Genomic DNA, 115,343 nt, shown 5'->3' with positions numbered 1-115,343 from the left:
GGCCCTGGCCGGGGACGAAGGACGTCACCTGTCCCTCGAAGCGGAAGACGGAGCCGTGGATGTTGGGCTTGCCCCGCATGACGCACGCGTCATTGAGGAGGTAGCGGGTGGGGAAGTTGTCCCCGCCGTCCAGCACCAGGTCGAAGCCCTCCAGCACGCGCAGGACGTTGTGCGAGGTGAGCCGCTCCTGGAAGGGCACCACCTTCACGTCGGGGTTGAGGGCTTCGATGGCGGCGCGGGCGCTGACCACCTTGGGCTGGCCCTGGAACTCGCGGGTGTGGAGGACCTGGCGCTGGAGGTTGCTCAGGTCCACCACGTCCGAGTCGACGATGCCCAGCGTGCCCACGCCGGCCGCGGCGAGGTACAGCGCCGCGGGAGAGCCCAGCCCGCCCGCGCCCAGCAGCAGCACCCGGGCCTGGAGCAGCTTCGCCTGCCCCTCCTCGCCCACCTCGGGGAGGATGAGGTGGCGCCGGTAGCGCTCCTTCTGCTCGGCGGTGAGGACGAAGGGCTTCTCCACCGGGAGGGCCGTGTCGCTCCAGCGGTTGTAGCCGCCTGCCAGCGAGGCCACGCGCGTGTAGCCCAGCTCCTTCAGCGTCTTCGCGGCCAGCGCGGAGCGGGTGCCGCCCGCGCAGTAGACCACCAGCTCCTCGTCGCGCCGGGCCCTGTCCTCAATCCGCAGCTCCAGGTAGCCCCGGGGGATGTGCAGGGCGCCGGGCAGGCGGCCGCCCGCGTACTCGTCGGCCTCCCGCACGTCCACGAGCTTCACGGGGGCGCGGGCGTCCAGCAGCCGCTTCACCTCGTCGACGGAGACCTCGCGAATCTCCTGCTTCACTCCGGCCAGCAGCTCTTGGAAGGTGGGAGCCATGACGCCGGGTATAACCCGCCGCCCCCGGGCCGTCCGTCCGGATGTGGGCCTATGGGCGGTCGGCCAGCCGGGCCCATGGATTTTCGCGGCCCGGGCGTTATAACGCACGGCATAGGAGAGCAACCGACATGGACAGCACCCCCACGACGACTTCCGCTCCCGGCACCGCGCCGGCCCCCCAGGCCACCCCCGGCGAGGCCGTGCGGCTGACGGAGGCGGCCATCAACCAGGTGAAGGCCGTCACCAAGGCCCAGGGCTTCGAGGGCTACTTCTTCTCCATCCGCGTCGTCCCCGCCGGCTGCAGCGGCCTGGGCTACGACTTGAACCTGGTCAAGGAGTCCAAGGCCGGCGACCTCGTCTGGGAGCAGGACGGCGTGAAGATTGCCACCGACGCGATGAGCAGCCAGTACCTCGCGGGCACGGAGATTGATTACGTCTCCGCCATCACCGGCGCGGGCTTCAAGTTCAACAACCCGAACGCGAAGTCCTCCTGCGGCTGCGGCACCTCGTTCACCACCTGAGCGACGGCGCGGTTTCCAGCGGCGCCCGTCCTTGAAGGGACGTCGGGCCGGGTGGGGCAGGGTGCCTCCCCGGCCTTCGTCGTTGCGGGCACCCGCTCAGGCGCCGGCGAGCGGCTTCATCACCTTCAGCCAGGTCTGGTTCTCCTTCTGGCGCGCCAGGCGCTGGGCGCGGCGGGACTCGGCCTCGCGGAAGGCCTCGCGCTCGGCGTCCGTCTCCATCAGCAGCGGAGGCACCTGCACCCGGCCCCCGTCCTTGTCGATGGCCACGAACGTCATGAGCGCGCTGGTGGTGAGGAAGCGCTCCCCGGTGAGCGGGTTCTCCGCGTGCACCGTGACTCCCACCTCCATGGACGTGCGGAAGGCGGCCAGCACCCTGCCGTGCAGCAGGGCCACCCAGCCCACCTTGATGGGCGCGTGGAAGTGCAGGTCATCCATGGAGGCGGTGACGACGACCTGACGGCAGTGGCGCTGCGCCGCCACCGCGCCGCAGATGTCTATCCACTGCATCACCTTCCCGCCGAAGGCGGCGTTCAGGTTGTTGGCATCCGGAGGGAGGATGAGCTGCGTCATCACCACCTCCGTGTCCTTGGCGTTCTTGGGCGTCAAATCTGGCATCTCACACCTTCAGGCCAGGAAGCTGGAGACGCGGTCGAGGAACTCGTCGCGTCCCTTGCCGCGCCGGATGTCCTGGGTGGAGACGTCCAGGACGAGGCACTCCACGCCGTACTTCTCCTGCAGCACCTGGGGAAAGCTCGCGTAGTAGCCGTTGAGCCCGCGCAGGAACTGGTGGCGGATGCCCTTCTCCTCCTCGCGGCCGCGGGTGCGGATGCGCTGGAGGAGCACGTCCACGCTACCCACCTCGAAGCAGATGACCTTGTCGGGGCGGATGATGTGGCGCGACAGGCGCTGGAAGTACTCGTAGTACAGGTCCAGCTCCGCGTCGGTCATGTTCCCCAGGCCGTGGAGGTACTTGGCGAAGATTTCCGGGTCCTCGTACAGCGTGCGGTCCTGCACGCAGCTGCGCTTGTACGAGTGGATGAGCTCGTGGTGCTCCACGCGCCGGATGAGGAACTCGAGCTGGAGCGTGAAGGACCAGCGCGACATGTCCGCGTAGTAGTCACGCAGGAAGCGGTTGTCGATGACGGGCTCGTCGAAGAGCTGGTAGCCGAAGCTCTGGCTGATCATCTTCGCGGCCGTCGTCTTGCCCGCGCCGATGTTGCCCGCCAGCGCCACGAAGCGCCGGCTCTTGGGCACCTTTACGCGGACCGTGTTCTTGAGGCGGGAGGCCGGGGCCTCCTCGTCCCCAGCGGGGGCGGCCGGTGCAGCGGACGGGCGCGAGCGCGAGGTGGTGCGGGGCATGGAACTGGGCTTAACCCGGCTTCGCGGAGGCGTCCATTTGCTGCCTCAGCAGGTCCGGCCGGTCCGTCATGATGCCGCCCACTCCTTCCTGTAGCAGCCGCTGCATCTCCGCCGGGTCGTCCACCGTCCAGACGTTGACCCACTTGCCCCGGGCGGCGCACTCGCGGAGGAAGGACGGATCCACCAGCCGGATTTCCCCGAAGTACAGGGGCATGTCGAGGACGGTGAAGCGCAGATCCTCGGGGGGCGTGTCCCCGCCGCGCAGGGCGATGACGAAGGCGGCCAGCGCGTCACGCGGGTAGAAGTGGCACGCGTCCGGGAGCCGCGCGGCCAGCCGCTCCCCCACGGTGTCCTGCTCGCTGCCCATGCACACCCGCTCCAGGGCGTCTTCCTCCTTCAGGAGCTGCGCGAAGGCCTCTTCGATGCCGGGCACGTCCGGCTTCAGCTCCACGTTGAGGCGCAGGCCGGGAAAGGCGCGCAGCACCTCGCGCAGGGTGGGAATGCGTGCGCCCTGGCCACGGAAGGGGAAGGTGCGCCCTTCGTCCGGGCTGAAGCCGAAGCCCGCGTCCACACGGCGCAGCTCCGCCAGGGTGAGGGCGGCCAGCGGCCCGGTGGCGTCGGTGCAGCGCTCCAGGGTGTCGTCATGGGCCACCACCACCTCGCCGTCGCGGGTGAGGTGGACGTCCAGCTCCAGCATGTCGGTGCGGTAGCGCTCCACCGCCTGGCGGAAGGCGTCCAGCGTGTTCTCCGGGGCCAGCGCCGCGCCACCGCGGTGGGAGATGTGCAGCGTGGGCCGCAGGCCCCGGAGGAAGGGGGGGAGGGGAGGGGACATGCGGCCATTGTAGCGGCAGCGGGGGCCGGAAAAGACGAAGGCCGCAGCCCCCGGTGGGAGGCTGCGGCCCGGTACTTCAGGCGGCGTCCGCGACTAGCGCTTGACGCCCGGGGTGGGCAGCGAGATTTCGAAGTCGGCCTTGTTGTCGTTCGTGTCCAGCACCGTGCCGGCCACGTCGGGGTTCACCTTGCGCTGGAAGGACACGTCGCTGGCGTTGCTCTCGAAGAGCTCGGTCGGGGCGCCCTCGGCGAAGGAGAGCTCCCTGTCACCCGCGCCCGTCGCGATGGTCCCGGTGAAGGCGGTGGGGGCGGCGGCATCCTTGGAGGCCTCGTACCAGAGCGCGTCGGTCAGCACGCCGGTGGGGTAGTAGAGCAGGCCGACCGAGTCGTCCGCGCCGTTCTGGATGATGTCCGTGAGCGGGTTGGTGATGGTGACGCGCAGGGTGCCCGCGGGCAGCGCGTTCGTCACGGTGGCGGGGCCGAGCACGAGCACCGCGCCCGGGGCGAGCGTGTCGGTGGCGGTGGTTCCATCCGTCACCGAGGTCAGCTCGAAGCGGCGGTACTCCTGGCGGCTGGTGGCGGGCGCGGTGGGCGGGTTGCCGTTGGGGCTCGCGTTGACGAGCACCACCACCATGTTGCCCACGTGCACGGGGGCGTCGGAGTTGTTGATGAGCTCGATGAACTCCTTGTCATCCACGGCGCCGGCCGTGGCCGCGACGTTGTCCGACTCCACCTCGTTGATGATCAGGCCGGTGGGCGGCGCGTCGCCGGCGCCCCAGAAGCTGGCGGTCGCGGCGGTGGTGCTCACGGGAGCCCCGTTGGTGCCGCTCAGGCCCGCCGCCGTCACGGTGTAGCGGGTGCCCTCTGTCTGGGCCGCGGTGGTGAGCTTCACCTTGTTGTCCGTGACTTCCACCGCACTGACGGCGAGCTCCGGGGTGATGGTGAAGTCAGCGGCCGCCACGGTGGCCGCGTCCACGCTCACGTTGAAGAGCACTTCGGCCGTGGTCGCGCCCAGCGAGCGCACGCCCGTCACGATGACGGGGCAGGCCACGATGAGGTCGCTGGCGCGGAACGGGGAGATCTGCGCCGTGGTGCCGAAGCGGCCGTAGGGCACGGCCACCGCGGTGAAGTTGCACTGCTGGTTGATGCCCGAGGCCGACACCACGGTGTTGGGCATGCGCAGGATGAAGCTGCTCGAAGGCGTGGGCGCGCCCGCGGTGCTGAAGGTGAAGGTGGTGAAGCTGCTGCCCGAGGCGGTGGCGGGGCCCGTCACCGTGCCGCGCACCTGCACGAGGTCCGACTCGTAGGCCGCGAGCGCCGCGGGGCTCCTCACGTCCGCGCGGCTGCTGATGTCCGCGGTGAGGCCCGGGGGGGTGGCGGTCACCAGGCTCTGCACGGGAGCACCCTGGCTCGCGCGGGTGAGGCCGGTGATGGCGCTCGCCTGGTTGAGGCCGTTGAAGAGGGTCTTCTCCGTCACGTTGAAGGAGATCATGTCCCCCACCGCGAGCGCGGGCGTCTGGGCGGCGGCGTCCAGCTTCACGAGGAAGGAGGGGCCCGGCGCGGTCGCCTGCACGTAGAAGCCTGCCGGCGTGGAGCCGACCGCGGGCGCGATGTAGGTGACGTACACGTTGGTGATGGGCAGCGGCGGGCTCACCGGGGCCGCGTTGCCGTTGGTGGGGGCGGTCGCCGCGAGGAAGGCCCGGATCTGCGTGTTCTCGGGGCTGCTCAGGTCCGCGGGGATGTCCGTCGTCGACGTCCCGGCATCCGTGCCCGCGTCCGTCCCGGCGTCCGTGCCCGTCCCGGCATCGGGCGGGGTCGGGGATACGCAGACATTCGCCGTGCAGACCTGACCGGTGGCGCAGTCGACATTGGTCTCACACGAGTTGTCGTCACGGTCAGAGCAGGCCATCGCGGCGAGCGCGGTGAGACCAGCCACCAGCACCAACCGCCCATTGCGAATCATCATTGGGTCATGCCTCCAGGATGCTTTGTAGTTGGCCCCGCTCTTACACCGCCGCCCCGGGGGGCGTCCAATAGCGGGACTGTTGGGCATGGAGTCGTCACAAGCCCGTGATTTCCCTCTCGGGACAGCCCGTTTTTCGGGAAGAGGCGGGCTTGCGGGTTGGGGCTGCGTCCGTTCTGTCCCGGAGGCTTCCTTGTGGCGCTGCTTCTTCTGATGATCCGTCGCCACCCGCCAGCACTGGGAGTGGTGGCTCGTTTTCTGGTTTGCCCGGTCCTGTCCGGTACCTACCGAAGCAGGTAGGTTCCCTGGCTCCCCCAACCCTGTGATTGTGGGTAAGCTCAGGAAAAGTTAGCCCCATCCACCTCCAGACAGACGGCTTTCCCCTTCCGTGAGCTCGCCCCAGACGGCCATCCCGTTCGGAAACTACCTGCTGATCAAGCGGCTCGCCGTGGGAGGCATGGCGGAGCTGTTCCTGGCGCAGCGTCCGCCCGAGCCGGAGCTGGTGGTCCTGAAGCGGATCCTCCCGTACCTGTCGGAGGAGCCGGAGTTCGTCCAGATGTTCCTGGACGAGGCGCGCATCGCCGCGCAGCTCCACCACCCCAACATCGTGCAGACGCACGAGCTGGGGAAGGAGGGGGACAACATCTTCATCGCCATGGAGTACGTGGAGGGCGTGGACCTGCGGCGCGTGGTGTCCGAGGAGGCCAAGTACGGCGCCACGGTGCCCTACGGCGTGGCGGCGCGCATCTGCGCACAGGTGGCGGCGGGGCTGGACTACGCGCACCACAGCCGGGGCGTGGACGGGCGCCCGCTGGAGCTGATCCACCGGGACGTCAGCCCGCAGAACGTGATGATTGGCTACGACGGGCGCATCAAGCTCGTCGACTTCGGCATCGCCAAGGCCGGCGCGTTCATGGAGCGCAGCAAGCCGGGCGTCATCAAGGGCAAGTTCCTCTACCTGGCGCCGGAGCAGGTGTCGCAGGAGCGGTTGGACCACCGCGCGGACATCTTCGCGCTGGGCACCATGCTGTACGAAATCACCACCGGCCGGCAGCCCTTCGCCAAGCCCACCACCGAGGGCATCCTCTACGCCATCCGCTACGAGGACCCGTCCCCGCCGCACCTGCTGCGCGACGACTACCCGGAGCAGCTGTCGCGCATCATCATGCGGTGCCTGACGAAGGACCGGAACCAGCGCTACCAGCGGGCCTCGGCGGTGCGCGCGGAGCTGGAGTCCTTCCTGGAGTCGGGCGCGCTGCGGCAGAGCCTGGACGTGGCGGACTACACCGCCCGGCTGCTGGGCGCGGAGGAGGAGCGCACCATCCTCCACATCCCCGTGGCCCGGGGGCCGGGGCGGCGGGAGGCCACGTTGCCGCTGCCGGGCGCGCGGGTGCCGGTGGAGGCCGCGCCGCCGCAGCGTCCCTCCGTGCTGGAGTCCACCGCCCCCACGCTGTCCTCCACCACGCCCGCGTCCGAGCCCCCGGTGTCGGCCGCGCAGCTCACCCCGGGCCTCACCGCCCGGCCCACGCCGCGGCGCACCTCCGCCGAGGCGCTGGCGGTGCCCGCCTACTCCGACGAGCCCGAGCCCGCCACGCAGATGGCGCGCCCGCGCGACTTGCCCACCGGCGTCCGGGACGAGGACGACGAGGTGGACTCGGACGTGTCCACCGCCATCAACACCACGCCCACCGGCATGCAGATGGCGGCCCTGGTGGCGGCGGAGCTGGAGACGGACGACGCCGAGCACACCGTGCCGCAGCGGAGCCGCCTTCGCGACGAGCGCCCGCGCCCGCCCTCCGCGCCGCCGGTGCCGCAGGCCCCCGTGCGCCGCTCCGGCCCGCACTCCGAGCCCCCTCCGCCACCGCGCCCCTCCAACATCTCCGAGCCGCCGCGCTCGCGCCGCGTCTCGCCGCCGCCGGCGCCCGCCTCCGTGCCGCCGCGCCGCACGCCGCGCCCGGACGAGGAGGCCTCGCAGTCCGTCTCCGTCACGCCGCCCGCGCCGCCGCGCCGTCCCCCGCCCGTGGACGAGGACGAGGAGGCGTCGCGGTCCGTGTCGATTACGCCGGCGACGGTGAACCAGCGGGCCGTGTCCCGCCCCCTGCTGCCGGCCTCGCGCCTGGCCGCGCCGGACGAGGAGGACGACTACTTCCCCACCGACTCGGGCATGTCCACGGTGGAGCACACCGACCCGACGCCCACGCTGCGGCCGGACCCGGACGACGACGAGTCCACCGCGGGCTACGACGGCTACTTGAGCGATACCGACGGCGAGGCGTACGCGAACACGCACGCCAGCCTCCCCCGGCGCCGCTTTCCGGTGGCGCTGCTGGTGGCGAGCGGCGGCGCGCTGCTGCTGACGCTCGGCGCCGGTGTCGTCTGGGCCCTGCGCACCCCGGCGTCCGCGGCACCTCGAGACCTCTCCGCCACCGTCCTCAACGAGCCCCCGAAGCCGGCGCCCGAGACGCCCCGGCCCGCGGGCTCGCCGCCCGCCGTGGACACGCCCGTGCCAGTCGCCCCCGAGGCGGCCGTGGTGGCGCTGGCTCCGGACGCGGGGAGCGAGCCCGTCGAGCCCGCAGTGCCCGCGGGTCCGGAGGCGCCGGAAGAAGGCGCGACGCCGGAGCCGGAAGTCGCCGACGCGGGCACGCCGGAGCCCGTGCTGGTGGAGGTCCGCTTCGAGGCACCGGCCCGCACCCTGCTGTGGCAGGAGGGGGGCGAGAAGCTGCCCATCAACAGGGTCATCTCCCTGCCGCCCGGCCGGGTCCGGGTCCGATACGACTGCCCGGGACGTCGGACCCCCAAGGGTACAAAAACCTACCCTGTAGAGCCGGCGAGCGAGGGGCCGCTGGTCTTCCAGCTCCCGTGCAAGGGACGGCGCTAGTCGTGTCGGGCACTTGGCCCGTATGCGGCATCCTGCCCCCGGGGCGGACAAGTGGGCCCGGGTGGGCTTGAGTGCCATTAAGTCGTTGGAATTCCTAGGTTTTCATCTTCCTGAGCGCGTTTACACATGTCAGAGGGGTCCGTAGAATCCGTGACCCTTATGGCGCGCCCGAAGAGTCAGAAAAGCGTAGTCACGAAGAGGAGTTACACGGCCGGCCGGGTGGCCCGGCAGCTTCCCGTCGCACCGGAGCCCAACAGGCTCCTCAAGGTGTGGAGACGCGTGCTCGAGCGCCGCCTCCGCACGAGGTTGCGCGCGAAGGTGGCGTTGGAGATCCACGACAACACGCACACCATGCTCACGTTCCAACGCCAGCGAGCGATGTGGCGGCTGCGGCTGCACCACATGTTCCTCGCCGCGCCGGATGACGTGGTGCAGGCGCTCGCCAGCTTCGTGCGCAGGGGTGACCCGGACGCCAGCGTGCTGCTGGACCGCTACATCGAACGCAACCGCGCCTACATCCGCCGGTTGTCTCCGGCGCAGATGCGCAAGCGCATCCGCCTGGAGCCGGAGGGCCAGCACCACGACCTGGAGCGCATCTTCGCCCGGCTCAACGAGCGCTACTTCGACAGCCGCATCGACGCGGCGATTACCTACGGCCCGGCGCCACGGGTGAGGGGGCCTCGCAAGAGCATCAAGATGGGCTCGTACTCGGCGGACTCGAAGGTCATCCGCATCCACCCGGCGTTGGACCAGCCGGTGGTGCCGCGCTACTTCGTGGAGTGGATTGTCTTCCACGAGATGCTCCACCACGTGTACCGGACGCGGCGGGGCGACGATGGGCGGCGCTGCATCCACCCGCCCGAGCTGATGGAGCACGAGAAGCGCTTCCACGACTACTCGCGCGCCCAGGCCTGGGAGCGGGAGAACCTGGACCTGTTGCTGCGCGCCCGCATCGCCTCGGTGTGAGCGGGCGGGCGTCCTCCCCTGGCCTCAGGGGAGGATGAGGCCACCGGGGCTGCGCCGCTCCTGCGAAGGGGCGGCCGTGGCCGCGGGGGCCGTGGAAGCACCGGGGGCCGCCGTCGCCTCTGCCCCCTGGGCCTCGGCCCGAGCACCCGCGGCGGCCACGAGGGCGAGCACCTTCTCGAAGAGCCGCTCGGCGAAGCGGGACAGGGGCTCCCCGGCGCCGTGGTAGAGGCGGCGGGCCTCGGCTCGCGCCAGCTCGGCCTCACGGGGGCGGGCGGTGCGCTCGAAGTAGTCCGCCATCCGCCACAGCCGCAGGGCGTAGCGCTGACGGCCCTCGGACGCGAAGAAGTCGCGCGCCACCGAGCGCACCGCCGCCAGGAGCTGCTCCTGGCGCTGCACGTCGCTGAGCGCCAGCGGGCTGTGCATCACCTCGTCCATCTTCTCCAGCAGCCGCTTCACCTCGGGCTCCGGGGGCACCCATGTGGCCAGCTCCCGCGTCTCGTGGAGCAGGTCGCCCTCCAGTGCGCGGCGCGCGTCCTCGGGCTCGGGTGGGGGCAGGGGGGGCGGCTCCACCGGCTGCACGCCGAAGTGGCGCAGCGCGACGTCCAGGCCGGGCGGGAAGGGCGTGCGGGCGCGGAGGTTGGTGCCGGCGGCCTCGGCCAGCAGGGCGGCGGCCTCGTGCTGGGGCAGCTCCACCGTGCCGCCCTGCTCCAGCGCTTCCCTGAGGAGCTTCCTCCAGCCGCCCCGGCTCGTGTCCCCCACGCGCAGCTCCACCACGCCCTCCACGTCGGAGATGAGCGCCTGCACCATCTCCACGCCGCCACCTCGCAGCGCACGGGCCATGACGACCGCCCGCTCGCCCGCGCTGGAGAGGGTGGACGCCATGGCGGGCAGGGCTTCCGGTACGGGCGCGGCGGCGTGCGAGGGCTCGGGCGTGCTGGGGCGGGGGGCCACGGCCACGGCGACGCCGCGCGAGCGCAGCCGGTACAGCGCCTTCTTCGCGGCCTTGGCCAGGGGCTTCACCCTGGAATCGGACAGGGCCTCGGGCAGGGCGGGCAGGCCCTCCAGCACGGCCGCCTCCAGCACGGCGGCGGCGAGGGCGTCCGGCAGGGGCTCCACGGCGGCGGGCGTGGCCGCGCCCACGTCCCGCGCGAGCGCACGTGCGGCCTCCACCGCGTCGGCGGGAAAGGCGGGCAGCGGAGTTCCGGCGCGCAGCGCGTCCAGCAGGGGGCGGGGTTCGGTGGGGCTCATGCCCGCGCCTTCTACCGCGCACGGCGCACGGCGGGGCACGGGCCGTGGGGGGCATGCGCCCACTGGCCCACACTCGCTCAGCGGCGGCGCACCAGCCAGCTCCGGCCGGACTGCGCCACCACCACCAGCTCCGACTGGAGCCGCTCGCCGAACACTTGCGAGGGGTGGACGCCGCGCACCAGGAAGTGGTCGTACCAGACGCCCTGCGTGGCGTAGTCCATCTGTTGCGGATGCCACTCGGAGGGGAAGGTGGGGGGCACCTCTCCCGGGTAGCGCAGCGGCGAGTGCGGCGTGGACGCGAAGGTGAAGTTGGGCACGCCGCCGCGCGCGCGGGCCAGCACGGCCGCGCCATGGAGGAACACGGGGAAGCGCACCACGCGCGAGCTGCTGTCGAAGATGAGCCCCATGACGCGAGGCCTCGGCGCGGTGGCGGCCACCAGCGGCTCCCACTCCCCGGCCTCGCGCGAGAAGGCGCGGTAGCCGCGCGCCATGACGAAGGCCAGCACCAGCGCGCACGCGAGGGCGGCCAGTCGCAGGGGGCGCCGCCACTCCACGACGGTGGCGGGCGCGGTGGCCACCAGCAGCGCCGCGGCCAGGTGCGCGTAGCGCGTGTTGAGGTAGTAGACGTAGCCGCGGATGTCGAAGGGCAGCAGGAAGTAGAGCGCCAGCGCCAGCAGGCCCAGCCCCAGCAGCCGCGCGCCGGCCACCGGCCCCCGCGTCGCCGGGCGTTGCGGTCGCACCAGGCCGGCCACCCACGCGGCCAGCGCCACCGCGCCCACGGCGTACAGCGCCCACCGGTCCGAGCCGTCCCGGAAGGTGTTGGCGAGCACGTCGAGGAACTCGGCCCGGTTCTGCTCGAAGCTCTTCCAGGCCAGATTCTGGGGGGAGAAGGTGGGCCCCCACGCCTTCCACGGCACCCCGGGCTGGATGTCCGGCGGCTCGCCGAAGCGCAGCACCACCCAGCCCAGGAAGAGCGCCACGCCGGGCACCACGCCCAGCAGCGCCGGCACGCGGGGCCGCAGCCTCGCCACGAGCCCCTTCGCGGTGGCGTCCTCCGGCACCGCGCTGGTGAGCAGCAGCCACGGCAGCCCGAAGGCGAGGAAGCCGAAGGCCTGCACGTGGAAGAGCAGCACCGCGACGAGGCACAGCGCCAGCCCGCCGGCCCAGGCACGGCGGCGGGGCACGTCCTCCAGCGCGCGCACGAAGAGGCCGCAGCACAGCAGCGTCAGCGGCAGCGCCGCGCAGTAGTTGACGAAGCCCCAGCCGAAGCTGTCGCCGTACGCGAAGGGCAGCGCCAGCAGCGAGGGCCACGCGGGCCGGCCCAGGCTCCGCAGCAGGAAGCCCAGCCCCAGCGGCAGTCCCACCACGTAGGCGGTGAGGAAGACGCGGTTGGCGGCCTCCAGGGGGAGCAGCCAGTTGAGCGCGCTGACGAGGTAGTAGTAGCCCAGGTACGGCGTCAGTGCGTGCCGCGCGGCGAACAGCTGCGGGTACAGCGTGGTGGGGTCATCCAGCCGGTGCAGGACGGAGATGAGGTACAGGTGCTGCGGCAGGTCCGCCATGGGCAGGTGGCGCGACACCCACAGGGGCAGCGCGCCCAGCACCAGCGCGACGGCGTAGACGAGTCGGTCGGGTCGGTTCGTCACGGAGGGCGCGGACTGTACGCGCCACCTCCCGCCCCGGCGAGCAACCGGTGGCAGCAGGCAGCCAGGTGTCGGGGGTAGGCAAAGGTACGGCCTTCGTCCTTGGCAGGGGGCGGGGGCTGCGGTATAGGCGCACGGCGAGAGTGGGTGCCGTGGCGGTATCCCGGAGGAGAACGGACATGACGCGCATCGCGACGCTGGTGGCCGCGGGGCTGATGGCCGGAGGGCTGCTGCTGGCACCGGGCTCGGCGCAGGCCTGCGAGGCCCATGCACGGGCCGCCGCGGAGGCGAAGAAGGCCGAGGCGAGCCAGGCGGAGCCGGGCAAGGCCGACGCGAAGCCGACGGACACCGTCAAGGCGAACCAGGCCGGCGCGGTGGACGCGAAGGGCGCGCGCGGCGAGGTGGAGCGTCCGCTGGATGCGCTGGACTCGCTCATCGCCGGCAAGTGTCAGTGCGGCAGCAAGGCGGACTGCACCTGCAAGAAGGGCTCGTGCGACTGCTCCAAGTGCCAGAAGCCCAAGCGGCAGGTGATGGACGCGCTGCGCGGCCGTCCCGCCGAATTGAAGCTCCAGGAGGCGCGCTACGACGCCTCCGCCGGCATCTTCATCTGACTGTCTCGGCGGAGCCCTTCTCCGCCTTGAGCACCAGCAGCGGGGGCAGGGCCATGCGCTCGAAGCGCACCAGCCCCACCGCCGCGGCCTCCCGGCGCAACTCGGCCTCGCCGCGCGGGTGCAGTCCCAGCTTCCGGTGCAGCAGCGCCGTGGGCGCTCCCGGGGGCACGTAGGTGCTGGCCACCCAGCGGCCACCGGGGCGCAGCACGCGCGCCACCTCCAACATCATCCGGCCCAGGTCGGCCACGAAGTGCAGCGAGCCGGCCATCAGCACCGCGCCGAGCGCGCCGTCCTGGAAGGGTAGGTAGGGTGCCTCCGCGCGCAGGAAGTCCACCGTCGCCCCGGCCTCGCGCGCCTGGGCCACGCCCTCCTCCAGCATGGCGCGGGACACGTCCAGGGCGGCCACGGCCGGGAAGGCCGCCTCTCGCGCCAGCCGCCGCGCCAGCAGCCCGGTGCCGCAGCCCACGTCCAGCACCGGCGCCTCCGGGCGGCCCAGCAGGCTCCGGTAGAGGAGGTACTCGCTGTCGCGGTCCAGCGACTGGCGGGTGAGGGCTCGCTCGAGGGCGGGGCGCACGTAGCGCTCATAGGAGCGCGCCACCCAGCGCTGCTCCAGGCCGCGCTGCACCGTGCCGGACGCGTGGTGCTCCGCCACCAGGTCCGCCACACCCTCGGCCACGGGGTAGGTGGCGCGGCACTCGCCGCAGCGCAACGGGCCGAAGAGCAGCACCGCGGCGTCCGCCTCCGGCTGGAGGCCGCCACGCCGGCACCGGGGACACCTCAGGAGGGGAACGAGCGCGCGCCGCATGGAGCCGGCAAGGCTACTGCCCCCGGCCCCACACGAGAACCGCTTTCAGGGACGCTCTCAGGCCGAGGGGGGCGTGCGGGGCACGCGCCGGTCCTCGGCCACCAGCACCGGCCAGCCTCGGGCCATGGCCTCTCGGAAGAAGGCCGCCAGCTCGCGCCGGCTGTGGTTCACCGCGCCCAGGAAGGGGTCGATGAGCGCCTCCTCGCCCAGGCTGCGCGGGGACGTGAGCTCCACCGGGTTGCCGCACCGCTCGCAGCGGATGGACACCTGGCGCACCAGCGCCACCGGCACCGCGTAGCGGGCCCCGCACTCGCCGCACTTCCACACCAGGGCGCGCTCGCCGGCCTCGCGCTTCGCGAGGTTCTCCAGCTCGTCCGCCAGGCGCAGCAGCGCCGGCAGGTCCTGGGGCGGCTGGGCGAAGATGGCGCACGGGCCGAAGCCCGCCTCGGGGGCGCCCAGAGTGGGGGGACGGTCCCCCTGCAACAGGGCGCGCATCCTGTCTCGTGCGCGCACATCGCGGAACTCGGCGCCCGTCAGGGCGCGCTCCACGGCCTCGTGCACCGGAGGCAACTCCGGCTCGAGGCGCTCATCGTCCGGCAGGGACTGGGGGTAGTTCACCAGTCGATGCCCGGGGACTGCGAGGAATCGGAAGGCCACGGCTGCTCCATTGCACCCCGCCCGTTCTGGCGCAAGACGCGAGTTGGCAAATGTCCGCTGCTGCGATTTCCCGCCTGCCCCTACTGTGACCACTCCAGCATCCGCTGCAGCGGCGCCCGGGCGGCTTCCCTCAGGTCCACCGGCATCACCAGCTCCGGTGAGCGGTCCTTCATGCAGCGCCAGAGCTTCTCCAGCGTGTTCAGCCGCATGTACGGGCACTCGTTGCACGCGCAGCCGTTGTCCGGAGGCGCGGGGATGAACGTCTTGTGCGGCGCCCCCTTCTTCATCTGGTGGAGGATGCCCGCCTCCGTCACCACGATGAACTTCTCCTTCGGGCTCTTCAGCACGTGGTCCAGCAGCCCCTTGGTGGAGCCGATGAAGTCCGCGTGCCGCAGCACCGCCGCCTCGCACTCCGGATGGGCCACCACCTCCGCCTCCGGGTGCTCCACCTTCAGCTGCACCAGCTTCTTCTCGCTGAAGATTTCGTGGACGATGCAGCTGCCCGGCCACAGCACCATGTCGCGACCGGTCTGCTTCATCACGTAGCGGCCCAGGTGCTGGTCCGGCGCGAAGAGCACCTGCCTGTCTTTCGGCACCTGGTTCACGATTTTCACCGCATTGGAGGACGTGCAGATGACGTCGCTCATCGCCTTCACCGCGGCGGAGCTGTTCACGTAGCTCACCACGAAGGCCCCGGGGTGCTTGTCCTTGAAGGCCTTGAAGGCCCCCGGTGGGCACCGGTCCGACAGCGAGCAGCCCGCCTTCAGGTCCGGCAGCAGCACCTGACGCGTCGGGTTGAGGATTTTCGCCGTCTCCGCCATGAAGTGCACGCCGCAGAAGACGATGACGTCCGCCTTCGTCGTCGCCGCCGCCTGCGCCAGCGCCAGGCTGTCCCCCACGAAGTCCGCCAGGTCCTGGACCTCGCTCTCCTGGTAGTAATGCGCCAGGATGACCGCGTTCATCGAACGCTTGAACTCCTGGATTTGCCGCCCGTAGTCCACCTCGGTGCCCATGGCACCTCCTTCTTGGAGCCGACATTTAACCGGGTCCGCGGGGATCGGCCAGGGTGCGGTTTACCCCACTGGCTGACGGCCGGGCGGCCGGGACCCAGGCTGCCGGGCCCTAACGAACATCTGCCCTGTCCTCATGCTGGGCACGATCTTCCCTGCGAGGTTCGTTAAGATGCCCGCCTGCACCGAACGCTATGCATGGGTTTCGGCCTCTGCGACCAGGGGCTTTCGGAGCATGGGGAATGTGAGACGGGCGCCGTCGGAGCACTGACGGGGGCCAGCACGACAATCCACATCTCCAGACCTGCCGGGGTTCGCTTCCGGAATCAGGTCTGACGCCCGGTGGAGGAGGACATATGACCGTGACGACGCGCGCAGTGCTGGTCGTGCACCCGGATGCGGAGTGTCGTACGCAGCTTCGGTCCGTGCTGGCAGGCTACGAGGTCTTCGAAGCCACCAACCGCCAGGAGGCGGTCGAATTCCTGGCACGGGCCCCCCCCGCGCTGGTTCTCACCCACCCGGAGCCCTTTCCCCGGCTGCTGAAGGATCTGGAGCGCTACGCGCCTCGGGCCATCCGCGCGGTGCTGTGTCCGCGAGACAGCCCCCGCACCCATCACAACCTGGTGGACGTGGCGGCCGCGGGCCACATGTTCTTCACGCTGGATGACGCGCCCGGCCCGGGGCTGCGCCGCTCGGTGCTGGACCTGCTGGAGCTGCGCGAGTCCGAGCGCCAGGTGCCGCGGGGCTCCCTGGAGGCGCGCTTCGTGGCGGACGGCACCGCCTTCCGCGCGGAGCTGCTGGACGTGGGGACGGGCGGGTTGGGGCTGCGGCTGCAGCCCAGTGTGCGCATCGAGCGGCTGACGCCGGGGACAGTCTTGGAGGGGCTCCAGGTGATGCGTGGCAGCGCCCTGGTGCTGCGCGCCGGCCATGCCACGGTGCGCATGGTGAGGCCCGTGCGCGGGCAGGACGGCGGCTTCCACCTGGGCGTGTCCCTGGAGCGCCCCGTGGAGCACTCCCGCTCCAGCCCCGCGCCGCTGCTGCAGGACGCGGTGCGCATTCGCGGGCTGCTGCGCCGCGCGGTGCGCGCGGGGGTGGGCTTCGGGCTGCGCACGCACGAGGGCAACCGGCTGGTGGACTTCGCCACCGCGGAGGTGCACCCCGAGGCCTCCCGGTTGATGCTGCGCGAGCAGTCGCGGCCCGGCGCGCTGTTCCACCCCGGTGACCTGGTGCAGCTGTGCCTGGACTTCGGTGGTGTGTGCCACGTGGGCACCACGGCCGTGATGGCCGTGGAGGAGAACGGGCTCGAGATTGCCCTGCCGCGCTCGCTCAGCCTGCACCACCGGCGCAACAGCCTGCGCTTCCGCTCCACCGCGGAGCGGCCGTTCGCCGTGTCGTTCGCCTCGCCCTTCACCGGGGAGCTGCTCTACCGCCCGCTCCTGGACCTGCACACCGGCGGCTTCGCCTTCCCCTTCGATGGCACCCACGAGGTCTTCCCGCCCGGACTGGTGCTGGACGAGGTGACCCTGCACCTGCCGGATGGCACGCGCTCCCGGTGCCGCGCCCAGGTGCAGGACACCGGGCTCCTCACCGCCATGGACGAGGGCGGCAGCATGATGCGCCCTCGCCGCTGCGGGGTGCGCATCCTCGAGCTGGCCCCCGAGGCACGCACCGCCGTCCTGGACGCGTTCATCACCGCGCGCTGCTCGGACGCGCGCGACGGCTCGGAGCTGGCCTTCTCCGACATCTGGGACCTGTTCCGCGCGGCGGAGGTGCGCTTCCCGGACTACCCGTACCATGACGGGCCTCCCCACGAAGCGCTGCTGGCGGGCCACCGCACCCTCGGCAACGGCACGCATGGCCTGTCCAAGACCATCGTCTACCAGCGCGAGGGCCGCCTCTACGGCCACATCTCCGGCCTGCGCATCTACTCGCGCACCTGGCTGTCCCAGCACCTGGTGGTGCGGCCGGGCTACCACCGCCACGAGTCCATCTCCCAGGAGCTGGTGGCCCTGGCGGCCGACTACGCGGAGAGCCTGGAGGACGTGGAGTACCTGCGGGCCCTCTGGCGCTGCCGCAACCGGTGGACGTCGCGCATCTATGGCGCCATCGCCAGCCGCCTGGAGCGCCCGGGGCTGAGCTGCCTGCACGCCTTCACCCCCTGCCGCCTGCCGGTGGATGCCGCGCTGCCCCCGGCGCGCGAGGATTTGCGCGTGCGCGTGGCGAGCACGTCCGACCTGCGGTGGCTGGAGCAACACCTGCGCGAGACGCAGGACGTGGTGCGCCTGCGCAGCTCCGACCTGGTCGAGGGGGAGATGTCGCTGGGCACGCTCGGGGGGCGCTACACGGATGTGGGGCTGCGGCGCGCCCGCTCCATCGCCATGGTGGAGGGCCGCGACGGGCCCAAGGGCTTCGTCCTCATGGAGGACTCCTCGCCCGGGCTCTTCTGGGCCGAGTGGTACAACGCCTTCTCGCTCGTCATGGTGGAGCAGGACGCCCGGGAGGCGGACGCGGTGCGCCACGCCTTGGTGAAGCACGCGGTGGGGGACGCGGCGCGGCGCGGACGTCCCACCGCCGAGTGCCTGGCCACGGACGCCGACCTGCCCTCGCTGGAAGGGCTGGGCTTCCACAACCTCGGCAAGGTGATGGAGTTCACCGCCCACCGCCAGCTGGTGCGTGACTGGAACGCCTACCTGCTCGCCGTCTTCGAGCGACTGGCCGCCCACACCCGCGGAGGCACCAAGCCGGACGACAAGGACATCGCGGCATGACCTACCTGATGGAGTCGGACGAGGAGGTTCGCCGACTCAGGGCCCAGGCGAGTGCCAACTCCTATGCGGACCGGCTGCGGCTGACGGGCCTGGGGCCCGGCCAGGTGGCGCTCGACGCGGGCTGCGGCCCGGGCATCATCACCGCGGAGATGCTGGACGTGGTGGGCCCCCGCGGGCGGGTGGTGGCCGTGGAGCCCATCGCCGAGCACCTGGCGGCGGCGCGCGCGCTGCTGGCGGACCGCCCCAACGTGGAGCTGCTCCAGGCGGCACTGCCGACGCTTCCACTGCAGGCGGACACCTTCGACTACGTCTGGTGTCAGTACGTCTTCGAGTACCTGGGCGAGCCCCAGTCCGCGCTGGAGGAGCTGGTGCGGGTGGCCCGCCCCGGAGGCCGGGTGGTGGTGGCCGACATCGACGGGGTGGGGCTGTGGAACTGGCCCTTTCCGGAGGACCTCCAGCAGGAGAGCCAGAAGCTGCTCCAGGCCCTGCGCGAGGCCCGCTTCGACGTGCACGCAGGCCGGAAGATGTTCCACCTCTTCCGGCGCGTGGGGCTGGCGGACGTGCGGGTCCACGTCTCGCCCTTCTACGTGGCCGCGGGCGCGGTGGACTCGCGGCTGCATGAGGACTGGGTCATCCGCTTCCGCACCTTGCGCCCCCTGGCGGAGCGGGCCTTCGGTGGCGTCGCGCCCTACGACGCCTTCTGCCAGCGCTTCCTGGCCCTCCTGGATGACCCCGACACCCTCAAGTATGCGATAGTGTTGACGACGGAAGGAGTGAAGCATTGACGGTTGTCTCTGCAGACGTGGCGGCGGCACCGCCAGCCCCCGACACGCCAGAGATCAGCGTCAGGACGTTTCGTGCCCTGCTGCTGCACTACGAGCGCACGTACGGGCGTGAGCGGCTGCTCCAGGTCTGGCAGGCCGAGGGGCTGCCGCTGTCGCTGGAGTACGTGGAGACGCTGACCAACTTCGTGTCCCTGGACTTCACCGAGCGCCTCTTCGAGGCGCTCGACCGGGACTCGGGGGACCCGGACTTCATCACCAAGGCGGGCCGCCGCATCGCCAGCCCGGAGGCCGTGGGCTTCCTCTTCTACATGATGAAGGCGCTGGCCACGCCCCGCAGCGTCTACCAGCGCGGGCTGGAGCTGGACCACACCTACAACCGCGTGGGTGGCTTCCACATCCTGCAGCTCACCGACTCGTGGGTGAAGGTGCAGTACATCAGCAAGATTCGCGAGCGGAACCGCAACCTCTGCCGGACGCGCCAGGCCAACCTGTCGGCCTTTCCCACCGTCTGGAACCTGCCCCTCGCCGAAGTCACGGAGGTGCAGTGCCAGGTGCAGGGTGCGCCCTGCTGCGAGTACGAGTGCCACTGGCAGAACCTGCCGCCCCTGGCCTGGCGCAGCGTCGCGGGCGGGATGATGGGCATGCTGGCGGGGCTGGTGTCCGGGACGCTGGACCTCGCGTCCTCGGTGTTCGCGGTGTTCTCGCTGGGCGTGGCGGGCATCGCGCTGGGCACCTGGCTGGACACGCGCACGGCGCTGCGCCGCAAGGACGCGCAGCTGTCCGAGCAGCACCATGGCCTGCGCACCTCCCTCGAGGACCTGCAGCGGCGCAACGAGGAGATCTTCCGCACCAACGTGGCCCTGGAAGACCGGGTGGCGGAGCGCACCCAGGCGCTGTCCGAGGCCAACTCCAAGCTGGAGGCTTCGCTCGCCCGGCAGCAGGAGCTGGACAGGCTCAAGAGCGAGTTCTTCGACAACGTCAGCCATGAGCTGCGCACGCCGCTGACGCTCATGCTGCTGACGCTCGAGTCGCTGGAGCGCCGGCACGAGGACTCGCTGCCTCCGGCGGTGCGGCATCACCTGGTCACCATGGACCGCAGCGCCCAGCGGCTCTTGCGGCTCATCAACAACCTGCTGGACCTGGCCCAGCTCGAGTCGGGCAAGGCCCGGCTGCGCTACCAGCCGCTGGAGCTGAACGGCTTCCTGAGCTCGGTGCTGCCGCCCTTCCAGGCCATGGCGGACCGGCAGCGCCTGTGGCTGCGGCTGGAGGGCGGCTCGGTGACGCCCGTCCAGGTGGACCACGAGCGCATCGACATCGTCTTCCAGAACCTGCTGTCCAACGCGCTCAAGTTCACCCAGCAGGGCGGGGTGACGGTCCGCCTGCGCGAGGACGCCACGGACGTGCACGTGGAGGTGGAGGACACCGGCCCGGGCATCTCCCCGCAGGACATCCCCGTCATCTTCGACCGCTTCGCCCAGGCGGACAACAGCGGCACCCGGCGCTTCGGCGGCACCGGCATCGGCCTGGCCCTGGTGAAGGAGACGCTGGAGCTGCACTCCGGCGGCATCTCCGTGACGAGCGAGCTGGGCAAGGGGTCCACCTTCCACGTGCGGCTGCCCAAGGGGACGGCCCACATCCGCGAGGACCTGCGCGAGCGTCGCCGGGCGGACTCGCCGGTGCGGCGGGAGCGGCGCACCTCCGGCTCCTTCCCCACGCTGGACACGGCCGGCCTGCCCGGCTCGGGCTCGACGTCCGCGCCCGCGAAGGACCATGTCGGGCCGGGGCTGGAGTCGCCCCGCGTGCTGGTGGTGGAGGACGACGCGGAGATTCGCGGCTTCATCGCCGGCCTGCTGGCGCAGCACTACCGGGTGCTGGAGTCCGTCAACGGCGAGGAGGGGCTGCAGCGCGCGCGGACCGAGCGGCCGGACCTCATCGTGTCCGACGTGATGATGCCCATCATGTCCGGCCTGCAGATGCTGACGGCGCTGCGCAACGACGCGCGCACGGTGGACATCCCCGTCATCCTCCTCACCGCGAGGCAGGAGGTGTCGGCCAAGGTGGAGGGCCTGGGCACGGGCGCCAACGACTACCTGGGCAAGCCCTTCAGCCCGCGCGAGCTGCTGGCCCGCATCGAAACCCAATTGCGCCTGCGGGAGGCCGCGGTGCGTGCCGCGGAGAACGAGCGACTGGCGGCCATCGGCCTGCTCACCTCCGGCTTCGCGCACGAGGTGCGCAACCCGCTCAACGGGCTGATGAACGCGCTGGGGCCGCTCAAGAGCGCGCTCGGGGGCGGGCCCTCGGACCTGGAGATGAGCCGGACGATGCTGGACGTGGTGGAGGAGTGCGGCCAGCGCATCCGCCACCTGGCCGAGTCCCTGCTGTCCTTCACCCGCACGAGCGACACGCCGCTGGCTCTCTCGTTGACGTCCTCGCTCGACTCCACGCTGAGCGTGCTCGCCTGGCGCGTGCCCTCCGGCGTCACGGTGGAGCGCGCCTACCAGTGCCACGAGCCGGTGATGGGCGACCCGGGCACCCTCAACCAGGTGTGGCTCAACCTGCTGGACAATGCCCTCCGCGCGGTGGGCGAGCGGGGTCGGGTGGAGGTTGCCACGTCGCGTCAGGGCGACGACGCCGTGGTCACCATCAGCGACAACGGCGTGGGCATCCGCCAGGAGGACATGGAGCGGCTGTTCCAGCCCTTCTTCTCCACCCGTGCCGCGGGCGAGGGCACCGGGCTGGGACTGGCTCTCAGCCGCCGCATCATCATGCGGCATGGCGGCCAGGTCTCCCTCAGCAGCACGCCAGGGGAGGGGACGAAGGTGGAGGTGCGGCTGCCCCTGCGTCCTCCGCTGGCCCCGCTGTCCGGGGCGTCCTCCGCCTAGCCTCGCGCCCGCCGGCTCGCCTGCGCCGGGCCCGGGCCGCCTGCCCGCACCCGCGGTGGGGCGGCCCATTCACCGGGTAGGGAATTCTGGATGTGCCCAGGTGTCCTCCTGGGCATGGCCGGCGTGTCTGCTACAGTCACGCTCCTTTTCCGTTACACCCGTCCCCCCAAGGAAATCAGCGCATGCACGCAAACGCTGCAGGGCTCGCGGAGGCGCCCAAGGGCCACCCGCGCGGGCTCTACCTCCTGTTCTTCACCGAGATGTGGGAGCGCATGTCGTACTACGGCATGCGTGGCCTGCTGGTGCTCTTCCTCACCGACAAGGTTGGCGGCTGGGGCTGGTCCACCGCGGATGCGCTCGCGCTCTACGGCACGTACACGGGCCTCGTGTACCTGACGCCCATTGCCGGCGGCTACATCGCCGACAACATCATCGGCCAGCGCAAGGCGGTGGTGTTCGGCGGCACGCTGATGATGATTGGCCACCTGTTACTGGCGCTACCCGGGGAGAGCATCTTCTACGCGGGGCTCGGCTTCCTCATCTGCGGCAACGGCTTCTTCAAGCCCAACATCTCCACCATGGTGGGCGGGCTGTACGCGCCCGGTGACGGCCGCCGCGACGGCGCCTTCACCATCTTCTACATGGGCATCAACCTGGGCGCGGTGCTCGGCAACTTCATCTGCGGCACCCTGGGCGAGAAGGTCGGCTGGCACTGGGGCTTCGGCGCCGCCGGCGTGGGCATGCTCCTGGGTCTCATCACCTTCCTCGGGCTGAGCCGCGGCCTGCTCGGCCAGGTGGGCCTGAGCCCCGAGAAGACGGCCGCCGAGCGCCTCGAGGCGTGGAAGCGGGTGGGCATGTACGCGGTCGCCACCGCCGGCGCGGTGGTGGTCTTCTACGGCCTCAAGCAGGTGCCGGCCCTCGTCGAGCAGTCCTTCCTGCGCTTCGTCATCGCGGGCCTGGTGTTCGCGGGCGTCGCCTGGGCGGGCAACAACGCGCTGGCGAAGGGGCAGTCCCAGGCCCAGGTGGAGGCGGGCGCGCTCACGAAGCAGGAGAAGGACCGCGTCATCTCCATCTTCATCATCGCCATCTTCGTCGTCCTCTTCTGGATGGGCTTCGAGCAGGCCGGCGGCCTGATGAACCTCTACACGGACCAGAAGGTGGACCGCGGCCTGTTCGGCTGGCAGGTCCCCACCACCTGGTTCCAGAACTTCAACTCCGCGTTCATCGTGCTGCTCGCCCCCGTCTTCGCCGCGCTCTGGAGCCGGCTGGCCGCGCGGGGCAAGGACCCGAACGTGGCGGTGAAGATGGCGTTCGGCCTCATCTTCATGGGCGTGGGCTTCCTCTTCATGGTGGGCGCCTCGCGTGAGAGCGCCACCATGGGCAAGGCGGCCGCCTGGTGGGTCATCATGGCCTACCTCTTCCACACCGTGGGCGAGCTGTGCCTGTCGCCGGTGGGCCTGTCCATGGTGACCAAGGTCGCCCCGATGCGGATGGTGAGCGCGATGATGGGCGTGTGGTTCCTCGCCAACGCCGCGGCCAACAAGCTGTCCGGCGTGGTGGGCGGCTACAGCGAGCAGATGGGTGAGGGCAGCATCTTCCTCTCGCTCGTCGCGGTGGGCGTGCTGGGCGGCGGCCTGCTCTGGGTCCTCAGCGGCAAGGTGAAGGCGCTGATGCACGGCACGGACGAGGTGAAGCCCGCCGCGCCGGCCTCCGCCACGCAGGGCGGCTCGGTGGCGGCGGCCTGAGCCCCGCCCCCCGGTGCGTCCCGAGCTGACTCCGGGACGCCGTTGTGACGAAGACGCCGGCGTGCCCGCGAGGGTCGCCGGCGTCTTTCTTTCTTCCACCCTCGCGGCTGCCTCCACCGTTCCCGGTTGCTCACCGCTCCCGGCCTCCAGGGCTCATGGCCAGGGGCCTGGCCCCCTCCTAGCTTCGGTTTCTAGGGTTCCAAGGGAGCGTGGGAGACATGAAGAAGCCCGGCCAGCGGAACGACACCGTCCAGCGGGAGGTCCTTCCCATTCCGGACCAGCCCTACCCGGGCGTCCGGCCCTTCACCGCGAGAGACCCGGCCGCGAGCTTCCCTCCCATCACCCCGCTGCGGCCTCCCTCGGACGCGCCCCACGTGCTCGTCGTCCTGCTGGACGACGTGGGCTTCGGCGCTTCCAGCACCTTCGGTGGCGTCATCCACACGCCCACCGCGGAGCGACTGGCCGCCGGTGGCCTCAAGTACAACCGCTTCCACACCACGGGCCTGGGCGCGCCCACGCGGGCCGCGCTGCTCACGGGCCGCAACCACCACACGGTGGGCTTCGGCGGCATCTCCGAGCTGGCCACCTCCTCGCCGGGCTACACCTGCGTGCGCCCCAACCACTGCGCGCCGGTGGCCGAGGTCCTCAAGCTCAACGGCTACAGCACCGCGCAGTTCGGCCGGTGCCACGAGGTGCCCGCCTGGGAGACGGGCCCCATGGGCCCCTTCGACAGGTGGCCCACCGGCTCCGGCTTCGAGTACTTCTTCGGCTTCCTCGGGAGCGGGACGAACCAGTGGTACCCGGCGCTCTACGAGAACACGACGCCCGTCGAGCCGCGCCGCACGCCGGAGCAGGGCTACCACTTCATGGAGGACCTGACGGAGCGGGCCATCGACTGGGTGCGCCAGCAGCGGGCGCTCGTGCCGGACAAGCCCTTCTTCGTCTACTTCGCGCCGGGCGCCACGCACGCCCCGCACCATGTCCCCAAGGCCTGGGCGGACCGGTACAGGGGCCGCTTCGATGCGGGCTGGGACGCGCTGCGCGAGGAAATCCTCGCACGGCAGCAGCAGCGCGGCGTCCTCCCCGCGGACTGCGCGCTCACGCCCCGCCCCGAGGGCATCCCCGCGTGGGGCGCGATTCCGGAGCCGCTCCGGCCCGTGCTCGCGCGGCAGATGGAAATCTACGCGGGGTTCCTCGAGTACGCGGACTTCCACGTGGGGCGGCTCGTGGAGGCGCTGGAGCAGCTCGGCGCGCTGGAGGACACGCTCGTCTACTACGTCCTCGGAGACAACGGCGCCTCCGCCGAGGGCACCCTCCACGGCACGCTGAACGGGGGCCTGCTCTGCAACGGCCTCTTCGACGTGGAGACTCCGGACTTCCTCGTCCGGCACGTGGACAGGCTCGGCACGCCGGAGTCCTTCAACCACTACGCGGTGGGCTGGGCGCACGCCATGAACACGCCCTTCCAGGGGGCCAAGCAGGTGGCCTCGCACCTGGGGGGCACGCGCAACGGCGCAATCATCCACTGGCCCCGGGGCATTCGCGCCCGCGGAGAGGTGCGCTCCCAGTTCACCCACGTCATCGACGTGGCGCCCACCCTCCTCGAAGCCGCGGGCCTGCCCCAGCCGGCGAGCGTCAACGGCGTGCGGCAGACCCCGATGCAGGGGGTGAGCATGCGCTATGGCTTCGACGACGCCCTGGCGCCGGAGCGTCACGAGACGCAGTACTTCGAGCTGTTCGGCAACCGGGCGCTCTACCACCAGGGCTGGACGGCCGTGGCGAAGCACCGCACCCCGTGGGAGCCGGGCGTGAAGGTGCCGCTCGACGAGGACGTCTGGGAGCTCTACGACACGCGCGCGGACGCGTCCCAGGCGAGAGACCTCGCGGCGGAGCGGCCGGACAAGCTGCGCGAGCTGCGACAGCTCTTCCTCATCGAAGCCGCCCGGTACGACGTGCTGCCGCTGGATGACCGGAGCATCGAGCGCTTCAGCCCGGAGCTGGCGGGCCGGCCCGGGCTCGTCCAGGGCGACTCGCAGCGGCTGTCCGGGGGCATGCGGCGCCTCGGAGGGAACTCGCTGCTGGACCTCAAGAACAAGTCGCACGCCCTCCTCGCCGAGGTGGAGGTGCCCGAGGGCGGCGCGCACGGCGTCATCTTCACCCAGGGCGGCGCGTTCGGCGGGTGGTGCCTCTACGCACGCGGGAGTCGGCTCTCCTATTGCTACAACTACGCCGGGCTGCGCCGCTTCCACGTCGAGGCCGACCGCGAGCTGCCCGCGGGCACGCACCAGGTCCGCATGGAGTTCAAGTACGACGGCGGCGGCGTGGGCAGGGGCGGCGACGTCACGCTGCTCGTCGACGGGAAGCAGGTGGGCCGGGGGCGGGTGGAGGCGACGCTGGCCCACACCTTCTTCCTGGACGACACGGCCGACGTAGGGCTCGCGCTGGGCTCTCCCGTGGTGGAGGGCTTCCACGAAGGCGACCGCCGGTTCAACGGCCGCGTGCGGTGGGTGCGGCTCGAGAAGGGCCGGGAGACCTTCGAGCACCGCATCTCTCCGCTGGAGCAGCTCCGCGCGGTGCTGGCCCGGCAGTAGGGCCCGGCGGCAAGGCCGGTGCAGCCCCGGAGCACACCGCGCTCCGGGGCAGGGGACGGCCTACGCCGTCTTCGCCGTCACGCCGGCCTGGGTGTGCTCGCCGGTGGGGACGGGGGGCGCCGCCTGGAAGTAGTCGCGCACCTGGAACTTGCGCGCCACCAGCCACAGCATCAGCCCCGCCAGCAGCGCCAGGCTGCCGTAGAAGAAGAACTGGCTCGGGCCCTTGAAGTAGTCGATGCGCGCGATGAAGGCGACGAAGATGTTCGCGAGCGCCGTCGTCACCAGCCACAGCGACTGCACGACGCTCTTCATCTCTCGCGGCGCCTGCGTGTACGCGAACTCCAGGCCCGTGGTGGACACGAGGATTTCCGCCACCGTCAGCACCGCGTAGGGCAGCACCATCCACGCGATGTTGAGCACTTCCTTGTTGTCCATGCGCTGCTGGAAGAAGCCGGCGATGACGTAGGAGGCCGCGCACAGCACCATGCCCAGCGGCATGCGGCGCAGCGGGGTGAACTCCCAGCCCAGGCGCTTGAACAGCGGGTACACGCCAATCGTCAGCAGGGGGATGAGAATCATCACCAGGCCGGGATTGATGAGCTGAATCTGGCTCGGCTGGAAGGTGAAGGGCCCCACCACCGGGTCCATGGCCTTGGCCTGGAGCACCAGCGTGGACGCCTTCTGGTCGAAAATCATCCAGAAGAACATCACCGGGATGAAGAGCACCACCAGGCGGAGCACGGCCTTCGCGCCGTCGATGGCCGCCTCGGGGTGCTCGGTCCGCGCGGTGTCCAGCCAGTGGCTCCCCTTCGTGCGCTCGCCCTTCGGCTTCAGCGCGGCCAGGACCACCTTGAAGAACGAGTGCGGGTTCTTCCCGGTGGGCGGCACCATGACGTAGTGCTTGCGGCCCGCCCAGTAGATGGCCGTGGCGATGAACATCAGGATGCCGGGGATGCCGAAGGCCACCGACGGCCCGTACTTCGCCAGCACCGCGGGGATGAACAGCGCCGCGAAGAACGAGCCGAGGTTGATGCTCCAGTAGAAGATGGAGAAGATTTTGTTCACGAGGTGCTTGTTCGACTCGTTGAACTGGTCTCCCACCATCGCCGCGACGCAGGGCTTGATTCCACCCGAGCCCATCGCGATGAGCAGCAGGCCGAAGTAGAAGCCCAGCGGCACGTCCTCGAAGAACGCCAGGCACGCGTGGCCCACGCAGTACACGAGGCTCAGCCAGAGGATGACCTTGAACTTGCCGAACATCCGGTCGGCGAGCCACCCGCCCACCAGCGGGAACCAGTACACGCCGAACATGAAGAGGTGGAAGTAGCTCTTCGCGATGGCGTTGCGCTCGTCGCCTCCGCCCGCGTCCATGGACTGCTTGAGCAGGTAGTCCGCCAGGAACACGGTCAGGATGCCGCGCATCCCGTAGAAGCTGAACCGCTCACAGGCCTCCTGGCCGATGATGAACGGGATTTGCGGTGGAAACTTGTTGCTCTGCGCAGCGGCTGTCTGGGCCATGCGACGGGGTGCTCCCTCGTGGCGAAAGGTGGGGGCTCCAAGAAAACGAGAAGCGAACCCTACCCAACCGCACGTCGGGACTCCACCTACCGCTGCGCCGTGGGGTGCCGTGCCCTCTGGGACTGTCCCCCTCCAGGGAGGAGGGGAGGCCCTCCCGCCCGGCCGAAGCCCGCCCCGGTGCCGCCTGGCCGCACCCGCACCGGAATTCTCGCGCGTGTCTGGGCGCCCCATTCCGGTGGGAATGCGTCTTTATCAATACACATTAATCAGTTGACGCGCGTTTGACAGGAATTGTGGCCTCCCTATCATGTGTCACGCGGTACGTCTCACTTCGCGACCCACACCCCTCCCGTGACACCATTCCTCCAAGGTGGACGGGGGGTTGGGGGTGAATGAAGGCACCCCCGCCCCCCGCTCCATTGTCACGGGACGGAGTGTCGCGAGCGTCAGCCCGCCACTTCCCGCAGGGCGGGGCCGTCCACGCGCTGGCCCACGCGGGCGCGCCGCGCCTTGGACAGCACGTGCGCCAGGTAGCGGCCGGTGTGGCTGCCCTCCACGCGGGCGACCTGCTCGGGTGTGCCGGTGGCCAGAATCAGGCCGCCGCCCGCGCCGCCCTCGGGGCCGAGGTCAATCACCCAGTCCGCGCTCTTGATGACGTCCAGGTTGTGCTCGATGACGAGCACGCTGTTGCCCGCCTCCACCAGCCGGTTGAGCACCGACAGCAGCTTGCGGATGTCCTCGAAGTGCAGGCCGGTGGTGGGCTCGTCCAGGATGTAGAGGGTGCGGCCGGTGGCCACGCGGGCCAACTCGCGCGCCAGTTTGATGCGCTGGGCCTCGCCGCCGGACAGGGTGGGGGAGGGCTGGCCCAGGCGGATGTAGCTCAGACCCACGTCGTGCAGCGTCTGGAGCACGCGCATGATGTCGCGGTGCGCGCCGAAGTGCTCCATCGCCTCGCGCACGCTCAAGTCCAGCACCTCGGCGATGTTCTTCCCCTTGTAGCGCACGCGCAGGGTGGCCTCGTTGAAGCGCTTGCCGGCGCAGCTCTCGCAGGGCACGTACACGTCCGCGAGGAAGTGCATCTCCACCAGCTTCACGCCGTCGCCCTCGCACGACTCGCAGCGCCCGCCCTTGATGTTGAAGCTGAAGCGGCCCGGCCCGTAGCCGAAGGCGCGCGCCTCGGGCGTCATCGCGAACACGTCGCGGATGTTGTCGAACAGCTTGGTGTACGTGGCGGGGTTGCTGCGCGGGGTGCGGCCGATGGGGCGCTGGTCGATGTCGATGACCTTGTCCAGGTGCTCGAAGCCCTGAATCGACTTGTGCTTGCCGGGCGTCTCGCGGCTCTCGTAGAGGTGCCGCGCCAGGGCAGGGAAGAGGATGTCGTTGATGAGCGTGGACTTGCCCGCGCCGGACACGCCGGTAATCGCGCTGAAGACGCCGAGCGGAATCTCCGCGTCCACGTTCCTCAGGTTGTTCTCCTGCGCCCCCTGGATGACGATTTTGCGCTTGGGGTCCAGCTTGCGGCGCTGCTCCGGAATCTCGATTTCCTTGCGCCCGGAGAGGTACGCGCCCGTCTCGCTGGCCACGTTCTCCATCACCTGCGCCGGCGTGCCCTGCGCCACCACCTGGCCGCCCAGCTCGCCCGCGCCGGGGCCGAAGTCCACCAGCCAGTCCGCCTCCTCCATCGTCTCCTCGTCGTGCTCCACCACGAGGACGGAGTTGCCCAAGTCCCGCAGGCGCTTGAGCGTGGTCAGCAGCTTGCCGTTGTCACGCTGGTGCAGGCCGATGGAGGGCTCGTCGAGGATGTAGATGACGCCGGTCAGCTCGCTGCCCATCTGCGACGCCAGCCGGATGCGCTGGCTCTCTCCGCCGGACAGCGTGGACGCGGTGCGGTCCAACATCAGGTAGCCCAGCCCCACGTCCACCAGGAAGGACAGGCGGCTGCGAATCTCCTTCAGGAGCTCGGTGGCAATCTTCCGCTCGTGCGCCGTCAGCCCCATCTCCCCCAGGAAGCCCAGCGCGTCGGAGATGGTCAGCCGGCTCAGCTGCACAATCGTGTGACCGTGGACCTTCACCGCGCGGCTCTCCGGCTTCAGGCGCTCGCCCTTGCAGGAGGGGCAGGGCTTGTCGCTGAAGTACTTCTGCAGCTCGGTGCGGCGCGCCTCGGAGGTGGTCGTCTTGAAGTTGCGCATCAACCGCTCGACCAGGCCCTCCCACTCCATCTTGTACTGGCCGCCCTCGCCCCACTCGACGGTGAAGCTCTTGCCGTGGGAGCCGTACATCAGCGTCTCCCGCTCGCGCTTGGACAGCTTCGCGTAGGGCACGTCCAAATCAATCTTGAACGCCTTGGCCAGGCTCTCCACGAAGTCCGCCGTCCAGCCCTCGCCGCGATTCATGCCGCTGGCCCAGGGCTCAATGGCGCCGTCGCGGATGGTGCGGGACGGGTCCGGGACGATGAGGTCCGGGTCCATCTCCGGCTTGGTGCCCAGGCCGTTGCAGTCCGTGCACATGCCCAGCGGGTTGTTGAAGGAGAAGGACGCGGGCGTCAGCTCGCCGAAGGACAGGCCGCAGGTGGGGCACGCGTTGAGCTCGGACATGACGCGGTCCGAGGCGGGGGTGCCCTTCTCGTCGGTGACGATGAGGGTGCCCTTGCCCTCGCGCAGCGCCGTCTCCACCGAGTCGGTGAGGCGCGTCTTCAAGTCGGGCTTGAGCACCAGCCGGTCGATGACGAGCGCGATGTCGTGCTTGGACTTCTTGTCCAGCTCGATGCGCTCCTCCAGGCTCTTCAGCACCCCGTCGATGCGCGCGCGGGAGAAGCCGCGCTTCTGCGCCTCGGCCAGCAGTTCCTTGTGCTCGCCCTTGCGGTTGGTGACGAGGGGCGCCAGGACTTGCAGCTTGGTGCCGGCGGGGGACTTGAGGATTTCCTCCACAATCTGCTGCGCGCTCTGCTTGCCCACCTTGCGCCCGCAGTTGGGGCAGTGCTGCACGCCGATGGAGGCGTAGAGCACGCGCAGGTAGTCATGCACCTCGGTGACGGTGCCCACCGTCGAGCGGGGGTTGTTGCTGGCCGCCTTCTGCTCGATGGAGATGGTGGGCGACAGTCCCCGGATGGTGTCGTACTTCGGCTTCTCCATCTGCCCCAGGAATTGCCGGGCATAGGCGGAGAGGCTCTCCACGTAGCGACGCTGGCCTTCCGCGTAGAGCGTATCGAAGGCGAGCGAGCTCTTGCCGGACCCTGACACCCCCGTGAAGACGACGAGCTTCTTCTTGGGGATGTCCAGGGAGACGTTCTTGAGGTTGTGCTCCTTGGCGCCTCGGAGGGAGATGACGTCGGGCTCGGACATGATGGGCGGCCGTTTACCACTGAATGGGTGTTCCGGTGCGTGGAAACTCGCACGGGTGGAGTGAATGACGCTCAACGCGCCGGGTTTCAACGCTCATCCCACATGTGGCAGGTGGGCGGCCGGGCGGGCAGGGCGGGGCTGGCGGGGGAGGCGTTTCCCTGTAGGGTGCGCGGCGTCCATGAACCGCTGGGTCCTTCCGGAGCGCTACCGCGGTGTCCCGCTGCTCATCTTCTCGAGCTTCCTCTTCTCGGTGATGGCGCTGTGCACCCGCCTGCTGGCGGGCCGCCTGTCCCCCGGGCAGGTGGCGTCCGGCCGCTTCGTCATCGGGCTGCTGTTCCTGGCCGTCTACTTCCCCGTGCTGGGACGCCGGCCGCGCTACGGACGCCTGTCGCTGTGGGCGCTGCGCGGCATCTTCGGCGGCGCGGCCGTCTACCTGTACTTCGTCGCCATCGACCGGATGACGGTGGGGCCGGCGGTGCTCCTCAATGCGTGCTGGCCCATCTACGCGGCCATCATCGGCTGGCTCTTCCTGCGCGAGCGCGTCACCGGGCCGCTGCTGGCCGGGCTGGCGCTCACCACGCTGGGCGCGGGCCTGGTGATGTGGAGCACCATGGACGGGGGCGCCTCGCTGGAGATGGGCCTGGGCGCGTGGGCGGGCATGGGCTCCGCGGTGCTGGGCGGCGCGGCGGTGGTGGTGGTGCGGGCGCTGCGGCACGACACGGACTCGGCCACCGTCTTCCTCTCCTTCTGTCTCTTCGGCCTCCTCTTCAGCCTGCCCTTCGCGGTGCAGGACTGGCGGCCGCTGGGGTGGGACGTGGTGCTGCCGCTGCTGGGCGTGGGCCTGACGTCCGTGGTGGCGCAGATGACCTTCACGTATGCCTTTGGCTACGTCACCGCCGCGGCGGGGGGCGTGGCCACCCAGCTCACGCCCGCCTTCTCGTGGGTGATGGGCGCGCTGCTGCTGGGCGAGGCCGTGTCGCCGCTGGCCGTCACCGGCGCGCTGGTGTGCGTGGGCGGCGTGCTGTGGGGCACCGGCGTGGTGGGGCGGCTGTTGGCCCCCGCGTCGCGCCCCGCCGCCTGAGCACCGGAGTCCCTGAGCCCAGCGCGCCGGAGCTTCGGAGCTCCAGCGCCTTTTGGGGCTCGGTGAAGCTGGCTGCCCCACCCGGTCGTCCAGGGTGTCCGTGTGTTACCCGCGCTTACTGAAGGAATTTCAGTCCTTCGGGGTGAATGGGAAATGTCGTTCCACACGCGGTGCGACGCCTTTCCCAGGGAGGCCAGAGGTTTGCCGCGTCGGCCTTCCGACGTCTTCGCCCCGGGAATCGCGGGCACCCGGGTTGCAGAGGGCCCACCCCCGGAGCCGTGGATCAGCGCGGCGACGGATTCGAAGTCCCAGGGCGTGGTGGGAGGTCGTTATGCGAAGGGCGCTGTGGGTGGCGTGGGTGGCGGCGGCGTTGGTGATGGGCGTGGCGTGTGAGCGGCCGTCTTCCCAGAAGGCGAAGAGCGCCTTCGTGGTCCGCCCGGAGATGATTGAGTTCGGTCCCTCGGCCCTGGGACGCACCAAGTCGTTCAAGCTGAAGATCGCCAACGGTGGTCGCGCCTCGTACCGCGTGGAGGGCGCCGTCTCCAGCGTGCCCAACGTGGTGATTCCCCCCTTCGAGCCCTTCACCCTGTCCGCCGGTGGCGAGCAGGAGATTGAGGTCCACTTCACGCCGCGGGTGGAGGGCGTGGTGCAGGGCATGGTGGAAATCCTCACCGACGCCGAGGTGGAGGGCGTGGTGCCGGTGAATGGCCGCGGCGTGAAGGCCTTCGTCGAGGTGCCGGACACGGCGCTCGACTTCGGCAACGTGGCCATGGGCCTGGTGGAGATGCGCGAGGTGACGGTGCGCAACCCCTCGGACGTGGAGAGCCCGCTGGTGCTGTCCGTCCAGGGCTCGGACGCGGACCAGTTCTCCGCGGGCGCCGGCCAGTCCTCCACGCTGGCGCCGGGCGAGGAGCGCGTGGTGCCGGTGGCCTACGCCCCCAAGCGCCTGGGCTCCGCCGAGGCGGCGCTGCACGTGGTGGTGTGCGAGGGCTGCGAGCCCGCGGTGATTGCGCTGAGCGGCCTGGGCGTCGCTTCCAAGCTGGAGGTGACGCCGCTGCGCGTGGACTTCGGGCGCGTGGCGCTGGGCGCCACCGCGGAGCAGTCCATCACCGTGCGCAACCAGGGCACGGTGCCGCTGAGCTATGACGGGGCGCGCTTCCTCGACAACCCCGGCGACGTCTTCAAGGTGGTGAACGCGCCGGTGCTGGCGGGCGGCCTGCTGGCGCCGGGCGCGGCGGTGGAGCTGCGCGTGGCCTTCACTCCGGCGGCGCTGGGCCGGGTGCGGGACGGCCGGGTGGAGGTGGGCGTGCGCGAGCAGGGCACGACGGCGCCGGGCCCCAAGGTGTCGCTGGCGGGCGAGGGTGGCACCTCCTGCGTCACCGTGCTCCCCCGGAAGGTGGACTTCGGCGTGGTGGCGGAGGGCATGACGGCCACGCGCCAGGTGCAGGTCATCAACCGCTGCCGGGAGGAGGTGCTGGTGAGCAACCTGCAACTGGACACGCTCCAGGGCGGCTTCTTCACCCTGGCGCAGGCGCCCGCGAGCGTGGCGGTGCCGGCCGGTGGGACGACGCTGGTGGGCGTCACCTTCAGCCCGCGCGTCGGCCTGCTGACTCACAGCGCGGGGCAACTGGCCGTCACCGTGCGCACCCGCGCCGCCTCGTCCACGGAGGCGGTGACGCTGGCGGGCGAGGGCCGCGTCTTCAAGCCCTGCCAGTATGACATTCCTCCGCGGCTGCGCTTCGGGAAGGTCCCGGTGGGCGCGCAGGTGGCGCTCGGCGTGTCGGTGCGCAACACCGGCTCGGAGGCGTGCTACCTGGCCTCCATGCAGCTCGTCCCGGGCTCGGACGCGGCCTTCACCGCCCTGCCCGTGCAGAATGGCGTGCTGGAGCCGGGGCGGAAGGCGACGCTGGTGGTGATTTTCAAGCCGGACGCGGAGGGGCCCTTCTCCGGCCTGGCCGAGGCGTGGGTGAACAGCCCGACGGCGGGCCACCCCCTGGTGGAAGTGTCTGGCGAGGGCGTGAAGGGCTGCTTCGCGGTGCAGCCCACCACGGTGGACTACGGCGTCACCAAGCTGTCCTGCGGCCCGCGCTCCCGCGAGCTCATCGCCATCAATGACTGCATCGGCCCGGTGCGGGTGGAGGGCATGGCGCTGGAGCAGGTGGGCACGGAGTTCACCGTGACTGGCGCGGTGGGCTTCCCGCACACCATTCCCCAGGGCAGCCGGGTGCACCTGTCCGCCACCTACCAGCCGGTGGACGACGGTGACGACGCGGCCACGCTGCGCTTCACGTTGCCCGACGGCTCCGAGTACACGGCAGGCCTCATCGGCCGCGGCGTGTCGAAGGCGGAGCAGACGGACCGCTTCTTCCAGGAGTCCGAGGTGAAGGTGGACGTGCTCTTCGTGGTGGATAACTCCGGCTCCATGATGGAGGAGCAGCAGAGCCTGGGGCAGAACTTCGCGGCCTTCCTGAGCGCGGCGAACCAGGCGGCGGTGGACTACCGCATCGGCGTGACGACGACGGGCCTGGACGCGTCTCCGGGCGGCTGGTCCGAGTGCCCGGGGGGCGCGCAGGGCGGTGAGAATGGCCGCCTGTTCCCGGTGGATGGCAGCCGCCCGCGCATCATCACCCCGTCCACGCCCAACGCGGCGGCCGTCTTCGCCAGCAACACCCGGGTGGGGGTGTGCCACTGGAACGAGCAGGGCCTGGACGCGGCCTGGCGCGCGCTGTCGGATCCGCTCATCTACCAGGCGGACGACCCGCGCACCGCGCTGGCCAACGACGGCAACGGCGGCTTCCTGCGCGAGGACGCCAAGCTGGCCATCATCTTCCTGACGGACGAGGAGGACTTCAGCGCGCAGCCGGTGCCCTTCTACGAGACGTACTTCCGGGCGCTGAAGGGCAATGACCCGTCGAAGCTGAGCATCAATGCCATTGTGGGGCCGCTGGACTTGGGCACCTGTCCCACCTCCAGCAGCTCGGGCAGCCGCTACATCCAGCTGGCCCAGGCCACGGGGGGCACGGTGGAGAGCATCTGCACGCCCAACTGGGCCGCGTCCCTGGAGAAGCTGTCCAACAGCGCCTTCGGCCCCAACCGGCGGTTCCGGCTGACCGAGGAGCCGGCGGACCCGTCGCGGATTGTCGTGGTGGTGGACGGCGTCCAGGTGACGTCCGGCTGGGAGTATGACGCGGGCACCAACTCCATCCTCTTCGAGCGCACCGCGGCCCCCGCGCCCGGCGCCATGGTGGAGGTGACGTACCCGCTGGGCTGCTAGGCCCCGCTTCAGTCAGGCGGCTTCCCGGGGGGCGCTCACGCCGAGAGGCGGGGCGCCCCCGGTCATTTCTCCCCTCCGGGACGCCCGGCGGGTCCCGGGGCAGTCGAGAGGATTTGTCAGCCATTGGCTGCATGCGGGCAAAGATGACTCGACAGGGCGGGGGAGGGCCGTGCAGCCTTCCGGGTGAGATGCCGGAATCCCTCCTTGTCGCGGCCGTGGGTGACATCCATGGCCGCTTCCACCGCGTGGAGACGTGGCTGGACGCGCTGGAGCAGGCGCGTGGCCGCCGCGTGGACCTGGTGCTGGCGGTGGGGGACGTGGAGGCCTTCCGCCACCCGGATGACCAGCGGCGCAAGGCGGCCAAGCGCCTCATGCCGGCCGAGTTCGCGGAGTACGCGGACGGGGTGCGCCGGGTGAAGCGGCCGCTGTTCTTCATTGGCGGCAACAACGAGGACTTCGAGGCGCTGCACGACTTGCAGGACGGCGGCGAGCTGGCCCCGGACGTGTTCTACCTGGGCCGCGCGGGGCTGCGCGAGCTGCGCGGGCTGCGGGTGGGGTACCTGTCCGGCATCCACGCGCCACGCTTCATCGAGCAGCCGCTGAAGCGGCCCACCACCCAGGACACGGTGAAGCAGGCCGGCTACTTCCGCACGGCGGAGGTGGAGCGGCTGTCCTCGCTGCGCGACGTGGACCTGATGCTGGTGCACGAGTGGCCCCGGGGCATCGTCCAGCGGGCGCGCGAGGAGAACCCGGTGCCGCCCCGGCCGCTGCCCTCGTATTGGATTGGCAACCCGGTGACGCGGCGGCTGGTGGACGCGGTGCATCCCCGGTGGCTGCTGTGTGGCCACTCGCACAAGGCCTTCGCGGTGACGCTGGAGGGGCCGGGCCGGCCGGCCACGCGCATCGCCTGTCTGGACCAGGCGGCCCGGCCGCAGGAGTCCGTCTTCTGGCTGGAGTACGAGGGTCGCGAGGCGGTCCGCGCCGGCTGGGGCACGTCGGGCGCCGTGGCGTGGGAGACCGGTCAGCGCTGGGACATGTCCTGCCTGCCGGCGCAGGCCAGTGATGGCGAGGGGACTCCGGCGGGCGCCGGGTACTGACTCAGAAGCTGCCCGAGATTCCCGCCATGCGGGCTCCGGCCATGGGCACCATCCGCACGCCGCCGACGCCGACGCGGGAGGCGGCGGGCTCCGTCGTGCCCGTGCGGCCATGCAGCAGCAGCGGCACGGCCAGGCCGAATGCCGAGCCCAACAGGGCGCCGGTGGCCACGTCGCTGAGGTAGTGCTTGTCCGCGCCCATTCGCAGCAGGCCCACCGAGGTGGCGAGCGGCAGCCCCACGGCCCAGATCCACGCCTGGTTTTCATAGCCGCGCATCGCCGCCACGGTGCCCGCGGAGACGACCATCGCGAACATCAGGTTGGTGTGGCCGCTGTAGAACGAGAGGTTGTTGTCGGTCGGGTGCGCGGTGAGGCCCTTCTGGTCCTCGGGGAGCTGGTGCACGAAGGGGCGCTCGCGGCCGACGATGAACTTCACCGTCTGGTTGGCCAGCGAGGAGAGCACCGCGCTTTGGATGATGATGGTGGCGTCCTGGGTGAAGAACCGGCTCGGCGCGCCCGAGCCGTGGCCCACCGCGTACTGGAGGCCCAGCACGCTGGCGGGGACCACGCCGAAGCCCAGGATGTTGCTCCAAGTGTTGGCCCGGCTGCGCGACTGCTCTGTCTCTCCGGCGAGCCCTCGGCCCCAGCGGTCCAGGCGGTTGAGCGTGTCGGTGCCGTCCGGAGCGCGGTCGCACCAGCGGCACTGGGCCGGCGCCAGGTCGTCCTTGAGGAAGGTCTCGCTGGAAATCCACAGCGCGCCGGCCACGCCGGTGATGGCGCCGTCCCGGGCCCAGTCGAAGCGGAGCTCGTGGAGCCGGGGCTCATCCGTGCCCGACTGGGCGGAGGCGCGGGACAGCGGGGCGAGGGCCAGCAGGAGGGCAATCGCGACAGCGGTGGGAGAGGAGCGCACGGTCGGAGCATAGGGTCCTCCCGCCTCACCGTTCCACCTTCCGGCGGCGGCTCGACGCGGGGAGCCAGCTCACACCGGGATGCAGCGTACACACGAGGGCGGGGGCCCGCTGGCACGGTGGGTTCACGCTGCGCTGTGCGCACGTTGGCGGACCGGAAGCGCGGCACTGCGACAACGTTGATCAGCCGCGAGCACGTTGGGGCGTTGGGAGAAGGCCCGGAAGTCAGGCCCGTGGAGCAGGCAGTCGAGAGAGGTGGACCCACGCGCTGCCGGTAGATGGCCTAGAGTCTCGGGGCCTAACGCACCATGACGACCCCTTCCTCCGCCCGGTTTCCGCTCAAGGTCCGCCTCGCGCTGCATGGAGGAACGCTCCTGGTAGGCGCGTTCACGTACCTCTACGCGAGGCTGGTCTGCACCTACATCTGCGCGCTGCCCCCGCACGTGTTGCTTCACACCGTCCTGGCCCTCTCCGCGGTCCACATCCTCCTGCGCGAAGGGGTGTTCCACCTTGCGCCGGAGCCGGACGGGCGCCGCACGCAGGCCCGGCAGGCCTATCTGCTGTCGGTCGCCACCTGGGTGGTGACGGGCTTCGTGGCCTTCGGGCTGCATCTCTTGTGGTACCCGACGTTCCCTTTCTTCAGCCACGTGAAGCTCGGCGTCGGGTACTGGCTGCTCGGCGGGGGCCTCGTCGCCCAGGTGGAGTACCTCCTCTTCGAGCAGCTCCAGTCGTCGACGGCCTCTCCCGCGGCGCAGCTGCGTGAGCGGCTGGGCCACCGGCTCATGGAGGGCTACGTCCTCTTCACCACCATCCCCGTGGTGGTGCTGCTGCTCACCCTGGCGCGCATGGTGGGGGACCTGCACATGCTGGGGGCGCCCCAGCTCGAGGTCGTGCTCGACCAGTCCATGCGCGAGGCCATGCTGCTCGCCGCGGCAATCACCGTGGCGGCGCTCGTCGCGGCCCTGGCCTACGGGCGCAGCCTGCGGAGGGACTCGGAGCGGCTGCTGGAGGCGGTGCGCCGGGTCGGCGGCGGAGACCTCCATCCGCACGCGGCCACGAGCCGTCCGGACGAGCTGGGCCTCGTCGCCCTGGGCATCAACGACATGGCGGACGGGCTCCGCCTGCGGGAGCGCATCCGAGAGGCCTTTGGCCGCTTCGTCTCGCCGCAGGTGGCCAACGAGTTCATCGAGAAGTTCGCGCGCCCGGGACGCGCCACGGAGCTGGGCGGACAGCGGCGCGATGTCGTCCTGCTCTTCAGTGACCTGCGCGACTTCACGCCCCTGTCCGAGTCGCTCGCCCCGGAGGACCTCATCGGGGTGCTCAACGGCTACTTCGGGGAGATGGTGGCCGCCATCCAGAAGCATGGTGGCATGGTGGACAAGTTCATCGGCGACGCGGTGCTGGCGGTCTTCGGCCTCACCGGGGGCACGGGCAATCCGGCTGAGTCCGCCGTGGCCGCCGCGAGGGAGATGCAGCAGCGCCTGGAGGGCTACAATGCGCGACTCGCCGAGCGGGGGCTGTGCCTGCGGGCGGGCATCGGCATCCACGCGGGCGAGGTCGTCGCGGGCTATCTGGGCAGCGCGGAGCGGCTGGAGTTCACCGTCATCGGCCACGCCGTCAACGTGGCCGCGCGCATCGAGAGCCACGCCCGCGAGCCACGGCCCTCGCTCCTCTTCAGCGCGGAGGTGGCCCGGCGGCTCACGGGTACGCTGGAGGTCCAGGAGGTGGAGTCGGTCTCCCTCAAGGGCGTCGCGGAGCCGATGAGCCTCTTCACGGTGCCGCGAGCAAGCGGCGACATCCAGGCCGCCTGACTCCGAACGCCGTTGCGTCCCACGGTGCCGCGAGCGGGCGGTGACATCCCGGCCGCTTGATTCCAGACGTGGAAGTGTCCCCACGGTGCCGCGAAGCCTGCCTGACGCCATTTCCCCAGCGATGTCGAACGGAGTCCCACCGCCTGGCTGTCCGAAGTGGGGCTGTTGCTCCACGGTCGTGCGCTCGGCCCATGTCAGACCCTCCCGGTAGACAGGTACTGGCGGAAGGAACGTTCATTCCGGCCGGCAGCCGTCTGGGGGCGGGGAGGGGCAGGGGATGTGGATTCTGGAGATGATGCACGCCGAGGCCATGTACGCGGCGGCGGCGCTGCTGGCGCGGCGGGGCTACGACAACGTGCAGGCCTGCGAGCTGGCGCGGGCCATGCGCTTCTCGGTGGGCACGCTGTACCGGCACTACGGCAGCAAGCAGGGCCTGGCGCTGGCCGTGCGCGACTACGCCGAGAGGGAACTCAGCTACCGGGCCGACGTCGCCTTCTTCATGAAGCATGTGCAGCCGGGCGTGGACTTCGGCCGGGCCTTCTACGCCTTCTGGTGGGAACTGGTCGGGTGGGCGCTGCGGCATCCGGACCTCTTCGGCTTCACCTTCCTGCACTGGCATGCGCATGAGTATGGGGCGCAGTCCGCCCCTGCCCCCGGGCCCCGGATTCCGGGTGCTCTCCTGCCACAGTCGAACGGAGGAGCCACCCGCGCACTGGTGCGCGAGGTGCTGGAGAAGGGCGAGAAGGAGGGAGTGCTGACACCGGGCTGCAGCCTGGTGGGCGAGGGGCTGGTGTGGGGCACGCTGTTGGAGCTGGCGCGCGCGGCCCGGCAGGGCGCCAGGGTGGGTGAAGTCGAAGTGCAGTCCTCGGCCGATGCTCTCTGGCGCGCCCTGGCGCGTGCGGAAGGCTCCGGGCCACGAGGCACAGGCACGCCACCTCCAGGCGCGAAGGAGCCCTCATCCGGGGCGTCCGGCAACCTCGCGGCGGCGCCCAGTCCTCTTGCCGGTATTGAAGCGCCGGTGGTGCACTCACGCCCTGCACGCGAACCGTGTGCGGTCTACTCATGCTCGAATGGCGACGCGTCCCGGAAGGCGAGGGGCCTTCGCGGGCCGATGCGCTCCGATGGGTTTTGTGCGTCCCGTTGCTCACTCCCTGGCGGGCAGTGCCGTCACCCAGAACGCGTCTGGCACCTTCGCCGCCGTGCCTCGCAGCAGCCGGTCGCGCAGCCGTGCCTCGGTGACCCACACCCGGCCATCCTTCGCCACCGTGAGGTTGACGGGGGACTCCATGCCGGAGGCGAGCACCTCGATGGCCCTGGGCCCGGACGCCTTCCCGAGCACGTCGATGCGGACCACGCGTCCATTCCCACTGTTCGTCGCCCCCTCCAGCACGAGCAGCCGTCCATCCGGAGCGAAGCGCATCCCATCCGGGTTCTCCAGGCGGCGCGGCAGCTCCACCTCGCTCACCGTGGGTGCCGCGCCGGGTCCACTCGCGCGGACGAGAAAGAGTCGCCCCGGCCCGAAGGTGTTGACCGCGAGCGTCCGCCCGTCCGGCGCCAACGCGATGCCCGCGGGGCCGATGTTGGCCATGCCCGAGCCCTTCGCCTGGAAGCGTGCATCGGAGACATATGTCTCCAGCCGCTCCCCTCCAGGGCGCAGGTGGAGCACGGCGGCCCGGTTGCTGTCCGTCACGTACAGGCCCCCATCCGGCGCGACGGTGAGGTCGTTGCCCAGGCCCCCCTCCGGCAAGGGGACAAGCTTCCGCACCTCTCCGGTACTCACCTCCACGGAGAAGAGCCGGGGCGTGCGCCGGCCCAGAGTTCCATCGGGGCGCAGCAGGCCCATGACGTCCGGCGAGGTGCCCCACAGCAGTCCACGCGGCACATCCAGCCGGAGGCTCGTCACGGAGAACACGTCCTCCGAGCCGGGGAACAGCACCGTCCAGTCGCCTCCCGGCGGCCGGCGCAGGATGCGGCCAGTCGAGACCGAGCCGACGAAGAGCGTTCCGTCCTCCGCGTGGGCGATGCCATTGGGATACGCGAAGCCCATGGGCAGGGGCAGGCGCTCGTGGCGTGCTTCCACCGGGGTGGCTCCCAGGCTCATCGGGAGAAGGGCGAGAAGGCTCGCAAGCAGGGTGGCGGTCAATTGTAGGTGTTTCATGGTGTAGGTCCTTGTCGATGCCGCGAGTCAGCGTTTGAGGCGAGGCTCGGAGTCGGGCAGAGGCTCGAAGCTCCAGGCTCGGTGGCAGGCGATGGCGTACCCGCCGTCCACTCCGCGGCCGGCCCTCGCGTTGTCGATGCGTGCAATGCACAAGTAGCCCACGGCTTCCGCCGCATCATCGGGGAGCGCTGCATTAGACTCTTGCGTCGCGTGCAACAATCGGAAGGAGCGCGGCATGGAGCGTCTGGCGTTGAGGGACCGGCTGGAGGACATGCTCAGCTTCACCGCGGTGGCGCGCGTCTTGAGCTTCGCGGACGCGGCGCGGGAGCTCGGCATCAGTGCTTCCGCGCTGAGCCGGCGCATCGCCCGCCTGGAGGACGCGCTGGGCACCGCGCTCCTGCGACGGACCACGCGCCATGTGTCGCTCACGGAGGCGGGGACGCTCTATCTGGAGCGCTGTGCCGACGTGCTCACCCGGGTGGAGGACGCGGAGGCGCTCGTCTCCGGGCTGGCGGGGGAGCCTCGGGGCCGGCTGCGCGTGGCCGTGCCGAACCTGTTCGGGCAGCTCCAGGTGGCGCCGCTGCTGCCGGAGTTCATGCGTCGCTACCCGCGCATCGGGCTGGAGCTCTCGTTCATGGACCGGTACGTGGACCTCGTGCAGGAGGGCTTCGATGTGGCCATCCGCATCGGCGCGCTGACGGACTCCAGCCTCGTGGTCCGCCGGCTCGCCACCAACCACCGCATCCTCTGCGCGGCGCCCGGCTATCTGCGAGGCCGCAGGCCGCTCACGAAGCCCGAGGACCTGTCCCACCACGCGTGCCTCTACTTCAGCCCCCTCTCGGAGGGGAACGTGTGGCACCTCCAGCGGGGAGACGAGCGGGTCGCGGCGCGTGGCCGCGCGGTGCTGGTCGCGGACAATGCCGAGGCGCTCCGGCTGGCGGCCGTGGGCGGCTGCGGCGTCACCGTGCTGGCCACGTTCCTCATCGCGGAGGACCTGCGCGCCGGGAGGCTGGTCCGGTTGCTCGAAGGCTGGTCGGTGCCCGACACCGGCATCTTCGCCGTCCACCCACCAGGGCGACTGGTGCCGTCGAAGGTGAAGGCCTTCGTCTCCTTCCTGGCGGAGCGGTATGCGGGCACGCCTCCGTGGGAACGGGTGGGCGCGCGCCGCTCCGAGGCCTGACGGCCTGTCGGTGTGCCATGGCGGCTCGCGTGGGCCAGGGGATTTGCTAGAGACGGGATGTCTCCCACCTGGTCAGACCGCATGGAACTCACGCCCGCCTCGGACCTGTCGCTTCGCTCTCTCTCCACGCTCTTTGCCCGCTCGTTCGAGGGGTACTTCGTCACCATCCCCGACGCGCCGGCGCTGTTCGACGCGCGCGTGCGGAGCGAGCACATCTCCCTGACGGAAAGCCGAGTCGCGCGGGTGGAGGGCGAGCCGGTGGGTCTGGTGCTGATGGCCCGGCGGGGCAGGGTGAGCCGCGTCGCCGGCATGGGCATCGTGCCCTCGCACCGCAACCGCAAGCTGGGGGCCGGCATGTTGCTGCCGCTGCTGGAGGAGGCCCGCGTCCGTGGGGACACGCGGATGGTGCTGGAGGTCATCGAGCAGAACGCCCCCGCGGTGAAGCTCTACGAGCGCCTGGGCTTCCAGCGCGTGCGAAGGCTGGTGGGCTTCGTGGGGACTCCGTCGGCGGAGCCGGCCGCGCTGGAGGAGGTGGAGCCGCTGGCCTGCGCGCGGCTGCTCCCGGACGACCTGCCCTGGCAGCTGGCGCCGGCCACGGTGGCGGGGCTGGCGCTGCCCGCGCGCGCGTTCCGGCTCGGGCCGGCCGTGGCGGTGCTCGGGGACGTCTCCGCGCCGACGCTCGCGGTGCGTGCGCTGGCCGTGGCGCCAGAAGCGCGGGGCCAGGGCGCCGGACGCAGGCTGCTCCGTGCGCTGGCCGCCGCCTGGCCGGGCAAGCCGCTGGCGGTGAGTGCCATCGTCCCGGAGGGGCTGGTTGACCGGTTCTTCCTCGGCGCGGGGTTCTCGTACCCGACGCTCTCCCAATTGGAGTTCGTCCATTCCTTCACGCGCCTCGACGCCTGCTACGGTGCGCGCCCATGAGCCTCGTCGAACGCCTTCAGGCTTCCATGCGCCACGCCGCGAGTGAGCGGTACACGTCCGTCCACGTGCCGCCCTTCACGGCCTTCTTCCACCCGTTCGATGCGATGGTCTACCTGAACTACGCCATCCCCGACGGGCCGGTGACGGGGGACACGCGCGAGGCCCTCCGGAAGCTCCGCTCGGAGTTCGAGGCCCGGAATCGCGTGCCCCGCTTCGAATACGTCGACGAGCTGGCCCCCGAGCTGTCCGGCCGGCTGCGCGACGCCGGCTACAAGCAGGAGGCCGAGGCCCGGCTGATGGTCTGCACGCGGGACACCTACGTCCCCTTCCCGGCGCCCCAGGGGCTCACCGTCTCGGTGCTCTCGCCGGAGTCACCCCGCGAGGAGGTTCGCGAGTTCTGCGCCACCACGCAGCAGGGCTTCAACCCGGGGACGACTCCCGTGGTGAGCGACGAGGAGGTCTCGAAGACCCTCGCCGACCTCAAGGACGGCCGCGCGTTCCTGGCGAGGATGGAGGGGCACCCGGTGTCGGGCGGGCTGGTGACTCCGCCCCATGACGGCACCTCGGAGCTCGCGGGCGTGGCGACGCTCCAGGAGTGGCGGGGCCGGGGCATTGGCGCCGCCGTGGTCTCCCGCGCGGCCGAAGAGGCCTTCGCGCGAGGGGTGGAGGTGCTCTTCCTCAGCACCATCACCGAGGAGGCCGGCCGCCTCTACGAGCGCGTCGGCTTCCGGTTCATCACCCGGATGCTGTTCTACGTCGACGCCGCGGCCCCCGCCCACCCGTGAGTCCCGGCCGGATGCGAACACCTTCGACGAGGACCTCATCGACCGCTCGAGTGACGGCGATGCGATTCGCGCGGCCATCGACGCGCTGAACAACGGCGGCGTCGCGGCCTCCATGGAGAACGTCCTCTGCGAAGCCCGGGAAGTCTCCCTTCCCAGGCAGGGCAGGCGGGCGAGCGTTGAGAGGACCTGGGCGGCGGGCTCGTAAACGAGCATGAAAGCCACCCGCCCGGTCGTTCTACAATCCGCTCCCGAATGCCCCCCCGTCCTGGCCGCACCCTCCACGTGTTCCCCGATGCCGGCCGGCGACAGGCCGCGCTGCGGGCCCTGGGGGAGGCGGGCGGCCTGGCGGTGGGCACGCACCTGCTCACCTGGGACGAGCTGCTGCAGGGCCTGGGCGGCGCGCGCGAGCTGAACCGGCGCCCGTGCCCGGCGGTGGCCGCGCGAGCGGTGGTGGCCTCGCTGGGGCAGGCCCTGGGGCCCACTCCGTTCGGCGAGTACGTCCGTGAGCCCGCCTTCGCGCGCGCCGCGCTGGAGGTGGTGCTGGACTTGAAGGCCGGCCGCCTCACCGCGCGCGAGCTGCAGGACGCCGTGGAGGTGCTGCCGGCGGACAGGCAGAAGAGGGGACGGGTGCTCGCCCGCCTGTACCACCTCTACGAGCAGAAGATGGCGGAGCTGGGGCTGGCGGACCGCGAGGACATCATGCGCGGTGCCCGCGAGGCCCTGGGCCGGGGCGCGTGGCCGGTGGGCTGGGAGGGCGTGGGCGCGCTCGTGCTGCATGGCATCTACGACGTGCGGCCCTCCGGACTGGAGCTGCTGCTGGCGCTGGCGGCGGCGTGCGAGTCGCGCCGGGTGACGCTGCGGGTGGAGACGCCGGTGGGCGGCTCGCCGGTGGCGGACGCGGCGCTGGCGTCCCTCTTCCGCGCCTTCGAGAACCGCGGCGAGACGATGCCGCACGTGGACCTCTTCAAGGCGGACGTCACCTTCGAGGGCCGGCCCCTCATCGACCTGGGCCGCCACCTCTTCTCGCCGAACGCCCCGCGCGACGTGCTGAAGGACGCGGTGCCCGCCCTGCGCATGTGGAGCGCGGCCACGGCCCGCGAGGAGGCGCGCCTCGTCGCCCGCGACGTGCGGCGGCTCATCGCCGAGGGGGCCTCGCCCGGGGACATCGTCATCGCCCTGAGGGAGCTGGGGCCGGAGGCCGGGTGGCTCGCGGAGACGCTGGGCGAGCTGGGCGTGCCGGTGCGCCTGCCCTGGGGCGAGCCGCTGGCCCTGGCCGGCCCGGTGCGCCTGGCGTTGGATTTGCCCACGCTGGTGGAGGATGGTTTTCCCGCCGAGCGCGTGGCGGAGCTGGTGGGCAGCCGCTATGCCCCCACGCTGTCACGCGGCGGCCCGGACGCGCCCGCGAGCCTCTTCGCCCTCGCCGCCGTGCGGGATGACCGGCTGGGCGCGCACCGGAACCGTGGCGCGTATGACGTGCGCCTGGACGGGCTGGCCCGGCGGCTGCTCGCGCTCTATGGCGCGCAGAAGAAGGAGGCCGGCAACCGCGTCCACGCCGTGCAGGTGCTGCGCGAGCGCTGCATGCTGCTGGTGGACTTCTGCCGCCGCATCCCCGAGGAGGGCACCGCCGAGGAGCTGCTCACCGCATGGTGGCACGCGGTGGAGCGGCTGGGCCTGGTGGACACCGAAGGGCCGCTGGAGCCGCGCGAGGAAGGCGGCCTGGGGGCCCGGGCGGTGGATGCCCGGGCGCGCGACGAGGCCGCGCGCGAGGCGCTCCGCCAGCGCGTGCAGGGGCTGCTGCGGATGATGAAGGCCGTGGGGGGCGGACCGAAGCTGCGTCGGCGCACCTTCGGCCGGTGGCTGCGCGATGCCATGGCGGACGCCCACCTGCCGCCCCGGGGGCCCCGGAGCGCCGCGGTGGAGGTGCTCGACGTGGCCGAGCTGCCGGGCCGCACCTTCCGCCACCTCTTCCTCGCGGGCATGACGGAGGGCCGCTTCCCCGGGCGGGACGCGCCGTCTCCGCTGCTGGCGGACGCGGAGCGCTCGGCGCTCAACCAGCACCTGGGCCGCGACGTGTTCCGCCTCACGGGCGGCGAGTTCGAGGACCGCGCGGCGTGGCGCCTCACCGAGGACCGGTTGCTGTTCGCCAGCGCGCTGGCCGTCGCCGAGGAGACGGTGAGCCTGTCCTTCGCCATGGAGGCGTCGGGCGGACAGGAGCAGGTGCCCTCCGCGTTCCTGGAGGAGGTGCGCCGGCTCACCGCGCTGAAGTGGACGCCGCGCTCGCTGCCGCCCATTCCGCCGCTGGACGAGGTGCTCACCGAGGCGGAGTTGCGCCGCTGCGTGGCGCTGGAGGCGCTGGCGCAGCCGAAGCTGCGCGTCACCGAGCCGGACGCGGCGGCCCCGCTGCTGCGGCGCCAGTTCGACAAGGAGCTCTGGTACGCGGGCGCGCGCGAGCTGTCGCTGGTGGAGATGGAGCGCCTGTTCTTCTTCGGGGACCCGAACCGGCAGCCGGGGCCGTACTCGGGCTCGGTGGATGCGAACACGCTGCGCGAGTCCCTGCGCGAGACGTTCCGCTTCGACCTCACCCGCCCGCTGTCCGCGTCGGCGCTGGCGCGCTTCGGCAACTGCGGCTTCCAGGGCTTCCTCACGTACGGTCTCAAGGTGGCGGAGCCGGACCAGCCGGGCGAGGAGTTCGACGCGCGCGGGCGCGGCACCTTCTGGCACCAGGTGGTGGAGGAGGTGTTCAAGGCGCTCAAGGAGCATGGCCTGCTGGGCAAGGCGCCGGAGGAAGTCCCGGACGAGGTGCTGGAGGGGGCGCTCAAGACGGCCATCAAGCACTTCGAGAAGTTCCACCACGTGGGCCACCGGGAGCTGTGGAAGCTGGCGCACGAGCGCGCCCGCGCGATGGCCCGGCGCATCCTCGTGGACGAGCGGCGCGGCCTGCCCTTCGAGAAGCTGGTGCCGGAGGGCTTCGAGCTGCAGTTCGGCCCCGCCGCCCAGGATGACAAATGGCGCAACGTCATCCTCCCGATTGGCGGGGACGCCATCGTCTTCGAGGGGAAGATTGACCGGCTCGACATGGCGGGCGGCGACGTGGGCGTCATCGACTACAAGTCAGGGCGGCTGGACAAGCGCGCGCTGAAGGAGAAGCTCCTCACGTCGGACTTCCAGCTCCCGCTGTACCTCTTCGCGGCGCGCGAGAGCGGCCACCGCGAGGCGAAGCAGGCGGCGTGGTTCTCGCTGCGCACCGGCGCCACCATCCACCTGTCCGAGGTCGTCTCCTCACAGGAGGTGGACGAGCTGCTGTCCACGGACCCCGAGGTGCGCGCGCAGGTGGCGGAGAAGAACGGCCTCAACCTGCCCAACGCGGTGGAGTCGCTGGTGAACACCCTGCGCGAGGGCCGGTTCGCCGCGCGGCCCCAGGACTGCGGCACGTGTGGCTTCCGCGCCGTGTGCCGGATTACCGAGCGCCGCATGACGGAGGAGGGCGGATGAGCGGCGGGCCCTCCAAGTTCGCGCTGGAGCGCAATCTCGCCCTGATGGCGGGCGCCGGCGCGGGCAAGACGTACAGCCTGGTGACGATGACGCTGCACCTGCTGGCGGGCGCGCGAGAGGCCGGCGCGGCGGTGCGCCCGTCGCGGCTGTGCATGCTCACCTTCACGGACAAGGCCGCCGCGGAGATGCGCTCGCGCGTGCGCCAGCGCCTGGACGGGCTGGCCCAGGGCGACACGCGGCAGGACCAGGAGGTGGAGCTGCGCGCCTCGCTGGAGCGGCTGGACAAGCCCTTCCCCCTGCCGGACGCGTGGCGGCAGCTCCGCGAGGAGCTGGGCGGCGCCACCGTGGGCACCTTCCACTCGCTCTGCGGGCAGCTGCTGCGCCGCGCGCCTCCGGCGGTGGGCATCGACCCGAACTTCGAGGTGCTGGACGAGCTGGAGGCCTCGAGCCTCGTGCAGGACGTGTGCGAGCGCGTGGTGCTGGACGCGCTGGAGGAAGGCGACGCGCAGGTGCGCGAGCTGTGCCAGGAGCTGGGCTTCTCCGGCTCGGGCTTCTCCGACGGGCTGGTGGCCGCGCTGGTGTCCGTCTACCGCAAGCTGCGCGAGGAGGGGCTGCGTGCCGCCACGGCCGCCGTGGGCGACGCGGCGGAGGCCCGCACGGAGCTGGAGGAGGCGATGGCGGACTGTCTTCGCCTGTGCTCCGAGGCGCGGGGGCTGGATGCGAAGAGCGAGTGGAGCCGGCTGCTGGGTGGGCTGGAGCGCGCTCTCAACGGGATGACGGCGGAGAACTTCGGCACGGGCGAGCGCTTCCCGTGGATGCGGGCCTGCTTCAAGGCGGACGGGCGCAACCACGCGCGGCTGAGCAAGGGCGCCGCGGCCCCCGTGCGCGAGCTGTACTGGCGCGTCTTCGGCAAGAGCGACGGCTCCGTGCCCCGGCTGGACGACGCCTGGGCCGCGTGGCGCACCGCCCCCTTCGAGGCCACCTTCCGCGCGCTGCTGGGGCAGGTGGAGGAGCGCCACGACACCGAGCTGTCCCGGCGCAACGTGTTCGACTTCACGTCGCTGCTGGTGAAGTCGCGAGACTTGCTGCGCGACTTCCCGGAGTTCCGCCGGCAGGTGCAGGAGCGCATCGGCGCGCTGCTGGTGGACGAGTTCCAGGACACCAACCGCCTCCAGCTGGAATTGGTGCTGCTGCTCGCGGAGCGGCGAGAGGACGGGCCGCGCGAGCTGCCGCCGGGTGCGGACGTGGTGACGGCGCTGCCGCTGGAGCCCGCCTTCCTCTGCGCGGTGGGTGACCGCAAGCAGTCCATCTACGAGTTCCGCGGCGCGGACGTCTCCGTCTTCTCCGTGCTGGCGAAGAAGATTGAGGACGAGGGCGGCACGCGCGGCTTCCTCCAGCACAACCGCCGCTCGGTGCCGGGGCTCTTGTCCTTCTTCAACCGCACCTTCGCGGGGGTGCTCGTCGCCGCCGACGCACAGGCGCCACGCCCGTTCGAGGTGGTGTACGTCCCCGAGGAGGACGACCTGTCCGCGGTGCGCCCGTCGCTGACCGAGGCGCCGGTGGTGGAGCGGCTGCAACTGGAGGAGGCGGACACGGCGGCGGACCTGCGCTGGCTGGACGCGGACTCGGTGGCGCGGCGGCTGCGGTGTCTGCTGGCGCCCGGGGCTCCGCCCTCCGTGGAGCGCGAGGACGGAGAGGGGCTGCGCCCGGCGCGCGGCGGCGACGTGGCCATGCTCTTCCGGACCTTCACGCACCTGGAGGTGTACCGGCAGGCGCTCATCCGCCACGGCGTGCCGCACCGGGTGCTGCGCGGGCGCGGCTTCTACGGCGCGCAGGAGGTGCTGGACCTGGCCTCGCTGCTGGCGCTGCTGGCGGACGCGGAGGACTCGCTGGCCTTCGCCGCGGTGCTGCGCTCTCCGCTGGTGGGCTTGTCGGATGCGTCGCTGTTCCTCCTCGCGGGGGACCAGCCCCTGTCGCTGCTGTCGTCGCGGCTGGCGGACTCCCAGGTGCTGGAGTCCCTCCCGGAGCGCGAGCGGCTCCGGCTGGAGCGCTTCCTCGGCGCGCTGCCCGCGCTGCGGCGCGAGCGGGACAGGCTGGGCGTGCGGGAGCTGCTGCTGTCGGCGCTGGACGCAACGGGCTACCGCGAGGCGCTGGCGGGCTCTCCCTACGCGGAGCAGGCGAGCGCCAACGTGGAGAAGCTGCTGTCGCTGGCGTCGCGGCGGGACGAGCGCGGCACGGGCGGGTGTGTGGCCTTCGCGCGCGAGCTGCGCATGCTGGCGGAGAATGACCCCACCGAGGCGCAGGCGGACCTGCTGGACGCGGGAGACCCGCGCGCGGTGCAGCTGCTCACCATCCACCGCGCCAAGGGGCTGGAGTGGCCCATCGTCGTGGTGCCGGCGCTCGGCGGGCGGCGGCGCACCACCAGCGCGCGCGCCCACTTCGAGCGCTCGCACGGCATCTCCCTGCGCCCCTGGGTGCCGGACTCGCTGGACGACGACTACACCTCCAAGCGCTTCGACGCGGTGAGGGCGGAGCTGAAGGCGCGCGAGGACGCCGAGTACCGCCGTCTTCTCTACGTGGCCCTCACCCGCGCCCGGGACATGCTGGTGCTGTCGGGCGGCGCGGAGCCTCGCGCGGGCAAGGACTCGTGGTGGCACCTCATCGACGCGCGCCTGGAGGTGGACGCGGAGCTGCGCGAGCTCGTGGACGATTTGGACGTGGACTCGCTCCCGCCGCCCGCGGACCCGGAGCCACCCGGGCCGGAGGCCATGGCGCGCGCAGGGGCCCGCGTGGAGGCCGCGCTGTTGCGGGTGCGCGGCGCCGAGGCGCGCGAGGCTCCGAGCACGGCGGTGTCGTCCGTGAGCGCGGTGCAGGACTTCCTCGCGTGCCCCCGGCGCTTCCACTACCTGCACCGGCTGGGACTCCGTGGGGCACCGTGGCCCTGGGAGGCGCCACCCCGGGGCGCGCCGCCGCTGGTGGAGCCCGACGGCTGGCTGCCCGCCGAGAGCCCGGAGAGCCTCACCCTGCGCCTGCTGCGAGGTGTGGACCTGCGGCTCGCCGCGGCCCCCGACGTGGAGCCCGCGGAGCGGCGCGCGCACCTGGACGGGCTGCTGCGCGACGCGGGCGTGCTCCCGGACGAAGCGGGCATGGAAGAGGTGCTGGGCACCGTGGAGCGGTTCCTCGGCATGGAGCTGGCGCGGCGCATGGCGGTGTCCCCGTCGCAGGCCATCCACCGGGGGCTGTCCTTCGTTCTTCCACTGGACGGTGGGGCGGCCCTGGAGGGCGAGGTGGACCTCCTCTGGGAGTCACCCGAGGGCGAGGCGGTGGTGCTGTCCCTGAAGTCGGGAGGGCGACACCCGGTGGGCGCGGCGGCGTACACCCACGAGCTGGCCGCGCTGGAGTTGGCGGCGCGGCGGATGGTGCGTGAAGGGGTGCCGGTGCGGGTGGGGGTGGTCTTCCTGGGAGAGCCCCACCCGGAGCCGGAGTGGCTGGCGGGCGCGAAGGGGCTGGAGGAGGCGGCCAGGCGGCTCGCCAGGGCCGTCCAGGCGCTGGCCCGTGGGGAGGTGCGGGGGGACTGGCCCGGGCGAGAGAGGGCGGCCTGCCAGGCCCTGCATTGTGGCTTCTCGGAACACTGTCACCCGGCCCCCCGCGCGTGCTAAGCGGCGGGCACCATGCCGAACGTCGTCGTCATCGGAGCGCAGTGGGGAGATGAGGGTAAGGGCAAGGTCGTCGACCTGCTCACCGAGCACGCGCAGTTGGTCGTCCGTTTCCAGGGCGGCAACAACGCGGGCCATACCCTCGTCGTGGGTGGGCAGAAGACGGTTCTCCACCTGATTCCCTCGGGCATCCTCCACCCGGGCAAGACCTGTGTCATCGGGAACGGAGTGGTGGTGGACCCCGCGGTCCTCGTCGGGGAAATCGACGCGCTCAAGGTGCGCGGCTTCCTCAAGGAGGACTCGCAGCTCCTCATCTCCGACAACGCCCACGTCATCTTCCCGTGGCACAAGCTGCTGGACAGCTTCCGCGAGAAGGCGCTCGGCGGCAGCGCCATCGGCACCACGGGCCGGGGCATCGGCCCCTGCTACGAGGACAAGGTCGCCCGCCGCGGCATCCGCATGCGGGACCTGCTCACCGCGGAGCGGCTGCGCAAGCGCATCGAGGAGCGTCTGCCGCTCGCGCTGGAGGAGCTGAAGGACCTGTGCGCGAAGTCCGACTCCCCGGTGCCGCAGCTCGAGGTGCCCCAGGTGCTGGCCGAGTTCTCCGCCCTGGGCGAGCGGCTCAAGCCCTACGTGCGCGACGCCTCGCTCTTCCTCTCCGAGCAGGTGCGCCGTGGCGCCCGCATCCTCTTCGAGGGCGCGCAGGGCACGCTGCTGGACGTGGACCACGGCACCTACCCCTTCGTCACCTCGTCCAACTGCGTGGCGGGCAACGCCGCGGTGGGCTCGGGCCTGGGCCCCACGGCCATCGACAAGGTGATGGGCATCAGCAAGGCCTACACCACGCGCGTGGGCGGAGGCCCCTTCCCCACGGAGCTGAACGACGCCACCGGCGAGCAGCTGCGCAAGGTGGGTGACGAGTTCGGCGCCACCACCGGCCGCCCCCGCCGCTGCGGCTGGCTGGACGGCGTGGTCCTCCGCTACGCCGCGCGCGTCAACGGCCTGTGGGGCATGGCCCTCACCAAGCTGGACGTGCTCAGCGGCATCAAGCAGCTGAACATCTGCAACGCGTACGAGCTGGACGGCCAGAAGATTACCGAGCTGCCCGGCGACTACGAGGACCTGGCCCGGGTCAAGCCCATCTACGAGGCGCTGCCCGGCTGGGACGAGAAGATTGCCGGCGTGCGCACCTTCGACGAGCTGCCCGAGAACGCCAAGCGCTACGTGCGCCGCGTGGAAGAGGTCAGCGGCGTCCCCGTGGTGTGCGTCTCCGTGGGCGCCGACCGCGGTGAGACGGTGCTCCTGCAGAACCCGTTTCGCAGCTGACCGGGGCGGGCTCGTTCCAGGCCCGCTTCGGGGCGGTTCATCGGCCGGAAGGTGGGCTGACGCGGCCCGCGGTTTCTGCTACGGCTTCCAGTCAGTCACCCCTGGGAGCCGTCATGGTCGTCCTGCGCAGCTTCGTCGTCGCCGTGTCCACGGTGCTTCTCCTGGGCGCCGCGGAGCCGTCCGCCCCGGCCCGGTCCGCCTTCGAGCGCGGCGAGGCTGCGATGTCGGCTGGCAGGGTGGACGAGGCCGCCACGGCCTACCGTGAGGCCCTCGCGGCCACGCCGGGCTACGCCGCCGCGCTCAACGGGCTGGGCAGCGTGCTCTTCCGGCAGGGACAGGTGAGCGAGGCCATTGCCCGCTTCCGCGAGGCCACCCAGGCGGACCCCCAGCTCAAGATGGCGTTCTTCAACCTGGGCTATGCCGCGCGCAAGGCGGGCGACGCCGCCACGGCGGCCCAGGCGTACGAGCGCTACACGCAGCTCGAGCCGAACGACACGGACGGCTACTACGGGCTCGGCGAGAGCTACCGGCAGCTCGGCCAGAAGGACAAGGCGGTTCCCGCGTACCAGGAGTACGTCGCGCGCGAGAAGCGCCCCGGGGAGCAGATCTGGGTGCGCAAGGCCCGTGAGCACCTGACCGCCATGGGCGCCGCGCCGCTGCCGGCCACCACGACTGTCCCTACCTCCGTCGCCGCGGCCCCTGCGCAGCCCGAGGCCCTCCCGAGCGCGGCGGAGTCGCCGGCCGTGTTCCCCGAGTCACGTCCCGCGAGCGCCGGCGGGGTGGCCGATGCGGAGCGCACGCAGAACCCGGCGCTGGCGGCCGCCCGCATCCGGGACGGGCATGCGCTGATGAAGGAGCGCCGCTACCGCGAGGCGGCCTTCGCCTTCCTGGACGCGACACATGCGGACGCCGGCCACGTGGAGGCCCTCTTCAAGCTGGGCAACGCGATGGCGGTGCTCGGCTACTACGGGCAGGCGGTGGAGAAGTGGGAGCGCGCGGCGACGCTCACCGAGGACGCCGCCATCCGCCAGAGCGCGCAGGACAACGTGGCCCGGGCGCGGACGAAGATGTCGCAGGCGGGCGCGTCACCCCAGGCAGCCGGCCAGCTCCCCGGCTCCGGTCCGGTGGCGGACACGACGCGGGCCCAGGCCCGGCGCGCGTACGAGCAGGGCGTGCAGCGCATCGGCAGCCGGGACTACGGCGGCGCACTCACCAGCCTCACCCAGGCCATCCAACTGGAGCCCATGCTGGCGGTGGCCTACACCGCGCGCGGCAGCGCCAACATCGGCCTGCGGCGCTATGCGGAGGCGGCGTCGGACTACCAGTACGCCATGGAGCTGGAGCCCGGGTCGGCCTCGCCCCTGTACGGCCTGGCCGAGTCGTACCGTGCGCTGGGTCGCAACGCGGAGGCCCGGGGGCTCTATGAGCGCTATGCGAGCTCGTCCGCTACTGACGTGCGGTCTCAGCTCCAGGAGGAATCCCGACAGAAGGCCGCGAAGTTGCGTTGAGCGCCGGGCAGGGAGGCAGGGGGGCGGGTGGACCGTGTCAGCTCCAAGCATTAATTTGGAGGCATGACCGGGCGCGACGCGGATGTGGACGGACGGCAGGTCTTCCGACCCCGTAAGGTCCTGGCGGCCTCGATGGCCGTGGCGGGCCTCTTGTGGATAGCGGTGCTGCTGTACCTGTTCCGCTTCGATGAAGTGCCGCTGAAGACCTTCCTCTCGGCGGGGTTCTTCGTCCTCTTCTTCGGTGTCTCGCTCGCGTACTACGCGCGCACGCTCATCGTCGTGGACGCGCGGGGCATCACCTACCGGGGCATGGTCCGCACCCGGCGCTTCTCCTTCTCCGACATCCGCAAGCTGGATGTGATGCCCGGCCCGGTGACGGTCTACGCCATCCGGGGGAAGTGGGGCTTCGTCCACTTCACCAGCTTCTTCCAGCACCACCAGCGGCTCGCCCGGATTCTCGTGGAGCGGGCCGGGCTGGCGCCGATGGCGGGCTGAGCGCCTAGCCACCGCTTGCCAGCGCGTAGGTGACGACGAGCCCGACGAGGGCCGCCACCGCGCCCAGGCCAATCAGCCACCATTCCCCGCGCGCCTTGCGTGGCGGGGGTTGGGCCGCGTCTGGCTGCGTCCCGGAGGCAGAAGCGTCCGCCTGGGGCGGAGGGGTTGGCATCAAGGCGCTTCCGGGCTGTCCCGCCGACTCCGGCTCGGGGGCTGCCCCGGCCTCCGGCGTGGCGGCTTCGGGCGGCGGTGTGGGCTCCGGAGGCGGGGGCGGCGGTTCCTCCATCGGGGCCTGGAAGCGCAGCAGTGAGCGGCCCATTTCGATGACGTCTCCATCCACCAGCGGAGCCCGTCCCTGCACGCGCTGACCATTGAGGTAGACGCCATTGGGGCTGCCCAGGTCCTCCAGTGTGAAGCCGACCTCGCCGTGGAGGATGCGGGCATGGGTCCGGGACACGGCCCTGTCGCGCAGGCGGAGCGCCACCTCGCTTCCCCGGCCCAGCTCCGTACACGGCTCCGCGAGGGCGTGCGTGCGGCCGACGTCCAGGCCGGTGAGGCAGGTGAGGGTGGCCGCCCGGGATGGCGACAGCTCGGCCGCGCCCGTGAGCAGCCCCTTGAGCACGGCCACGGTGCCCACGCCGCGCTCACCCGTGGCTTCCTGGAGCACCCGCAGGCACATCTCCTCCGGCAGGCCGAGCGCCTCTCCCGGCACGACGAGTCGGGGCACGCCGGGCGGGGCGAGGACTCCATTCACCGAGAACGTGCGCGCCGCCTCCACCATGAGGCGCTGGGCTTCGATGCGCAGGGTCAGCAGCTTCGGGGGAAGCCCCTCCAGCCGGATGTGGTCCTCGGAGCCGCCGCCGAGCAGGTGCTGACCCTCGGACAGCTCGAACGGCGTGGTGGTGCCCAGGTGTTCGAATTCGAAGCGCATGCCCCTGGCCGGGAGCAACGCCCGGGCCGGCCTGACGCCCCGGGTTTCGCGGGGTTGCCGGACGGGAGCGTCCACGAGGCGTGCGGGCCGTCCAGGCCCCGGGACGGCCGCCGCCCGCGAGGGCGTGATTCAGGCCGCCCGGTCGACACCGGCGACAGCTGTCCCACCCGCCACCCGGGGCAGCCGTGCTCCCGGGTAGACGGACACCTCCGAGCCATCCGCGACGAAGGCCGAGCCAGGCTTCCCGCGCAGGAACGGCTCGAAGCGCGCGCCGTACAGCCCGCGGACATCACAGTCCAGCTCCACCCCGTCCACCTGCCACACGGACCATCGCGGGTGCTCCACGCGGTACTCCGCGCAACCTCCGTCACGCTGCTGCGTGTAGCCCCAGTAGTGCTCGGTGATGAACTCCTCCTCCGAGCCCGGCGCGCTGGCCTGGGGGGCGCCGCGCGTCTTCGCCGACAGGTGCTGCCAGCGCCCACCGGCCCTCCACGCGTACTCCAGCCGGCCCGGCGTGCCGTGCTCCGCGTCGCGCATCTCCACCGTGTGCCGCATGGGCAGGGCGACGTACGGCTCGTTGTAGAGGACGCGCGCCACGGTGGCGATGGCCAGACGCGGGACGATTTCCTTCACGAACACCACGCCCCGGCGCCAGCCCTCGGGGCCCTGGTGCCGCACGTAGAAGCGCAGGTTGACCTCGTCGAAGTTCTGGTGGAACGGCACGACGAGGCCCTTCACGCGCGTGTCCAGGAAGCGGAAGCCCACCATGCTGGCGAAGGCCTTTCCCTGCCACGTGTCCAGCTCCGTGCCCGAGGGCACCAGGGGCCGCAGCACGTCCGGGTCCACCTCGTAGTTGAGCATCACGAGATACCGCCACGTGGCCGTCAGGAAGGGGCGCATGCCCTTTTCGTAACGCGCGTGGCGGGCGCCCGTCCAACCCGGGCAGGGGCCCCGATTCACCGCACTGATGGAACATAGGTCCTGGGCTCGGCCTCCGGGTGGGCCACCGCGAGCCTTCACGTGCCGACACTCCGCCCATCGCCCGGGGCACGCGCCAGGCGAGCCTTGACGAGCCGACACCCGGCCCATCGTCTGGGAAGCGCGCCAGGCGAGCCGTGACGAGCCGACACTCCGACCCATCTCCCGAGAAGCTCGCTAGGATACCCGGCCCCGATGCGCCTCCCGTCCCGTGTCCTCCTCCTCCTGACGCTCACGTGCCTCGCCGCGGCCTGCCGCGATGAGCAGGCCGGTCCGCCCCATCGCGCACCCCGTCTGCCCGCGCCCACGCAGGCTCGCAGCCTTGACGCCGCGCCCACGGACCTCACCTTCCGCAGCGGCGCCACCTTCGCGGGCGGCGCGGTGGTGTACCTGGGCAGCAAGGTGACGCCGGAGCGCGCCGCGCCCGGCGAGCAGGTGCGCCTGTCCCACTACTTCCATGCGCAGCGTCCCCCGCCCCAGGGCTACGGCTTCTTCGTCCACGTGGTGGATGCCTCCAGCGGGAGCATGCTCTTCAACGCCGACCACGAGTTCCAGGACGGCGCGGCGCCGCTCGCGACGTGGCCCGTGGGCAAGGTCATCGAGGACGTCCACTCCGTGCCCATGCCGAGCGTGCCCGCGCGCGTGGTGCTCGGCTTCTGGCGCGGCGAGGAGCGCCTTCCCGTGGACGATGCGCGCGTCCATGACGGCGCCCAGCGGATGCTCGGGCCGAAGCTCGGTGACGGCGCCGCCGCGGAGCTGCCCGAGTATGTCGTCACCCGCGCGGTGAAGCCTCCCACCCTCGACGGCGTGCTGGACGATGCCGCGTGGAAGGACGCCCGGCCCGTGGTGCTGCGCGGCAGCTTCGACGGACGCCCCGCCCAGCTCCGCACCGAGGCGCGCCTCGTCTACGACGACGCGAATCTGTACGTGGCCTTCGACGTCGAGGACCCGGACCTCTGGGGCACGCTGCGCAACCGCGATGACCCCATCTACGAGCAGGAGGTGGTGGAAATCTTCCTCGACGCCAACGCGGACGGGCGCACGTACAACGAGCTGCAGGTGTCCCCGCACAACGTCATCTTCGACGCGTACTTCCCCGCGCGGCGGCAGGGCATGGACCGCTCCTGGGACTCGGGCATGAAGACGGCGCTGAAGGTCCGCGGCACGCTGGATGACCCGTCGGACCGGGACCAGGGGTGGACGGTGGAGCTCCAGATTCCCTTCGCGCGTCTGGCCGAGGTGCCCCACGTACCGCCCAGGAAGGGCGACCGCTGGCGCTTCAACCTCTACCGGCTGGAGCACCACGGACGCAAATCGGTGGAAGGCCAGGCCTTCTCGCCGCTCTTCATCGGCGACTTCCACGCGCTGCCGCGCTTCGCGTGGTTGACCTTCCAGTGAGGTGAGGGGCGCCGCCCCGCGCCCTACGCGTGCGGGGAGATTTCCCAGTGGGCGTCCGCCACCGAACGCTCGGAGGGATCGCCCAGGAAGCGCAGGAAGCCGCGGAGCTCCAGCGTGTCGATGAGCTCCTCGGCTTCGAGCTCCGAGAAGCTCTTCATGTGCACGAGCACGTCGCGCATGAGCGCCTTGCCGCGCAGGTAGCCAACGGGCTCACCGGGGCCGAGCGTGTTCTTGAGTTCGGCCGTCAACTGCTGGAGATCGAGGTCCTCTGAAATCATCGTCCCAACGGTGCGGATGCCCCTCCCCGACGGCAACCCGGGCCTCCGTTGGCGATGGCTCGCGTGCCAGGAAGGACACCAGCCGGACGTCCTTCCCATCACTCTCCACGGTGACGGCGCCATCCAGGTCTGTCCGCCAGCACTCACTGCCCTGCGCCCGGTAGCGCGCCTCCACCTCCGGATGCGGGAAGCCGTAGCGGTTGCGCCGCCCCACGCAGAAGACGACATGCCGGGGCCGCGTCCGCTCCAGCAGGGCCTCCGTGGAGGACGTGCGCGAGCCATGGTGCGGCGCCTTCACCACCGTCACTGGCCCGAGCCCGTCCACCAGTGTCGCCTCTCCGTCCTCCTCCACGTCGCCCGCGAGCAGCACGGTGACGTCGCCGTGCCGCACCAGCACGGCCACGCTGCGGTCATTCACGCCCTCCAGCAGCTCGCGCTGCTCGGGGCCGGGCGGCCCCAGTACTTCCAGCGTGGCCTCGCCCAGGCGCAGTGGCGAGTGGCCGGCCTGCACCTCCTCCACCCGCGCCTCGCGCGCCGCGGCCACCACCTGCCGCGTCAGCGGGCCGTCGACGTCACCCGCCGGAAGCCATAGTCGCTCCGTGGTCACCTGCGTCAGCGCCGAGGCCAGCCCCAGCGCATGGTCCGGATGCGGATGGGACAGCACGGCCAGGTCCAGCCGGGAGATGCCCTGGTGACGCAGGAAGGGGAGGACGAAGCGGGCCCCGGTGTCCATTCCTCCGGGCACGCCGCCTCCGTCCACCAGCGCATGGTGGCCCCGGGAGCTGAGCACCACCGCGTCCCCCTGGCCCACGGAGAGGAAGGTGACGCGCAGGCCCGGCTCGGGCATCAGCCGGGGCACCAGCACCGCCCCCACGAGCGCCACGGGCGTCAGCCAGCCGCCCCACCTCCAGCGCCCCGTGCCGAGTGACCACGTCAACAGCCCCGCCGCGTACAGCGCCGCCGCCACCCCTCCCAGCTCGGGCACCTCCACCGTGGCCAGGGGCGCGGCGGCGAAGAGGCGGGTGATGGCCAGCAGCAGCTCGGAGGCCCACGCGCCGGCCCATAGCACCGGCGTGGCGAGCACCGGCGCCACCACGAACAGCGCGGCCCCGCCCGCGGCCAGCCCGGTGAGCAGCCCGCAGAGGGGCAGGGCGACGACGTTGGAGACGAGCCCGGCCAGGCTCACCCGTCCGAAGGCCGAGGCCACCACGGGAAGCCCCGCCAGCGTGGCGGCGGCGCTCGCGCTCAAGGTCTGCGCCACCGTCTCGCGAGCCTGCCCCCACAGGCGCCGCACCCGCCGGGGCTCGCGCGGGTCCGGTGGCGCCAGCGGCAGGGCCTGCCTCAGCGCGGGGGACAGGAGCACCAGCCCCAGCACCGCGAGGAACGACAGCCGCAGCGACAGGTCCACCACGCTGGAGGGCGCCCACGCCACCAGCACCACCGCCGCGGCGGCCAGCCCGTTGAGGCCATCCGCGCGCCGCCACAGCGCCAGTCCCAGCAACACCACCGTGGCCATCACCGCCGAGCGCACCGCCGGAGGCTGGTTGCCGGTGAAGAGCACGTAGGCCCAGACGAAGGGCACCGCCGCGGGCGCCGCCACCTGCCGTGCGTCCAGCTTCCGCCACCGGGCCCCCGCGCGCACCAGCCCGCGCCGCAGCAGCGCGAGCGTCATCAGCGCCAGCGCCGCGACATGCAGCCCGCTGACGCTCAGCACATGCGCGAGCCCCGCGCGGGAGAACGCCTCCTCCCACGCGTCGTCCAATTCCGCGCGTTGGCCCGCGGCCAGCGTGAGGAACAGCGCCGCCGCGTCTCGCGAGGGCGCTACCGCGTGCACCGCCACGGCGAGCCGGGCCCGCGTCTCCTCCAGCACGCTCCGCCAGCCCGGGGCAGGGGAGAGCACCAGCAGGCGCCCCGCATCCGTCCCTCCGGTGAACACCACGCCCTGCCGCCGTCGCGCGACGCCGAAGTCCTTCTCGCCCGGGTTGGCGGGAGGCGCGTCCGGCGCGAGCCGCGTCTCCACCCGCACACGCTGCCCGGGCAGCAGCTCCATGACGTCGCCTCGAACCGAAAGGCTCACCCGGAAGCGGGCCGGCTCCAGGGACGCGTCGGGAGCCCCGGCACGGGCCACCGCCACGCGCACCCGGGTGGTGCCGTCGAAGCGCTCCACGCGCTCCGTCTCACCCTCCAGCATCGCCGGGCCGCCCGCCGCGAGCTTCGCCGGTACCTCCACCCGTGCTTCCCAGGAGGCGAGTCCCGCCCCCGTCGCCCAGAGTGCGAGCAGCACGGTGAGGTGGGCACCAGGCAGGCGAGGGAGCGCAAGGCCGAGCGCTCCCAGTAAAGCCCCGCAAACCAGAAATGCCGAGGGAGCGACCGTTGTTGCTGGTGCGCTATGCGCGCCGAGCGTGAGGCTCAGCGCGGGAAAGAATAGAGGCCGCGACCCCAGGTCGCGCCACGCATGACGATCCACCGCCCGACCCCCACCCGCCACCGTCACGCGGGCTCGCACACCCGGCGACACCGCGTACGAAAACCGACAACGTAGTCGGCCGCGTAAGGGGTGGTCAAGGCGTTATCGTTGCCCGTGGATGTGGTTTGTGGTAGTAGTGCCCGGCTGAAAGGCCGGCATCGAGTCTTTCAAGGAGGCAGTTAGTGCAGACCAGCTTCAAGACTGGTGACAAGGCGGTTTATCCGGGCCAGGGCGTCGGCGAGGTGATGGGCATCGAGCACACCGAAGTGGCCGGGCAACGCCAGTCGTTCTACGTGCTGCGCATCCTTGAGAACGGGATGCGGATCATGATCCCGATCAACAAGGTCGGGTCGGTCGGCCTCCGCGAGATCATCAGCGAGGAGGACGTCAAGCAGGTCTACTCCATCCTCAAGGAGAAGGACATCTCGGTCGACTCCACCACGTGGAACCGTCGCTACCGGGAGTACATGGAGAAGATCAAGACGGGCTCCGTCTTCGAGATCGCCGAGGTGCTGCGCGACCTCTACCTCCTGAAGGGTGACAAGGACCTGTCCTTCGGTGAGCGCAAGATGCTGGACACCGCGCGCTCGCTGCTCATCAAGGAGCTGTCGCTGGCCAAGGACTGCACCGAGGAAGAGATCGAGTCGGACCTGAAGAAGATCTTCAACCTCGCCTAGCTGTCGGGCCTCCGCCCAGACTCCCCGCCCCGGGTTCCCTTCATGGGAGCTCGGGGCTTCGTCTTTCCACGCCACGCCATGTCCGGGCCATGAGCGAGCCGCTGTCCACATCGACGGAGCAGGACGAGCGGGACCGCCGCATCGCCGAATTGGAGGCGCGGGCCGCGCGCCGCCGCGTGGGCGTGAAGCCCCTGGCGGCGCTCGTGGCCATTGCCGTGGCCCTGGCGTTGCTGGGCATGCAGCGCCTGGACCTGGCGTACTTCTTCTCCCCGAGGTCTCCGCTGACGCTGGGCACCGAGGGCGCGTACCGGCACGAGGCGCTCGTCTCCAACCGCTACGCGCAGGTGCACGGCATCCCCACGGCGCGGGGCGCCTATGAGCAGGCCGACGGCAACCTCTACGTGCTGGTGGGCCTGCGCGAGTCGCCCTTCGTGGTGCGCCGGGGCGCCCTGTCCGGAGAGCAGTGGACGCCGGGGCGCCCGCCGCCACAGCCGGATCAGCGGCCCTTCGCGGTGCGGGGGCGGCTGCTGTCGGAAGAGGACGCGCCGCGCTACCGCGAGGCGCTCGCGCTGCTGAGGAGCATGGGTGAGCTCCAGCCCCACGAGGGACGGCTGTGGCTGCTCATCGAGGGTGAGCAGCCGGGAGCGGACCGGGGACTCGTGCTGGTGTCCCTGGCGCTGCTCGCCTTCATCGCCCTCAACGCGGTGCTGCTGTTCAAGGGGCTGCGGCGGCGCTGAGGCCACCTCTCACTTCTTGTTGCGCCGCGGCACTTCTGCTTTCGCCGGGGAGGCAGCTCCAGTCCGATTCTTCGCGCCACCGGCCGCCATACGCGGCGTCGAAGCGCCCGCGATGCCGCGCGCCACATCCATCGCGCTAGGGCCGGCGAGGGCTTCCGCGCGGGCCTGGGGCGAGCCGCGCGCCACGTCCCCGGCGCCAGTGGGTGTTTCCAGGCGTGCCTCGGGCGAGCTGGGCGCTACCTCCATGGCGTTGGGGCTGGCGGGTGCTTCCCCGGGGGCCTCGGACGCACGGGTGTCGGCGCCGGCCGGGTTCTCGGAAGCGGTGGCAGCCCCGGGACGCCCGGCCGCGTCGATCACCGGCGTCGACGGGCCCGTGCGCGTCGCGGGCGGAGGAGGAACGCTCCCGGGCCCGTCGTCGCCCCCGAGGCCCAGCGCCACGAAGGTGATGAGGGCCGCCACGGCCGAGCCCAGGGCCGCGGCCGTCAGCGCCACGGCCAGGGTGCGCATGCCCTGCTTCCGTCCCCCGTCGGCCAGGGTGTTGGTGGCGGTGATGGCGGGGACGCCCAGGGCGGGCGTGCCCCCCGGGCCGCGCAGGCGCAGCAGCGCGTTGCCCATGGCGATTTCGTCGCCCGGCATCACCTCCGCCTCGGCGGTGACGCGGGTGCGGTTGAGGAAGGTGCCGTTCTGGCTGCTCAGGTCCTTCACGAAGAAGCGGTCCGCGCGCCGGATGAGCTGCGCGTGGCGCCGGCTGATGGACGGGTGCTGCAGCCGCAGGTCCGACGAGGACGAGCGCCCCATCACCAGCGGCCCCTGCTTCACGGGCACGAGCTGGCCGACGCCGGGCCCTCGCTCGACGTACAGGAAGGCGGGCGGGTGGCCCGGGTCCGAGTACTCGTGGCCCCAGTCGAACCGGGGGGGCAGCTCCTTGTCGTTGCTGCCGCGCTCGCCGCCCTGCCGCCGGCTGCGGCGCGAGCCCGCCGGGTACTGGGGCACGCGCTGCGGCCTCGGGTCGTCAGCCCTCAGGGGGTCTACTTCGTCATCATCGAAGGGCAGCTCCACGTCGGAGTCCTTCGGCGCCTGCGTGCCCGGCGGACGGGGCGGGCGGGGCGGGCGCTTGGGATTGGGTGGAGCCATGCGGCCATTCTCCCTGATTGCGGGCGGCGAAGAGGGTTCTCCGTCCTCAGGCGTCCGAAGTTTCGCGGCGCCAGTGAACTGTAGTGCTCAGCGACCCGTCGCCCCTCGCGAATTCCCGGTGAGTGCTGGCCTGTGTGGGGACCGGGATCCTAAAGTGTCGGCCACACCCACGACTACGGACACAGGAGGATTGCTTCAAGTGACCCCGCCATCCATCCGGCTCTTCAACACGATGACCATGCAGAAGGAGCTGCTGGAGCCTGCCATCCCTGGCGAGGTGGGGGTCTATGTCTGTGGTCCTACGACCTATAGCTACATCCACATTGGAAACGCGCGCACCTTCACCTCGTTCGACGTGGTGGTCCGCTACCTCCGTCACCGGGGGCTGAAGGTCCGGTACGTCCGCAACTACACGGACGTGGACGACAAGATCATCAAGGCCGCCCAGGAGACGGGCGAGGCCCCGGTGGCGCTGGCGGCCCGCTATGTGGAGATCTTCCGCGAGGACGCGCGGGCGCTGCACCTGCTGGAGCCGGACGTCTCGCCCAAGGTGAGCGACCACATCCCCGAAATCCTCGGCATCATCCAGAAGCTGGTGGACAACGGGCACGCGTACGCCTCGCACGGCGACGTGTACTTCTCCGTCAGCAGTGACGCGGACTACGCGAAGCTGTCCAAGCGGAACCTGGACGAGCTGTGCGCTGGCGACCGCGTGCATCCGGGCGAGCAGAAGCGCGAGCCGCTGGACTTCGCGCTGTGGAAGGGCGCCAAGCCGGGTGAGCCCGCCTGGGAGAGTCCCTGGGGACCGGGCCGGCCGGGCTGGCACATCGAGTGCTCCGCCATGAGCGCGCGCTACCTGGGCGAGACGTTCGACATCCACGGCGGCGCGCTGGACCTCATCTTCCCCCACCACGAGAACGAGATTGCCCAGAGCGAGTCCGCCAGCGGCAAGCCGTTCGCGAAGTATTGGATGCACTGCGGCTTCCTGGACCTGGAAGGCGCGAAGATGTCCAAGTCGCTGGGCAACGTGGTGCGCCTGCGCGACGCCCTGGCCAAGGTGGACGCGGAGGCCCTGCGCTTCTTCTTCCTCTCCACGCACTACCGCCACCCGCTCAACTTCGCCGACAAGGCGCTGGCGGATGCGGAGGCGCGCATGGAGTACTTCTACGAGACGCTGCGCAAGGTGGACGAGCGCGTGGCGGGCAAGGACTTCGGCAAGGGGCCGCTCCACGGTGAGCCGCACAAGCTGTTCGCCGAGTTCGAGTCTGCCATGGACGACGACTTCAACACCGCGGGCGCCCTGGGCGTCCTGTCCGGCCTCTTCGTGCTGATGAACGAGCTGGTGGACAAGCCGCCGGTCAAGGACAAGGCGCTGGTGGGCCGCACGCTCCAGGCGCTGCGTGAGGACGTGCGCCGGGTGTCCGGAATCCTGGGCCTCTTCGAGGACGAAGCGGGCCAGTGGCTGCTGCGCCGTCGCGACAGGGCGGTGCTCGAGCGGGGCATCGACGTGGCGGAGGTGGAGCGCCTGCTCGGCGAGCGTGCCGCCGCCCGCGCCGCGAAGGACTTCGCCGCGGCCGACCGCGTGCGTGGCGCGCTGAAGGACCGGGGCGTGGAAATCATGGACACGCCTGCCGGCACGACGTGGAAGGTGGCCGCGTCCCACGGCTGACGCGGCTGCTGCATGCTCCCGGAGCTTCGTGTTAGGGCTCCGGGCACCATGAAGCGCCTGGTGTCCCTGCTCCTCGCCCTCGTTGCCGTCCCCGCGCTCGCGCAGCGCACGCCGCTCGTCACCCCCGCGGAGAAGTCCGCCTCCGGGGCCATCGTCCCGGACGTGCTGCGCGCACACGTGCGCTTCCTCGCTCACGACCTGCTGGAGGGCCGTGGCCCCGGCACGCGGGGAGACGCGCTCGGGCAGGCGTACATCGCCTCGCAGCTCGAGGCGCTCGGGATGAAGCCCGCGGCCGCGGATGGCTCGTACTTCCAGCGGTTCGACCTGGTGGGCATCACCAGCCACCCGAAGGGCATGACGTTCCGCGCGCCCCAGGGCACGGCGGAGCTGAAGTTCCACGAGGACTTCATCGCCGTGTCCGGCGTGCAGGCGCCCGAGGCGAAGCTGGAGGAGTCCGAGCTCGTCTTCGTCGGCTACGGCATCCAGGCGCCCGAGTACGAGTGGGACGACTTCAAGGGGATGGACCTGCGCGGCAAGACGCTGCTCATCCTCAACAACGACCCCGAGGACGACCCCAAGCTCTTCGCGGGCCGCACGCGGCTCTGGTACGGCCGCTGGGATTACAAGTACGAGCAGGCGGCGAAGGTGGGCGCGGCCGGCGCCATCATCCTCCACACCACGCCCAGCGCGGGCTACCCGTGGCAGGTGGTGCAGACGTCGTGGACGGGCGAGCAGTTCGAGCTGCCCGCCGCCGAGGGCCCCCGCATGCAGGTGAAGGCGTGGACCACGGAGGCCGCCACGCGCCGGGTGCTCCAACTCGCGGGCAAGGAGCTGGACGCGCTCCAGGCCGCGGCGCGCAAGCGGGACTTCCAGCCGGTGCCGCTCGGGGTGAAGGTGTCCGCGCGCTTCACCAGCGAGGTGCGCCGCCGGCCCACCGCCAACGTGCTGGCGATGCTGCCCGGAAGCGACGCGAAGCTGGCCCGCGAGGTGGTGCTGTACAGCGCACACCACGACCACCTGGGCATGAAGCAGGGGAAGGAGGAGGGCGAGGACACCATCTACAACGGCGCCCTGGACAACGCGGCGGGCGTGGCGGCCATGCTGGCGGTGGCGAAGGCCTTCCGCGAGCTGCCCCAACCGCCGCGCCGCTCCATCCTCTTCGCCGCCGTGGCCGCCGAGGAGCAGGGCCTGCTGGGCTCGCAGTACCTCGCCGAGCACCCGCCGGTGCCGGCCGGCCTCGTGGCCGCCAACATCAACATCGACGGCGCGAACATCCACGGCCGCACCCGGGACCTCACCGTCATCGGCCTGGGCAAGTCCAGCCTGGACGCCATCATCACCGGCCTGGCGAAGACGCAGGGGCGGGTGGTGAAGGCGGACCAGCTCTCCGACCGGGGCTTCTTCTACCGCTCGGACCAGTTCAACTTCGCGAAGCAGGGCATCCCCGCCGCCTACTTCGGCAGCGGCATGGACTTCGTGGGGCGGCCGGAAGGCTGGGGCAAGCAGCAGCGCGAGGCGTGGGAGGCGAAGCACTACCACCAGCCCTCCGACGAGCTGCGCCCGGAGTGGGACTTCTCCGGCGCCGTGGAGGACGTCCGCCTCTTCTTCCTCCTCGGCGCCCACGTCGCGCGCACTCCGGAGCTGCCGCGCTGGAACAAGGGCGACGAGTTCGAGGCCGCCCGCCTGGAGGCCCTGGAGGCGCTGAAGGAGGGCGCGTCGAAGTAGACACGCGCTCCGTCCTCCGTTCGACGGGCAGGCACGAACGGGCGGTCTTCCCCTCCGTGGAGTGTTAAATCCCACGGATATGCCGGACTTCCAGCTCGTCAGCGAACACAATCCCGAGGGCGACCAGCCGAGGGCCATCGGAGAGCTCACGGAGGGCGTCCTACGGGGCGACCGCTACCAGACCCTCCTGGGTGTCACCGGTTCAGGCAAGACGTTCACCATGGCGAACGTCATCGCCAACGTGAAGCGGCCCTCGCTGGTCATCGCCCACAACAAAACCCTGGCCGCCCAGCTCTACGGCGAGTTCAAGGCGCTGTTTCCGAACAACGCCGTCGAGTACTTCGTCTCGTACTACGACTACTACCAGCCCGAGGCCTACGTCCCGTCGACGGACACCTTCATCGAGAAGGACTCGTCCATCAACGACAACATCGAGCGGATGCGCCACTCGGCCACCCACTCGCTGCGGACCCGGGACGACGTCATCATCGTCGCCAGCGTGTCCTGCATCTACGGCCTGGGCGCGGCCCGCAGCTACGTGGACCTGGCGGTGCGCGCGGACGTGGGCCAGGAGATGGGTCGTGACACGTTCATGCGCCGGCTGGTGGAGGCCCAGTACGATCGCAACGACCTCGACTTCCACCGCGGCACCTTCCGCGCGCGCGGCGACACCGTCGAGGTGTTCCCCGCCTACGAGGAGGAGCGCGCCGTGCGCATCTCCTTCTTCGGCGACGAGGTGGAGAAGATCATCGAGTTCGACCCGCTGCGCGGCGTGACGATTGGCGCGCTGGACAAGATCGTCATCTTCCCCGCGAGCCACTACGTGGCCGGAGAGGACGTGCGCAAGCGCGCCCTGCAGACCATCCGCGACGAGCTGACCGAGCAGCTCCAGCTCTTCAAGAAGGAGGGCAAGCTGCTGGAGGCGCAGCGGCTGGAGCAGCGCACCATGTTCGACCTGGAGATGATTGAGCAGGTCGGCTACTGCAACGGCATCGAGAACTACTCGCGCCACTTCTCCGGCCGCGCCCCGGGTGAGCCGCCCCCGTGCCTCATCGACTACTTCCCGCGCGACCTGCTGGTCTTCATCGACGAGAGCCACCAGACGGTGCCGCAGATTGGCGCCATGTACCGGGGAGACCGCGCGCGCAAGGAGACGCTGGTCAGCTTCGGCTTCCGCATGCCCAGCGCCCTGGACAACCGGCCGCTGAAGTTCGGTGAGTTCGAGGAGCTGGTGCCCCAGGCGATGTTCGTCTCCGCGACGCCTTCCGAGTACGAGCTGCAGAAGTCCCAGGGCGTGGTGGTGGAGCAGATCATCCGCCCCACGGGCCTGACGGACCCCGAGGTGGAGACGCGCCCCGTGGGCAACCAGGTGGATGACTTGCTGGAGGAGGTGCGCCTGCGCGTCGCCCGCAAGGAGCGCGTCCTGGTGACGACGCTCACCAAGCGCATGGCGGAGGACCTCACCGAGTACTACGCCGACGTGGGCGTGCGCGTGCGCTACCTGCACTCGGACATCGACGCGATTGAGCGCATGGCCATCATCCGGGACTTGCGCAAGGGCGAGTTCGACGTGCTGGTGGGCATCAACCTGCTGCGCGAGGGCCTGGACATCCCCGAGGTGTCGCTGGTGGCCATCCTCGACGCGGACAAGGAGGGCTTCCTGCGCAGCCACGTGTCCCTCACCCAGACCATCGGCCGCGCGGCGCGCAACCTGCACGGCCGCGTCATCATGTACGCGGACAGCATCACCGACTCGATGAAGAAGGCGCTGGACGAGACGACCCGCCGCCGCGACATCCAGCGGAAGCACAACGAGGCGCACGGCATCACCCCGCGCTCCGTCAAGAGCAACATCACCGACCTGTCCGAGCACGTCTACGACGCGGAAGGGTCGGGCTCCCTGCCCATGGCCGCCGAGGGCGAGGACGACCTGCTCCAGCCGAAGGAGATCAAGCGGCTCATCGCGGAGTTCACCAAGGACATGCTCGCCGCCGCGGACGAGATGCAGTTCGAGAAGGCGGCGGAGCACCGTGACAGGGTGCAGCTGCTCAAGGACATGGACCTGGGGCTGAAGCCGCCGTCCCGCGTGCTGCTGAAGGCGCCCGCGAAGAAGGCGGACGAGGAGCCCGCGCGAGGACGTGGCAAGGGCCGTGGGCGCGGTGGTGGTGGCGCGGGGGCCCGGGGCCGCCGGTAGTCCGGGGAGACCGCGCGAATGGACGCCAAGCTCCAGGAGAAGCTCGAGTCACTGCCCACCGAGCCCGGCGTGTACCTGATGAAGGACCGCCGGGGGCAGGTCATCTACGTGGGCAAGGCGATCAACCTGCGCAACCGCGTGCGCTCGTACTTCACGCGCACCGGGGACACGCGCGTCTTCGTGTCGCTGTTGGATCAGCTGCTGGGCGACCTGGAGACGGTGCTCGTCAACAACGAGAAGGAGGCGCTGCTCCTCGAGAACGAGCTGATCAAGAAGCACAAGCCGCGCTTCAACGTCCTGCTCAAGGACGACAAGCAGTTCATCTCCTTGCGGCTGGACAGGACGCAGGCGTACCCGCGCCTCGAAGTCGTCCGGAAGTACGAGAAGGACGGCGCGCGCTACTTCGGCCCGTACTCCAGCGCGGGCGCCATCCGCGAGACGCTGCGCATCATCAACCGCTTCTTCCGCCTGCGCACCTGCACGGACCACGTGCTGGCCAATCGCAAGCGGCCGTGCCTGCTGTTCCAGATTGGCCGCTGCCCCGCGCCGTGCGTGCACCCCGTCCCCGAGGAGGATTACCGCCGCAGCGTGGACGAAGTGACGATGTTCCTGGAGGGCAAGGCCAACGAGCTGGTGGAGGGCCTGCGCCTGCGCATGAAGAGCGCCGCGCGGGAGCTGAAGTTCGAGGAGGCCGCGCGCCTGAGGGATCAGCTCGGCGCGATTGAGCGCAGCCTGGAGCGACAGAAGGTCGCCACCACCGACTTCAAGGACCAGGACGTGTTCTCCCTCTACCGCGAGGGGGACCGCATCATGTTCTATGTCCTCTGGGTGCGGCAGGGCCGCCTCAACGGCGGGCAGGCCTTCCCCTTCGGCAGCCAGGAGTTCCCCGACGCGGAGCTGCTCGCCTCGTTCGTGAACCTCTACTACGACCAGGGCAGCTTCGTGCCCGAGGAGGTGCTGCTGCCGCTGGAGCCCGACGACGGCACCGGGGGCCTGGAGGCGCTGCTCTCCGAGCGCAAGGGTGAGCGCGTCCGGATGCTGGTGCCCAAGCGCGGCGAGAAGCATGACCTGGTGCAGATGGCGGTGAAGAACGCCGAGCAGGCCTTCCTGGAGCGCCGCCGCACCAAGGACGAGACGGACGGCGTCCTGTCTCGGCTCCAGCAGCGGCTGGGCCTGCGCAACTTCCCGCGCCGCATGGAGTGCTTCGACATCTCGCACTTCCAGGGCTCGGCGATTGTCGCGTCGCAGGTGGCGGTGACGGATGGCGACGCGGACAAGTCGCGCTACCGGAAGTACAAGATCAAGACGCTGGAGAAGCAGGACGACTTCGCCAGCATGTACGAAGTCGTGACGCGCCGGCTGAAGCGGGGACTGGAGGACAATGACCTGCCGGACCTGCTCGTCATCGACGGCGGCAAGGGCCAGCTCGCCAGCGCTCACGCGGCCATGAAGGACCTGGGCGTGGACACCGTGGACGTGGTGGGTCTGGCCAAGAGCCGTGATCTGGAGGTGTTCGACCGGGACGCCGAGAGCGCGAAGAGCCCCGAGCGCATCTTCGTGGTGGGGCGGAAGGACCCCATCGTCCTCCAGCAGAACTCCGCGGAGATGTTCATGCTCACGCGAATGCGGGACGAAGCGCACCGTTTCGCAATCACGTTCCAGAAGCAGGTCCTGCGCAAGAGTCGGGTGCACTCGGCGCTGGAAGACATTCCCGGGGTGGGCGAGGCGCGGCGGAAGACGCTGCTGCGCCACTTCGGCTCGCTCAAGCGGGTGGGGGAGGCCTCCATCGAGGAGCTGGCGGAAGTGGTGGGCCCCGCCGTGGCCGAGCGGGTCCACGCGGGCCTTCATGGCCACCCGGAAGAGGACGAGGAGGACCCGGTACGTCAGGCGTCGCTGGACGACGCGAGCGAGCCGGTGAACGAAAAATCGCAGGGAGGGTCGCCACCCGGTGCAGCGTGATTAATTTCCGCCTCAGACTGCGGGGGAAGCGCGCTGGAACCGCGAAGTTCCCGGGGTTTTTCATTGCGACTGGGCTCGGCGCTGATTTATAGCGGTGAACGATTCCGAGCATGTTTTACAGAGGGCGAGGGACCGACATGAGGCTGTATCCGAAGGTGATCCCGATCATCTCGCGCGAGGGAATTCAGCAGCTCATGCAGGACGGGGACATCGAGGTGGAGCCGATGCGCGTGGCTGACGCCGAAATGGACCTGTCGGCCATCATGCGCGAGTACCTCGCCAACGAGGAGCGTGTGAACCAGGCGACGCGGGAGGCACTGGAGCGTCGCGGATATGACTACTCGAAGTTCAACCAGGTGAAGCGCGAGATGGCGGACGTTCGCGGCTTCAAGATGGGCGACGAGGGCATCGAGTACGTCATCAACCAGATGATCGAGTTCCTCCTCATCAGCCGGAACGTCGAAGAGGTATACGCCGCCGACAACGTGCTGCGTCAGAAGATCTTCGCGGTGATGAAGCGGCACCTGGACGTGGACGACGAAATCGACAAGGAGGCCCGCTCCCGGCTGAAGCACCTGCAGGAGGGCACCAGCGCCTTCGACATCGAGTACAACAAGACGGTCGAGCAGATTCGCCGCGCCCGGGGTCTCATCTAGTCTTTCGGAGAGGGGACTGCCGTTCCCCGCTCCGCTGCCTACCTTGTGAGACAAGGAGGCAGCGTCGATGGCGGGACCCTTCACCACGCTTCTACTGTCCGGTTTCCTGGCTGCGTCGCCAGGTGGGTTCACGTTCGAGGGCCGGGAGGCCAGCGCGCGGACCGAGCGGCCGGACGGCTTCTTCATCCACGGTCCACTGCCCTTCACCGACCTGGCCGAGCGAGGCACGGGTAGCGCCTCCCTGTCCGTCGAGGACAGGGTGTCCCTGCCTGGCGCCACGTACGGCGACCTGGGGCAGCTTTCGGCCACCTTCCGGCTTGGTGTCGTGGAGTACCGGGTGGAGCTGACGCGCCCGGGCTTCCCGCCGCCCCAGGTGAGGGGGCAGGCCGCCTCGGGCCCGCTTCCCCGCCCGCCTCCGCACGCGATTGGGGGAGGGGTGTTGCTGGACATCCCGCTCTACGGCGACAGCGGCCTGGGCTGGGCGGCGATGACGCGCACGCACGCGGCGGCGGCGGTGTGGGGCGTGGGCAGCGTGTGGCGCAACGGGCAGCTCCTCACGGACACGGCCTTCGTCCACGCGGCGGCGCTGGCCGCGGGCACGTACGCGGACGACGACACGCACCGGCTGCTGCGGCAGGCGCGCTACGGGGACACGGAGCTGGTGGTGCTGGTGTGGAACCTGCCCGCCTCGGCGGAGCCTCGCGGCTTCATCCAGTTCGTGCTGGAGGACGTGTCCATCTCCGTCGACGGCGCGTCCGTGGCCTCGCGGGCCGTGGTGGAGAACCGGGGCAATCCTCCGGCGGACTGGAGCTCGCTCTCGCCCGTGCCGCCCGTCACCATTCTCGGGGCTCCGCTCACGGGTTCGCCCGAGCCCGCCGAGGACGCGCTGGGGACCGAGGAGGCTCCGTCCGACGACCTGGCCACCGCGCCGGGCGGTGCTCCGGAGACGACTCCGGGCGCGGCGACGGACGTGGGCGTGGCGGGTGGCGGCCGGGACATCGTCGCCACCGAAGGGGGCGGCGTGGTGACCGTGGGTGGAGCGACCACCGGCACCGGCGGCTCGGGGACGGCCGTGGGGCCGACGGTGATTCCGGGCACGACGGACCTTGGTGCGCCCCCTCCGGTCACCGACCCGGACCTCGTGGGCGGGCCGGTGACGGCGACCACTCCGGTGCCCGCGGAGGGCTCGGGCGCGCTGGAAGGGACGGGGCAGCCGTCGGTGGCGGGGGTGGCGGGTGGCGCGCTGGTGACGCCGCCGGGCTCGGTGGCGGGGCCGTCGCTGCCGGGCTCGGTGGTTCCAGGGCTGCCGGTGACGCCCGACGTGACGAGCGGCACCTTCCCCGTCACGGGCGCGCCGAATCCACCAGTGAACATCTCGGGCTCCCTTCCGGGCACGCCCGCGCCGGGCTCGCAGCCGGCCGCGGACGGTGCGGTGGTTCCGGGGACGGCGCCGCCGGGGACTCCGTCCGGCTTCGGGCCGGCGACGACCAATCCCCCGCCACAGGCCGTGGCCACCTTCGGCTTCTTCGGGGTGCAGCCGACGGACACCGGCACCTTCGACGCGTTCCTGGGGACGGCCCAGTCGAGCACGGGCATCATCGCCACGCCTCCGCCGTTGAGCTCGGACACGGCGACGCCTCCGTCCGCGTTGCTGGGCTCGCCCGCGCCACTCAACGCCGGGCAGGCACCCCCGCTGCTGGGCACGCCCGCGCCGCTCAACGCGGCCCCGGCCACGCCACTTCCGGCCTCGCCCGCGCCCGCCAACGTGTCGCCGGGCGCGAGCACCACGACGGCGGGGCCCGCGGCCGCGACACCCGCGGCTCCGGCGACCTCGCCCGGAGGAACGGCGGTTCCGCCCAGCATCTGACGGGCGGAACGGGCGAGCGGCCTCAGCGCGTGCGGACGTGCGTCTGGCGCTTCAGGCCCGCGGCGTGGGACAGGCGCTTGCGGAGCTGGACGATGATGTCGTGCAGGGAGTCCAGGCGCTGGAGGACGCGCAGGTCCTCGCCCGCATCCATCAGCGCCACTGGCGTCAGTTCCCCGGTGCGCAGCGTGCCCAGCAGGTTGCTGAAGTGCGTCGCCACGTCACCCAGTGCGTCCAGCCCCTCGCGAAGGTCGTCCTCCAGCAGGTCCACGAGCACGGCCGCATCCGTGCGGGCCGGAAGGGACTGCGCGAGGCGCTCCACGGCCACGCGGACCGGGTCGGCGCGGCGCGGAAGCGCGGGGGCGGCGAGGGCGAGGGCCGGAGGGGGCATGCCCATGACGCTACAGGCCAGTATCACTCCGTCAATTTTCCGGCGGTGCCCGCGAAGCCGTCAGAGCGAGCCCAGGAACTCCACCACCGCCGCGCGGTCCTCGGCGGACAGCACGCGGAAGCCTTCGCGGGCCGTCTCGGCCTCGCCGCCGTGCCAGAGGATGGCCTCCTCCAGCGTGAGGGCCCGGCCGTCATGCAGATAGGTCGCGTACGGCAGCACCGTTTGCGTCAGCCCCAGGCCCCACAGCGCGGGCGTGCGCCACTCGGCGCCGGTGGCCGCGCCATCCGGCCGCCCGTCCGCCAGCCCTGGCCCGAGGTCGTGCAGCAGCAGGTCTGTGTACGGATGGATGCGCTGGTGCGCCATTTCGGCGACCGGGTACGCGCCCGTCTCCAGCGACTCGCGGTGGCACTGCTCGCAGCCCAGCGTCTGGAAGAGCGCCTCGCCGCGCTTCACCTCCGCGTCGTCCAGCGCCGTGCGCGCGGGGACGCCGAGCGACTGCGAGTAGAAGACCGCCGCCTCCAGCGTGTCGCGCGAGAGCTCGTGCGTGCCGTCCGCCTCGGGGAAGAGGGGATTGGTCACCCCCATGTCGTTGACGTACGCCTCGGCGGACTGCTGCGTGAGGTGCGGGCTGTTCGCCTTCCACCCGAACCGGCCCGGCGCCAGCGCGCGCGCCGCCACGTCCCACACCTCGTTCATCCGCCCGGAGATGCCATCCCCGTTCCGGTCATCCGGGTCCGCCAGCGCCCGCAGCGTGGACACGTCCACCGCTTCCAGCAGCCCCAGTCCGAACACCGGCGGGGGCAGTCGCAGCGACGTCAGCATCCGCTCGGGCAGGGACGCGCCATCCTTCGGTGAGATGCTCACCCGTGGCGTGCGCAGTGAGTAGGGCGTGCCGTCCGCGTAGCGCCCCTGGGTTTCCACCCACTCCACCGTGACAGCGGCTTCCGGCCGGACGCCGTAGTTGGCCTGGTCCTGGACCTGGAAGCCGAAGCCGGGGACTGGCACCGCGCCGTTGGGGTGCTCCGGTGTGCCGTCCGGCAGGCTCACCCGGACGAGCAATTGCGTGCGCTGCGGGCCCGGGCCCATCACCGGCATGCCCCGCCCGTTGCGCAGGTGGCAGCCGTTGCAGGAGGTGTTGTTGTACACGGGCCCCAGCCCCGGGTTGACGGGCGCGGGCGCGGGCACGAAGACCGCGGCAAAGGCCCCGTCGCCCACCCGGTGAAGCGCCTGCCCTTCCGGCGACAGGTTGGGGGCCGGCTGGGCGAAGGCCAGCGACGTGCGGTCATCGATGGTCGTCGCACCTCCGGCGCGCGGCGGTGCGGCCGGTGCTCCCGGCGCGTCCTCGCCACAGCCAGGGGTCCACAGCAGCAGCGCTCCCATCATCAACAACGCACGTCGCATGGCATCCCCCCACGTCACGGCCCGCCGTCAGCGGGTGACGAGCGGCAGCACTTCCGACTCGAAGGTGGTCTGGAGCTTGCGGATGGCGGCCTGCGCGGCCTCGATTTCATCCGCGGACGCCGGGTCGCGGATGGACTCGCGGAAGGGCTCGGGAATCCGCGCGAGCGCGTCCTGGGCCGCGTCCAGCTCGGAGATGATGCGGGTGTCCAGCGCCGAGTTCGCCCCCACCAGGGTCCGCAGCGAGTGCTGCGCCGTCGCCACGGTGTCCCCGAAGCCGCGGTACACGTGCAGCACGCTGTCGAGGTTGTTGCTGAAGTCGCTCAGCGAGTTGTACGCGAACTGGCTCTCCACCAGGTTCGGGTCCTTCGCGTCGTACGGGTCGGCAATCTTCCCGTTGGCCACCTCGTCGAGGATGTTGATGATGCCGCCCACCATCTCCTGGGCCGCGGCCTGGGTGGACGGGTAGGCCGTGTTGCCGGACTGGCCCGCGTTGGCCAGCGTGTCCCGGTACGGCGGTCGGCCGTCGAAGCCCTTCGTCCACGCGTCCGACAGCGACGTGGAGATGGTCTTCATCTCCAGGGTGATGGCGGTGAGGTACTCGAACTGCCGCGTCGTGAAGTCGCCCACCTGCTTCGTGCCGCCGTCGCCGAAGAGCAGGTACTCCACCGTGTGGAAGCCCTTCTGCGTCTCCTGGAGGTTGCGGACGTACTCGGCCGTCAGCGGGTCATTGCTGGCGAGCACCGCGTCCAGGTCCGTGCGGTTCACCGGCCAGCTGTCCAGCGCCGGGTCGAAGCCGTAGCTGTCCACCGGGCCGAAGAGGAAGGACTCGCTCTCCTCCCACGGGATGCGCGCGGCGAACCACGCCGTCTTCGCCGCGGTCAGGCGCTCCTGCGAGGGGTCGGCCTGCAGCGCCCGCGCGGCCGAGTCCAGGGTCGTCAGCGACGTGGCGAGGTCCTGGTACGTGGGCACCACTACCTGGTCCGCGAAGGTGCTGATGATGGCCGCGTCCACCGTATCCTGGGGCACGGAGCAGCAGTCCTCGTCGTTGCAGGCGCCAAGCGTCAGCGCGCCCGACACGAGCACGGGCGCCAGCATGAGGCGGAGGGGGAGGGAGAAGCGGGGCATGGGAGTCCTTCCTTGCGGGGGTGTCAGTAGGAGAAGCCGGTGGAGGCACGAAGCGTGTTCTCCGGCCGGAACGTGGAAGCGCCGAGGCGGCGGTGGCTGAAGTCGAGCTTCGCGAAGGCCACGCCCTCCAGCGTGTAGGACGCGCCCACCGCGTAGACGGTGCGGCGGAAGCGCGGGTTGTCGAAGAGCTCGGCGCGCGGGCGGAACTGCGTGTCCGCGTAGTCCACACGGACGAAGGGAGAGAGCTGGTGCGCGTCGCCCAGGGCCAGCGCCGGCGCCACGTCGAAGCCCAGCTCGCCCCAGACGGCCAGCGCGTTGTCGGACACCGGGGTGCGCAGCACGCCCAGCAGGTTGGACAGGCGCGCGTTGCGCTGGGACACCTGCTCCGCGTTGCTCAGGTGGCCCCACATCACCAGCGCCTTCGCGCGCCAGGGCCCCCGCTGCAACGACAGGTGCGCGTCGAGGACGAGCAGCGGGGCGGACACGTAGCCGCAAGGCGCCACCACGTTCTCGTTCGTCGTCTCGCACTGCTGGACCAGGTCCGGCTTGGGGCGGTTGCGCGTGGTGTCGCCGTAGTAGCCGGACGCGCCGAAGGTCAGCCCCTCGAAGCGGTTGACGTCCGCGCGCGCCACCAGCGCCAGGTCCGTGGCACGCACCACCTCGAAGCGGCGCTGGTGCCCGCCCACCACCCACAATTGCGAGCTGAAGCCCGTGGAGTCCAGCCCGTTGACCAGCTGCCCGGTGAGGCGCAGGCCCCAGGGCGCCTGCCACCTCAGCTGCACGCCCATCTCGTCCCAGGTGTTGGGGATGATGAGCGTCTCCGCCTCGGAGCGCACCGTGCCCAGGTAGTCGGTGGGGCGGTAGGAGTCACTCAGCGTGCCCACCGCGACGTAGAAGCGGCCCACCGTGAGCGACGCGTGCCGGCCCAGCTTCTTGGACAGGTACAGCTCCTCCACCAGCACCTCGCCGCCCTTGTCCACCTCCTGCTCGAACTCGCCGAACTCCTCGTACTCCAGCTCGAGCGCGGAGCCCGTGCCGCCGTGCTCGAACTCCACCTCCACCTCGGCCTCCAGTCCGTACTCGGGCAGGCCCGCCTCCAGCGCCAGCACCAGCCGCGTGGTGTCGAACGCCAGTCGCGAGTCGCGCTGCGAGCCGCGTGCCCGGTTCTGGTTCTCTCCGTGGTTGAAGTAGGCGAACTGCAGGTCCGCGTAGCCCCCCAGCTCCAGCTCCAGCTTCGGGCGCGCGTCCTCCTCCTCCGGCTTCTTCGCTTCCGCCTCGTCCGCCCAGGCGGTCAGGGCGGACAGCAGCAGCGGGACACACAGGAGAAGCGACAGCGGACGGGGCGCGCGAGCAGGCATCGGAGCGGCGCGCACCGTACGCTCATGATTTTGATTTTGCAAACCGTTATCAATTGACGGGAAAAGAAGAAGCCCGCGGCGGAGGGCCACGGGCTTCGGGAGCCGCGGGAGGATGCGGGTGTCTCAGCCCCTCACCACTTCATGTCCTCTTCGCCGCCGGCCTCCTGGCGCTTCTCGCCGGGGCGGGAGACGCCGGTGAGGGTGGCGCGTACGGCGCCCAGGTCCAGGGTGCCCACGGCGGCCAGGGGCAGGCGGCGGGCGTCGTCGGAAATCCACACGTGGACCTCGCGCTTCTGCCTGGGGCGGTCCAGGCGGATGGCGGTGCCCTGCATGTGCCAGGCGTTGAACTGGCCCAGCGGGGTGGTGACCTGCTCGCGCTTCACCACCGCGCCCTGCATGCGCCACAAGCGGCGCACGCCGTACACGTCGAAGCACACCTGGAGGTTCTCCTGCAGCGGCAATTGGCGCAGCAGGTAGATGGAGCCGGCCACGTCCAGGCCGTCCTTGTCGTAGGTGTAGTTGAACTGGCCCTTGGGCCGCTTGCCAATCTGGTAGTCCACCTTCACGGAGCGGTCCTTGGGGCCGAAGGCGACCTCCACCTTGCGGCGCTGCTCGTTCTCCGTGGTGTCCTCGATGTAGCGCTTGGGGCGCAGCGTGCGCGGGTGCAGGTAGGTGATGGCGCTGCCGTGGACGCGGCGCACCTTGGAGAAGAAGGAGTTGGTCTTCGCCTCCACCTCCACCGGCAGGTGCCCGTCCTTCTGCTTCTGCACGCGCATGGTCATCTTCCCGGCCTGCGCGCCCATGGCGTCCAGGTCGAACTCGAGCACCTCGCCGGGCATGAAGGCCATGGGCGTGCGCAGCGCGGGCAGCGCATTCGCGCATGGGGCCACGGTGAGGGGGACCTCCTTCTCCTTCGCGGTCGCCGCCTCGGCCTTCTCGGCCTCCGGTTTGTCCGCATCCGAGTCCGGCAGCTGGGCCCAGGCGGTGGCGGTGGACAGCGACAGCCAGGCCGCGAGGAGGGTGCGCATGGAGCTCATCCTTTTCCTTCCACAAGGACTACGGGGTGCTGTTGGGCGTCTGACGGCCCGGGCGCTTCACATATTCGGATTGGGCCCACCGCTCGCGCAGCCGGGCCGTGACTTCCTGACGGACCGCTTCCCATTCTCCCGCATCCCGGGTGATGTCCCAACCCGAGCGGGCCAGCCGTCGCGCGGCTGCCTGGGCAAAGGTGGCATCCCCCAGCTCCGCCAGCAGCCGGAGGTACTCGTAGTCCTCCAGCCCGTCGCGGATGTGCTTGAGGCGCAAACTGACCACGGGCTGGTGGCCCGTCATCCCCAGCCGCGCCGGAGTGCCCGGGTAGAAGAGGGTGCCGTCGCCGTTGCCGCCGAACTCGAAGACGTCCGTCCAGGGGTCCTTCTTCGTGTTGTAGGCGAAGACGGTGTCGAAATAGAGCTCGCCGTCCACCCCGGAGGAGAAGGCCAGCACCCCCATGGCCCGGTTCAGGGGGGCGGGGTGGTCCACCATGTAGGAGGCCCACCCGCTGTAGGCCGCGTCCACCGTCTTGTCCTCCGGCGGCCCGCCGTTGCACCCGTGCGAGTTGCAGCTCTGGTACCACCACACCTTCGCGCCCTTCGGCAGGCGCCCACGCAGCGTGCGGGTCGGCACCACGTTGCGGCACGTCTGTGGCCCGGGGCGCGGGTAGAAGCAGTTGAGGGTGGGCGTGAGGATGTCCGCCGCGCCGCGCAGTGCGTCATCCAGCGGGCTGGTGACGAGCACGGGGATGCCCCCGGCGGCGCGCACCCGCTTCGCCTGTGCGTGCACCAGCGGCACGTCCTCCGGCTTCGGCTCGTCCTTGGCGTAGAAGAAGAGCTGCGCCGGCCAGCCCTTCTTCCGGAAGTGCTCGACGAAGGCGCGGTAATACGCCGCCTTCTCCGCGTCGGTGCTCGCCTGCTTGTTGTCGCGCACCTCGGCGGTGGTGAAGCGCGCCCCGGAGGGCAGCAGGCTGCCGTCGAGGAAGGGCCCCACCTCCGCGTCGTACGCGCGCCAGTCCACCACCGGCTTGCCATTCTCGAAGCGCACCGGCGGCGGCGACATGCTCAGGCCGTGCGCGCTCACCCGGTGCTCCAGCAGGGTGCGCCCGTACGCGCGCAGCAGCTCCCGCGCCTCGGGCGCCTCGGGCGACAGGCCGTGGCCCCGGGCGATGCTGTACAGCGACACGCCGAAGCTGGTGGGCAGCGACGCCGTGGTCGGCAGCGCGAAGGGCTGCACCTCCACGGAGAAGGGCACCGGCATGGGTGCCGCGTCCCCCGCCTTCACCCGCAGCTCGCCGCGGTACGTGCCCGGCTTCTGCTTCTCCGGCGCGCACACCTCCACGTAGAGGACGGTGGGCAGGCTCGTGGCTCCGGACGGGGCCTGGATGGGGGCCTCCACCGGCACCAGCGCATCCGGCCAGGGGCCGCTCCGGCCCTCTCCATTGGACGGCGTCTTCACGTCCACGAAGACCTGGCGCCACACGGACGGCTTCAGCGCGGCGCCGGGGCCCGCGAGCGCCAGCGGCTCCACCCGGACGCGCTCCACGCGCCCGGGCAGCACCACCTGCGTGGCCTCGCACTCGCCGCGCGCCACGCTGAGCCGGGCGTCGCGGCGACCCTGCACCGCTTCGCCCGGACGAATCTTCACCAGGGGCGACACCACCTGCGGCCCTGGAGTGGCGGCCATCGCCGCCACCACTGCCCACGCCCATCCCGCGCCCATCCGCCCCCTTCACTCCCCAGCGCTCGCTACTCGCCGTTCTCCGCCCGGGCCACCGCCATGATGCGCCCCGGCTTGTGGTCGGTGATTTCCGCCACCATCGTCCCCAGCGCGAACTCCGCCTCCACGCGCACCGGCACGTGGCTGGGGTCGGTGGTGAGGTACACGAACATGTCCCGCTTCGACGTCAGGCTGCCGCCGAACTCCGCCTGCACGCGCAGCTTGAAGACCTCCTTGGGCCCCAGCGCCGTGTTCATCGCCTCGCGCGCTTCCACCTTCGCGCGCATGGTGAAGGTCTTGCTGCCGGTGAAGACGGGATAGGCATGCTCCTGGCCCACCGCCAGGTCGAGGTTGCGCAGCGCGAAGGTGGCGCCCGTCACGTCCAGCGTCCCCTGCTCCAAATCACGCGTGGACTCGCGGGGCGACTCGCCCTCCTTCTGCTTCACCACCAGGGCGCTCTTGCCGTCCGGCTGCATCTTGATGCGCATGCGGCGGCGCTTGCCGTTCTCGTCCGCGTGCAAGTCACTGCCCAGCACGCGCTGCCCACCGGCCTGCCAGTAGGAGACGAACTTGTCCTTGATGGGCCACACGCCGATGACGTCCTGCGAGCGCGCCAGGGCGATGATGGGCCACACCTCTTCGCCCCACTGCTTCATGGGGGCGCCCACCGTCACCTGCGCGGTGCCCGCCGTCACGCCGAGGTACTTCACCCGATACTGGGACTGCTCACCGGGGCCGAACGCCGGGTTGGCGGACTCCTGGGCCGTGGCCGTAGCCGACCACACCAGGCCCGCCAGCACCGCCGCGAACCCCCACTTGGACTGCGCACGCATCGAGTGAGCTCCCTCGCTTGGAAGTTAAGTAGCCTGGCCTGAGTCCGCCAGACCCGCCCCCGAACCCATCCCGCCGTGCCGCATTTCCATTGACGTGCCTGGTGGCCAGGCATTCAACGGCTGCCCGCTCCCTCCACCAGGGGGCATGGTGGAAGCGTCGCGGGGGCCACACTCTCGCATGCATGGCCCACGGGACGCCTCTTTCGGGCCCGAGCCCGGCCGCCCTCCATGCGGCTTGCGGTGTCCACCCGCCGACACCGCTGGTAGCCTCCCTCCCGGGCCGCCCACCCCGGGCGGCACACACGCGGAGGGGCTCCGATGTCCGGCGGTGGCTTCGATTTCGACGATGACGAGAAGGACACGGGCTCCGGCGGGGGCAAGCGCGCGAAGGAGTTCGAGTGTCCGTCCTGCAACGCCCACAACCCCCTGGACGAGCCGCCCGCCCATGGGGAAGAGGTGCGCTGCAACTACTGCGGCTCCGAGTTCAAGGTCACCGTCACCTCGGAAGGCCGGGTGAAGTTCAAGGAGATATGAGGGCGCGGCGTCAGGCCCGCTCGCCGAAGATGGCGGTGCCCACGCGGACCACGCTGGCCCCTTCCTGGATGGCCAGCTCGAAGTCGTGCGTGGTGCCCATGGACAGGCCGGGCAGGCCGTGCGTCCGCGCCAGCTCGCGCAGCGCGCGGAAGTACCCACGCGCCCGCGCCTCGTCGTCCGAGGGGGGCGGCAGCGACATGAGCCCCACCAGCTGGAGGCCGGGCAGGGCGCGCGCCTCCGCGAGGAAGGCCTCCAGCGCTCCGGGCTCGAGGCCGCTCTTGGTGGACTCGCCGCCCACGTTGACCTCCACGTAGCAGGGCAGGGGAGGCGCGCCCTCGCGCCGTTTGGACAGCTCTCTCGCCACTTCCACCCGGTCCAGGGCGTGGAAGGCGCCGGCCACGCGCGCCACGTACTTCACTTTGTTCGTCTGCAGGGGGCCGATGGCATGCCAGCGCAGCCCCTCCAGGTCCGCCAGCTCCGCGGCCTTGTCCCGCAGCTCCTGCGCGTAGTTCTCCCCGAAGTCCCGCTGGCCCGCCGCGTACGCCTCGCGGATGAGGGCCGCCGGCTTCAGCTTGGAGACGGCCACCAGCGTCACCGACTCCACGGGCCGCCCGGCGCGCGCGCACGCGGCGGCCACCCGCTCGCGCACCGCCGCCAGCCGCTCCGCCACGCTGTCACTCATGCCCCGGCCCTCCACGGCAGCGGCACCCCGGCGCGCGCCAGCAGCGCCAGCGTCTCTCCCAGCGGCAGGCCGATGACGTTGGTGGGGCTGCCCTCCACCGCCGCCACCAGGAAGCCACCCTTGCCCTGGACGGCGTAGGCGCCCGCCTTGTCCAGCGGCTCGCCGGTGCCCGCGTACCAGGCAATCTCCCCCGGGCTGAGGGCCCGGAAGGTGACCCGGGTGCGCACGACGAGCGCCTCCGAGTGTCGGCCCGCCAGCGCCACGCCGGTGTGGACCTCGTGGGTGCGGCCAGAGAGGCGGGACAGCATGGCGCTCGCCTCCTCGGCATCCCGGGGCTTGCCCAGCAGCTCCGGGCCCAGCGCCACGGTGGTGTCCGCGGCCAGCACCCAGGCGCCGGGGTGGCGGGCGGCCACGGCCAGGGCCTTCTCCCGGGCCAGCCTCAGCACGTAGGCCTCGGCCGCCTCCCCCTCCCGGGGTGTCTCGTCGATGTCCGCCGCCGAGACGGTAAAGGAGAGTCCCAGCTGAGACAGCAGCTCCCTGCGCCGGGGCGAGGCCGAGGCAAGAATCAGCAACGTTTGCTCCGCGTTCGGGTGCATGTTACGGCTCGGGTCGGCCTTAGCAGACTTGCGCCTCGGAGTGGACTCTACGGATGAAGCCCGCGGACCTCTCGGCCATGAAGCGGACGGTGGAGCAGCTGGCCGCCTTCAACGAGATGGCCAAAGCGCTGACCTCCACCCTGGAGTTGCGCGAGGTGCTGGCGCTCGTCATGCAGAAGGTCAGCAGCCTGCTGCTGCCTCGCAACTGGTCCCTCATCCTCCAGGACGAGCGCTCCGGGAAGCTCTACTTCGAAATCGCGGTGGGTGACGGGGCGGACGTCCTCAAGGGCCTCCAGCTCAACCCCGGCGAGGGCATTGCCGGCGCCGTCTTCACCTCCGGCGTCGCCCGGCTCGTCCATGACGTGGGCGGGGACCCCAGCTTCTCCCCCCGCTTCGACCAGGCCTCCGCCTTCCACACCCGCTCCATCCTCGCCGTGCCCCTGCTCGCCCGGGGCCGGGTGCTGGGCATCATCGAGCTGGTCAACGGCCCCGCCGACCCGCCCTTCACCAACGAGGACCTCACCATCCTCACCGCCATCGCCGACTACGCGGCCATCGCGATTGAGAACGCGCGCAACTTCCGCCGGGTGCAGGAGCTGACGATTACCGACGAGCACACCGGCTGCTACAACGCCCGGCACCTGCGCGCGCTGCTGGACCACGAGGTGAAGCGCGCCGCGCGCTTCCGCCACCCGCTGTCGCTCGTCTTCCTGGACCTGGACCACTTCAAGAGCATCAACGACAGCCACGGCCACCTGATGGGCAGCGCCGCCCTCAAGGAGGTGGGGGAGCTGCTCATCACCCTGGGCCGGCAGAACCTGGACGCCGTCTTCCGCTACGGCGGGGACGAGTTCGCCATGCTGTTGGTGGAGACGGACTTGGAGGGCGCCACCCTCATCGGCCAGCGCATCTGCGAGTCCTTCCGCGGGCGCTCCTTCCTCCGCGAGCACGGCCTGGACGCGCGCCTCACCGCCAGCGTCGGCGTGGCCACCTTCCCGGACCACTCCATGTCCGCCCTGGACCTCATCCGCGCCGCGGACTTCGCCATGTACGCGGCCAAGGCCCGGGGCCGCGACGGCATCTGCGTGGCCGTGCCCACCACGCCGGACACCGGCTCCTCGGACTTCCCCGCGCGCTGACGGCGGGGCCTTCGCGGGCCCCTCCAAAAAGGCCGAGGGCCGGGGAGGGGAACACCCTCGGCCCGGCCCCCGTGGGGCTTCAACCGCTGTGCGGGAGTGCTACCCCGCGCCCACCACCGAGTCGATGGCCTCGGTGTTCGTGACAATCGTGCCGTTCTTCTTGAGGGCCTTGAGGAAGGACTCCGTCAGCTCGATCTGCTTGGCCTGACGGGCCTGGGCGCGCAGCTCCTCCTTGCGCTTGTCGAAGCCCGCGGCGTCCGGCTTCTGGCGCTCCACCACCTGCGCCACCACGAAGCCCTCGCCCACCGGGAAGGCCTGGTCCAGCACCTGCGGGCCGGTGGCGGCGAAGGCCGCCTTCACCAGCGCGGGCGCGGGGCCCAGGTGCGGCACCGCCTCACCCTCGGCCGTGAAGCTGTCCGTCTCCACCGCCTCGGGACGCGTCTCCGTCTCGAAGCGAAGGATTGCCGGCTGCTCCTTCTCCGAGGGGAACAGCTCCTTCAGCGTCTTGCCGCCCTTGACGGCGGCCAGGGCCTTGTCGGCCTCGGCGCGGGCCACCTCCTTGGCGCGCTCCTGCTTGAAGAGCGTGGTGGCAATCTCGTCCTGGACCTCTTCCAGCTTCTTGTCCTGGGCGGCCTGCTTCTCCTCCACCTTCACCAGGTGCACGCCGAACTTCGTCTCCACCGGCTGCGTCACCTCGCCCGCCTTCAGCGCGAAGGCCACGTTGGCCAGCACCGGCTCCCAGCTGCCGCGCTCCACCCAGCCCAGGTCTCCACCCCGCGCCTTGCTGCCCGGGTCCTCGCTGCTCTCGCGCGCCACGGTGGCGAAGTCCTTGCCGCCATCAATCTCCTTGCGCAGCGCCTCGGCCCTGGCCTTCGCCTGGGCCTTCTGCTCGGCGGTGGCGTCCGGGGCCAGCTTCACCAGCACCTGCCGCGCACGGATGCGCTCCGGCTGCTGGTACACGAAGCGGTTGGCCTCGAAGTAGTCCTTGATCTCCTTCTCGTGCGCCTTCTTCCACTCCGCCAGCTGCGCGGCGGTGGGGGCCGGCACCTTGTCGGCGTACATGGTGGGCAGGAAGCGCGCGAAGACGACCTTCGCCTGGTTGCCCTCCTTCTCGAAGCGGGCGCGGACCTCGTCGTCCGACACCACCGCATTGGCGCGCACCACGTCCACCATCTTCTGGGCGGCCAGCTGGCGGCGCAGCTCGCTCTCGAAGTCCGGCGGCGTCTTCCGGTAGAAGTCGCGCAGCACCTGCGAGTAGCGCTGCATGTCGAACTGGCCCTCCTTGTTGTGGAAGTCCGGGTTCTGGTGGATCAGCTTGCGCAGCTCGTCGTCCGAGGCGGTGATGCCGTGCCGCTCGGCCGCCTGGGCGAGCAGCTCGGTGTTGACCAGCCGGTCGAGCACCTGGTTGTGCATGCCGAACTGCCGGGCCATGGACTCCGGGATGGGGCTCCCCTGCGAGCGCAGGAAGTTCATCTGGCGCGCCCACTGGGTGGCGAAGTCGCGCACCGGGATTTCCTTGCCATTCACCGTCGCCACCGAGCCAGGCGCCGTCGTCGCCGTACCCGTGCCGCTGAAGCCGCTGCTGCCCGGCCCGAACGACAGCGTGAACACCACCGCGATGGCGATGATGAACAGCAGGGAGAAGACCTTCCGGGGATTCAGACCGTCCATTGTCGTCACTTCGAGGGCAAACGCGCCGAGAAAACCCGTGCGGAAGGACTCGCGACGCGGTGTTGTTGGTAGCCCGGCCGGTGGGTGGTGGAGCTTCAGCCACCATCGATACAGGGCCTTGACTGCCTAGGACAACGCACCGGAAAATGCAAGCGATTTAGAGAGTTTAGCGCGCTCCCGCCCCTCCCGTTCCCACCCCTTCTCCCTGGGACTACTGCCCCTTGTTGTCGCTCCTCAAGCGGTACCGCCGCCTCCTCATCGTGGGCGTCCTGCTGCTCTACCCGCTCGTCGCCTTCCTGCTGAGCGGGCGGAAGGGCAGGGACCCGAACCCCATCGACCGGGCCGTCATCGCCCTGACGTCACCCGTCCAGCAGGCGCTCACCACCACGATTGAAGGCACCGTGGCCGCCGTGCAGGGCTATCTGGACCTGCGCGGGGTGCGGCAGGAGAATGACGCGCTGCGCCTGGAGAACCTCCAGTTGCGGGCGGCCGTGCAGTCGCTGGGTGAGGCCCGCACGGAGAACGAGCGGCTTCGCAAGCTGCTGGGCTACGCGGAGGCCGAGTCGGGGCCGGAGATTCCGGCGCGGGTGGTAGGAGTCAATCCGGTGGCGAAGCTCCTGTCGGTGCGCATCAGCAGCGGAGAGACGGACGGCGTGTTCCGCGGCATGTCCGTGGTGACGCCGGACGGAATCGTCGGGCAGGTCATCCGCGCGACGGGCGGCTACGCGGACGTGGCGCTGGTGACGGACCCGCAGAGCCGGGTGGCGGTGCGGGTGCAGCGCTCGCGGGCGCGTGGTACGGCTGCGGGGACGGGGGCCGGGCCGCTCAAGCTGGAGAACATGCTGCGCACCGAGGATGTGGAGGACGGCGACCTCATCATCACCGCGGGCACGGACGGCATCTACCCGCCGGGCGTGGTGGTGGGCCGGGTGACGAACCTGGAGAAGAAGGAGCACGGCATGTTCCAGGGTGCGGACATCGTCCCGGCAGTGGACACGAGCAAGCTGGAAGAGGTGTTGGTGGTGGGCAGCCCCTACAGCGCCATGGCGCCGGGAAGCACCGCGGAGGGCGCGTCGAAATGAAGTTCCTGGTGACAGTGGCTCTCGCGCTGGCGTTGCTCACGCTGGAGTCGGTGGTGGTGAAGCAGGCGGGCCTGGTGCTCGGCCGCATTGACGTCACCGTGGTGCTGGTGGCCTTCCTCGCGCTGCGCGCGACGATGCTCGAGGGGGCCGTCACCGCGTTCGCGGTGGGCTACCTGCTGGACTTGATGAGCGGCCAGCCCACGGGCCTGTATACCTTCCTCGCCGTCTTCACCTTCCTGGTGGGCCGGCTGGTGTCCACCTTCGTGGACGTGCGCGGCGCCATGTCCTTCGCGCTGTTCGCCATGGGCGCGGACGTGGGGCACAGCGTGCTGGCCGCGTTCTTCACGTGGCTGACGGTGAAGGAGGGCAGCACGTCCTCGCTGCTGTCGGGTGTGCCCCTCCAGGTCATGCTGACGGGGGCCGCCGCGCTGGCGCTCTTCCCGCTGCTGCGCCGCTTCGAGGCCAGCCAGGAACGCCCCATGGGGTTGCTGCGGTGACGCCTCCGACGCTGGGCAACACGACGCCGGGTCGCGAGCTGAAGCGGCGCTTCCTGTGGCTGGGCCTGGCCATGTCGCTGGGCCTGGCGCTGCTGTCCATCCAGCTCTACCGGCTTCAGATTACGCGGGGCGAGGAGTACTCCGCCAAGAGCGTGGCCAACTTCGTGAAGGAGGTGCGGCTGCGCGCCGACCGCGGCGTCATCAAGGACGCGCGCGGCACCATCCTCGTGGACAGCCGTCCGTCCTTCGACGCCTTCGTCACGCCGGCCTTCTGCACGGACTGCTTCGAGCAGGTGATTCCGCGCCTGGCGGAGCTGCTCCAGTGGGACGCGGACCAGCGCAAGAAGGTGGAGGACACGGTGCGCATGGGGCGCCGCAACGCCCCCTTCCAGCCGGTGCCGGTGCGCGTGGACCTCACGCGCGACGAGTACGACCGGCTCGCCGCCCGGCGCGACATCCTGGACGGCGTGGAGGTGGCGCCCGTCCCGCACCGCTTCTACCGGACCAACACCGTGCTGTCGCACGTGCTGGGCTACATGAACGAAATCACCCAGGAGGAACTGGAGCGGCTCAACGGCGACGGTGGGCGGTACGCCCTGGGTGACTACATCGGCCGGCGCGGCCTGGAGCGCTACTTCGAGCAGCGCCTGCGCGGCACCGACGGCGTGCGCAAGGAAGTGGTGAACGCGCGCGGCCAGACGATTGACGAGCTCAACGACAAGCTGGGCGACAACGCCGTGGTGCCGCCCCTCGCGGGCAGCAACCTGGTGCTGTCCATCGACATGCGCCTCCAGGAGGAGGCCGAGCGCGCCTTCCCGGGCGTGACGGGTGCGGTGGTGGCCATCGAAGTCAACACCGGCTTCATCAAGGCGCTGGTGTCCCGGCCGGGGTTCGACCCCAACCTGCTCACCGGCCGCGTGACGCCCGCGCAGATGGCGCTGCTGTCGAGAGATCCGCTGGAGCCGATGATCAACCGCGTGGCCGCCGAGCACTACAGCCCGGGCTCCACCTTCAAGGTCGTCACGCAGCTGGCCGCCTTCAAGTCGGGCGCCTTCCGCCCGGAGACGTCGGTGAACTGCCCCGGTGGCTACCGGCTGGGCGCGCGCACCTGGCGCTGCCACAAGGACAGCGGCCACGGGCACATGGACGGCTACCACGCGATGAAGACGTCCTGCGACACCTGGTTCTACAAGGTGGCGGACACCATCGGCCTGGACCCGATTGGAGAGATGGGCAAGGCGCTGGGCCTGGGCGCTCCCACGGGCATCAACGTGGTGGCCGAGGTGCCGGGCATCATGCCGACCAGCACGTACCACGACAAGGCGTCGCCCGGCGGCTACACCAAGGGCATGGCGCTCAACAGCGCCATCGGCCAGGGCGACAACAACGTGACGCCGCTGCAGCTGGCGCTGGTGTACGCGGCCATCGCCAACGGGGGCACGCTCTACAAGCCGCAGATGGTGCAGCGGCTGGAGAACCTGGACGGGCAGGTCGTCGAGGAGTTCAAGCCGGAGGTGGTGCGCCGGGTGGACCTTCCCCCCGCGCACCTCGCCGCGGTGATTGAGGGCCTGGTGAAGGTGGCCCAGGAGCCGGGCGGCACCGCGTACCGCGCGCGCATGGCGGGCATCACCAACAAGGACATGAAGGTGGCGGCGAAGACGGGCACCGCGCAGGTGGCCCGGCTCGGGGCGGTGCGTCTGAAGACGCACCAGATGAGCTTCTTCGAGAGAGACCACGCGTGGTTCGCCGGCTTCGCGCCGGCGGACAAGCCGGAGCTGGCCATCGTCGTGCTGAACGAGCACGGCGGCCACGGCGGCGCGGACGCCGCGCCCACGGCGATGGCCGTCATCCAGAAGTACTTCGACTTGAAGAAGCAGGACGCCACGGCGCCGCCGCCGCGTCCCAACCAGCCCTACACGCCGTCCCTGTCGCGCGCGCCGAGCGCCGACGAGGCGGCGCTGACGCGGGGCGTGCTGCCTCCGGCGCGGTTGCCGGGAGACGAAGAGGACGAGACGCGTGCAACTGCGGATTGAGCGCCGGATGGTGCCCCACATTCCCTGGGGCCTCATCTTCTGCGTGCTGGCGGTGTGCCTCCTGGGCATCTGGAATCTCGCGTCGGCCTCGCGCCCGCCGCACTCGCCCGTCTGGTCCAGCCAGGCCCTGTACCTGGGGCTGGGCATGGTGGCGGTGCTGGTGGTGTGCCTGGTGGACTACCGCTGGATTCAGCGCATGGCGCTGCCCATCTACGTGGCCAACATCGTCGCGCTGCTCGCGCTGCGCCTCTTCGGCCACACCGCCAAGGGCGCGGAGAGCTGGTTCATCATCGGCCCGTTCCGCCTGCAGCCCGCGGAGTTCATGAAGATTGGCGTCGTGCTGATGCTGGCCAAGGTCTACCACGACGACTTCCGGCCCAATGAGCCGTCCTACGGCCTGATGCGGCTGTGGAAGCCCCTGCTCGTCGTGTTCGTGCCCTTCGCGCTGGTGCTGGTGCAGCCGGACCTGGGCACCGCGCTGATGATTGGCCTGTCCTCGCTCACCGTCATCCTGTTCGGCAAGGTGCGCTGGTACCTGGTGGCCACGCTGGTGGCCGGCATCCTCGCGGGCGCCATCGTCATCTGGAACGACTACATCCGCGAGGTGCCCGAGCCGCGCCCCACCATCGTCCGGCACCACCTGAAGAAGCACCAGAGCCAGCGCATCTCCGGGTGGTTGGACCCGGAGGCGGATTTGCGCGGCAGCGGCTACCACGCGGCGCAGTCGAAAATCGCGGTGGGCAGCGGTGGCGTGTCCGGCAAGGGCTGGCGCGAGGGGACGCAGACGGGCCTGCGCTTCCTCCCCGAGCAGCACACGGACTTCATCTTCTCCGTGTGGGCGGAGGAGCACGGCTTCATGATGTGCGTGCTGCTGTTGCTGCTGTATGGCGCCATCTTCATCTTCGGCCTGGGCGTGGGGTTCAGCGCCCGCGACAGGTTCGGCGCCTTCGTGGCGGTGGGCGTGGTGGCCATGCTGTTCTGGCAGGTGTTCGAGAACATCGGCATGGTCATCGGCCTGCTGCCGGTGACGGGCATCACCCTTCCGCTGATGAGCTACGGCGGCTCGTCCATGATGTCCGTCATGCTCAGCATCGGCCTGCTGGTGAACATCAGCATGCGCCGACACATGTTCTGAGCCTCGGGGCCGCCCCGCCCGGGTTGCCCGTCCCCGCCCCCACCTGGGTGGGGGTGTAGGAAACAACCCACCATTCCGGGTGGGAAGGCGGTAGCTTCCAGGCAGGTGGAGGTCGAGCCATGCAGAGGAAGGTTGCCCAGAAGGGGAGTGGGACGTCGCGCGCGGCGGTAGCGGAGGAGCCGACGTTGGCCCGGGAGTCCCGTCCGGCGGTCAGCGCTCCGGTTTCCCGCCCGGTGGCGGGAGGGGCTCCGGCATCCCGCCCGGTGGCGGGAGGGGCTCCGGAATCCCGGCCACTGGCGGGAGGCGCGCTGGAGCCGCGCAAGCCCCTCGCGCCGCTCATCGAGATGAACCAGGGGGAGGCCGAGCACCGGCAGTTCCCCCGGGCCCAGCTGGCCACGCGCTTCGAGGTGTGGGTGGAGGGGGAGGGCAGCAATCGCCGCTTCTCCGCGAGCTTCACCTCCATCAACGTCAGCGTCAGCGGGGCCTTCCTGGAGAGCACCTTCTACCTGCCCATGGGGACGGTGCTGGGGGTGCGCTTCTCGCTGGAGCCCGGCGCCGCGCCGGTGCTGGCGCGCGCGGAAATCGTCCGCGAGGAGCGCTCCGAGGGGCCGGACGGGCGCACCGGCTTCGGCATCCGCTTCATCGACTTCAGCGGGCAGACGGAGGTGGCACTGGCGCGCCTGTTCGTGGGCATGCGCCTGCGCGCGTTCGCGGAGGAGTATCTGAAGTCTCAGCGGGCCCGCTCACTGCCCAACGAGGTGGAGCGTGTCGTGGACGTGCTGGCCGCCTGGGAGCTGCTCAAGGCCACCACCGCCACCGTGGACCCCTGGCAGGGCGGGTAGGCCGGGTCCGGCTCCAGCGGCTCGACATCCTGGCGCACGAGGGGTGTGGGGAGCGCCTGACGCCAACGGGTCGCCCAGGGCCGTGGGCGAAACTCCGCGTGCGTCGGTGAATCAGGCCTGCTTGCCGCCCGACAGCTGGCGACGACGCTCGGCCTGGTAGTGCGCCGAGCACAGCCCCTTCGAGCGCTGCTCACGCGTACAGCCGTCCACCGTGCAGAGGCGGTCCGACGAAATCATGTTTCCGCTCGCCAGCATCTTGGGCGGACGGCCGCGGCGGCGCCCGGCCGTCACGGTGTTGTGACCCGTGCTATTGCTACCCAGTGACGGCATTCCGGTGTTGAGCGCGCGCAGCATGCCCCGGCCGATGGCGTCTCCCAACGCTTCCGCCCAGTTCACCATGGCTGGCGTCAGCGGGACGTTGGACAATTCTTTGCGTGGACGTGCCATGAATACTCCATGTGAAAACAGTCAATGAATACAGACACTGCTCTTTACCTATTTGGCGGGTGAAGTCATCGCTGTCAATACAACCTTGCAGGGTCTGTCATGACTCGTAAACGTTCACAGCAAATTGATGACAAGGCTGCAAAGGGATACGTATTTCCCGTATGTCCTCCAGGCACGCTGTCACTGAGCGCCGTGGATTTGTCGGCCTCGGTGGAGAGCAACGAGGCGTATGAAAAAGAGCTGGAGGCCCTCCAGGAGCGGGTCTTCCAGCTGCAGATCCAGGCCTGGCTGTCCGGGCGCCGGGCCGTCCTCGTGTTCGAGGGCTGGGACGCGTCGGGCAAGGGAGGCGCCATCCGCCGGCTCACCTCGCTGATGGACCCGCGCGGGTACAAGGTCTGGCCCATCGGCACGCCGTCCCAGGAGGAGCAGCGGCACCACTACCTCTGGCGCTTCTGGCGGAAGACGCCGGGCACCGGGGAGGTGTGTGTGTTCGACCGGAGCTGGTACGGGCGGGTGCTGGTGGAGCGGGTGGAGGGCTTCGCGAAGCCAGCCGAGTGGCGGCGTGCCTACGACGAAATCAATGCCTTCGAGCGCATGCTCACCGACGACGGCGTACGCATGGCGAAGTTTTTCATCCACATTGATAAACAGATGCAGCTCAAGCGCTTCCGGGCGCGTGAGAAGGACCCCTTCAAGCGTTACAAGCTGGGGCCGGAGGACTGGCGCAACCGCTCGAAGTGGAAGAAGTACGAGGGGGCCATCCAGGACATGCTGGACCGCACCCACCGGCCGGACGCGCCGTGGCACGTGGTGGCGGGGAACGACAAGCGCCATACGCGGCTGGAGGTGCTGCGCCGGTGCGCGGAGCTGCTGGAGAAGTAGGGTGGGGCGACACGCGGGAGGGCACTCGCTCTCCCGCGCGCTCGGCCTCCGGACTACAGGGCCTTCTGCAGCGCGGCCTCGATGCGGGCCTTGGGCACCGCGCCGACAATCTGCTCCACCACCTGGCCGCCCTTGAAGATGAGCAGCGTGGGGATGGACCGGACGCCGTACTGCTGCGGCGTGTCCTGGTTGTCATCGATGTTCAGCTTGGTGAACTTCACCTGGCCCTTGTACTGGGTGGCCAGGGCGTCCAGGGCCGGGGCGATGGCCCGGCACGGGGCGCACCAGGTGGCCCAGAAGTCCACCAGCACGGGCTCCTGGGAGTCCAGGACCTGCTGCTTGAAGTCGCCATCCCCGATATTCGTCACGTCAGCGCCTGCCATGGTGTCTCCTTCAGGCCCTCTTCCGGCCAAATCCGGCGCGTCCTCTAGTACGCGTCCAATGGCCCTGCAAGAACGGCCCGGGCATCAGCCCGTCTGGCCGGACAGATGCGGCCGGACGGACCTCGTTTCAACCCATTCCCCTGAACCACCCCCCGCGCGAGAGGAGGGTGGTGTAAGCTGGCCGGCGTGACGAAGCTCTTCCTGCCCCAGGCCCAGCTCGAGGAGTGGGCGCTGGCGGACAAAGCGGACCTGCGCGAAGGCAAGCTGGTGGTCATGGCGGAGGGTGGTACGACCTTCCCCCTCACCCCGGCGGTGCACTTCGTCCAGCTCGTGTCGGGCGAGGACTCCCAGGGGTTGGTGGCCCGGGTGAAGACCGAGGAGCAGCTCGCCCGCCTGGGGGCCGAGCAGATGGCCGACTCGGTGCTGGTGGGCGACAACGCCTACGAGGTGGTCCCGGGGTATGTAGCGGAGGTCTCGGCCCCCAAGCCGGAAGGGGCGGCGAAGAAGCCCGACTCCGAGGCGGATCTGCTGGCCGCCTTCATCCTCAACAAGATGGGCTGATTCGCCCGTCTTCAAAACAAGATGGGCGCAGCCGCCCATCGCCAACAAGGCGGGCTGATTCGCCCGTCTCTCGTGGTTGAGAGCCTGTGCCCATGAGCCATACGCTCGTCTCACTCGCCTGCCACGCCTATGGCATCGCCGCCGTGCTCTACCTTGCCTACCTCGTCCGACAGACCGAGGCCCTGGCCACGGTGGGCCGCGTGCTGGTGGGGGGTGGCCTTGCGCTGCACGGCGTGGCCCTCTTCGAGCTGCTGGGCGTCCAGGAAGGGCGCCCCGTGGGCCTCGCCCAGGGCTTCTCCGCGCTGGCCTTCCTGCTGCTGGCCATCTTCCTGGCGCTGGATGTGCGCTACCGCCGGCCCGTCATCGGCGCCTTCCTCACCCCGCTGGCGGTGACGGTGCTGATACCGGGCCTGCTGCTGCAGGGCGGTCAGGCGCCGCTGCCCCCGGGAGTGCGCCAGCCGCTGCTGCCGCTGCACATCACCCTCGCGCTGCTGGGGCTGGCGGCGTTCGCCATCGCCGCGGGGGTGGGCGTCATGTACATCCTCATGGAGCGGCAGGTGAAGGCCAAGCGCTTCGGCCTGCTCTTCTCGCGCCTGCCCTCGCTGGAGTTCCTGGACACCCTCAACCGGCGGTTGGTGGTGTGGGGCTTCATCGCGCTGTCGGTGACGCTGGCCACCGGGGCCTTCTTCGTCACCACCGCTCCGGGCCTGGGCTGGAACTGGGACGGCAAGGTGATTGCCACGCTGGTGGCGTGGGCCGTCTTCGCCGCGCTGGTGAATGCGCGCATCTTCGCCGGGTGGCGCGGGCGCCGGGTGGCGCTGCTCACCATGGCCGGCTTCTGCCTGGTGCTGGTGTCCTTCCTCTCCTCCTACGACCTGGCGGCGCCGACGGCCGCGGCGATGAGGTTGCCCTGAGTATGGAGCTCATCTGCATCGGCCTGTCCCACCGGACGGCGCCCCTGGCGGTTCGTGAGCGGCTGGCCCTGACCGAGTCCCGGCAGGTGGAGGTGGTCCAGCGGCTGGCGCAGGCGCCCGTCGAGGCGCTCTGGGTGTCCACCTGCAACCGCGTGGAGGTGTACCTCTCCGCGCCGGACGCCGCCCTGGCGCGGCAGCGCGTGGTGTCGGAGCTGCAGTCGCTGGGCGGCCCCGAGGCGCTGGAGCACCTGTACGAGCACCAGGGGGAGAACGCGCTGGTGCACCTGTTCCGCGTGGCGGGCAGCCTGGACTCCATGGTGCTGGGCGAGGCGCAAATCCTGGGGCAGGTGAAGGACGCCTTCGAGCGGGGCCAGGGCGCGGGCGCGGTGCGTGGCGAGCTGACGCGCGCGTGCGCGGCGGCCTTCAGCTGCGCCAAGCGGGTGCGCACGGAGACGGCCATCGGCCGCGCGTCCACGTCCATGGCGGCGGCGGCGGTGCAACTGGCGAGCAAGGTGTTCGACGGCCTGAATGGCAAGACGGTGCTGGTGGTGGGCGCGGGGGAGATGGGCGAGCTGGCGGCGCGTCACCTGAAGGGCGCGGGCGCCACGAAGCTGCTCATCACCAACCGCACCCTGGCGCGCGCCGAAGGGCTGGCCGCCGAGGTGGGCGGCACGGCGCGCCCCTTCGAGGAGCTGTTCGCGCTGCTGGCCGCCGCGGACGTGGTGGTGTGCAGCACGGCGTCGCCGGTGCCCCTCTTCACGAAGGAGAACGTCGGCGCGGTGGGCAAGGCCCGCAGGCACCGGCCGCTGTTCATGGTGGACCTGGCCGTGCCGCGAGACATCGACCCGGGCGTGGGCACGCTGAACTGGGTGCACGCCTACGACGTGGACGACATCCAGAAGTTCGTCGCGGACAACGCCGCCGCGCGCGCCGAGGAGGCGCAGAAGGCGGGCGTGCTGGTGGCGCAGGAGGTGGCCCGCTTCGTCAAGGAGCGCGCCCTGCGCGAGGGCACGCCGGTGCTGGCCCGCCTGCGCCAGCGCGCCGAGGCCATTGCCCGCGCCGAGGTGGAGCGCACGCTGGGCGCCCTGGGCGACGGACTCAACGACAAGCAACGCAAGAGCATCGAGGCCATGGGCCGAGCCATCGTCAACAAGCTGCTGCATGAGCCCACCTCGCGCCTGCGCGCCGTGGGCCCGGAGGGCGAGGGCAACCGCCTGGCCGGCGCCGCCGCCGAGCTGTTCGGCCTGCTGGAGGGCGAGGTGGAAGAGGCCTCCGCCCCGTCCGCCACCCCGCTGCCCGCCGCCGCTCAGGCCGCCACGGGGGCCAAGCGATGAAGGCCGTGCGCATCGCCACCCGTCAGAGTCCGCTGGCGCTCTGGCAGGCCCGCCACGTGGGCGCGCTGCTGGCCGCCCGGCACCCGGGGCTCGAGGTGTCCCTGGTGGAGATGACCACCGAGGGCGACCGCTTCCTGTCCGCGCCACTGTCCGCCGTCGGGGGCAAGGGGCTGTTCGTGAAGGAAATCGAGCAGGCCCTGATTGACGGCCGCGCCGACCTGGCCGTGCACAGCCTGAAGGACATGACGTCCGTGCTGCCCGAGGGGCTGATGCTCGCGGCGCTGCCGACGCGCGAAGACCCGCGCGACGCCTTCTGTGGCACCTCCGGGCTGACGCTGGACACGCTGCCTCAGGGCGCGCGCGTGGGCACGTCGTCGCTGCGTCGCAGCTGCATCCTGCGCTCGGGGCGGCCGGACCTGGAGGTCGTCAGCCTGCGCGGCAACGTGCAGACGCGGCTGGCGAAGACGCGCGAGCTGGGGTTGGCGGGCGCGGTGCTGGCGTACGCCGGCCTGAAGCGGCTGGGCCTGGACGGCGTCATCACCCAGGTGCTGCCCACCGAGGTGAGCCTGCCCGCGGTGGGGCAGGGGGTGCTGGCCATCCAATGCCGCACGGACGACGTGGCAGTGCGCGGACTGCTGGCGCCACTGGACGACGCCACCACTCGCATCGCCGTGACGGCCGAGCGCGCGCTGCTGGCGAAGCTGGAGGGCGGCTGCACCGTGCCGCTGGCCGGCCATGCCACCGTGTCCGAGGGCACCGTGTACCTGCGCGGGCTGGTGGGCCGTCCGGACGGCACCCACGTGGTGCGCGGCGAGGTGCGCGGCCCGGTGGCGAGCGCCCACGCGCTGGGTGAAGTCCTGGCGGACGACCTGCTGTCACGTGGCGCGGCGGACATCCTGCGAGATTTCGCTCGCCGCGCGGAGGCCCGGGAGTCCTAGAGTGCGCCCGCGTGGAACGGCGACTGGAAGGCATCCGAGTCTTGGTGACGCGCCCGCGTGAGCGGGCCGAAGAGCTGTGCTTCCTCCTGGAGGACGAGGGCGCGGAGGTGCTCAGCGTCCCCCTCCTGGAGCTGCGTCCGCCGGAGGACCCGCGTCCGCTGGCGTCCGCGGCCGAGCACATCCAGCGGTACAAGTGGGTGGTGTTCGCCAGCCCGTCCTCGGTGGAGGCGCTGATGGAGGCGCTGCGCGAGGCCGGCACCGCGCACCGGCTGCACCGCGTGAAGGTGGCCGCCGTGGGCCCCCGCACCGCGCGCACCGCCGAGGCCTTCGGCCTGGAGGTCTCCGCGGAGCCGGAGGAGGGCACGGGCGAGGCGCTCTTCCAGCTCATCAAGGACACACTCCAGGTGGGCGACGAGGTGCTCCTGCCCGCCGCCGAGGAGGGCCGGCGCGAGCTGGAGGACGGGTTGCGGGACGTGGGCGTGCTCGTCACCCGGGTGACGGCCTACCGCTCCACGCCCGCGCCGATGCCGCCGGAGGCGCTGGCCCTGCTGGAGTCCACGCCTCCGGACGTGGCGCTCTTCGCCTCGCCGCGCACCGCCGAGGCCTTCCTGGAGGCGGCGGGCCGCGAGCGCCTGGGCACCGCGCGCGTGGTGGCCATCGGCCCCACCACGGCGGCGGCCCTGGAGCGCCTGGGCATGCCCGCGGCCGCCGTCGCGGAGCGCCCCACCATGGAGTCGCTGGTGGATGCCACCGTCCGGGCGGTTCGCGGCTAAGCTCCCCGCCCGTCGGGCGCGCGGTCCGACGTGGAGGAGTGGAGCGATGATGCGGGGTCTGCTGCGGGGCGCGTGGGCGCTCGGGCTGCTGGTGCTGTCCACCACGGCGATGGCTCAGACGGAGTACACAGACCTGGGTCACCGGGTGCTCAACAGCAGCCAGGACCGGCTCCGCTACTACCTGGATGCCCGGAGCAGCCGGCCCGCGGACACCGACTTGAGCGAGGTGGAGACCGCGACGAAGGCGGCATTCCAGGCCTGGGAGGACGTGGACTGCGCCTGGCCCGCGTTCCAGTTCGTGTCCCGTGCCACCAACGGCTCGCCGATGACGACCGTCGCGGACCCCACGGACCGCTTCACCGTGGTCCCCGTCTGGGTGACGGAGAGCCAGGACCCGCGCTACCGCGACACGCTGAACGGGGGAGGCCTCACCTCGGCCGCCCGGCCGCTGACCTTCGGTGGCTACGTCTACCAGTGCGACATCTACCTCAACGCGGTGGACTTCCGCTGGTCCACCCTGGCGACCACGCCCGCGGACGCCATGGACCTGCGCAGCGTGCTGATGCACGAGCTTGGCCACTGCCTGGGCCTGGGCAACACCTACGACGTCGATAGCAGCAACGCGGTGATGTACGCCGTGCTGAGGCCGGGCGAGAGCCGGCGCTTCGTCGCCGCTTATGACCGCACGGCGCTCTGCCGGTTCTATCCCCAGACGGGCGCGGTGGGCTCGCCGTGCACGGGCCCGGGGACCTGCTCCAACGGCCTGACGTGCGCCACCGTCCCGTCCACCACCAGCGGCACCAGCACCAACCTCCAGGTGTGCGCCAGGGGCTGCGCCGGCGTCACCGAGGGCGAGTGCCCGGCCCCGTACGTGTGCCGCGCCTCCACCGCCGTCTCCGGCTTCACGAAGGCGTGCCTGCCGGCGCTGCCGGACTCCCTCACCCCGGTGGGCCGCGAGTGTGACTCGAGCACGGGGAGCTGCGGCTCCGCGAACGGCCGCTGCATCCCTCCCACGGTGCCGCCCTCCGGGACGGGCAGCGGCTTCGACCGCTGGGACGACGGGTACTGCACCGAGTCGTGCAGCGGCCGGGGCACCTGTCCCGGTGGCGCGGAGTGCGCCCAGGTGGAAGGCCAGGGGCAGGTGTGCCTCAAGCGCTGTGGCGCCACGCCGGGCGACTGCCGCCCCGGCTACACGTGCGCGCGGCGGCCCGAGGGCGACCTGTGCGTCCCCGCCTGCTACGGCGACGTGGACTGCGCGAGCGACTCCGTGTGCCGCCTGTGCGACCGCGTCTGCGTGGTCCGCCAGACGTCCGGGCGGCAGGTGGGTGATTCGTGCACGGCGGACAACCAGTGCGGCACCAACCAGTACTGCCTGCTGCTCAACGGCAACCCGCAGGGCGTGTGCGCGCAGCCGTGCTCCCTGCAGGCGTGCTCGTGCCCGGGTGGCACCACGTGCCGCGTGGTCAGCCCCCAGGGAGAGCGGGCCTGCGTGCGCGACTGCTCGCAGGGCTCGTGCACCTCGCCGGTGCAGTGCAGCGCGGTGGAGGACGGCGCGGCCTGCCTGGCGGCCTGCCGGTCCAGCCAGGACTGCCCGCCCAACACGCTCTGCGGTGCCGGAGGCGCCTGTTACGATCCTACCGCGCGCCCGGACGCCGGCACGTGCGCGCTCTGCAATGACGCGGGCACCCCGCCTCCCGTCCCCACGGACGGTGGCGCGGAGGGCTCCGTGGGCGGGCCGGGAGGCTGTGGCTGCCAGGGTGCTCCGATGTCCGCCGCGGCGTTCCTCGGCGGGCTGGTGGTGCTGCTGCTGGTGACGGGAAGGAGACGGGCTTGGCACAGGCAGTGAGTGGCTCGGGCGGCACCCCCTCGCGGAGCCGCGACGACTTCACCACGCTCTTCGTGCTGGAGGCGCTGGTGGGCCAGGGGCTGCTGACGCCCCAGCAGGCGCAGGAGGTGCTGGCCCGCGAGCCGGCCGCGCGTGCGCGCGTCCTCAAGGCGCAGGCGGGCGCGGGGGGCAAGGAGGCGGCGCGCTACGACGTGTCGCCGGTGGAGGTGGTGGCCGCCTTCCAGGTGCCCCTGGCCAACGGGCGCGGGGTTCTGGACGAGGACCGCGTCACCGAGGCCGCCGCCCGGGCCGCGGGCATCGCCTACCGGAAGATAGACCCGCTCAAGCTGGACATGGCCATGGCCACGCGCACGGTGTCCCGGCCCTACGCGCAGAAGCACGTGCTGCTGCCGCTGGAGCGCAACGAGCAGGGGCGGCTGATGGTGGCGGTGGCCAACCCGTTCGACCGCGAGCTCTTCGAGAACCTCTACCGCCTCACCGGGCTGCCGGTGGAGCCGGTGCTGTGCGCCAAGGCGGACATCCTCCGGTCCATCGCCCACATCTACGGCTTCAACAAGACGCTGGCTCGCGCGGCGGACGACTTCGGCGGCGCCTCCGCCGGGGCCCAGGTCTCCAACTTCGAGCAGCTGGTGTCGCTCAGCGGCACCCAGGAGCTGGAGGCGTCGGACAAGCCGGTGGTGCAGGCGGTGGACTACCTGCTGCGCTACGCGTTCGACAACCGCGCCTCGGACATCCACGTCGAGCCCAAGCGCGCCACCAGCATGGTGCGCCTGCGCATCGACGGCGTGCTGCACCCCGTGTACACGCTGCCCGCGCAGGTGCACGCGCCCATCGTCTCGCGCGTGAAGATGCTGGCGCGCATCGACATCTCCGAGAAGCGCCGGCCGCAGGACGGCCGCATCAAGACGGAGCGCGACGGCCGCGAGGTGGAGCTGCGCGTGTCCACGCTGCCCACCGCCTTCGGCGAGAAGGTGGTCATCCGCATCTTCGACCCGGAGACGCTGGTGCAGGACATCGCCCAGCTCGGCTTCGAGCAGGACGAGAAGGGCGCCTTCGAGTCGTGGATAGACAGGCCCCACGGCCTCATCCTCGTCACCGGCCCCACGGGCAGCGGCAAGACGACGACGCTCTACTCCGCGCTCAAGGCGCTGGCCGGGCCGGACGTCAACGTCACCACGATTGAAGACCCCATCGAAATGGTGTGGGACGCCTTCAACCAGGTGCAGGTGCAGCCCAAGGCCGGGCTCGACTTCGCGGGGGCGCTGCGCCACATCCTGCGCCAGGACCCGGACGTCATCATGGTGGGCGAGATTCGAGACGCGGAGACGGCGGAGAACGCCATCCAGGCCGCGCTCACCGGCCACCTCGTGCTGTCCACGCTGCACACCAACGACGCGCTGGGCGCGGTGGCGCGCATGAGGGACCTCGGCGTGCCGTCCTTCCTCCTGGCGCAGAGCCTGCTCGGCGTCATGGCCCAGCGCCTGCTGCGGCGCGTGTGCAGCCACTGCGCGGAGGAGACGACGCTCACCCCGGACGAGCTGCTGGCGCTCCAGGCCCCGCTGCCGCTGCTGCCGGGCGGGGTGCGGCTGCTCCGGGGCGCCGGCTGCGTGCGCTGCCGGGGCACCGGCTTCGTGGGCCGCACCGGCGTCTTCGAAATCGTCACCTCCGGCGGCGAGCTGCGAGACCTCATCTCCCGCGAGGCCCCGTACGACAAGCTGGTGGAAGCGGCCCGCCGCTCCGGCATGCGCACCCTGCGCGAGGCCGCCGTGCGCAAGCTGGCCCAGGGCCTCACCGCCTTCGACGAGGTGGTGCGGATGACGTCCGCCTGAGGCGAAGCCCTCCAGGCCCGGACCTGCGACGGCCCGGCTCCCCGCGAGGGGAACCGGGCCGCGGTGTTTCAAGCGGGCCCCTCAGGGCTGTCGGAGACTAGAAGCGCGCCTGCAGCAGGGTGTTGAAGCCCAACGCGTGCGGGTCCTCGAACGTGGGCTGCGACACGCCGGTGATGTCGTCCCGGAACGTGGTCCGGTTGTTGTCGTACGTGTAGTAGACCTCGCCCACGGCCGCCACGGAGTCGGACAAATCCCACCGGAAGGTGGCCTTGGCCGAGTAGATGGGCTCCGCCTTGCAGACCGTGTTGGACTGGCCGCAGAGCTCCGGGAGGATGCTGAGCGCGTTGGCGTCACGCACCACCACGGTGCGCGTGCCGATGAGGTTCTCCGGCGGGTTGTTGCCGCCCAGCACCGGGGTGGGGCTGCGGAACGAGGCCGGCTGCTGCACGCCGAGGATGAAGCCCGGCGTGAAGTGCATGGACGGGAAGTGGTAGTCCGCGCCCACCGCCAGGAACATCTCCGGGTTCAGCTGCGTGCCCTCGGGGAAGTCCTGGAACGGGGGGAAGCCCGGCACCTCGAACTGGATATAGGACAGGCTGCGGACCAGGCCGAGCACGCTGAAGCGCATGTTGTCCAGCTTCGCCCGCGCCTGCAGCGCCAGCGCGGTGGCGCCCTGGGGCTGCGTGGCGCCGAACTCGTCCGGCTTCTCCAGCGTCTGCGAGAGGTAGCTGCCCTCCAGCGACACGGAGTAGGAGAGGCCACCCGGGTACGCCTCGGGCGCGAAGAAGCGCTGGTAGATGTCCGGGTCGTTCTTGTAGAGCCGGAAGTCCACGCTCGTGCCCACCGGCACACCCACGTGGTAGACGACCTGCGCGGACGCGCCCGCGGCGTTCACCGGCGCCTCCACACCCAGCGTCGCCAGGCCCGGAACGAGGCCCTTCTGGAAGTAGCCGACGCCGCCTTCCACCCGCAGCGTCTCCAGGATGTCCCAGCCGGCGCCGGCCATGGCGCCGTAGAGCGTCTCCTCCTCGAGGATGAGCTCGTTCTGCACCAGCGCCGTCTTGGCGCCAGCGTACGCGTACCACTTGTCGCGCGTAATCTGGAGCTTGACGCCCGGCACGCCGTTGGCGGCGGAGCGCGTGGTGAACACGCCGCTGCCGCCCCAGGAGATGCGGTAGGCGTAGCCCAGGCGGAAGCGGTCCGCGGACACCGGGAAGCCGACGAGGGAGATTCCCTCCTTCTCGCTCCAGCCCGGCGGCTGGTAGTTGAGGCGGATGTAGCTGGAGTTGTCGCGGATGTCGACGCCACCCGCGGGGCGCTCCAGCACCAGCAGCGTCAGCGCCGCCTCCGTGGTGAGCCCCTCGAAGAACGCGGGCGCGCGCTTGTAGAGCACCACGTTCGACAGCGACTCGAAGCCGGAGAACCGGGTGTTGAAGTTGTCGTAGAACTGGGTGTTCTGGTTGCCCGCGCCAAACCGTGCGTTCGGGCTGTTGGGTGTCGTTTCACCCGCGCCCGCGAGCACGTTGTCGTCCGCGAAGACGAACGACAAGCGCGTGTCCACGAAATCACCGGCCCAGGCGGGCACACTCAGGGAAAGCAGCCCGGTCAGGGCCAGCGTCTGCAGCGTTTTCAATGTCCCTCTCCACGAAGCGGCCCGGGGGGGCTGCTCCTCCCCGCGCCCCGGCTCTCACCAGGGCGCGAACTGCATCAACGGATGACTACGGATTGGCGCAAGGCTCGATGGGCTTCGGGCACTGCATGTCCGGGCCCGGGTTGCAGCAGACGTCGTCCAGATCGCGAGGCAGCACCATCCACCGCGGCCGGGCGGCGCTCACCTGACGCAGGTGACCGACGATGTCGAAGGTGGCGCCGTGCATGAAGCGGCACTGCTGGGCGCGCTCGGCGTCCGGGTCGTCCTCGCGGCAGTTCACCACGAGGTCCGGCACCGCGTCCTTCATCACCACGTTGATGCGGGTGCGCGCGTCCGGGCCCACCTGGCAGGTGACGGCGCCACCGGCCTCGTTCTGCGCGGCGGCCCAGACGAAGGCCTGGGTCGACGTCAGGGTGTGCTTGAGCAGGGTGCGCGCGGCCACCGGCACGTCCGCGCTGGCGGGCAGGGTGCTGCCGCCGAAGCGCAGGAGCGCGGCCTTGTCGCACCAGATGTTCAGCTTCAGGCCAGGGCCCAGCTCCTTGGAGCTGGCCCACTCGGCGGTGGCCGCATTCCCATCCACAGCGCGGCCCACGTACTGGATGCGGGCGCCGACGGAGCCGTCCAGGCCCGCCTCGGGCGCGCCGGTGGGGTTCATCTCCACCACGAACTGGCCGAAGGTGTCGAAGGTGTTCTTCTCGCTGCAGACCTTCCCGGCGAACTGGCCCACGCCCAGGGTGCACTCGATGTTGCACTGACGCTCCGGCACGTCCGGGTCCCCCGCGGTGTCCCCACCGCAAGCGCCCCAGGTGCCCGCGCGCGTGTCCGGGCAGAAGAAGGGCACCAGGCCGTTGCCGTTGGCGTCGCAGCTGTGGATGACCTCGGGGAACTTCACGCGGCGCACCTTCACCAGCGCGGACTCCAGGCTCTCCATCTTGTAGTTGCCGTAGCTGTAGCCGCACAGCGGGTCGGTGACGTACAGCGAGCTGCTGTAGCCGCACAGCCGGCCGTTGAGCTCCGTCGGCGGGGCCAGCCGCAGGTACTTGTCCCACTCGCTCTGCGGCAGCAGCCGCACGTGCTCGCGCACGCTCCAGGAGGGGAAGGTGAGCTGCGTGGTGGCGGTGAACTCCTGCACCGAGCCGGCCACCGTCCAGAGCAGGTCGCCCGGGTCCAGCCCCTCGGGGAAGGAGTAGTTGTAGATGTAGAGCGCGTTGAACCGGCCCGGGTAGTAGCCGTCCGGCTCGGCCGTCTGGATGTTGGCGCCCGGGACGCTGTTCTCCCGCACGCGGCACGCCGTCAGGTCCGTCACGAAGAAGCCGCCCGGGTCCGTGCCCGTCACCAGCAGCGTCACGGGCTCGTTGTCGTTCGGGTCCCCGTCCTCGCAGTTCTGGCGCAGCACGCTCCCGGACTCGGGGTTGCGGCCAATTCGCATGTACGTGCCGTTGTACGCGGTGAGCTGGTCGCTGTTCTGCGGCGTCTGCACCGTGGCGAGCGTGGGCTCTTCGAACTGCAGCGCCCGCGACAGGCCCGTGGCGTAGCTGCGCGTCGCCGGCTCCTCTGGCAGGTCTCCGGGCATCACCTGGCCCTCGGAGTAGTCCACCTCGGGCGCCTCGTCCTGCACCCAGACGTGCATCTCGCCGTACAGCTGCGAGGCGCGCACGGTGCCGGTGCCCTTGCCGTTGGTCAGGTTCGTCCACCGGTAGTTGTAGGCGCCGGTGAGGTTGCCCGGGACGACGCGGAAGGCCACCGGGCCATTGAAGGCCTCCATCTGCTGGCCCTTCGCGTCGATGGCGGTGATGTCCAGGTCGATGTCCACCGCGCTGCGGGGGATGAGGTAGCGGCAGTCCGGGGTGCCCCGCACCTCCAGGGGCACCTGGCTCTGGTTGCCGTTGTGGCGGGCGGCGCACTCGTCCGCCACCGGCAACGCCGCGCGCGGGTTGCTGTTGGCGACGTAGAGGCCCTTCACCTGCACGTCAAAGGTGGCCACGCCCTTCGGCTGGACGGCCTCTTCGGTATAGCAGCCGGCCAGGACGAAGGCCGACACGAGCATCAGTCGCTTCATTACTTCACCCTCCGGCCGATACGGCCGTCTTCCACCGCGTCCGCGATGGAGATGGAGGTGGGGTTCTCACAGAAGGAACGCAGCTGCGGCGTCACGTTTCCGCAGACGGGGTTGCCACCGGTCAGCACGTCCCGGCAGCTGCACCGGCCCGTGTAGGGGCCCGTCGGCACCTGGCACTGCGCCTGGATGGCGTCCGGCGTCAGGTCCGCCACGCCGCAGCGCTGGGCCGCGTCCGCCGGGAAGCCGAGCAGCTCCTGGCACGAGCAGCTGCCCACCTGACGCTCCAGCGCGTCCTCGAAGTCCTTCGCCGAGCGGCAGTAGCCCACCACCTGCTCGTCCACCGTCCACTGGCCGTCGATGAGGGTGCCGCAGCGGGTCCCCGTCTTGGACGTCGCATTGCCGGCGAGGATGTCCTCGCAGGTGCAGAAGCTCTGCATGTAGCCGATGAGCGAGTCGCGCAGGGAGATGCCCGTCTCGATGCGGGTGGTGTTGCGCTTGAGCACGTTGAAGCCCGAGCCGCCCTTGGCGATGTAGTCGTTGACGGCGATCTTGTACGTGCCGGTGGGGTCCAGCGGCTTGCCGTTGATCTCGATTTCAGTTCCCGGGTTGGCGTAGCAGCGGCCTACGCCGGGGGCGGAGGACTCGTCCTCCAGGCACTGCCAGGGGGCGTGGCCGTCGCGGTTCTCCGCGGGGCAGTCGGCGCCGGCCCTCGCCTGCTCGCAGGAGATGCGCAGGTCGTTGATCTGCACCTGGGCGCAGTCCATGGTGAAGCGCGCGCCGGAGATCTGCGCCTGGCTGACGCAGCCACGCTCGGCGGAGCGCTCGGCCACGAAGTTGAACATCTCCTGCATCTCCTTGCCGGAGAGGTACATGATGTTGATGGTGTTCTCGAAGGGGAACACGTTGAACATCGACTCCTGCGTCACCACCCCGGAGTAGAGGTTGTCGCGGATGCCCAGCGAGTTGGTGAGGGCCATCTCCGCCTCGACGCGGCGGCGCTTGCGCATGGAGTCCGCGGCCACGTTGCCCAGCGGCGAGTCTCCGCCAGTGGAGTTGTTGCGGCGCTGCACGTCACGCGGGGCGTAGGAGAAGATGTTGGTCAGCTGCAGCTTGAAGTCCATGCCCAGGATGTAGGGCAGGAGCAGCTGCGTGGTGTCCCGGTCCTCCTGGTCGCGGCAGTTCTTGATGGCCGCGCGCACGTCCGTGTTCTGGATGTACTGGCCCGCCTCCCAGAAGATGGACGAGTCGTAGCGGTAGCGGCGCATGGCGTCGTCGCACCAGAGCGCGTCCAGCGGGAAGGCGCGGTAGTCCTGGCTGAGCACCTCGGCGCCCTCGCCCTGGCCCGGCACCTCCGGCATCTTCACGACCAGCTCCAGCCGGCCCACGTACTTGGCGAAGGCACCCGAGTGCGCGAGCACCACCTTGCGGCCGCTCGGGTCCGACAGCAGCTGCGGCGGGTTGAGCACCACGTGCAGGTGGCCGCCCAGCACCACGTCCACGCCGGACACGCCGGGGATGAGCAGGCGCACCACCGACTTCTCCTCGCCCTCCGGACCGAACCACTCCAGCACCTGCCAGGGGCTCTTCGCGCGCGTGGTGAAGGACTTGATGCGGCCGTACTCGTAGTAGGCCTCGTAGCCCTGGATGACGTCCTGGTCCTCGTGGAGGCCCAGGTGGCTGACGATGACGATGAGGTCCGTCACCGGGCGCAGCAGGTCCACGTACGCGCGCACCACCTCGTTCTGCTCCATGGCGATGGCCTGCAGGCTGTTGCCGCCCTCGACAATGGAGTTGAGCGAGGAGATGTTCGCCATGCCGATGATGCCCACGCGCACGCCCTTGACGTTGCGGATGGTGTACGGCTCGGTCTCCAGCGCCGTCTGGTTGCTGCCCACCTGGCGGAAGTCGCTCCACTGGTAGTTGGCGGCCAGCAGCGGGAAGGTGGCGTTGTTGCGCGCGCGCTGCGTGAAGTTGAGGGCGCCCGCGTCGAACTCGTGGTTGCCCACCACGGCCGCGTCCAGCCTCGCCTGCGAGAGGAACTTGAACTCCACCTCGCCGGTGTTGAGGTTGAAGATGGGCGCGCCCTGGAAGCAGTCGCCCGAGTCCAGGTGGATGACCCGCTCGCCCCGGCTCCGCTCGCGCTTGAGCAGCGCCGCCATGCGGGTGGCGCCTCCGAACGGACCGGCCTCGGGAATGAGCCCCAGGTCCTGGTCCGTCTTCAACGGCGCGAAGTCATAGGGGATGAGGCGCGAGTGGATGTCCGAGGTATGGAGGAGCGTCAACCGCACCTCCTGGCCCTCGAGGTTGAAATCCTGGCCTTCCATCACCGGCATACACGAAGCCGTAGCCAGGGCGCAGAGGAGGCCGAGCAGGACGCGACGCATCAGGAGAGATTCCGTGTTTCAGGGGGAAGACAGCGGTAAAGCCGGCGCACCGTACGGGATCATCCTCTGTCCGGCAAGCAACGCCGCCATCACTTTCCTACTCCATCACCCTCGCATTCCTTCTCGCCCGGAGAGCAGGCAGACATGAAGCAGCGCCATTCCAGTGTGACTGACATCGAGATCATCGAGGATTTCTCGTCCACCGCGAGGTGTGACGAGGGCTTCCTGCGGGTGCGGCGCCTGCGCTGCCGCAACCGGCGCTCGGATGGAACGGCCTCTTCCGTGTACCGCGTGGACGTGGTGGACCGGCCCCGGCTGGACGCCGTCGCGGTGCTCGTCTTCCGACGCGACGCGTCGGGCGTGCTGGAGGTCCTGACGCGGATGAACCTGCGGCCCGCGGCGTACTTCCGGAAGGACAACCGGGACGCCATGACGGTGCCGGACCCGGCGCCCGGTTACCTGCGGGTGGAGGAAATCGTCGCGGGGCTGCTGGAGCCGGAGGACAAGGGCGACGAGGGGCTGAAGCGGCGCGCGGCGGAGGAGGTGCGCGAAGAAGCGGGCTACGCGGTGAAGCCCGAGGACATCCAGCTGCTGGGTGGCTCCTTCTTCCTCGCGCCGGGCATCCTGTCGGAGAAGGTCTTCCCGGCCGCGGTGGACGTCACGGGGCTGGAGCCCGTGGAGGCGGAAGGCGACGGCACGCCTCTAGAGGAGGGCACGCAGCTGCACTGGCGGCCCCTGCCGGAGGTGCTGGAGGCGTGCCGGCGGGGGGACATCCCGGATGCGAAGACGGAGGTGGCGCTGACGCGGCTGCTTGCCCGCCAGCCCTGACGCGGTGGGCGGTGGGGGAATCGCGGCGCGGGTTTCCGCCGTGCCGCGCGCCGGGGTAGGGTGCGCGGCGTTCCGTCACTCACTGCCGAGGTCGCTGCATGTCGTCGCTGCCCCCCTGGCTGGCCCAGCTGCTGCCCATCCTCATCCTGCTGGGGGCCATCGCCCTCGTCCTGACGCGCCTGCCCAAGGTGGAGCTGGGCCACACGGACGCGTTCCGCCGCCGCCGCTTCTTCAACTGGTTCCCGCTGGGGATGACGTACGCGTTCCTCTACATGGGGCGCTACAACCTCAACGTGGCCACCAGCGCCATGAAGGACCACATCGACAACGCGGGCTTCGGCACCGTGTTCTTCTGGGGCACGCTCACCTACGGCTTCTCCTTCCTCCTCAACGGCCCGCTGACGGACCGGCTGGGCGGGCGGAAGACCATCCTCATCTCCGCGGCCGGCTCGTCGGCGGCCAACATCGCCATGGGCGGTGTGGTGTACGCGGTGCTGACGCAGGGCTGGGTGCCGCCCGGCGGCCTCGTGGCGACGCTGTCGTTCCTCTACGCCGTCAACATGTACTTCCAGAGCTTCGGCGCGGTCTCCATCGTCAAGGTGAACGCGTCCTGGTTCCACGTGCGCGAGCGCGGCCAGCTGGGCGGCGTCTTCGGCATCCTCATCTCGCTGGGCGTCTACTTCGCCTACGACTGGAGCCGGTTCATCGTGCAGGCGGCGCCCACGTACTGGGCGTTCTTCGTGCCGGCCGCCATCCTCGCCGCCTTCCTGGTGCTGGACTTCTTCGTCATCCGGGACACGCCGAGCCACGCGGGCCACAAGGACTTCGACACCGCGGACGCGTCCTCGGGTGACACCGGAGCGCCCCTGGGCGTGTGGCCGGTGTTCAAGCGGATGATCAGCAACCGCACCATCATCGTCATCCTCTGCATCGAGTTCTGCAGCGGCTTCATGCGCAACGCCATCATGCAGTGGTACCCCAAGTTCGCGAAGGCCACCGGCATCGGTGAGGCCTTCGTCGCGGCCAACTGGGGCATGCTGCTGTGCGTGGCCGGCATCACCGGCGGCATGTTCGCCGGCCTCATCAGCGACCGGGTCTTCGACTCGCGCCGGGGCCCCGTCTCCGCCGTGCTCTACGCGGGCATGTCCGTGGGCGCCGTCGCCACCCTGTTCCTCCTGGAGAGCGTGGCCCTGGGGTGGACGGTCATCTTCATGTCCCTGTGCGTCATCGGCGTGCACGGCATGCTGTCCGGCACGGCCAGCATGGACTTCGGCGGCAAGAAGAACGCGGGCCTGGCGGTGGGCATCATCGACGGCGCCGTGTACGCGGGCACCGCCCTCCAGTCGATTCTGCTGGGCTCCATCCTCCCCGCCGGGGACCTGGCGAAGGCCCCGGGCAACTGGGGCAACTGGCCGCTGGCCATGCTCCCGCTGTCCTTCGCGGGCATGCTGCTGGCCACCCGGGTGTGGAACGCGAAGCCCCAGCCGAAGTCCACGCCGGTGCCCGCCTCGCTGCCCGTGCCCCCGGCCGCCCCGGCCTCCCGGACTGGCACCGGGGGGTAGCTCCTTCGTGCTGCAACGGACGCGTCACGGGGGGGTCTCTCCCGCGTGACAGACAGGTAACGTAGAGTGCGGGTGTGTCCCAGGCATCCGCACCCTTGCAGAGCCGCTTCGAGGTCCATGACCGGAAGCAGTTCGAGATAAAGCTCGAGTACCAGCCCACCGGCACGGAGGCGACGCGCTACCTCGTGGAGGCGTATCTCTTCCTGCCCGGCAGTCTGAACATCGACGCGGAGACGTACCCGCGCGCGGACTTCTACGCCGACATCCACAACTACGTGCGCTTCAAGACGCCGGTGATGGCGGTGGACGAGCTGCTGTCGTCGGACGCCTCGCCGCTGGTGCGGCTGGAGGCGTGGCTGCGCACGGGGATGGGGACGGAGGCGGACGTCGTCTACCAGGCGAAGCTGCTGTCGTGCGTGCTGCGCGGTGCGCTGCGCCGCTTCGCCATCGGCGTGGAGTCGCGCTGCGAGGGGACGGGGGGGCTGCCGGCCGAGGCGTGCGCGGTGCTGGAGGCGGAAATCATCGCCATGCAGGCCGGTGTCACCCGGGTGCTGGAGCGCTTCCGCGTGTGGCTGCGCGCGGTGGGGGAGCTGCGGCTGCAGGAGCGCTCGCGCGCGGCGCTGCGGCTGGTGGACGAGTACGTCAGCCTCCTGGTGGAGGGCGGCTTCCGGCGCTCGGTGGCGGACATGAAGGCGCTGCCGAAGTCCGAGCCGTGGATGGGGCTGCGCAAGGGGCTGATGGAGGCGGTGCTGCGCGAGGAGGCGTACCGCAAGGAGCACCGGCTGCGCAGCGTGTTGAGCCCCACGGGGGACAACGAGGAGTACATCCAGCGGCTGGGCTTCCTGAAGAAGTTCTGCATGAACGTGCTCTTCCTGTCCTCGAAGCGGAGGCAGAAGCGGCAGGGCTTCGAGGAGATGCTCTTCGCCTTCGCCGCGGGCGTGGCGATGACGTTCGCCACCGCGGTGGCCTTCTGGGCGCAGGCGCGCTTCGCGCAGGCCAGCCTCAACTTCTTCCTCATCCTCGTCGTCGGCTACATGGTGAAGGACCGCATCAAGGAGGGCCTGCGGCGCATGCTCAGCCGCGTGGCCGCCACGCACCTGGCGGACCGGACGGCGGACCTGGTGGACCCCGTCACCGGGCGCTCCATCGGCACCTGCGAGGAGCGGGTGGACTACGCGCCGGTCTTCAAGGTGCCCGAGTCCGTGTCCGGGCTGCGCCACCGCGACGACTTCCTCACCGCGTCCCAGGGCGAGGTGTCGGAGACGGTCATCCGCTACCGCAAGCACATCGACCTGGACGCGCGCCTCATGCCGCGCACGGAGCGGGGCCTGACGGGCGTCACCGACATCCTCCGGCTGAACGTGGAGCGCTTCCTGCGCGACATGGACGAGCCGGAGCTGGCGCTGGAGTACGTGGACCTGGCGGACCTGTCCGTGGGCCACATCCGCGGCGCCAAGCGCTACCCGGTGGACGTGGTGTTCCGCTTCACCGTGGAGGAGGAGGAGACGGACCGCCGCCAGGAGACGACGCAGTTCGTCCGGCTGGTGCTGGACCGCAACGGCATCCAGCGCATGCAGCGCTTCCCGGAGTCGTCCTCTCCGGGGATGCCTCCTGGCACCGCGCCCTGGCAGTCGGCCGCCTGAACCGCGCGGATTCGGCGGCGTCCCCGCCCGGGCACGGGTAATCTCTCCCGCGCTCATGGCCTACGACGACTTCAAGAAACGCATCCGAGACGACTGGCGGGACACCCTGCGCGGCATCCTGGCGCGGGCCCGCTCGCTCGGCCCCCAGGCGGTGCTGGCGTTCGACCTGGACTCCACCCTCTTCGACAACCGCCCCCGGCAGGCCCGCATCCTCCGGGAGTATGGCGTCTCGAGCGACCTGACGGCGCTGACGGCCTGCGCCCCCCACCACTGGGACAGCGGCTGGGACATGCGCGAGGCCATGCGGGCCTGCGGCCTGGAGGAGGCCCAGGTGGAGGCCCACTACCCGACGGCCCGCCGCTTCTGGGTGGAGCGCTTCTTCACCAGCGACTACTGCCTGGAGGACGGGGCGATTGAAGGGGCGGGCGCCTTCACCCACGCCGTGGTGGCGACCGGCGCGCTGCTCGTCTACGTCACCGGCCGGCATGAGGGCATGCGCCAGGGCTCCGTCTCCTGCATGCGCCAGCACGGGCTGGTGCTCCCGGACGAGCGGCAGGTGCACCTCTTCATGAAGCCGGAGCTGGCGGGGGACGACGACGCCTTCAAGCGAGAGGCCCATGCGCGGCTGGGCCGGCTGGGGACCGTGGTGGCCGCCTTCGACAACGAGCCCACCCACGCCAATGACTACCGGCGGAAGTTCCCCGAGGCCACCGTCATCCATCTGGCCACCGACCACTCGGGCCGGCCGGTGGAATTGCTGGAGGGCGTCGTCTCCGTCCCGCACTTCGCCCTGGAGTCCTGACGCAGCGCGGCTGAAGACAGTCGCGGTAGAGAACGGTTTGTTGGGCTTTGAAGTCCCCCTGCCGCGCGCTATGAGGCGCTCGGCGTCCGCCGTCCCGCAAGACCGAGGGGACGGCCAGCATGGAGGCACCCGCGGTGGCCAGCCCGTACTCGAAGGAACAGCTGTTGACGATGTACCGGAAGATGTACCTCATCCGTCGCTTCGAGGAGCGCACGGGTCAGCAGTACACGCTGGGGAAGATCGCCGGCTTCTGCCACCTGTACATCGGCCAGGAAGCCGTCGCGGTGGGTCCCAACGAGGCCATCCGTCCGGATGACTACATGCTGAGCGCGTACCGCGACCACGGCCAGCCGCTGGCCCGTGGCAGCGACGCGGGCATGGTGATGGCGGAGCTGTTCGGCCGCGGCACCGGCTACAGCAAGGGCAAGGGCGGCTCGATGCACATCTTCGACATCGAGCACCACTTCTACGGGGGCTACGGCATCGTCGGCGGGCAGATTCCGCTCGCGGCGGGCATGGCCTTCGCCAGCCGCTACCGCAACGAGGACCGCGTCACGGTCTGCTACTTCGGCGACGCGGCGGCCAACCAGGGCTCGTTCCACGAGACGCTCAACATGGCGTCCAAGTGGAAGCTGCCGGTCATCTACATCTGCGAGAACAACCGCTACGGCATGGGCACGGCCATTGCCCGCACGTCCGCGGTGCCTGAAATCTACAAGCGCGCGTCGGCCTACGGCATGCGCGGCGAGCCGGTGGACGGCATGGACTGCCTGAAGATGTACGAGGCGGTGAAGGACGCCGCCGCGTACTGCCGCGCGGGCAAGGGCCCCGTGCTGCTGGAGGCCAACACCTACCGCTTCCGCGGCCACTCCGTGGCGGACCCCGCCACCTACCGCTCCAAGCAGGAGGTGGAGGAGGAGCGGAAGAACGACCCCATCCCCAAGCTGCGCGACTACGCCATCAAGAACAAGCTGGCGGTGGACTCCGACTTCGAGGCCATCGACGAGGAAGTGAAGGCGCAGGTGGACGCGGCGGTGAAGTTCGCGGACGAGTCCCCGGAGCCGGCCCTGGAAGAGCTGTGGCGGGACACCATCGTCGAGGAGGGCGAGCAGGACGTGCGCCCCCGCGAGCGCGTGCTGGGGGTGAAGGTGACCAACTGGCCGAAGTACCCGAGCGGCCAGGAGCTGAAGGTGACGTGGGACCTCGAGCCCCGCGAGCAGGCCGAGCAGGCCGACAAGAAGGCGGGCCTGAGCCGCTAGTGCTCCGGATGCCCTGGAACCCAACCCTTTCTTTCGATTCCCTTCGGAGCTGACGATGCCCGAGTTGATGTACCGCGAGGCCCTGAACCAGGCGCTCGCCGAGGAGATGGAGCGCGACGCCAACGTCTTCCTGATTGGCGAGGAGGTCGGCCGCTACAACGGCGCCTTCAAGGTGTCGCAGGGGCTGTTGGACAGGTTCGGGAGCGCGCGCATCATCGACGCGCCCATCTCCGAGCTGGGCTTCACCGGCATGAGCGTGGGCGCCGCCATGGTGGGCCTGCGCCCCGTGGTGGAGATGATGACCTGGAACTTCGCCATTCTGGCGATGGACCAGATCGTCAACAACGCCGCCAAGCTGCGCCACATGTCCGGCGGCCAGCTGCGCTGCCCGATTGTCTTCCGCGGCCCCGGTGGCGCCGGCGGCCGGCTGTCCAGCCAGCACAGCCAGGCGCTCGAGGCCAACTACGCGCACTTCCCGGGCCTGAAGGTGATTGCCCCGGCCACCCCGGCGGACGCCAAGGGCATGCTCAAGGCGGCCATCCGGGACGAGAACCCCGTCATCATGTTCGAGGGCGAGCGGCTCTACGCGCTCAAGGGTGAGGTGCCCGAGGGCGAGCACGTGGTGCCGCTGGGCAAGGCGGACGTCAAGCGCGAGGGCACGGACGTCACCATCATCACCTGGTCCCGCATGTACTACTTCTGCATGGAGGCGGCCGAGCAGCTGGCGAAGGAGGGCATCTCCGCGGAGGTGCTGGACCTGCGCACGCTGCGGCCCCTGGACGAGGAAGCCATCCTCGCCAGCGTGCGGAAGACCAACCGCGTCGTCATCGTCGAGGAGGGCTGGGCGCTGGCGGGCGTCGGTGCCTCGGTGGTGGACCTCATCCAGTCGAAGGCGTTCGACGACCTGGACGCGCCGGTAGGGCGCGTGACGGGGCTCGACGTGAACATGTCCTACGCGGCAAATCTTGAGAACGCGACCCAGCCGGACGCGCCCAAGATCATCGACGCGGTGAAGAAGGTGCTGTACCGCGAGGGAGCCTGAACGCGTATGGCCACTCCCATCCAGATGCCCAGCCTTTCCCCCACGATGAAGGAGGGAAAGATCATCAAGTGGCTCAAGAAGGTGGGCGACAAGGTCTCCTCCGGCGAGGCTGTCGCCGAGGTTGAGACGGACAAGTCCAACCTCGAAATCGAAGCCTTCGACGACGGCTACCTGTTGCAGATCGTCGTCGGTGAGGACCAGATGGCCGCCGTCGGCGCGCCCATCGCCTTCCTTGGAGCCAAGGGTGAGAAGGTGGAGGCCGGCAAGGCCGCCGCCGCGCCCGCACCCGCCGCGAAGCCCGAGCAGGCGCCCGCCGCCGCGAAGCCTCCGGCCCCCGCCTCGCCGCCTCCCGCCTCCCCGCCCGCCGCGGGCGGAGGGGGGAGCCGCATCGAAGTGGTCATGCCCAGCCTCTCCCCGACGATGAAGGAGGGGAAGATCATCAAGTGGCTGAAGAAGGTGGGCGACAAGGTCTCCTCCGGCGACGCCATCGCCGAGCTGGAGACGGACAAGTCCAACCTCGAAATCGAGGCGTACGACGACGGCACGCTGGCGGAAATCGTCGTCGGCGAGAACCAGATGGCCACCGTGGGCGCGCCCATCGCGTACCTCACCGGCAAGGGCGGTAAGGCGGCTCCGTCCGCTCCGGCGCCGAAGCCGGCGGCCTCCGCTCCGGCGCCCGCCGCCGCCGCGCCCCAGGCTCCGGCCGGGGGCCAGGTGGTGCCGCTGCGCCGCGAGGAGCCGGCCCCGGCCGGTGGACGGCGGCTGCGCGCCAGCCCCCTGGCGAAGAAGATTGCCCGCG

Annotated in this window: 86 protein-coding genes and 1 pseudogene (2 of these 87 running past the window's edge); 53 read left to right on the top strand and 34 right to left on the bottom strand. The window is 70.8% G+C overall.

Going from position 1 to position 115,343, the window contains the following annotated elements:
* Window positions 1-865, bottom strand: partial view of a molybdopterin-synthase adenylyltransferase MoeB gene (moeB, locus tag G4D85_RS29440; protein ID WP_164017335.1) — the 5' portion only. Its footprint begins 302 nt before the window's first position; 865 of the gene's 1,167 nt are visible here — the first part of the coding sequence; it begins with the start codon at window positions 863-865; its stop codon lies off the left edge, out of view.
* 128 nt (window positions 866-993) lie between these two features.
* On the opposite strand from moeB, the gene G4D85_RS29435 reads away from it, so the two are divergent.
* Window positions 994-1,386, top strand: coding sequence for a HesB/IscA family protein (locus G4D85_RS29435; RefSeq protein ID WP_164017334.1), 393 nt, complete (start codon window positions 994-996; stop codon window positions 1,384-1,386).
* Between the two features lie 96 nt (window positions 1,387-1,482).
* Here the strand turns inward: G4D85_RS29435 and G4D85_RS29430 are convergent, their stop codons facing one another.
* From G4D85_RS29430 to G4D85_RS29415, 4 genes are all read right to left on the bottom strand, one after another.
* On the bottom strand, window positions 1,483-2,001 hold the full coding sequence (locus G4D85_RS29430; RefSeq protein WP_164017333.1) for an acyl-CoA thioesterase: 519 nt from the start codon (window positions 1,999-2,001) through the stop codon (window positions 1,483-1,485).
* A gap of 9 nt (window positions 2,002-2,010) precedes the next feature.
* The gene (locus G4D85_RS29425) at window positions 2,011-2,745 is read right to left on the bottom strand and encodes a deoxynucleoside kinase (protein ID WP_164017332.1); all 735 of its coding nucleotides are present in this window, start codon (window positions 2,743-2,745) and stop codon (window positions 2,011-2,013) included.
* Window positions 2,746-2,755: 10 nt separating this feature from the next.
* The gene (locus tag G4D85_RS29420; RefSeq protein ID WP_164017331.1) at window positions 2,756-3,577 is read right to left on the bottom strand and encodes a glycerophosphodiester phosphodiesterase family protein; all 822 of its coding nucleotides are present in this window, start codon (window positions 3,575-3,577) and stop codon (window positions 2,756-2,758) included.
* Window positions 3,578-3,670: 93 nt separating this feature from the next.
* Window positions 3,671-5,542: a lamin tail domain-containing protein gene (locus tag G4D85_RS29415; protein ID WP_164017330.1), complete on the bottom strand. Its 1,872-nt coding sequence runs from the start codon at window positions 5,540-5,542 to the stop codon at window positions 3,671-3,673.
* A 385-nt stretch (window positions 5,543-5,927) separates the two neighbouring features.
* Here G4D85_RS29415 and G4D85_RS29410 point away from each other — a divergent pair, with 385 nt between their 5' ends.
* Entirely contained in the window at window positions 5,928-8,417 is a 2,490-nt protein-coding gene (locus G4D85_RS29410; RefSeq protein ID WP_164017329.1) for a serine/threonine-protein kinase, read from the top strand.
* Window positions 8,418-8,636: 219 nt separating this feature from the next.
* Window positions 8,637-9,383, top strand: coding sequence for a hypothetical protein (locus G4D85_RS29405; protein ID WP_164017328.1), 747 nt, complete (start codon window positions 8,637-8,639; stop codon window positions 9,381-9,383).
* Window positions 9,384-9,407: 24 nt separating this feature from the next.
* On the opposite strand, the gene G4D85_RS29400 is transcribed toward G4D85_RS29405, so the two are convergent.
* Complete coding sequence (locus G4D85_RS29400; RefSeq protein WP_164017327.1) at window positions 9,408-10,631, bottom strand: hypothetical protein; 1,224 nt, start codon at window positions 10,629-10,631, stop codon at window positions 9,408-9,410.
* 77 nt (window positions 10,632-10,708) lie between these two features.
* Window positions 10,709-12,274, bottom strand: a complete 1,566-nt coding sequence (locus tag G4D85_RS29395) for a hypothetical protein (protein WP_205525764.1) — start codon at window positions 12,272-12,274, stop codon at window positions 10,709-10,711.
* Window positions 12,275-12,450: 176 nt separating this feature from the next.
* On the opposite strand from G4D85_RS29395, the gene G4D85_RS29390 reads away from it, so the two are divergent.
* Window positions 12,451-12,882, top strand: coding sequence for a metallothionein (locus G4D85_RS29390; protein WP_164017326.1), 432 nt, complete (start codon window positions 12,451-12,453; stop codon window positions 12,880-12,882).
* On the opposite strand, the gene G4D85_RS29385 is transcribed toward G4D85_RS29390, so the two are convergent.
* The 3 genes from G4D85_RS29385 to nadA form a co-directional block, all read right to left on the bottom strand.
* On the bottom strand, window positions 12,875-13,687 hold the full coding sequence (locus G4D85_RS29385) for a class I SAM-dependent methyltransferase (RefSeq protein WP_205525763.1): 813 nt from the start codon (window positions 13,685-13,687) through the stop codon (window positions 12,875-12,877). The two genes, G4D85_RS29390 and G4D85_RS29385, sit on opposite strands and share 8 nt — an antisense overlap.
* 57 nt (window positions 13,688-13,744) lie before the next feature.
* On the bottom strand, window positions 13,745-14,344 hold the full coding sequence (locus G4D85_RS29380) for a zinc ribbon domain-containing protein (protein WP_164017325.1): 600 nt from the start codon (window positions 14,342-14,344) through the stop codon (window positions 13,745-13,747).
* An 80-nt stretch (window positions 14,345-14,424) separates the two neighbouring features.
* On the bottom strand, window positions 14,425-15,357 hold the full coding sequence (nadA, locus tag G4D85_RS29375; RefSeq protein ID WP_164017324.1) for a quinolinate synthase NadA: 933 nt from the start codon (window positions 15,355-15,357) through the stop codon (window positions 14,425-14,427).
* A gap of 353 nt (window positions 15,358-15,710) precedes the next feature.
* Between nadA and G4D85_RS29370 the strand changes: the two genes are divergently transcribed.
* From G4D85_RS29370 to G4D85_RS29350, 5 genes are all read left to right on the top strand, one after another.
* Window positions 15,711-18,122 carry a response regulator gene (locus tag G4D85_RS29370; RefSeq protein ID WP_164017323.1) on the top strand — a complete coding sequence of 804 codons (2,412 nt, stop codon included), beginning with the start codon at window positions 15,711-15,713 and terminating at the stop codon, window positions 18,120-18,122.
* Window positions 18,119-18,907, top strand: coding sequence for a methyltransferase domain-containing protein (locus tag G4D85_RS29365; protein WP_164017322.1), 789 nt, complete (start codon window positions 18,119-18,121; stop codon window positions 18,905-18,907). The genes G4D85_RS29370 and G4D85_RS29365 overlap by 4 nt, the downstream gene beginning before the upstream one ends.
* Window positions 18,904-21,789, top strand: coding sequence for an ATP-binding protein (locus G4D85_RS29360; protein WP_164017321.1), 2,886 nt, complete (start codon window positions 18,904-18,906; stop codon window positions 21,787-21,789). The genes G4D85_RS29365 and G4D85_RS29360 overlap by 4 nt, the downstream gene beginning before the upstream one ends.
* 182 nt (window positions 21,790-21,971) lie before the next feature.
* Window positions 21,972-23,534 carry a peptide MFS transporter gene (locus G4D85_RS29355; RefSeq protein WP_164017320.1) on the top strand — a complete coding sequence of 521 codons (1,563 nt, stop codon included), beginning with the start codon at window positions 21,972-21,974 and terminating at the stop codon, window positions 23,532-23,534.
* A gap of 218 nt (window positions 23,535-23,752) precedes the next feature.
* A complete protein-coding gene (locus G4D85_RS29350) occupies window positions 23,753-26,125 on the top strand; it encodes an arylsulfatase (protein ID WP_164017319.1) in 2,373 nt (790 codons plus the stop codon).
* A gap of 60 nt (window positions 26,126-26,185) precedes the next feature.
* Here the strand turns inward: G4D85_RS29350 and G4D85_RS29345 are convergent, their stop codons facing one another.
* The gene (locus G4D85_RS29345) at window positions 26,186-27,643 is read right to left on the bottom strand and encodes a POT family MFS transporter (RefSeq protein WP_164017318.1); all 1,458 of its coding nucleotides are present in this window, start codon (window positions 27,641-27,643) and stop codon (window positions 26,186-26,188) included.
* A gap of 446 nt (window positions 27,644-28,089) precedes the next feature.
* The gene (gene uvrA / locus G4D85_RS29340; protein WP_164017317.1) at window positions 28,090-30,984 is read right to left on the bottom strand and encodes an excinuclease ABC subunit UvrA; all 2,895 of its coding nucleotides are present in this window, start codon (window positions 30,982-30,984) and stop codon (window positions 28,090-28,092) included.
* A gap of 178 nt (window positions 30,985-31,162) precedes the next feature.
* Here uvrA and G4D85_RS29335 point away from each other — a divergent pair, with 178 nt between their 5' ends.
* The 3 genes from G4D85_RS29335 (at window position 31,163) to G4D85_RS29325 (ending at window position 36,436) form a co-directional block, all read left to right on the top strand.
* On the top strand, window positions 31,163-32,065 hold the full coding sequence (locus G4D85_RS29335) for a DMT family transporter (RefSeq protein ID WP_164017316.1): 903 nt from the start codon (window positions 31,163-31,165) through the stop codon (window positions 32,063-32,065).
* A 331-nt stretch (window positions 32,066-32,396) separates the two neighbouring features.
* Complete coding sequence (locus G4D85_RS29330; RefSeq protein WP_164017315.1) at window positions 32,397-35,339, top strand: choice-of-anchor D domain-containing protein; 2,943 nt, start codon at window positions 32,397-32,399, stop codon at window positions 35,337-35,339.
* Window positions 35,340-35,527: 188 nt separating this feature from the next.
* Complete coding sequence (locus G4D85_RS29325) at window positions 35,528-36,436, top strand: metallophosphoesterase (protein ID WP_164017314.1); 909 nt, start codon at window positions 35,528-35,530, stop codon at window positions 36,434-36,436.
* A gap of 1 nt (window position 36,437) precedes the next feature.
* On the opposite strand, the gene G4D85_RS29320 is transcribed toward G4D85_RS29325, so the two are convergent.
* Window positions 36,438-37,343 (bottom strand): phosphatase PAP2 family protein, encoded by a 906-nt coding sequence (locus G4D85_RS29320; RefSeq protein WP_164017313.1) that lies wholly within the window; start codon window positions 37,341-37,343, stop codon window positions 36,438-36,440.
* A gap of 306 nt (window positions 37,344-37,649) precedes the next feature.
* On the opposite strand from G4D85_RS29320, the gene G4D85_RS29315 reads away from it, so the two are divergent.
* Together G4D85_RS29315 and G4D85_RS50835 are read left to right on the top strand one after the other, a co-directional pair.
* On the top strand, window positions 37,650-39,152 hold the full coding sequence (locus G4D85_RS29315) for an adenylate/guanylate cyclase domain-containing protein (protein WP_164017312.1): 1,503 nt from the start codon (window positions 37,650-37,652) through the stop codon (window positions 39,150-39,152).
* A gap of 277 nt (window positions 39,153-39,429) precedes the next feature.
* Window positions 39,430-39,588: pseudogene (locus tag G4D85_RS50835) on the top strand (helix-turn-helix domain-containing protein); the annotation flags it as partial.
* A 708-nt stretch (window positions 39,589-40,296) separates the two neighbouring features.
* On the opposite strand, the gene G4D85_RS29305 reads toward G4D85_RS50835, so the two are convergent.
* Entirely contained in the window at window positions 40,297-41,232 is a 936-nt protein-coding gene (locus G4D85_RS29305; RefSeq protein ID WP_205525762.1) for an SMP-30/gluconolactonase/LRE family protein, read from the bottom strand.
* A 313-nt stretch (window positions 41,233-41,545) separates the two neighbouring features.
* Between G4D85_RS29305 and G4D85_RS29300 the strand changes: the two genes are divergently transcribed.
* The 8 genes from G4D85_RS29300 to G4D85_RS29265 all read left to right on the top strand — a co-directional run bounded on the left by G4D85_RS29300 (window position 41,546) and on the right by G4D85_RS29265 (window position 54,670).
* A complete protein-coding gene (locus G4D85_RS29300; RefSeq protein WP_164017310.1) occupies window positions 41,546-42,490 on the top strand; it encodes a LysR family transcriptional regulator in 945 nt (314 codons plus the stop codon).
* Between the two features lie 81 nt (window positions 42,491-42,571).
* Complete coding sequence (locus G4D85_RS29295; RefSeq protein WP_164017309.1) at window positions 42,572-43,408, top strand: GNAT family N-acetyltransferase; 837 nt, start codon at window positions 42,572-42,574, stop codon at window positions 43,406-43,408.
* Window positions 43,405-44,193 carry a GNAT family N-acetyltransferase gene (locus G4D85_RS29290; RefSeq protein WP_164017308.1) on the top strand — a complete coding sequence of 263 codons (789 nt, stop codon included), beginning with the start codon at window positions 43,405-43,407 and terminating at the stop codon, window positions 44,191-44,193. Before G4D85_RS29295 ends, G4D85_RS29290 begins: the two co-directional genes overlap by 4 nt.
* Before the next feature lie 252 nt (window positions 44,194-44,445).
* Window positions 44,446-47,685 carry a PD-(D/E)XK nuclease family protein gene (locus G4D85_RS29285; RefSeq protein WP_164017307.1) on the top strand — a complete coding sequence of 1,080 codons (3,240 nt, stop codon included), beginning with the start codon at window positions 44,446-44,448 and terminating at the stop codon, window positions 47,683-47,685.
* The gene (locus G4D85_RS29280) at window positions 47,682-51,344 is read left to right on the top strand and encodes a UvrD-helicase domain-containing protein (RefSeq protein ID WP_164017306.1); all 3,663 of its coding nucleotides are present in this window, start codon (window positions 47,682-47,684) and stop codon (window positions 51,342-51,344) included. The genes G4D85_RS29285 and G4D85_RS29280 overlap by 4 nt, the downstream gene beginning before the upstream one ends.
* 12 nt (window positions 51,345-51,356) lie before the next feature.
* A complete protein-coding gene (locus G4D85_RS29275; protein WP_164017305.1) occupies window positions 51,357-52,667 on the top strand; it encodes an adenylosuccinate synthase in 1,311 nt (436 codons plus the stop codon).
* Between the two features lie 113 nt (window positions 52,668-52,780).
* Window positions 52,781-54,175 carry a tetratricopeptide repeat protein gene (locus tag G4D85_RS29270; RefSeq protein WP_164017304.1) on the top strand — a complete coding sequence of 465 codons (1,395 nt, stop codon included), beginning with the start codon at window positions 52,781-52,783 and terminating at the stop codon, window positions 54,173-54,175.
* A gap of 63 nt (window positions 54,176-54,238) precedes the next feature.
* Window positions 54,239-54,670, top strand: coding sequence for a PH domain-containing protein (locus G4D85_RS29265; RefSeq protein ID WP_164017303.1), 432 nt, complete (start codon window positions 54,239-54,241; stop codon window positions 54,668-54,670).
* Window positions 54,671-54,674: 4 nt separating this feature from the next.
* Here G4D85_RS29265 and G4D85_RS29260 read toward each other — a convergent pair whose 3' ends face one another.
* Together G4D85_RS29260 and G4D85_RS29255 are read right to left on the bottom strand one after the other, a co-directional pair.
* Entirely contained in the window at window positions 54,675-55,601 is a 927-nt protein-coding gene (locus G4D85_RS29260) for an FHA domain-containing protein (protein WP_164017302.1), read from the bottom strand.
* A 129-nt stretch (window positions 55,602-55,730) separates the two neighbouring features.
* Window positions 55,731-56,501, bottom strand: a complete 771-nt coding sequence (locus G4D85_RS29255) for a YqjF family protein (RefSeq protein WP_164017301.1) — start codon at window positions 56,499-56,501, stop codon at window positions 55,731-55,733.
* A 273-nt stretch (window positions 56,502-56,774) separates the two neighbouring features.
* On the opposite strand from G4D85_RS29255, the gene G4D85_RS29250 reads away from it, so the two are divergent.
* On the top strand, window positions 56,775-57,977 hold the full coding sequence (locus tag G4D85_RS29250; RefSeq protein ID WP_164017300.1) for a carbohydrate-binding family 9-like protein: 1,203 nt from the start codon (window positions 56,775-56,777) through the stop codon (window positions 57,975-57,977).
* Window positions 57,978-58,000: 23 nt separating this feature from the next.
* Here G4D85_RS29250 and G4D85_RS29245 read toward each other — a convergent pair whose 3' ends face one another.
* Both G4D85_RS29245 and G4D85_RS29240 read right to left on the bottom strand, forming a co-directional pair.
* Window positions 58,001-58,255 (bottom strand): hypothetical protein, encoded by a 255-nt coding sequence (locus G4D85_RS29245; protein ID WP_164017299.1) that lies wholly within the window; start codon window positions 58,253-58,255, stop codon window positions 58,001-58,003.
* The gene (locus tag G4D85_RS29240; protein WP_164017298.1) at window positions 58,188-60,722 is read right to left on the bottom strand and encodes a DNA internalization-related competence protein ComEC/Rec2; all 2,535 of its coding nucleotides are present in this window, start codon (window positions 60,720-60,722) and stop codon (window positions 58,188-58,190) included. Before G4D85_RS29240 ends, G4D85_RS29245 begins: the two co-directional genes overlap by 68 nt.
* 182 nt (window positions 60,723-60,904) lie before the next feature.
* Here G4D85_RS29240 and G4D85_RS29235 point away from each other — a divergent pair, with 182 nt between their 5' ends.
* The gene (locus G4D85_RS29235; protein ID WP_047859039.1) at window positions 60,905-61,399 is read left to right on the top strand and encodes a CarD family transcriptional regulator; all 495 of its coding nucleotides are present in this window, start codon (window positions 60,905-60,907) and stop codon (window positions 61,397-61,399) included.
* Between the two features lie 89 nt (window positions 61,400-61,488).
* Window positions 61,489-62,136, top strand: coding sequence for a hypothetical protein (locus G4D85_RS29230; RefSeq protein WP_164017297.1), 648 nt, complete (start codon window positions 61,489-61,491; stop codon window positions 62,134-62,136).
* Window positions 62,137-62,145: 9 nt separating this feature from the next.
* On the opposite strand, the gene G4D85_RS29225 is transcribed toward G4D85_RS29230, so the two are convergent.
* Window positions 62,146-63,270 (bottom strand): FHA domain-containing protein, encoded by a 1,125-nt coding sequence (locus G4D85_RS29225; protein ID WP_164017296.1) that lies wholly within the window; start codon window positions 63,268-63,270, stop codon window positions 62,146-62,148.
* Between the two features lie 199 nt (window positions 63,271-63,469).
* Between G4D85_RS29225 and cysS the strand changes: the two genes are divergently transcribed.
* The 6 genes from cysS to G4D85_RS29195 all read left to right on the top strand — a co-directional run bounded on the left by cysS (window position 63,470) and on the right by G4D85_RS29195 (window position 73,340).
* Window positions 63,470-64,939, top strand: a complete 1,470-nt coding sequence (gene cysS / locus G4D85_RS29220) for a cysteine--tRNA ligase (RefSeq protein ID WP_164017295.1) — start codon at window positions 63,470-63,472, stop codon at window positions 64,937-64,939.
* Window positions 64,940-64,987: 48 nt separating this feature from the next.
* Entirely contained in the window at window positions 64,988-66,664 is a 1,677-nt protein-coding gene (locus tag G4D85_RS29215) for a M28 family metallopeptidase (RefSeq protein WP_164017294.1), read from the top strand.
* Between the two features lie 79 nt (window positions 66,665-66,743).
* On the top strand, window positions 66,744-68,858 hold the full coding sequence (gene uvrB / locus G4D85_RS29210) for an excinuclease ABC subunit UvrB (protein WP_164017293.1): 2,115 nt from the start codon (window positions 66,744-66,746) through the stop codon (window positions 68,856-68,858).
* An 18-nt stretch (window positions 68,859-68,876) separates the two neighbouring features.
* Window positions 68,877-70,817: an excinuclease ABC subunit UvrC gene (gene uvrC / locus G4D85_RS29205; protein WP_164017292.1), complete on the top strand. Its 1,941-nt coding sequence runs from the start codon at window positions 68,877-68,879 to the stop codon at window positions 70,815-70,817.
* Between the two features lie 137 nt (window positions 70,818-70,954).
* Window positions 70,955-71,473 carry a DUF507 family protein gene (locus G4D85_RS29200; protein WP_163996900.1) on the top strand — a complete coding sequence of 173 codons (519 nt, stop codon included), beginning with the start codon at window positions 70,955-70,957 and terminating at the stop codon, window positions 71,471-71,473.
* A 67-nt stretch (window positions 71,474-71,540) separates the two neighbouring features.
* Complete coding sequence (locus G4D85_RS29195; RefSeq protein WP_164017291.1) at window positions 71,541-73,340, top strand: hypothetical protein; 1,800 nt, start codon at window positions 71,541-71,543, stop codon at window positions 73,338-73,340.
* A 22-nt stretch (window positions 73,341-73,362) separates the two neighbouring features.
* On the opposite strand, the gene G4D85_RS29190 is transcribed toward G4D85_RS29195, so the two are convergent.
* From G4D85_RS29190 to G4D85_RS29160, 7 genes are all read right to left on the bottom strand, one after another.
* Window positions 73,363-73,728 (bottom strand): hypothetical protein, encoded by a 366-nt coding sequence (locus tag G4D85_RS29190; RefSeq protein WP_205525761.1) that lies wholly within the window; start codon window positions 73,726-73,728, stop codon window positions 73,363-73,365.
* A gap of 60 nt (window positions 73,729-73,788) precedes the next feature.
* Window positions 73,789-75,129 (bottom strand): di-heme oxidoreductase family protein, encoded by a 1,341-nt coding sequence (locus G4D85_RS29185; protein WP_164017289.1) that lies wholly within the window; start codon window positions 75,127-75,129, stop codon window positions 73,789-73,791.
* Window positions 75,130-75,156: 27 nt separating this feature from the next.
* Window positions 75,157-76,254, bottom strand: a complete 1,098-nt coding sequence (locus tag G4D85_RS29180; protein ID WP_164017288.1) for an imelysin family protein — start codon at window positions 76,252-76,254, stop codon at window positions 75,157-75,159.
* 23 nt (window positions 76,255-76,277) lie between these two features.
* A complete protein-coding gene (locus G4D85_RS29175; protein ID WP_240359560.1) occupies window positions 76,278-77,627 on the bottom strand; it encodes a hypothetical protein in 1,350 nt (449 codons plus the stop codon).
* 116 nt (window positions 77,628-77,743) lie between these two features.
* Entirely contained in the window at window positions 77,744-78,649 is a 906-nt protein-coding gene (locus G4D85_RS29170; RefSeq protein ID WP_164017286.1) for a DUF3108 domain-containing protein, read from the bottom strand.
* A gap of 19 nt (window positions 78,650-78,668) precedes the next feature.
* Window positions 78,669-80,366 carry a DUF4091 domain-containing protein gene (locus G4D85_RS29165; protein ID WP_164017285.1) on the bottom strand — a complete coding sequence of 566 codons (1,698 nt, stop codon included), beginning with the start codon at window positions 80,364-80,366 and terminating at the stop codon, window positions 78,669-78,671.
* A 26-nt stretch (window positions 80,367-80,392) separates the two neighbouring features.
* Window positions 80,393-81,196, bottom strand: a complete 804-nt coding sequence (locus G4D85_RS29160; protein ID WP_164017284.1) for a DUF3108 domain-containing protein — start codon at window positions 81,194-81,196, stop codon at window positions 80,393-80,395.
* Window positions 81,197-81,514: 318 nt separating this feature from the next.
* On the opposite strand from G4D85_RS29160, the gene G4D85_RS29155 reads away from it, so the two are divergent.
* A complete protein-coding gene (locus G4D85_RS29155; RefSeq protein ID WP_164017283.1) occupies window positions 81,515-81,730 on the top strand; it encodes a hypothetical protein in 216 nt (71 codons plus the stop codon).
* 10 nt (window positions 81,731-81,740) lie between these two features.
* Here the strand turns inward: G4D85_RS29155 and G4D85_RS29150 are convergent, their stop codons facing one another.
* Both G4D85_RS29150 and G4D85_RS29145 read right to left on the bottom strand, forming a co-directional pair.
* Window positions 81,741-82,412: a YggS family pyridoxal phosphate-dependent enzyme gene (locus G4D85_RS29150; protein ID WP_164017282.1), complete on the bottom strand. Its 672-nt coding sequence runs from the start codon at window positions 82,410-82,412 to the stop codon at window positions 81,741-81,743.
* A complete protein-coding gene (locus tag G4D85_RS29145; protein ID WP_164017281.1) occupies window positions 82,409-83,008 on the bottom strand; it encodes a Maf family protein in 600 nt (199 codons plus the stop codon). The genes G4D85_RS29150 and G4D85_RS29145 overlap by 4 nt, the downstream gene beginning before the upstream one ends.
* Window positions 83,009-83,061: 53 nt before the next feature.
* On the opposite strand from G4D85_RS29145, the gene G4D85_RS29140 reads away from it, so the two are divergent.
* A complete protein-coding gene (locus G4D85_RS29140; RefSeq protein ID WP_164017280.1) occupies window positions 83,062-84,147 on the top strand; it encodes a GGDEF domain-containing protein in 1,086 nt (361 codons plus the stop codon).
* A gap of 99 nt (window positions 84,148-84,246) precedes the next feature.
* Here the strand turns inward: G4D85_RS29140 and G4D85_RS29135 are convergent, their stop codons facing one another.
* Complete coding sequence (locus tag G4D85_RS29135) at window positions 84,247-85,818, bottom strand: peptidylprolyl isomerase (RefSeq protein ID WP_205525760.1); 1,572 nt, start codon at window positions 85,816-85,818, stop codon at window positions 84,247-84,249.
* 221 nt (window positions 85,819-86,039) lie between these two features.
* Here G4D85_RS29135 and mreC point away from each other — a divergent pair, with 221 nt between their 5' ends.
* The 5 genes from mreC to G4D85_RS29110 all read left to right on the top strand — a co-directional run bounded on the left by mreC (window position 86,040) and on the right by G4D85_RS29110 (window position 91,407).
* Window positions 86,040-86,900, top strand: a complete 861-nt coding sequence (mreC, locus tag G4D85_RS29130) for a rod shape-determining protein MreC (protein WP_164017278.1) — start codon at window positions 86,040-86,042, stop codon at window positions 86,898-86,900.
* On the top strand, window positions 86,897-87,397 hold the full coding sequence (locus tag G4D85_RS29125) for a hypothetical protein (protein WP_164017277.1): 501 nt from the start codon (window positions 86,897-86,899) through the stop codon (window positions 87,395-87,397). The genes mreC and G4D85_RS29125 overlap by 4 nt, the downstream gene beginning before the upstream one ends.
* Complete coding sequence (mrdA, locus tag G4D85_RS29120; protein WP_164017276.1) at window positions 87,394-89,430, top strand: penicillin-binding protein 2; 2,037 nt, start codon at window positions 87,394-87,396, stop codon at window positions 89,428-89,430. Before G4D85_RS29125 ends, mrdA begins: the two co-directional genes overlap by 4 nt.
* Window positions 89,431-89,437: 7 nt before the next feature.
* Complete coding sequence (gene rodA, locus G4D85_RS29115; RefSeq protein ID WP_205525773.1) at window positions 89,438-90,565, top strand: rod shape-determining protein RodA; 1,128 nt, start codon at window positions 89,438-89,440, stop codon at window positions 90,563-90,565.
* Window positions 90,566-90,684: 119 nt separating this feature from the next.
* On the top strand, window positions 90,685-91,407 hold the full coding sequence (locus tag G4D85_RS29110) for a PilZ domain-containing protein (protein WP_164017274.1): 723 nt from the start codon (window positions 90,685-90,687) through the stop codon (window positions 91,405-91,407).
* Between the two features lie 111 nt (window positions 91,408-91,518).
* Here the strand turns inward: G4D85_RS29110 and G4D85_RS29105 are convergent, their stop codons facing one another.
* Window positions 91,519-91,854 carry a hypothetical protein gene (locus G4D85_RS29105; protein ID WP_164017273.1) on the bottom strand — a complete coding sequence of 112 codons (336 nt, stop codon included), beginning with the start codon at window positions 91,852-91,854 and terminating at the stop codon, window positions 91,519-91,521.
* A 192-nt stretch (window positions 91,855-92,046) separates the two neighbouring features.
* Here G4D85_RS29105 and G4D85_RS29100 point away from each other — a divergent pair, with 192 nt between their 5' ends.
* On the top strand, window positions 92,047-92,736 hold the full coding sequence (locus tag G4D85_RS29100) for a polyphosphate kinase 2 family protein (RefSeq protein WP_240359559.1): 690 nt from the start codon (window positions 92,047-92,049) through the stop codon (window positions 92,734-92,736).
* A 53-nt stretch (window positions 92,737-92,789) separates the two neighbouring features.
* Here G4D85_RS29100 and trxA read toward each other — a convergent pair whose 3' ends face one another.
* Window positions 92,790-93,119, bottom strand: coding sequence for a thioredoxin (gene trxA, locus G4D85_RS29095; RefSeq protein ID WP_164017271.1), 330 nt, complete (start codon window positions 93,117-93,119; stop codon window positions 92,790-92,792).
* A 186-nt stretch (window positions 93,120-93,305) separates the two neighbouring features.
* Between trxA and G4D85_RS29090 the strand changes: the two genes are divergently transcribed.
* The 7 genes from G4D85_RS29090 to G4D85_RS29060 all read left to right on the top strand — a co-directional run bounded on the left by G4D85_RS29090 (window position 93,306) and on the right by G4D85_RS29060 (window position 101,314).
* Window positions 93,306-93,680 carry a hypothetical protein gene (locus G4D85_RS29090; RefSeq protein WP_205525759.1) on the top strand — a complete coding sequence of 125 codons (375 nt, stop codon included), beginning with the start codon at window positions 93,306-93,308 and terminating at the stop codon, window positions 93,678-93,680.
* Window positions 93,681-93,772: 92 nt separating this feature from the next.
* Window positions 93,773-94,594, top strand: a complete 822-nt coding sequence (locus tag G4D85_RS29085) for a cytochrome C assembly family protein (RefSeq protein ID WP_164017270.1) — start codon at window positions 93,773-93,775, stop codon at window positions 94,592-94,594.
* Window positions 94,595-94,596: 2 nt separating this feature from the next.
* Window positions 94,597-95,928 (top strand): glutamyl-tRNA reductase, encoded by a 1,332-nt coding sequence (gene hemA, locus G4D85_RS29080; protein ID WP_164017269.1) that lies wholly within the window; start codon window positions 94,597-94,599, stop codon window positions 95,926-95,928.
* Entirely contained in the window at window positions 95,925-96,866 is a 942-nt protein-coding gene (hemC, locus tag G4D85_RS29075) for a hydroxymethylbilane synthase (RefSeq protein ID WP_164017268.1), read from the top strand. The genes hemA and hemC overlap by 4 nt, the downstream gene beginning before the upstream one ends.
* A 41-nt stretch (window positions 96,867-96,907) precedes the next feature.
* Window positions 96,908-97,639 carry a uroporphyrinogen-III synthase gene (locus G4D85_RS29070; protein ID WP_240359558.1) on the top strand — a complete coding sequence of 244 codons (732 nt, stop codon included), beginning with the start codon at window positions 96,908-96,910 and terminating at the stop codon, window positions 97,637-97,639.
* A 46-nt stretch (window positions 97,640-97,685) separates the two neighbouring features.
* Window positions 97,686-99,485: a matrixin family metalloprotease gene (locus G4D85_RS29065; RefSeq protein ID WP_164017266.1), complete on the top strand. Its 1,800-nt coding sequence runs from the start codon at window positions 97,686-97,688 to the stop codon at window positions 99,483-99,485.
* Window positions 99,470-101,314: a GspE/PulE family protein gene (locus tag G4D85_RS29060; RefSeq protein ID WP_164017265.1), complete on the top strand. Its 1,845-nt coding sequence runs from the start codon at window positions 99,470-99,472 to the stop codon at window positions 101,312-101,314. The genes G4D85_RS29065 and G4D85_RS29060 overlap by 16 nt, the downstream gene beginning before the upstream one ends.
* A gap of 97 nt (window positions 101,315-101,411) precedes the next feature.
* Here G4D85_RS29060 and G4D85_RS29055 read toward each other — a convergent pair whose 3' ends face one another.
* From G4D85_RS29055 to G4D85_RS29045, 3 genes are all read right to left on the bottom strand, one after another.
* Window positions 101,412-102,947: a hypothetical protein gene (locus tag G4D85_RS29055; protein ID WP_164017264.1), complete on the bottom strand. Its 1,536-nt coding sequence runs from the start codon at window positions 102,945-102,947 to the stop codon at window positions 101,412-101,414.
* 85 nt (window positions 102,948-103,032) lie between these two features.
* The gene (locus G4D85_RS29050) at window positions 103,033-105,024 is read right to left on the bottom strand and encodes a single stranded DNA-binding domain-containing protein (RefSeq protein ID WP_164017263.1); all 1,992 of its coding nucleotides are present in this window, start codon (window positions 105,022-105,024) and stop codon (window positions 103,033-103,035) included.
* Window positions 105,024-107,348, bottom strand: a complete 2,325-nt coding sequence (locus G4D85_RS29045) for a bifunctional metallophosphatase/5'-nucleotidase (RefSeq protein WP_240359557.1) — start codon at window positions 107,346-107,348, stop codon at window positions 105,024-105,026. The genes G4D85_RS29050 and G4D85_RS29045 overlap by 1 nt, the downstream gene beginning before the upstream one ends.
* A 204-nt stretch (window positions 107,349-107,552) precedes the next feature.
* Here G4D85_RS29045 and G4D85_RS29040 point away from each other — a divergent pair, with 204 nt between their 5' ends.
* The 7 genes from G4D85_RS29040 to G4D85_RS29010 form a co-directional block, all read left to right on the top strand.
* Entirely contained in the window at window positions 107,553-108,236 is a 684-nt protein-coding gene (locus G4D85_RS29040) for an NUDIX hydrolase (RefSeq protein WP_164017261.1), read from the top strand.
* Between the two features lie 98 nt (window positions 108,237-108,334).
* Window positions 108,335-109,798 carry an MFS transporter gene (locus G4D85_RS29035; protein WP_164017260.1) on the top strand — a complete coding sequence of 488 codons (1,464 nt, stop codon included), beginning with the start codon at window positions 108,335-108,337 and terminating at the stop codon, window positions 109,796-109,798.
* A 74-nt stretch (window positions 109,799-109,872) separates the two neighbouring features.
* Window positions 109,873-111,441 (top strand): hypothetical protein, encoded by a 1,569-nt coding sequence (locus G4D85_RS29030; RefSeq protein WP_164017259.1) that lies wholly within the window; start codon window positions 109,873-109,875, stop codon window positions 111,439-111,441.
* Window positions 111,442-111,496: 55 nt separating this feature from the next.
* Window positions 111,497-112,243: a hypothetical protein gene (locus tag G4D85_RS29025; protein WP_164017258.1), complete on the top strand. Its 747-nt coding sequence runs from the start codon at window positions 111,497-111,499 to the stop codon at window positions 112,241-112,243.
* 134 nt (window positions 112,244-112,377) lie between these two features.
* On the top strand, window positions 112,378-113,502 hold the full coding sequence (gene pdhA, locus G4D85_RS29020; protein ID WP_164017403.1) for a pyruvate dehydrogenase (acetyl-transferring) E1 component subunit alpha: 1,125 nt from the start codon (window positions 112,378-112,380) through the stop codon (window positions 113,500-113,502).
* A 49-nt stretch (window positions 113,503-113,551) separates the two neighbouring features.
* Window positions 113,552-114,544 (top strand): pyruvate dehydrogenase complex E1 component subunit beta, encoded by a 993-nt coding sequence (locus tag G4D85_RS29015; RefSeq protein WP_275900324.1) that lies wholly within the window; start codon window positions 113,552-113,554, stop codon window positions 114,542-114,544.
* 6 nt (window positions 114,545-114,550) lie between these two features.
* On the top strand, window positions 114,551-115,343 hold the 5' end (the start) of the coding sequence (locus G4D85_RS29010; protein WP_164017256.1) for a pyruvate dehydrogenase complex dihydrolipoamide acetyltransferase. Its footprint extends 830 nt past the window's final position; only the first 793 of its 1,623 coding nucleotides appear in the window; the start codon lies at window positions 114,551-114,553; the stop codon falls past the right edge of the window.

This window comes from Pyxidicoccus trucidator, from assembly GCF_010894435.1.
Classification (GTDB): Bacteria; Myxococcota; Myxococcia; order Myxococcales; family Myxococcaceae; genus Myxococcus; species Myxococcus trucidator.
This window is presented reverse-complemented; position numbering and strand designations above follow the sequence as displayed.

Excerpts from the sequence above, each read along its gene's own strand:
- G4D85_RS29435 (WP_164017334.1), top strand. The coding sequence starts at position 994 with ATGGACAGCACCCCCACGACGACTTCCGCTCCCGGCACCGCGCCGGCC.
- G4D85_RS29430 (WP_164017333.1), bottom strand. The coding sequence starts at position 2,001 with ATGCCAGATTTGACGCCCAAGAACGCCAAGGACACGGAGGTGGTGATG.
- G4D85_RS29425 (WP_164017332.1), bottom strand. The coding sequence starts at position 2,745 with ATGCCCCGCACCACCTCGCGCTCGCGCCCGTCCGCTGCACCGGCCGCC.
- G4D85_RS29420 (WP_164017331.1), bottom strand. The coding sequence starts at position 3,577 with ATGTCCCCTCCCCTCCCCCCCTTCCTCCGGGGCCTGCGGCCCACGCTG.
- G4D85_RS29415 (WP_164017330.1), bottom strand. The coding sequence starts at position 5,542 with ATGATGATTCGCAATGGGCGGTTGGTGCTGGTGGCTGGTCTCACCGCG.
- G4D85_RS29400 (WP_164017327.1), bottom strand. The coding sequence starts at position 10,631 with ATGAGCCCCACCGAACCCCGCCCCCTGCTGGACGCGCTGCGCGCCGGA.
- G4D85_RS29390 (WP_164017326.1), top strand. The coding sequence starts at position 12,451 with ATGACGCGCATCGCGACGCTGGTGGCCGCGGGGCTGATGGCCGGAGGG.
- G4D85_RS29385 (WP_205525763.1), bottom strand. The coding sequence starts at position 13,687 with ATGCGGCGCGCGCTCGTTCCCCTCCTGAGGTGTCCCCGGTGCCGGCGT.
- nadA (WP_164017324.1), bottom strand. The coding sequence starts at position 15,357 with ATGGGCACCGAGGTGGACTACGGGCGGCAAATCCAGGAGTTCAAGCGT.
- G4D85_RS29370 (WP_164017323.1), top strand. The coding sequence starts at position 15,711 with ATGACCGTGACGACGCGCGCAGTGCTGGTCGTGCACCCGGATGCGGAG.
- G4D85_RS29365 (WP_164017322.1), top strand. The coding sequence starts at position 18,119 with ATGACCTACCTGATGGAGTCGGACGAGGAGGTTCGCCGACTCAGGGCC.
- G4D85_RS29355 (WP_164017320.1), top strand. The coding sequence starts at position 21,972 with ATGCACGCAAACGCTGCAGGGCTCGCGGAGGCGCCCAAGGGCCACCCG.
- G4D85_RS29350 (WP_164017319.1), top strand. The coding sequence starts at position 23,753 with ATGAAGAAGCCCGGCCAGCGGAACGACACCGTCCAGCGGGAGGTCCTT.
- G4D85_RS29345 (WP_164017318.1), bottom strand. The coding sequence starts at position 27,643 with ATGGCCCAGACAGCCGCTGCGCAGAGCAACAAGTTTCCACCGCAAATC.
- uvrA (WP_164017317.1), bottom strand. The coding sequence starts at position 30,984 with ATGTCCGAGCCCGACGTCATCTCCCTCCGAGGCGCCAAGGAGCACAAC.
- G4D85_RS29335 (WP_164017316.1), top strand. The coding sequence starts at position 31,163 with ATGAACCGCTGGGTCCTTCCGGAGCGCTACCGCGGTGTCCCGCTGCTC.
- G4D85_RS29330 (WP_164017315.1), top strand. The coding sequence starts at position 32,397 with ATGCGAAGGGCGCTGTGGGTGGCGTGGGTGGCGGCGGCGTTGGTGATG.
- G4D85_RS29325 (WP_164017314.1), top strand. The coding sequence starts at position 35,528 with ATGCCGGAATCCCTCCTTGTCGCGGCCGTGGGTGACATCCATGGCCGC.
- G4D85_RS29315 (WP_164017312.1), top strand. The coding sequence starts at position 37,650 with ATGACGACCCCTTCCTCCGCCCGGTTTCCGCTCAAGGTCCGCCTCGCG.
- G4D85_RS29300 (WP_164017310.1), top strand. The coding sequence starts at position 41,546 with ATGGAGCGTCTGGCGTTGAGGGACCGGCTGGAGGACATGCTCAGCTTC.
- G4D85_RS29295 (WP_164017309.1), top strand. The coding sequence starts at position 42,572 with ATGGAACTCACGCCCGCCTCGGACCTGTCGCTTCGCTCTCTCTCCACG.
- G4D85_RS29290 (WP_164017308.1), top strand. The coding sequence starts at position 43,405 with ATGAGCCTCGTCGAACGCCTTCAGGCTTCCATGCGCCACGCCGCGAGT.
- G4D85_RS29285 (WP_164017307.1), top strand. The coding sequence starts at position 44,446 with ATGCCCCCCCGTCCTGGCCGCACCCTCCACGTGTTCCCCGATGCCGGC.
- G4D85_RS29280 (WP_164017306.1), top strand. The coding sequence starts at position 47,682 with ATGAGCGGCGGGCCCTCCAAGTTCGCGCTGGAGCGCAATCTCGCCCTG.
- G4D85_RS29275 (WP_164017305.1), top strand. The coding sequence starts at position 51,357 with ATGCCGAACGTCGTCGTCATCGGAGCGCAGTGGGGAGATGAGGGTAAG.
- G4D85_RS29270 (WP_164017304.1), top strand. The coding sequence starts at position 52,781 with ATGGTCGTCCTGCGCAGCTTCGTCGTCGCCGTGTCCACGGTGCTTCTC.
- G4D85_RS29265 (WP_164017303.1), top strand. The coding sequence starts at position 54,239 with ATGACCGGGCGCGACGCGGATGTGGACGGACGGCAGGTCTTCCGACCC.
- G4D85_RS29260 (WP_164017302.1), bottom strand. The coding sequence starts at position 55,601 with ATGCGCTTCGAATTCGAACACCTGGGCACCACCACGCCGTTCGAGCTG.
- G4D85_RS29255 (WP_164017301.1), bottom strand. The coding sequence starts at position 56,501 with ATGCGCCCCTTCCTGACGGCCACGTGGCGGTATCTCGTGATGCTCAAC.
- G4D85_RS29250 (WP_164017300.1), top strand. The coding sequence starts at position 56,775 with ATGCGCCTCCCGTCCCGTGTCCTCCTCCTCCTGACGCTCACGTGCCTC.
- G4D85_RS29245 (WP_164017299.1), bottom strand. The coding sequence starts at position 58,255 with ATGATTTCAGAGGACCTCGATCTCCAGCAGTTGACGGCCGAACTCAAG.
- G4D85_RS29230 (WP_164017297.1), top strand. The coding sequence starts at position 61,489 with ATGAGCGAGCCGCTGTCCACATCGACGGAGCAGGACGAGCGGGACCGC.
- G4D85_RS29225 (WP_164017296.1), bottom strand. The coding sequence starts at position 63,270 with ATGGCTCCACCCAATCCCAAGCGCCCGCCCCGCCCGCCCCGTCCGCCG.
- G4D85_RS29215 (WP_164017294.1), top strand. The coding sequence starts at position 64,988 with ATGAAGCGCCTGGTGTCCCTGCTCCTCGCCCTCGTTGCCGTCCCCGCG.
- uvrB (WP_164017293.1), top strand. The coding sequence starts at position 66,744 with ATGCCGGACTTCCAGCTCGTCAGCGAACACAATCCCGAGGGCGACCAG.
- uvrC (WP_164017292.1), top strand. The coding sequence starts at position 68,877 with ATGGACGCCAAGCTCCAGGAGAAGCTCGAGTCACTGCCCACCGAGCCC.
- G4D85_RS29200 (WP_163996900.1), top strand. The coding sequence starts at position 70,955 with ATGAGGCTGTATCCGAAGGTGATCCCGATCATCTCGCGCGAGGGAATT.
- G4D85_RS29195 (WP_164017291.1), top strand. The coding sequence starts at position 71,541 with ATGGCGGGACCCTTCACCACGCTTCTACTGTCCGGTTTCCTGGCTGCG.
- G4D85_RS29190 (WP_205525761.1), bottom strand. The coding sequence starts at position 73,728 with ATGCCCCCTCCGGCCCTCGCCCTCGCCGCCCCCGCGCTTCCGCGCCGC.
- G4D85_RS29185 (WP_164017289.1), bottom strand. The coding sequence starts at position 75,129 with ATGCGACGTGCGTTGTTGATGATGGGAGCGCTGCTGCTGTGGACCCCT.
- G4D85_RS29180 (WP_164017288.1), bottom strand. The coding sequence starts at position 76,254 with ATGCCCCGCTTCTCCCTCCCCCTCCGCCTCATGCTGGCGCCCGTGCTC.
- G4D85_RS29170 (WP_164017286.1), bottom strand. The coding sequence starts at position 78,649 with ATGAGCTCCATGCGCACCCTCCTCGCGGCCTGGCTGTCGCTGTCCACC.
- G4D85_RS29165 (WP_164017285.1), bottom strand. The coding sequence starts at position 80,366 with ATGGGCGCGGGATGGGCGTGGGCAGTGGTGGCGGCGATGGCCGCCACT.
- G4D85_RS29160 (WP_164017284.1), bottom strand. The coding sequence starts at position 81,196 with ATGCGTGCGCAGTCCAAGTGGGGGTTCGCGGCGGTGCTGGCGGGCCTG.
- G4D85_RS29155 (WP_164017283.1), top strand. The coding sequence starts at position 81,515 with ATGTCCGGCGGTGGCTTCGATTTCGACGATGACGAGAAGGACACGGGC.
- G4D85_RS29150 (WP_164017282.1), bottom strand. The coding sequence starts at position 82,412 with ATGAGTGACAGCGTGGCGGAGCGGCTGGCGGCGGTGCGCGAGCGGGTG.
- G4D85_RS29145 (WP_164017281.1), bottom strand. The coding sequence starts at position 83,008 with ATGCACCCGAACGCGGAGCAAACGTTGCTGATTCTTGCCTCGGCCTCG.
- G4D85_RS29140 (WP_164017280.1), top strand. The coding sequence starts at position 83,062 with ATGAAGCCCGCGGACCTCTCGGCCATGAAGCGGACGGTGGAGCAGCTG.
- G4D85_RS29135 (WP_205525760.1), bottom strand. The coding sequence starts at position 85,818 with ATGGACGGTCTGAATCCCCGGAAGGTCTTCTCCCTGCTGTTCATCATC.
- G4D85_RS29125 (WP_164017277.1), top strand. The coding sequence starts at position 86,897 with ATGAAGTTCCTGGTGACAGTGGCTCTCGCGCTGGCGTTGCTCACGCTG.
- rodA (WP_205525773.1), top strand. The coding sequence starts at position 89,438 with ATGGTGCCCCACATTCCCTGGGGCCTCATCTTCTGCGTGCTGGCGGTG.
- G4D85_RS29110 (WP_164017274.1), top strand. The coding sequence starts at position 90,685 with ATGCAGAGGAAGGTTGCCCAGAAGGGGAGTGGGACGTCGCGCGCGGCG.
- G4D85_RS29105 (WP_164017273.1), bottom strand. The coding sequence starts at position 91,854 with ATGGCACGTCCACGCAAAGAATTGTCCAACGTCCCGCTGACGCCAGCC.
- trxA (WP_164017271.1), bottom strand. The coding sequence starts at position 93,119 with ATGGCAGGCGCTGACGTGACGAATATCGGGGATGGCGACTTCAAGCAG.
- G4D85_RS29085 (WP_164017270.1), top strand. The coding sequence starts at position 93,773 with ATGAGCCATACGCTCGTCTCACTCGCCTGCCACGCCTATGGCATCGCC.
- hemA (WP_164017269.1), top strand. The coding sequence starts at position 94,597 with ATGGAGCTCATCTGCATCGGCCTGTCCCACCGGACGGCGCCCCTGGCG.
- hemC (WP_164017268.1), top strand. The coding sequence starts at position 95,925 with ATGAAGGCCGTGCGCATCGCCACCCGTCAGAGTCCGCTGGCGCTCTGG.
- G4D85_RS29065 (WP_164017266.1), top strand. The coding sequence starts at position 97,686 with ATGATGCGGGGTCTGCTGCGGGGCGCGTGGGCGCTCGGGCTGCTGGTG.
- G4D85_RS29050 (WP_164017263.1), bottom strand. The coding sequence starts at position 105,024 with ATGAAGCGACTGATGCTCGTGTCGGCCTTCGTCCTGGCCGGCTGCTAT.
- G4D85_RS29045 (WP_240359557.1), bottom strand. The coding sequence starts at position 107,348 with ATGGAAGGCCAGGATTTCAACCTCGAGGGCCAGGAGGTGCGGTTGACG.
- G4D85_RS29040 (WP_164017261.1), top strand. The coding sequence starts at position 107,553 with ATGAAGCAGCGCCATTCCAGTGTGACTGACATCGAGATCATCGAGGAT.
- G4D85_RS29035 (WP_164017260.1), top strand. The coding sequence starts at position 108,335 with ATGTCGTCGCTGCCCCCCTGGCTGGCCCAGCTGCTGCCCATCCTCATC.
- G4D85_RS29025 (WP_164017258.1), top strand. The coding sequence starts at position 111,497 with ATGGCCTACGACGACTTCAAGAAACGCATCCGAGACGACTGGCGGGAC.